The organism is Amycolatopsis sp. NPDC051102 (assembly GCF_040682815.1).
GTDB lineage: Bacteria > Actinomycetota > Actinomycetes > Mycobacteriales > Pseudonocardiaceae > Amycolatopsis.
Map to the genome: position 1 here is coordinate 1 of NZ_JBFBBT010000016.1, position 113,715 is coordinate 113,715.

96 protein-coding genes and 2 tRNA genes (1 of these 98 only partly in view) are annotated in these 113,715 nt (G+C 72.6%); 46 read left to right on the top strand and 52 right to left on the bottom strand.

The annotated features are described in order from the left end of the window. From AB0M93_RS33545 to AB0M93_RS33555, 3 genes are all read left to right on the top strand, one after another. On the top strand, positions 1 to 1,740 hold a 1,740-nt coding region (locus AB0M93_RS33545), incomplete at its 5' end, for a hypothetical protein (RefSeq protein WP_364281070.1). Then, a complete protein-coding gene (locus AB0M93_RS33550; RefSeq protein ID WP_364281073.1) occupies positions 1,737 to 2,729 on the top strand; it encodes a hypothetical protein in 993 nt (330 codons plus the stop codon). The genes AB0M93_RS33545 and AB0M93_RS33550, both read left to right, overlap by 4 nt. A gap of 48 nt (positions 2,730 to 2,777) precedes the next feature. Further along, the gene (locus AB0M93_RS33555) at positions 2,778 to 3,773 is read left to right on the top strand and encodes a LacI family DNA-binding transcriptional regulator (protein ID WP_364281076.1); all 996 of its coding nucleotides are present in this window, start codon (positions 2,778 to 2,780) and stop codon (positions 3,771 to 3,773) included. A gap of 4 nt (positions 3,774 to 3,777) precedes the next feature. On the opposite strand, the gene AB0M93_RS33560 is transcribed toward AB0M93_RS33555, so the two are convergent. Then, entirely contained in the window at positions 3,778 to 4,164 is a 387-nt protein-coding gene (locus tag AB0M93_RS33560; protein WP_364281079.1) for a hypothetical protein, read from the bottom strand. Positions 4,165 to 4,293: 129 nt separating this feature from the next. On the opposite strand from AB0M93_RS33560, the gene AB0M93_RS33565 reads away from it, so the two are divergent. After that, a complete protein-coding gene (locus AB0M93_RS33565; protein WP_364281082.1) occupies positions 4,294 to 5,502 on the top strand; it encodes an MFS transporter in 1,209 nt (402 codons plus the stop codon). 55 nt (positions 5,503 to 5,557) lie between these two features. On the opposite strand, the gene AB0M93_RS33570 is transcribed toward AB0M93_RS33565, so the two are convergent. The 3 genes from AB0M93_RS33570 to AB0M93_RS33580 are packed head-to-tail and all read right to left on the bottom strand — an operon-like array spanning position 5,558 to position 10,685. Next, the gene (locus AB0M93_RS33570) at positions 5,558 to 6,448 is read right to left on the bottom strand and encodes an ROK family protein (RefSeq protein WP_364281085.1); all 891 of its coding nucleotides are present in this window, start codon (positions 6,446 to 6,448) and stop codon (positions 5,558 to 5,560) included. Then, positions 6,445 to 9,264: a beta-mannosidase gene (locus tag AB0M93_RS33575; RefSeq protein WP_364281088.1), complete on the bottom strand. Its 2,820-nt coding sequence runs from the start codon at positions 9,262 to 9,264 to the stop codon at positions 6,445 to 6,447. Before AB0M93_RS33575 ends, AB0M93_RS33570 begins: the two co-directional genes overlap by 4 nt. Then, complete coding sequence (locus tag AB0M93_RS33580) at positions 9,261 to 10,685, bottom strand: APC family permease (RefSeq protein ID WP_364281091.1); 1,425 nt, start codon at positions 10,683 to 10,685, stop codon at positions 9,261 to 9,263. Before AB0M93_RS33580 ends, AB0M93_RS33575 begins: the two co-directional genes overlap by 4 nt. Positions 10,686 to 10,822: 137 nt before the next feature. Here AB0M93_RS33580 and AB0M93_RS33585 point away from each other — a divergent pair, with 137 nt between their 5' ends. Next, the gene (locus AB0M93_RS33585; protein WP_364281093.1) at positions 10,823 to 11,995 is read left to right on the top strand and encodes an ROK family protein; all 1,173 of its coding nucleotides are present in this window, start codon (positions 10,823 to 10,825) and stop codon (positions 11,993 to 11,995) included. Positions 11,996 to 12,181: 186 nt separating this feature from the next. Here AB0M93_RS33585 and AB0M93_RS33590 read toward each other — a convergent pair whose 3' ends face one another. Next, positions 12,182 to 12,412, bottom strand: a complete 231-nt coding sequence (locus AB0M93_RS33590; protein WP_364281096.1) for a hypothetical protein — start codon at positions 12,410 to 12,412, stop codon at positions 12,182 to 12,184. Positions 12,413 to 12,496: 84 nt separating this feature from the next. Between AB0M93_RS33590 and AB0M93_RS33595 the strand changes: the two genes are divergently transcribed. From AB0M93_RS33595 to AB0M93_RS33605, 3 genes are all read left to right on the top strand, one after another. Next, positions 12,497 to 13,981 carry an MFS transporter gene (locus AB0M93_RS33595; RefSeq protein ID WP_364281098.1) on the top strand — a complete coding sequence of 495 codons (1,485 nt, stop codon included), beginning with the start codon at positions 12,497 to 12,499 and terminating at the stop codon, positions 13,979 to 13,981. 1 nt (position 13,982) lies between these two features. Beyond that, positions 13,983 to 14,540: a TetR family transcriptional regulator gene (locus AB0M93_RS33600; RefSeq protein WP_364281101.1), complete on the top strand. Its 558-nt coding sequence runs from the start codon at positions 13,983 to 13,985 to the stop codon at positions 14,538 to 14,540. Positions 14,541 to 14,691: 151 nt separating this feature from the next. After that, on the top strand, positions 14,692 to 15,243 hold the full coding sequence (locus tag AB0M93_RS33605) for a snapalysin family zinc-dependent metalloprotease (protein ID WP_364281104.1): 552 nt from the start codon (positions 14,692 to 14,694) through the stop codon (positions 15,241 to 15,243). On the opposite strand, the gene AB0M93_RS33610 is transcribed toward AB0M93_RS33605, so the two are convergent. Further along, positions 15,237 to 16,652, bottom strand: coding sequence for an APC family permease (locus tag AB0M93_RS33610; protein ID WP_364281106.1), 1,416 nt, complete (start codon positions 16,650 to 16,652; stop codon positions 15,237 to 15,239). The two genes, AB0M93_RS33605 and AB0M93_RS33610, sit on opposite strands and share 7 nt — an antisense overlap. Before the next feature lie 120 nt (positions 16,653 to 16,772). Between AB0M93_RS33610 and AB0M93_RS33615 the strand changes: the two genes are divergently transcribed. Further along, positions 16,773 to 17,375 (top strand): TetR/AcrR family transcriptional regulator, encoded by a 603-nt coding sequence (locus tag AB0M93_RS33615; RefSeq protein ID WP_364281109.1) that lies wholly within the window; start codon positions 16,773 to 16,775, stop codon positions 17,373 to 17,375. Further along, positions 17,372 to 18,436 carry a P1 family peptidase gene (locus tag AB0M93_RS33620; protein WP_364281111.1) on the top strand — a complete coding sequence of 355 codons (1,065 nt, stop codon included), beginning with the start codon at positions 17,372 to 17,374 and terminating at the stop codon, positions 18,434 to 18,436. The genes AB0M93_RS33615 and AB0M93_RS33620 overlap by 4 nt, the downstream gene beginning before the upstream one ends. Here the strand turns inward: AB0M93_RS33620 and AB0M93_RS33625 are convergent. The 8 genes from AB0M93_RS33625 to AB0M93_RS33660 form a co-directional block, all read right to left on the bottom strand. Then, positions 18,410 to 19,063 carry a dihydrofolate reductase family protein gene (locus AB0M93_RS33625; protein ID WP_364281114.1) on the bottom strand — a complete coding sequence of 218 codons (654 nt, stop codon included), beginning with the start codon at positions 19,061 to 19,063 and terminating at the stop codon, positions 18,410 to 18,412. The genes AB0M93_RS33620 and AB0M93_RS33625 overlap by 27 nt on opposite strands. Before the next feature lie 50 nt (positions 19,064 to 19,113). Then, positions 19,114 to 21,333, bottom strand: coding sequence for a beta-L-arabinofuranosidase domain-containing protein (locus AB0M93_RS33630; protein WP_364281117.1), 2,220 nt, complete (start codon positions 21,331 to 21,333; stop codon positions 19,114 to 19,116). A 57-nt stretch (positions 21,334 to 21,390) separates the two neighbouring features. Next, on the bottom strand, positions 21,391 to 24,072 hold the full coding sequence (locus AB0M93_RS33635) for an RICIN domain-containing protein (RefSeq protein ID WP_364281119.1): 2,682 nt from the start codon (positions 24,070 to 24,072) through the stop codon (positions 21,391 to 21,393). A 13-nt stretch (positions 24,073 to 24,085) separates the two neighbouring features. Next, entirely contained in the window at positions 24,086 to 25,171 is a 1,086-nt protein-coding gene (locus AB0M93_RS33640; protein ID WP_364281122.1) for an RICIN domain-containing protein, read from the bottom strand. Between the two features lie 145 nt (positions 25,172 to 25,316). Beyond that, positions 25,317 to 27,197: a beta-L-arabinofuranosidase domain-containing protein gene (locus tag AB0M93_RS33645; RefSeq protein WP_364281125.1), complete on the bottom strand. Its 1,881-nt coding sequence runs from the start codon at positions 27,195 to 27,197 to the stop codon at positions 25,317 to 25,319. Positions 27,198 to 27,226: 29 nt separating this feature from the next. Then, complete coding sequence (locus AB0M93_RS33650) at positions 27,227 to 28,030, bottom strand: carbohydrate ABC transporter permease (RefSeq protein WP_364281128.1); 804 nt, start codon at positions 28,028 to 28,030, stop codon at positions 27,227 to 27,229. After that, the gene (locus AB0M93_RS33655; RefSeq protein ID WP_364281130.1) at positions 28,027 to 28,953 is read right to left on the bottom strand and encodes a sugar ABC transporter permease; all 927 of its coding nucleotides are present in this window, start codon (positions 28,951 to 28,953) and stop codon (positions 28,027 to 28,029) included. Before AB0M93_RS33655 ends, AB0M93_RS33650 begins: the two co-directional genes overlap by 4 nt. Positions 28,954 to 28,955: 2 nt before the next feature. Next, positions 28,956 to 30,263, bottom strand: coding sequence for a sugar ABC transporter substrate-binding protein (locus AB0M93_RS33660; protein ID WP_364281133.1), 1,308 nt, complete (start codon positions 30,261 to 30,263; stop codon positions 28,956 to 28,958). Positions 30,264 to 30,439: 176 nt separating this feature from the next. On the opposite strand from AB0M93_RS33660, the gene AB0M93_RS33665 reads away from it, so the two are divergent. After that, positions 30,440 to 31,471, top strand: a complete 1,032-nt coding sequence (locus tag AB0M93_RS33665) for a LacI family DNA-binding transcriptional regulator (RefSeq protein WP_364281135.1) — start codon at positions 30,440 to 30,442, stop codon at positions 31,469 to 31,471. On the opposite strand, the gene AB0M93_RS33670 is transcribed toward AB0M93_RS33665, so the two are convergent. After that, the gene (locus tag AB0M93_RS33670) at positions 31,468 to 31,731 is read right to left on the bottom strand and encodes an RICIN domain-containing protein (RefSeq protein ID WP_364281138.1); all 264 of its coding nucleotides are present in this window, start codon (positions 31,729 to 31,731) and stop codon (positions 31,468 to 31,470) included. The two genes, AB0M93_RS33665 and AB0M93_RS33670, sit on opposite strands and share 4 nt — an antisense overlap. A gap of 229 nt (positions 31,732 to 31,960) precedes the next feature. Here AB0M93_RS33670 and AB0M93_RS33675 point away from each other — a divergent pair, with 229 nt between their 5' ends. Genes AB0M93_RS33675 through AB0M93_RS33685 form a run of 3 tightly spaced genes read left to right on the top strand, consistent with a single transcriptional unit; the run spans position 31,961 to position 33,342 of the window. Next, on the top strand, positions 31,961 to 32,119 hold the full coding sequence (locus AB0M93_RS33675) for a ribbon-helix-helix protein, CopG family (protein WP_364281141.1): 159 nt from the start codon (positions 31,961 to 31,963) through the stop codon (positions 32,117 to 32,119). A 1-nt stretch (position 32,120) separates the two neighbouring features. Then, positions 32,121 to 32,465, top strand: coding sequence for a VOC family protein (locus AB0M93_RS33680; RefSeq protein WP_364281143.1), 345 nt, complete (start codon positions 32,121 to 32,123; stop codon positions 32,463 to 32,465). Position 32,466: 1 nt separating this feature from the next. Then, positions 32,467 to 33,342: an SAM-dependent methyltransferase gene (locus tag AB0M93_RS33685; protein ID WP_364281146.1), complete on the top strand. Its 876-nt coding sequence runs from the start codon at positions 32,467 to 32,469 to the stop codon at positions 33,340 to 33,342. Here the strand turns inward: AB0M93_RS33685 and AB0M93_RS33690 are convergent. Continuing rightward, positions 33,296 to 33,904, bottom strand: coding sequence for a TetR/AcrR family transcriptional regulator (locus AB0M93_RS33690; protein WP_364281149.1), 609 nt, complete (start codon positions 33,902 to 33,904; stop codon positions 33,296 to 33,298). The genes AB0M93_RS33685 and AB0M93_RS33690 overlap by 47 nt on opposite strands. Before the next feature lie 54 nt (positions 33,905 to 33,958). On the opposite strand from AB0M93_RS33690, the gene AB0M93_RS33695 reads away from it, so the two are divergent. The 5 genes from AB0M93_RS33695 to AB0M93_RS33715 all read left to right on the top strand — a co-directional run bounded on the left by AB0M93_RS33695 (position 33,959) and on the right by AB0M93_RS33715 (position 38,007). Further along, positions 33,959 to 34,609: a class II aldolase/adducin family protein gene (locus tag AB0M93_RS33695; RefSeq protein WP_364281151.1), complete on the top strand. Its 651-nt coding sequence runs from the start codon at positions 33,959 to 33,961 to the stop codon at positions 34,607 to 34,609. Continuing rightward, positions 34,606 to 35,541 carry a sugar kinase gene (locus tag AB0M93_RS33700; protein WP_364281154.1) on the top strand — a complete coding sequence of 312 codons (936 nt, stop codon included), beginning with the start codon at positions 34,606 to 34,608 and terminating at the stop codon, positions 35,539 to 35,541. Before AB0M93_RS33695 ends, AB0M93_RS33700 begins: the two co-directional genes overlap by 4 nt. A gap of 55 nt (positions 35,542 to 35,596) precedes the next feature. Next, a tRNA-Pro gene (locus tag AB0M93_RS33705) sits at positions 35,597 to 35,668 on the top strand. Positions 35,669 to 35,678: 10 nt separating this feature from the next. Then, a tRNA-OTHER gene (locus tag AB0M93_RS33710) sits at positions 35,679 to 35,750 on the top strand. A 25-nt stretch (positions 35,751 to 35,775) separates the two neighbouring features. After that, a complete protein-coding gene (locus tag AB0M93_RS33715; protein WP_364281157.1) occupies positions 35,776 to 38,007 on the top strand; it encodes a hypothetical protein in 2,232 nt (743 codons plus the stop codon). Between the two features lie 132 nt (positions 38,008 to 38,139). Here AB0M93_RS33715 and AB0M93_RS33720 read toward each other — a convergent pair whose 3' ends face one another. Both AB0M93_RS33720 and AB0M93_RS33725 read right to left on the bottom strand, forming a co-directional pair. After that, the gene (locus AB0M93_RS33720) at positions 38,140 to 39,609 is read right to left on the bottom strand and encodes an FAD-dependent oxidoreductase (protein WP_364281159.1); all 1,470 of its coding nucleotides are present in this window, start codon (positions 39,607 to 39,609) and stop codon (positions 38,140 to 38,142) included. 1 nt (position 39,610) lies between these two features. After that, positions 39,611 to 40,513, bottom strand: coding sequence for a diiron oxygenase (locus AB0M93_RS33725; RefSeq protein ID WP_364281162.1), 903 nt, complete (start codon positions 40,511 to 40,513; stop codon positions 39,611 to 39,613). 106 nt (positions 40,514 to 40,619) lie between these two features. Here AB0M93_RS33725 and AB0M93_RS33730 point away from each other — a divergent pair, with 106 nt between their 5' ends. Then, positions 40,620 to 42,167: an adenylate/guanylate cyclase domain-containing protein gene (locus tag AB0M93_RS33730; RefSeq protein ID WP_364281164.1), complete on the top strand. Its 1,548-nt coding sequence runs from the start codon at positions 40,620 to 40,622 to the stop codon at positions 42,165 to 42,167. A 4-nt stretch (positions 42,168 to 42,171) separates the two neighbouring features. On the opposite strand, the gene AB0M93_RS33735 is transcribed toward AB0M93_RS33730, so the two are convergent. Continuing rightward, on the bottom strand, positions 42,172 to 43,185 hold the full coding sequence (locus tag AB0M93_RS33735; protein ID WP_364281166.1) for an alcohol dehydrogenase catalytic domain-containing protein: 1,014 nt from the start codon (positions 43,183 to 43,185) through the stop codon (positions 42,172 to 42,174). Between the two features lie 70 nt (positions 43,186 to 43,255). Between AB0M93_RS33735 and AB0M93_RS33740 the strand changes: the two genes are divergently transcribed. After that, positions 43,256 to 43,864, top strand: a complete 609-nt coding sequence (locus AB0M93_RS33740; protein WP_364281169.1) for a TetR/AcrR family transcriptional regulator — start codon at positions 43,256 to 43,258, stop codon at positions 43,862 to 43,864. Beyond that, on the top strand, positions 43,861 to 45,486 hold the full coding sequence (locus AB0M93_RS33745) for a CocE/NonD family hydrolase (protein WP_364281172.1): 1,626 nt from the start codon (positions 43,861 to 43,863) through the stop codon (positions 45,484 to 45,486). Before AB0M93_RS33740 ends, AB0M93_RS33745 begins: the two co-directional genes overlap by 4 nt. Before the next feature lie 54 nt (positions 45,487 to 45,540). Here AB0M93_RS33745 and AB0M93_RS33750 read toward each other — a convergent pair whose 3' ends face one another. Next, on the bottom strand, positions 45,541 to 46,194 hold the full coding sequence (locus tag AB0M93_RS33750; protein ID WP_364281175.1) for a GntR family transcriptional regulator: 654 nt from the start codon (positions 46,192 to 46,194) through the stop codon (positions 45,541 to 45,543). A 46-nt stretch (positions 46,195 to 46,240) separates the two neighbouring features. Between AB0M93_RS33750 and AB0M93_RS33755 the strand changes: the two genes are divergently transcribed. Beyond that, positions 46,241 to 46,660: a VOC family protein gene (locus tag AB0M93_RS33755; RefSeq protein WP_364281178.1), complete on the top strand. Its 420-nt coding sequence runs from the start codon at positions 46,241 to 46,243 to the stop codon at positions 46,658 to 46,660. A gap of 259 nt (positions 46,661 to 46,919) precedes the next feature. Beyond that, positions 46,920 to 47,672 carry a sigma-70 family RNA polymerase sigma factor gene (locus AB0M93_RS33760; protein ID WP_364281180.1) on the top strand — a complete coding sequence of 251 codons (753 nt, stop codon included), beginning with the start codon at positions 46,920 to 46,922 and terminating at the stop codon, positions 47,670 to 47,672. On the opposite strand, the gene AB0M93_RS33765 is transcribed toward AB0M93_RS33760, so the two are convergent. The 5 genes from AB0M93_RS33765 to AB0M93_RS33785 are packed head-to-tail and all read right to left on the bottom strand — an operon-like array spanning position 47,662 to position 53,135. Then, entirely contained in the window at positions 47,662 to 48,720 is a 1,059-nt protein-coding gene (locus AB0M93_RS33765; protein WP_364281183.1) for an acyl-CoA dehydrogenase family protein, read from the bottom strand. The two genes, AB0M93_RS33760 and AB0M93_RS33765, sit on opposite strands and share 11 nt — an antisense overlap. Beyond that, positions 48,717 to 49,634: an acyl-CoA dehydrogenase family protein gene (locus AB0M93_RS33770; protein WP_364281186.1), complete on the bottom strand. Its 918-nt coding sequence runs from the start codon at positions 49,632 to 49,634 to the stop codon at positions 48,717 to 48,719. Before AB0M93_RS33770 ends, AB0M93_RS33765 begins: the two co-directional genes overlap by 4 nt. Beyond that, entirely contained in the window at positions 49,631 to 50,761 is a 1,131-nt protein-coding gene (locus tag AB0M93_RS33775; RefSeq protein ID WP_364281188.1) for an acyl-CoA dehydrogenase family protein, read from the bottom strand. The genes AB0M93_RS33770 and AB0M93_RS33775 overlap by 4 nt, the downstream gene beginning before the upstream one ends. Beyond that, complete coding sequence (locus AB0M93_RS33780; RefSeq protein ID WP_364281191.1) at positions 50,761 to 51,606, bottom strand: enoyl-CoA hydratase; 846 nt, start codon at positions 51,604 to 51,606, stop codon at positions 50,761 to 50,763. Before AB0M93_RS33780 ends, AB0M93_RS33775 begins: the two co-directional genes overlap by 1 nt. Next, positions 51,603 to 53,135, bottom strand: a complete 1,533-nt coding sequence (locus AB0M93_RS33785; protein ID WP_364281194.1) for a FadD3 family acyl-CoA ligase — start codon at positions 53,133 to 53,135, stop codon at positions 51,603 to 51,605. Before AB0M93_RS33785 ends, AB0M93_RS33780 begins: the two co-directional genes overlap by 4 nt. Positions 53,136 to 53,217: 82 nt before the next feature. Here AB0M93_RS33785 and AB0M93_RS33790 point away from each other — a divergent pair, with 82 nt between their 5' ends. The 3 genes from AB0M93_RS33790 to AB0M93_RS33800 are packed head-to-tail and all read left to right on the top strand — an operon-like array spanning position 53,218 to position 56,284. Next, positions 53,218 to 54,363, top strand: coding sequence for an acyl-CoA dehydrogenase family protein (locus AB0M93_RS33790; RefSeq protein WP_364281197.1), 1,146 nt, complete (start codon positions 53,218 to 53,220; stop codon positions 54,361 to 54,363). Beyond that, complete coding sequence (locus AB0M93_RS33795) at positions 54,360 to 55,121, top strand: SDR family oxidoreductase (protein ID WP_364281200.1); 762 nt, start codon at positions 54,360 to 54,362, stop codon at positions 55,119 to 55,121. Before AB0M93_RS33790 ends, AB0M93_RS33795 begins: the two co-directional genes overlap by 4 nt. 8 nt (positions 55,122 to 55,129) lie before the next feature. After that, a complete protein-coding gene (locus tag AB0M93_RS33800; protein WP_364281202.1) occupies positions 55,130 to 56,284 on the top strand; it encodes an acetyl-CoA C-acetyltransferase in 1,155 nt (384 codons plus the stop codon). A gap of 54 nt (positions 56,285 to 56,338) precedes the next feature. Here the strand turns inward: AB0M93_RS33800 and fgd are convergent, their stop codons facing one another. From fgd to AB0M93_RS33840, 8 genes are all read right to left on the bottom strand, one after another. Then, positions 56,339 to 57,343 (bottom strand): glucose-6-phosphate dehydrogenase (coenzyme-F420), encoded by a 1,005-nt coding sequence (gene fgd, locus AB0M93_RS33805; protein WP_364281205.1) that lies wholly within the window; start codon positions 57,341 to 57,343, stop codon positions 56,339 to 56,341. Positions 57,344 to 57,349: 6 nt separating this feature from the next. After that, positions 57,350 to 58,405, bottom strand: coding sequence for a nitronate monooxygenase (locus AB0M93_RS33810; protein ID WP_364281208.1), 1,056 nt, complete (start codon positions 58,403 to 58,405; stop codon positions 57,350 to 57,352). Next, the gene (locus tag AB0M93_RS33815) at positions 58,402 to 59,133 is read right to left on the bottom strand and encodes a CoA-transferase (protein ID WP_364281211.1); all 732 of its coding nucleotides are present in this window, start codon (positions 59,131 to 59,133) and stop codon (positions 58,402 to 58,404) included. Before AB0M93_RS33815 ends, AB0M93_RS33810 begins: the two co-directional genes overlap by 4 nt. Continuing rightward, a complete protein-coding gene (locus tag AB0M93_RS33820; protein ID WP_364281214.1) occupies positions 59,130 to 59,993 on the bottom strand; it encodes a CoA-transferase in 864 nt (287 codons plus the stop codon). Before AB0M93_RS33820 ends, AB0M93_RS33815 begins: the two co-directional genes overlap by 4 nt. Beyond that, a complete protein-coding gene (locus AB0M93_RS33825) occupies positions 59,983 to 60,723 on the bottom strand; it encodes an enoyl-CoA hydratase family protein (RefSeq protein WP_364281217.1) in 741 nt (246 codons plus the stop codon). The genes AB0M93_RS33820 and AB0M93_RS33825 overlap by 11 nt, the downstream gene beginning before the upstream one ends. Beyond that, positions 60,723 to 61,592, bottom strand: a complete 870-nt coding sequence (locus tag AB0M93_RS33830) for an SDR family oxidoreductase (RefSeq protein ID WP_364281220.1) — start codon at positions 61,590 to 61,592, stop codon at positions 60,723 to 60,725. The genes AB0M93_RS33825 and AB0M93_RS33830 overlap by 1 nt, the downstream gene beginning before the upstream one ends. Further along, the gene (locus AB0M93_RS33835; protein WP_364281223.1) at positions 61,589 to 62,353 is read right to left on the bottom strand and encodes an SDR family oxidoreductase; all 765 of its coding nucleotides are present in this window, start codon (positions 62,351 to 62,353) and stop codon (positions 61,589 to 61,591) included. The genes AB0M93_RS33830 and AB0M93_RS33835 overlap by 4 nt, the downstream gene beginning before the upstream one ends. 78 nt (positions 62,354 to 62,431) lie before the next feature. After that, complete coding sequence (locus tag AB0M93_RS33840; RefSeq protein WP_364281226.1) at positions 62,432 to 63,625, bottom strand: helix-turn-helix domain-containing protein; 1,194 nt, start codon at positions 63,623 to 63,625, stop codon at positions 62,432 to 62,434. Between the two features lie 141 nt (positions 63,626 to 63,766). Here AB0M93_RS33840 and AB0M93_RS33845 point away from each other — a divergent pair, with 141 nt between their 5' ends. Both AB0M93_RS33845 and AB0M93_RS33850 read left to right on the top strand, forming a co-directional pair. Continuing rightward, a complete protein-coding gene (locus AB0M93_RS33845; protein WP_364281229.1) occupies positions 63,767 to 64,444 on the top strand; it encodes a TetR/AcrR family transcriptional regulator in 678 nt (225 codons plus the stop codon). A 179-nt stretch (positions 64,445 to 64,623) separates the two neighbouring features. Continuing rightward, positions 64,624 to 65,283, top strand: coding sequence for a cutinase family protein (locus AB0M93_RS33850; RefSeq protein ID WP_364281232.1), 660 nt, complete (start codon positions 64,624 to 64,626; stop codon positions 65,281 to 65,283). A 55-nt stretch (positions 65,284 to 65,338) separates the two neighbouring features. Here AB0M93_RS33850 and AB0M93_RS33855 read toward each other — a convergent pair whose 3' ends face one another. The 7 genes from AB0M93_RS33855 to AB0M93_RS33885 form a co-directional block, all read right to left on the bottom strand. Next, the gene (locus AB0M93_RS33855) at positions 65,339 to 66,547 is read right to left on the bottom strand and encodes a lipase family protein (protein WP_364281235.1); all 1,209 of its coding nucleotides are present in this window, start codon (positions 66,545 to 66,547) and stop codon (positions 65,339 to 65,341) included. 29 nt (positions 66,548 to 66,576) lie between these two features. Then, positions 66,577 to 67,551, bottom strand: a complete 975-nt coding sequence (locus AB0M93_RS33860) for an alpha/beta hydrolase family protein (RefSeq protein ID WP_364281238.1) — start codon at positions 67,549 to 67,551, stop codon at positions 66,577 to 66,579. A gap of 9 nt (positions 67,552 to 67,560) precedes the next feature. Then, the gene (locus AB0M93_RS33865; RefSeq protein WP_364281241.1) at positions 67,561 to 69,138 is read right to left on the bottom strand and encodes an acyl-CoA carboxylase subunit beta; all 1,578 of its coding nucleotides are present in this window, start codon (positions 69,136 to 69,138) and stop codon (positions 67,561 to 67,563) included. Beyond that, the gene (locus tag AB0M93_RS33870) at positions 69,138 to 75,359 is read right to left on the bottom strand and encodes a beta-ketoacyl synthase N-terminal-like domain-containing protein (protein WP_364281244.1); all 6,222 of its coding nucleotides are present in this window, start codon (positions 75,357 to 75,359) and stop codon (positions 69,138 to 69,140) included. The genes AB0M93_RS33865 and AB0M93_RS33870 overlap by 1 nt, the downstream gene beginning before the upstream one ends. Next, positions 75,356 to 77,101, bottom strand: coding sequence for a fatty acyl-AMP ligase (locus AB0M93_RS33875; protein WP_364281247.1), 1,746 nt, complete (start codon positions 77,099 to 77,101; stop codon positions 75,356 to 75,358). The genes AB0M93_RS33870 and AB0M93_RS33875 overlap by 4 nt, the downstream gene beginning before the upstream one ends. Positions 77,102 to 77,193: 92 nt before the next feature. Beyond that, a complete protein-coding gene (locus AB0M93_RS33880; protein WP_364281249.1) occupies positions 77,194 to 78,579 on the bottom strand; it encodes an MFS transporter in 1,386 nt (461 codons plus the stop codon). Further along, a complete protein-coding gene (locus AB0M93_RS33885) occupies positions 78,576 to 80,567 on the bottom strand; it encodes an MMPL family transporter (RefSeq protein ID WP_364281252.1) in 1,992 nt (663 codons plus the stop codon). Before AB0M93_RS33885 ends, AB0M93_RS33880 begins: the two co-directional genes overlap by 4 nt. Before the next feature lie 283 nt (positions 80,568 to 80,850). On the opposite strand from AB0M93_RS33885, the gene AB0M93_RS33890 reads away from it, so the two are divergent. From AB0M93_RS33890 to AB0M93_RS33900, 3 genes are all read left to right on the top strand, one after another. Continuing rightward, on the top strand, positions 80,851 to 82,092 hold the full coding sequence (locus AB0M93_RS33890; protein WP_364281254.1) for a helix-turn-helix domain-containing protein: 1,242 nt from the start codon (positions 80,851 to 80,853) through the stop codon (positions 82,090 to 82,092). A gap of 70 nt (positions 82,093 to 82,162) precedes the next feature. Next, entirely contained in the window at positions 82,163 to 83,254 is a 1,092-nt protein-coding gene (locus AB0M93_RS33895; protein ID WP_364281257.1) for an aldose epimerase family protein, read from the top strand. 28 nt (positions 83,255 to 83,282) lie between these two features. Continuing rightward, the gene (locus AB0M93_RS33900) at positions 83,283 to 84,002 is read left to right on the top strand and encodes a transporter substrate-binding domain-containing protein (RefSeq protein WP_364281260.1); all 720 of its coding nucleotides are present in this window, start codon (positions 83,283 to 83,285) and stop codon (positions 84,000 to 84,002) included. A gap of 5 nt (positions 84,003 to 84,007) precedes the next feature. Here AB0M93_RS33900 and AB0M93_RS33905 read toward each other — a convergent pair whose 3' ends face one another. After that, positions 84,008 to 84,517 (bottom strand): DinB family protein, encoded by a 510-nt coding sequence (locus AB0M93_RS33905; protein WP_364281263.1) that lies wholly within the window; start codon positions 84,515 to 84,517, stop codon positions 84,008 to 84,010. A 57-nt stretch (positions 84,518 to 84,574) separates the two neighbouring features. Continuing rightward, positions 84,575 to 85,528, bottom strand: a complete 954-nt coding sequence (locus AB0M93_RS33910; RefSeq protein WP_364281265.1) for a TIGR03557 family F420-dependent LLM class oxidoreductase — start codon at positions 85,526 to 85,528, stop codon at positions 84,575 to 84,577. A gap of 114 nt (positions 85,529 to 85,642) precedes the next feature. Here AB0M93_RS33910 and AB0M93_RS33915 point away from each other — a divergent pair, with 114 nt between their 5' ends. From AB0M93_RS33915 to AB0M93_RS33930, 4 genes are all read left to right on the top strand, one after another. Beyond that, a complete protein-coding gene (locus AB0M93_RS33915) occupies positions 85,643 to 88,843 on the top strand; it encodes a hypothetical protein (RefSeq protein WP_364281268.1) in 3,201 nt (1,066 codons plus the stop codon). A gap of 112 nt (positions 88,844 to 88,955) precedes the next feature. Beyond that, positions 88,956 to 90,539, top strand: coding sequence for an AMP-binding protein (locus tag AB0M93_RS33920; protein WP_364281271.1), 1,584 nt, complete (start codon positions 88,956 to 88,958; stop codon positions 90,537 to 90,539). Between the two features lie 455 nt (positions 90,540 to 90,994). Beyond that, entirely contained in the window at positions 90,995 to 92,089 is a 1,095-nt protein-coding gene (locus AB0M93_RS33925) for a DnaJ domain-containing protein (RefSeq protein WP_364281274.1), read from the top strand. A 190-nt stretch (positions 92,090 to 92,279) separates the two neighbouring features. After that, positions 92,280 to 92,885, top strand: coding sequence for a LysE family transporter (locus AB0M93_RS33930; protein WP_364281277.1), 606 nt, complete (start codon positions 92,280 to 92,282; stop codon positions 92,883 to 92,885). A 47-nt stretch (positions 92,886 to 92,932) separates the two neighbouring features. On the opposite strand, the gene AB0M93_RS33935 is transcribed toward AB0M93_RS33930, so the two are convergent. Next, on the bottom strand, positions 92,933 to 95,389 hold the full coding sequence (locus AB0M93_RS33935) for a M14 family zinc carboxypeptidase (protein WP_364281565.1): 2,457 nt from the start codon (positions 95,387 to 95,389) through the stop codon (positions 92,933 to 92,935). Between the two features lie 183 nt (positions 95,390 to 95,572). Between AB0M93_RS33935 and AB0M93_RS33940 the strand changes: the two genes are divergently transcribed. From AB0M93_RS33940 to AB0M93_RS33950, 3 genes are read left to right on the top strand one after another with little or no spacing between them, the layout of a single operon-like run. Continuing rightward, on the top strand, positions 95,573 to 96,238 hold the full coding sequence (locus AB0M93_RS33940; RefSeq protein ID WP_364281279.1) for a DUF998 domain-containing protein: 666 nt from the start codon (positions 95,573 to 95,575) through the stop codon (positions 96,236 to 96,238). Positions 96,239 to 96,283: 45 nt separating this feature from the next. Further along, positions 96,284 to 97,585: a cytochrome P450 gene (locus AB0M93_RS33945; RefSeq protein ID WP_364281282.1), complete on the top strand. Its 1,302-nt coding sequence runs from the start codon at positions 96,284 to 96,286 to the stop codon at positions 97,583 to 97,585. Next, positions 97,582 to 98,220 carry a TetR/AcrR family transcriptional regulator C-terminal domain-containing protein gene (locus AB0M93_RS33950; RefSeq protein WP_364281285.1) on the top strand — a complete coding sequence of 213 codons (639 nt, stop codon included), beginning with the start codon at positions 97,582 to 97,584 and terminating at the stop codon, positions 98,218 to 98,220. Before AB0M93_RS33945 ends, AB0M93_RS33950 begins: the two co-directional genes overlap by 4 nt. Here the strand turns inward: AB0M93_RS33950 and AB0M93_RS33955 are convergent. The 3 genes from AB0M93_RS33955 to AB0M93_RS33965 form a co-directional block, all read right to left on the bottom strand. Further along, positions 98,217 to 98,870, bottom strand: a complete 654-nt coding sequence (locus tag AB0M93_RS33955; RefSeq protein WP_364281288.1) for a GTP pyrophosphokinase family protein — start codon at positions 98,868 to 98,870, stop codon at positions 98,217 to 98,219. The two genes, AB0M93_RS33950 and AB0M93_RS33955, sit on opposite strands and share 4 nt — an antisense overlap. A 154-nt stretch (positions 98,871 to 99,024) precedes the next feature. Beyond that, the gene (locus AB0M93_RS33960; protein WP_364281291.1) at positions 99,025 to 100,311 is read right to left on the bottom strand and encodes a hypothetical protein; all 1,287 of its coding nucleotides are present in this window, start codon (positions 100,309 to 100,311) and stop codon (positions 99,025 to 99,027) included. Positions 100,312 to 100,391: 80 nt separating this feature from the next. Then, positions 100,392 to 100,991: a TetR family transcriptional regulator gene (locus AB0M93_RS33965; RefSeq protein WP_364281293.1), complete on the bottom strand. Its 600-nt coding sequence runs from the start codon at positions 100,989 to 100,991 to the stop codon at positions 100,392 to 100,394. A 72-nt stretch (positions 100,992 to 101,063) separates the two neighbouring features. Here AB0M93_RS33965 and AB0M93_RS33970 point away from each other — a divergent pair, with 72 nt between their 5' ends. Then, positions 101,064 to 101,876 carry an alpha/beta hydrolase gene (locus tag AB0M93_RS33970; protein WP_364281296.1) on the top strand — a complete coding sequence of 271 codons (813 nt, stop codon included), beginning with the start codon at positions 101,064 to 101,066 and terminating at the stop codon, positions 101,874 to 101,876. Here AB0M93_RS33970 and AB0M93_RS33975 read toward each other — a convergent pair. From AB0M93_RS33975 to AB0M93_RS33985, 3 genes are all read right to left on the bottom strand, one after another. Further along, positions 101,873 to 102,748, bottom strand: coding sequence for an LLM class F420-dependent oxidoreductase (locus AB0M93_RS33975; protein ID WP_364281299.1), 876 nt, complete (start codon positions 102,746 to 102,748; stop codon positions 101,873 to 101,875). The two genes, AB0M93_RS33970 and AB0M93_RS33975, sit on opposite strands and share 4 nt — an antisense overlap. A gap of 68 nt (positions 102,749 to 102,816) precedes the next feature. Further along, entirely contained in the window at positions 102,817 to 104,109 is a 1,293-nt protein-coding gene (locus AB0M93_RS33980) for an alpha/beta hydrolase (RefSeq protein ID WP_364281302.1), read from the bottom strand. A 39-nt stretch (positions 104,110 to 104,148) separates the two neighbouring features. After that, positions 104,149 to 104,943, bottom strand: coding sequence for a hypothetical protein (locus AB0M93_RS33985; protein ID WP_364281305.1), 795 nt, complete (start codon positions 104,941 to 104,943; stop codon positions 104,149 to 104,151). A 192-nt stretch (positions 104,944 to 105,135) separates the two neighbouring features. Here AB0M93_RS33985 and AB0M93_RS33990 point away from each other — a divergent pair, with 192 nt between their 5' ends. Continuing rightward, complete coding sequence (locus AB0M93_RS33990) at positions 105,136 to 105,867, top strand: alpha/beta fold hydrolase (protein WP_364281308.1); 732 nt, start codon at positions 105,136 to 105,138, stop codon at positions 105,865 to 105,867. Here the strand turns inward: AB0M93_RS33990 and AB0M93_RS33995 are convergent. Further along, the gene (locus tag AB0M93_RS33995) at positions 105,858 to 106,853 is read right to left on the bottom strand and encodes a hypothetical protein (protein ID WP_364281311.1); all 996 of its coding nucleotides are present in this window, start codon (positions 106,851 to 106,853) and stop codon (positions 105,858 to 105,860) included. The genes AB0M93_RS33990 and AB0M93_RS33995 overlap by 10 nt on opposite strands. A 53-nt stretch (positions 106,854 to 106,906) precedes the next feature. Here AB0M93_RS33995 and AB0M93_RS34000 point away from each other — a divergent pair, with 53 nt between their 5' ends. After that, on the top strand, positions 106,907 to 107,488 hold the full coding sequence (locus AB0M93_RS34000; protein WP_364281314.1) for a TetR/AcrR family transcriptional regulator: 582 nt from the start codon (positions 106,907 to 106,909) through the stop codon (positions 107,486 to 107,488). On the opposite strand, the gene AB0M93_RS34005 is transcribed toward AB0M93_RS34000, so the two are convergent. Then, on the bottom strand, positions 107,464 to 108,243 hold the full coding sequence (locus tag AB0M93_RS34005; RefSeq protein ID WP_364281317.1) for a helix-turn-helix transcriptional regulator: 780 nt from the start codon (positions 108,241 to 108,243) through the stop codon (positions 107,464 to 107,466). The two genes, AB0M93_RS34000 and AB0M93_RS34005, sit on opposite strands and share 25 nt — an antisense overlap. A gap of 82 nt (positions 108,244 to 108,325) precedes the next feature. On the opposite strand from AB0M93_RS34005, the gene AB0M93_RS34010 reads away from it, so the two are divergent. Further along, complete coding sequence (locus AB0M93_RS34010; RefSeq protein WP_364281320.1) at positions 108,326 to 109,399, top strand: zinc-binding alcohol dehydrogenase family protein; 1,074 nt, start codon at positions 108,326 to 108,328, stop codon at positions 109,397 to 109,399. 13 nt (positions 109,400 to 109,412) lie between these two features. Beyond that, entirely contained in the window at positions 109,413 to 110,402 is a 990-nt protein-coding gene (locus AB0M93_RS34015) for a hypothetical protein (RefSeq protein WP_364281322.1), read from the top strand. Between the two features lie 13 nt (positions 110,403 to 110,415). On the opposite strand, the gene AB0M93_RS34020 is transcribed toward AB0M93_RS34015, so the two are convergent. After that, a complete protein-coding gene (locus tag AB0M93_RS34020; RefSeq protein ID WP_364281325.1) occupies positions 110,416 to 110,613 on the bottom strand; it encodes a hypothetical protein in 198 nt (65 codons plus the stop codon). Between the two features lie 270 nt (positions 110,614 to 110,883). Between AB0M93_RS34020 and AB0M93_RS34025 the strand changes: the two genes are divergently transcribed. Together AB0M93_RS34025 and AB0M93_RS34030 are read left to right on the top strand one after the other, a co-directional pair. Then, entirely contained in the window at positions 110,884 to 112,134 is a 1,251-nt protein-coding gene (locus AB0M93_RS34025) for a hypothetical protein (protein WP_364281328.1), read from the top strand. 484 nt (positions 112,135 to 112,618) lie between these two features. Next, positions 112,619 to 113,715: the start of a family 43 glycosylhydrolase gene (locus AB0M93_RS34030; protein WP_364281331.1), read on the top strand. It continues 2,044 nt past the right edge of the window; 1,097 of the gene's 3,141 nt are visible here — the first part of the coding sequence; the start codon lies at positions 112,619 to 112,621; its stop codon lies off the right edge, out of view.

Sequence of the window (113,715 nt, forward strand, 5' to 3'; positions counted from 1 at the left end):
CGTCGGTCAAGACCTGCTCACGCATCCTGCAATGCTGGAACATCCGACCCTGCAACCGAAGCCGACACGCCAGCTCATTCTGAACTGACCTCTTACTGCGTCCTGGTCGCCGAGACCGATCCGCGGCCCTCCGATGTCTTCGGCGGCTACGCCTGCGACTACACCGCGCCGGACGCCGCGGGCCTGCTGAAGAAGCACGCAGACCACGAGGCCCGCACCGACGACCTGGACGACTTCGAGGACCGGATGTCCGAGCTCCTGGCGGTGGACTGGGTGACGAAGGCGCTGGGGCCGGCCCCGCGTCCCATCGAATCCGTGCGGATGGCGGCGCTGCTGGCCGAGCATGCGCGAGGGCGAAACACCCGGGTCGACGTCGAGCGGGAAGCCACCCTGGGCGTGTCCTTCCAGGTTGCGGAATGGTTCGCCGGTATCGAGGCCATGCCTTCGGGGGAAGACCGCGACGAGGCCCTGCGGTTAGCCGCGTTTCGGATCGCCTTGGCGGTGCTGAACAAGTCGCCGTACCACATCGTCGCGGAGGCGGCCGGACGGCTGGCCGGCCGTCTCATCGCGGCGACCGGAGCCACCGGAGTCCGGCGGACATCCCTGTTCACCGACGACCAGGACCATCGCCTCCCGGCCCTGCGGGCGAAGCTGATCCTCGGGTCTACCGCCTTCGGTCAGGAGCTGGTTCCAATGCACCTGCTGATCTTCCACGATGAGCGGTACCCGAGTGCGGTGCTCAACCACGTCTGGGACAAGCACCACCGCATGCGGGTAGCCATCACCTGGTGGCTGACCAAGCTCAGCAAAGATCCCCGGCACCTAGTGTGGGTTCGCGCCGCCCAGGCCACCGGGTACCTCTGCGGTCGCGACTTCGCCTACGGGTACACCAAGATGATCGCCTCCAGCGCCACCACCACCCCTACGAAGAAAAACTCTTGGCAGCGCCGTATGTCGGCGGCCATCGCGCTGGATCAGGCGGCCCAGAACGACGCCCTCCGGCCGGCGATCCGGCGGATGCTGCACCACTGGTGCCGGTCCCATAGTTACGCGGCGCGCTGGACGGCCGCCGCCGCACAGGGTTTCACCCTCGGCGGACGCTACATCACGGAAACGCTGAACGAGCTGCGCATCATCGGGACCCCGGCGGAACGGCCGACGGTCGGGGGCTTCGACGAGAGCCTCGTCTGGGCCGCCGGCTTCAGCATCGCCAAACTGCTGGCGTTCGGCGAAATCGACCCGGTGCTCGACCATCTCGGCCGGTGGATTCGGAGCGAGCGCAGCAGCCTCCGCCGGCTCGCGCTGAACGCAATCGACCAGCTGACCGATCTCTACGGGTTCGAACTCGACTACCTGCACATCTCCCTCGGCAACGAAGGGCCCGAGCTTCCGTCCGCGGCGCAGAAGTGGCCGTTGCTGCTCACCCTGCAGTGGCAGCAGCCCGAGCTCACCGAGCCGATCGCCGACCTGCTCCGGCAGTCGCTGCGAGCCCGGATCGGCGGGTACACGGCGAAGAACCTGCTCGGCAAGTGGATCCGCATCACCGAACACGATGACGAATGCCTCGAAACGCTGGCCCGGTTCCTCCCCTACGTCGTCGACACCGAAAGCGACCGGCTCCGGCTGAAGCACCTGATCGACCGGCTCCAGGCGGACTGGGCCGATCCGCTGCGGCCCGCGGTCGCGGCCCGGTTGATCGACGCCGTGCACGCCCGACAAGAAAGGTATCTGCCGGCATGAGTGACGAGAAGAAGCCCGACGAACCTCCGCAGCCGCCGCCCGCGCCGGACCCGAACTGGCGCGAAGACGCGAAACAGGAAGAGACGACGGAGGAGGAGGTCCGGACCGTCGAGCCGTCCAGCTGCCGGCCGGTCCTCGGCGCGTACCGGGTCGGCCGGCTGGACTTCCTCGTCCGGCGGGCGCCGGCGCGGCCGTGGACGGCCACGGTCTTCGTGCACAAGAACGGGGCCATGACCACCTTCCGGGACGGCAAGCAGCCGAGTGTGCTGCAGATGCTGTGGGGCGGCTTCCGCAGCCAGTACGACGTGGACCTGTCGTTGCGCCGCCTGACCTTGGGTGTCACGTTGCCGAGTGCCGGGGACGCCTTCGTCTTCCGGGCGGCCGTCGACGTGCAGTGGCGGGTCGTCGACCCGGAACGGGTGGTGCGCGGCGGCATCACCGACGTCCGGCCGATCCTCGTGCCGCAGCTGCTCGAAGGGCTGCGGCAGGAGACGCGGTCGCTGCAGATCGGCGACGTCGTCTCCGCGGAAAAGGCGGCGGCCGAGCGCTTCCGGCCGGGGTGGCTCGAGGCGGAGCACGGGCTGTGGACGAAGGTGCTCGTGCGCCTGCGCATGGACAAGCAGGCCGAGCACAACCTGCGGCTCGCCTCCGAGGTGCAGGCGTTCAAAACGCTCATCGAGGGCGGCGACATCGACCAGTTCGCGCTCCAGCTGGCACAGAACCCGCAGCAGGTGGCGCCGGTCGTCGAGGCGCTCGTCAAGGAACGCGACACCCACCGCAAGCAGGTGTTCGACTTCGTCAACAACCTGCTCGAGTCCGACGCGCTGGACCGCTGGCAGATCGACGACCAGGTCCGGGTCACGCTGGAGTGGCTCAAGGTGTCGATCAACCGGGTGATCTCGGGGACCGACGAGGCGCGCCAGCTCACGTTCACCGGGACACCGCCGCCGCCAGGGGGCCGGGACAACGGCGTGTCGCCGGGCGGCTGAAACGTTTCAGATCATGATAGGCTCACGGCCTCTCAGCGAGGGGGTTCCGTGGTCGGCATCAAGGACGTCGCGAAACGGGCCGGCGTCTCGATCGGCACGGTGTCCAATGTGGTCAACCGGCCGCACGTGGTCGCGGCGGCCACCCGCAGCCGCGTGCTGTCGGTGATCGAGGAGCTGGGGTACGTCCGCGACGAGTCGGCGCGGCAGCTGCGCGCGGGCCGCAGCCGCGTGCTGGGCCTGCTCGTGCTCGATCTCGGCAACCCGTTCTTCGTCGACGTCGCCCGCGGTGCCGAGCAGGCCGCGCACGCCGAGGGCCTCAACATCGTCACCTGCAACAGCAGCCAGCGGTCCGAGCTGGAGGCGTCGTACCTCGCGATGTTCGCCGAGCAGCGGGTCCGCGGCGTGCTGCTGAGCCCCGTGGCGACGTCCGGCGAAGCGCTGCGGACCTTCCGGCGCACCGGCACGCCGTACGTCTTCGTCGACCGCAAGGTCCCGGCGTCGGAGGGGAGTTCGGTGTCGGTCGACGACGTCGCCGGCGGCACCCTCGCCGGCCGGCACCTGCTGGAGACCGGCCACCGGCGGATCGCGTTCGTCAACGGCCCCGCCATCCTCGCCCAGTGCCGCGACCGCGAGCAGGGCCTCCGCGCCGCGCTGGCCGGCTCGGCGGCGGAGCTGACGGTGCTGGAGGCGATCGGCCTCGACGTCACCTCCGGCCGCGACGCCGGCGCGCGCCTGCTCGGCACGAGCCCCCGCCCGACGGCGGTGTTCTGCGCGAACGACCTGCTGGCACTGGGCGTGCTGCAGGCGATGGTCGGCGCGGGTGTCCGCGTCCCGGAGGAGATGGCGATCGTCGGCTACGACGACATCGAGTTCGCGGGCGCGGCGGCGGTCCCGCTGACGTCGGTCCGCCAGCCCGCCCGCCGCCTCGGCCGCACGGCGGCGGAACTGCTCCTGGCCGAGACGTCGGACACGAAACCGGAACGGCAGGCCGTGGTGTTCACCCCGGAGCTGGTCGTCCGCGAATCGACCCGGGTGCGCCGCTGACGGCTCAGGCCCTGGCGAACAGCTTGCCTTCGGAGGTCCGCAGGCAGAACTGGCTGCCGGCGGACAGCACGACCTCGCCACCGGGGGCCTGCTTGTCGTCGGCCACTGCTTTGGGGCACCCGGCGCTCGCCTGCGCGGCGCCGGTCGAAGCGGGCGGGGCACCGTGCCCGGGCGCGGTGGCTGTGACGGTCACCGTCCGGGGCGGGGCATCGGCCACGCCCTGCTCGTTGCCGACCTTGCAGGCCGCGAACACCCCGGCGATCAACGCGGCGATGACCGTGGCAAGGGCGGTGATCAGCGTTCCGCGGCGGGTGATGCGCGCCGCCTGGGCCGTCGGATCGACCGGCTTTCGTCGCTTCGCAACTTCTTCCCTTCGGAGTAAGGCCGCCACACCGGGCGAGCCACGGGTGATGAGGCTCGGATTCGCTCCGGAGCGTTACGGGGGCGCTCCGGAACTTCTGGCCTCCACCCGCCGGTAAATCGGTTGGGATCCACCGGCCGGTTCGGCAAGCTCGGGATCATGGCGTCCAGGTGGGTGCGGCTGCAGGCCGTCGCGGTGTCCGGTTCGTCCGCCGAAGGCCTGCTCCTGGCCGCGATCCCGCTGCTGGCCGTGTCCGTGACCACCGATCCGCGCGAGGTGTCGCTGATCAACGTCGTCGGGGAAGCGCCGTGGCTGCTGCTGTCCCTGTTCGCCGGGGTGCTCATCGACCGGGTGCGCCGGACCGCCGTGCTGGCCTGGGCCTACGCCGTGCTGGCCGGGGCCGCCGTGGTGCTCGCCGCCGTCGCCTCCGCCGAAGTGCTCAGCCTGCCCGTGCTGCTGGTGGTCGCCTTCGTCATCACCTCGGCGCGGGTGCTCGGGGACGGCGCCAGCGGTGCGCTCGTCCCGGAACTGGTCGGACCGGATCAGCTCGCCCACGCCAACGCGCGGCTCACGGTGATCGACCAGGGGGTCGTACGGTTCGTCGTGCCGCCGCTGACCGGGTTCCTGATCGCGGTGGGTGCCGGGGCACCGGCCTGGCTGGCCGCCGCCTGTGCGCTGCTCGCAATGCTGCTCGCCCGCCGGATCCCGTCGCAGTCGGTCGTGGCGGCGACGACGCACCCGCTGCGCGACCTCTCCGGCGGGTTGCGGCACCTGGTGCGGACGCCGCTGCTGCGGTCGATCACGATCAACGTCGCCCTCGGCTCCTTCGCCGCCAGCGCCGGCAACGCGATGTTCGTGCTCTACGCGACGCAGGTCCTGCACGTCGGCCCGGTCGGCTACGGGCTGCTGCTGGCCTGCCTCGCCGTCGGCTGGGTCGCGTCGTCGTTCGTGGTGCAGCGGGTGGTGGACCGGCTCGGCTACTCGTGGTCGATGCGGTTCGCGCAGAGCTTCGGCGTGGTGACGCAGCTGCTGATCGCGGTCGTCCCGCCGTGGCCGCCGCTGGTGGGCGTGGTGCTGGTGTCCCTGACGGCGACCGTGCTCATCTGGAACGTCTGCTCGCAGTCCAGCCGCCAGCGCTTCACGCCGGCGCCGCTGCTGGGCCGGGTCCTCACCAGCCACCGGGCGCTGGCCTGGGGCCTGACCCCGCTGGGTGCGCTGACCGGCGGCCTGGTCGCGGCGCACTGGGGCCTGCGCGCGGTCTGGGTGCTGGGCGCGGGCATCCAGGCCGTCAGCTCGGTGCTGGTCTGGTTCACCCTGTCGCCCGCGGCCTTCCGGCGCGCCGAAGAGGCCGCCGCGGCCCGCGTCTGACCGCTGAAGCCGGGTGGTGTGCCGGGTCGGGGCACCGGCACACCACCCGGACGTCCTACCCGCCCAGGGCCAGCGCCACCGCGCCCAGCAGCGCCGCGTCCTGGTCGAAGCGGGCCGCCACCAGCCGGGGCGGGAACGGCACCGCGTGCGCCAGGCGGTCCGCCAGCGCCGGGAGCAGCACGTCCGCCGAGCGCACCAGGCCGCCGCCGACGGCGATGCGCTGCGGGTCGAGCGCGATCGCCAGGTTGGCCACGTGCATCGACAGCTCGTCGAGCGCCGCCGTCACCAGCTCCTTCGCCTCGACGTTCTCCTTGGCCAGCGCGAACAGTTCCCCGGCGGTGACCGGGCGGCCGAGCAGATCACTCGCCCGGCCGCCCAGCCCACGCCCACCGACGGCTTCCTCGAGCGGCGCCGCTCCGCTCGCGAAACCCTCGGTGTCCTGCGGCGAGAGCAGGTTGTACCCGATCTCGCCGGCAGCTCCGTTGGCGCCGGTCAGCACCCGGCCGCCGATCAGCACCGCCGCGGCGATGCCGGTGCCCAGGGAGAGGAACACCGCCGGGTCCGCGCCCTCCAGCGCGCCCCAGCGCCATTCCGCCAGCGCCGCCGCCTTCGCGTCCGTGCCCACCGCGATCGACACACCGGGGAACTCCGCGGCCACCAGCTCGGCCAGGTGCAGCTGTTCCCAGCCCGGCACGTTCGGCGCGAGCAGGATGCGGTCCGGCAGCACGATCCCCGGGCTCACGACGCCGATGCACGCGGGCACCGCACCCTCGTCGGCCAGGAGGGCCCTGGCCGCGGCGAGCGCGCGCACCACCACCTGCTCGGCCCCCGCCTGCGCGTCGGTGTCCAGCCGGCGCGTCGCCAGCAGGGTGCCGTCGCGGCCGGCGAGCCCCAGCGCCACCTTCGTGCCGCCGAAGTCGATCCCGAGAATCCGTTCCTCTGTCACGCGTGCGTCCCTCCCGTCCCCCGCACCACGACCCGGCCGGTGTTGAAGCCGTCGACGCTGATCACCGGAGCCGCCCCGCGCAGGTCGGCCGCCTGGTAGGTGACGGTCAGCGTCTGCGACTGGCCCGGCCACAGCGTGATGTCGTTGTCGTCCCAGGTCGCGTTCGCGAGCTGGTTGTCCCCCGGCGCCTCGCGGCCGTCCGGCGTCCCGCGGCGGACGTCGGCCCGCAGGAAGAACGCCGCGCCCGGCGTCTTCGAGGTGTTGGTGACGGTCACCGTGGTCACCAGGCCGGCACCGCTCGGGCACGTCGAGGCCACCACGCCGATCTGCGACTTCGGCAAGGTCTGCAGCGCCTGCAGGTTGCTGTACTGCGACAGCGTCGCCTGCGGGTTGCCGAGCGTCTTGGCCCAGTCGACGACGTCCTTCTGCGTCGACAGCCAGTAGACGTTGCGGTCCACGACCTTCCCGCCCTGCTTCACCTGCAGTTCGACGAAGTAGGCCTGCGCCGGGGCGGGCGCCTTGGTCTCGGCCGGCACCTTCGGCTTCAGCACTCCGGTGCGCACGCCCTGGCTGCCCAGCGAAAGCCCGGACGCGGTCTGGTCGTCCAGGACCTTGCCCGCCGTGTCGATGACGCGCGCCTGCACCGAGAGCCCGGACTGCGTGGTGGCGCCGAGGTTGTCCAGCGTCACGGATCCGTTGTCGTAGCCGTAGAGCGCGTGCAGCGGCTTGTTGGCCTTCTTGGCCCCGAAGAACGCGCCGGCCTGGTCGCCGTCGTCGTTGTAGAGCGACCACAGCAGCGTCGGCCAGCCCTTGTTCAGCTGCCAGTAGACGACGCCGGTCGACGGGTTGTCCTTGTCCGTCGAGTGGTGCAGGAACGCCTCGAACTGCGAGCGGGTGTTCTCGTAGTTCGCGATGTTCGCCAGGTCCACATAGGACTTGAGCGAGGTCCACTTCCCGTACCGCTGCAGTATGGACTGGTCCAGCGTGTACAGCGTGCCGAACGCGTAACCGCCGTGGTCCGGCTCGAAGTTCGCGTGGTACTGGTTGTACGCCGGGTCCTGCCACAGCTTCGCCTGCTCGGCGGGCGAGAGGAACCGCTTGATCGAGTCGAGCGTCGGCACCGTGTGCCCGGCGCTCTGCTCGCTCGCGAAGCCCCACGCGCCGCCGGCGTTGGTGCGGCTGTCGTCGGAAGCGTCGAAGTGCGAGCTGTCGTACCAGTACGACGGCGGCACCCAGTCGTACGGGCCTTCCTTCTCGCCCGAATTGCCCAGCGTCGGCGTGCTCTTGTACTCCGCCGAGGCGATCACCGGGACCTGGAAGTCCTCCTGCTCGAAGGCGGTGAGGACGGCGTGCTCCTGGTTCGGGAACGGCTCGTTGTCGCTCCAGCCGTAGTTGAACACGCTGGGGTGGTTGCGTTCGCGCTGCGCGATGCTCACCGACGAGTCGTGGATGATCCGCAGGTCGCGCTCGCCCAGCTGCTCGGCGGTGTCCGGCTGCCAGGCGTCACAGCAGAGGAAGCCGCCGATGACCAGCAGGCCGGCGCGGTCGGCCTGGTCGTAGAAGTCCTGCGGCATGTCGTGGCCTTCGAGGCGGACGCCGGACAGGCCCAGGTTCTTGATCAGCGCGATCTGGTGCGCGGTGTCGGCGGAGTCGTAGCGCAGGAACAGGTCCGGCGCGAAGCCGCCGCCGCGGAACACGAAGTCCCTGCCGTTGATCGTGAACTGCCGTGCGCCTTCCGGCAGCGCCGCCGACTTCCCGACCAGGCGGGAGGTCACCGTGCGGATGCCGAAGGTGCTCTTCGACGACGTCGACAGCACGCCGTCCTGCGAGACCGCGGTGCTCAGCGTGTACAGCGGCTGGTCACCCATCGAGTACGGCCACCACACCTGCGGCTTGGCGATCCGCACCGGCGCGAAGGTGATGGTCCGCTTGGTGTTCGCCGGGATCGTCACGCGCTGCTTGACGACGATCGGCGCGCCCGACGGCGGGGTGATCGTCGCGGCGACGTCGCCGGTCCGCGGCGCGGCCGCGTCGTTGGTGACGTCCACCTTCACCGTCAGCTTCGAGCTGGACAGGTCGGCCGCGTTGTCCTGCACGACGTGCGCGTTGTCGCCGGTGAGGGCGTCGGAGACCTGCAGGGTCGGCGGGAACTGGATGCCGGTGTCGTTGTCCGGCGGGATCTGGCTCCAGTCGACCTGGTCCAGGGTGTACATCTTCAGCGGGTTGTTCGGGTAGACCTTGATCGCCAGGGTGTTGCGCCCCGGCTTCACCAGCTTCGAGACGTCGAAGGTGTGCCCGGCGAACGCGCCGCTGACGACGTCCTTCGTGGCGACGAGCGTGCCGTTCACCCAGACGTCGCCCTCGCCGACGATGCCGGGGATGGTCAGCTTCGCGTGCTGCCCCGGCCGGATGTCCGGGGTGAAGTCGGTGCGGTACCACCACGGGTCGGAGAACGGCTTCGTGACGACCGGGCCGAGCTTGTCCACGTACCCGAAGCACTTGCGCATGTTGTCCGAGTAGAAGACGTCCGGGCACTTGCCGTTCTGCACCAGGGCGTTGATCTCGGTGCCGGGCGCGCCGGCGTCGTCCGGCTTCACCGGCAGCCAGCCGCGGGTGGCGTACCCGGGCGTGGAGACCTTCTCGCCGCCGTCCTTGACCTGCGCGGTGGTGAGGACCTGCCAGCCCTGCAGGCCGACCGTGCTGAACCCGTGCGGCTTCGCGACGGCGTGGGTGTCCTGCGCGGCGGCGGGCCCGGCCACGCTGACCACGCCGGGGACGAGGAGCAGCGCGGCGAAGACCGCGAGGTTCCGGGTCATGCCTGAACCCCTTCCGGTTCGGTGGCGAACGCTTCCTTGATCTCCTTGGGCCCGAACGGCCAGGTGTGCTCGGCCTTGGCGTAGCCGAGGTAGGCGAGCGCGCCGATGGCGATCCAGCCGAGCGACAGCCAGATGGACAGCCAGTCGGCCGATTTGTAGATGTAGACCCAGCCGACGAGCGCGATGATCGTCGGCACCGGGTAGAGCCACTGCCGGTACGGCCGCCGCAGGTTGGGCTGCCGGCGGCGGAGCACGACGATCGCGGCGACCTGGGCCAGCGACTGGATGAGGACCAGGGTCGCGACCGCTGCGTTGATCACCTCGGTCAGGGTGAACAGCGAGCCGACGATCGTGATGGCGCCCATGGCGAGCACGCCCGCGGTGGGCAGGTGCAGCTTCGGGTGCAGCTTGCCGAACACCGGCAGGAACACCTTGTCGCGCGCGGCTTCGAACGGCACGCGCGAGCCGCCGAGCAGCCCGGCGAAGACGGACGCGATCGCCGCGATCACGATCAGCACGGTGATCGACTTGGCGACGCCGGTGCCCCAGACCTGTTCCAGCACCGAGGACGCGACCGACTTGGCCGTCTTCAGCTGCTCCAGCGGGATCGAGCCGAGCACGCCGACCTGCAGCAGGAAGTACAGGCCCATGATGCCGAGGATCGAGAAGATGATCGAGCGGGGCAGTGTGCGGCCCGGCTCCCGCACTTCGCCGCCGAGGTAGGCGGAGGTGTTGTAGCCGAGGTAGTCGTAGATGGCGATGATCAGGCCGGCGCCGAGGCCGGTCCAGAACGCGCCTTGGCCACCGAAGCTGAACGCGCCCGGCGTGAAGGCGAACGCCTGGGCCGCGCTGAAGTGCGAGAACGCCGCGACGATCGTGGTCAGCACGGCGACGAGCATGACCACGAACAGCACCGTCGTGAGTTTGGAGATCTGGCCGATCTTCCGGAACAGCGCCAGGATGATCAGCAGCGTGATGCCGACGCCGATGATCTTGCCCAGCGGGGTCGTGCCCGCGTCGTCGGTGACACCGGGGATCAGGTAACCGAGGTACTGGACGAGCCCGATGATGCCGGTCGACATGATCAGCGGGATGAACAGCACCGCGCTCCACACGAACAGGAACGGCATCAGGCGTCCGGTGCGGTACTGGAACGCTTCGCGCAGGTAGAGGTACGTGCCGCCGGCGCCCGGCATGGCGGCGCCGAGTTCGGCCCAGATGAGCCCGTCGGCCAGCGCGACGATCGCCCCGATGATCCAGCCGAACATCGCCTGCGGGCCGCCCATGGTGGCGACCATCGTGGGGATCGTGACGAACGGGCCGATCCCGCACATCTGGGTCATGTTGATCGCGGTGGCCTGCAGCGGGCCGATCCGGCGCTCAAGGGCGGGCGGTTCCCCGGATCGAGTGGGTGAACTCACGACGTGCCTCCGGCTAGTAGTTAGTAAAGTTTCTTAACATAGAACGCGCGGGGTCGAAAGGGTTCCGCCGGTAAAGTTGCGGCAACTCAGGAGGACGTGTGGGGCAAAACGGGCCACCGGTCGGAACCCCGGCGCACATGCGGGCGCTGAACCAGCGGGTCGTCCTCGACCGGCTGCGGCGCCAGGGCGAAGCAACCCGGCCGCAGATCGCGGCCGGCACCGGGCTGTCGAAACCCACGGTGGGCCAGGCGCTGCTGGACCTCGAACAGCACGGGCTGGTCCGGACCACCGGGCGCAGCCTGGCGGGGCCCGGCCGCGCGGCGGTGGTCTACCAGGCCGCGCCGGACGCCGGGCACGTCGTCGGCGTCGACATCGGCCGGCGCGTGATCCGCGTGGCCGTGGCGGATCTCGAAGGCAGCATCGTCGCGCGGCTCGACGAGCCCAACCGGTGCCGGTCGGCGAGCGCGCTGGTCCGCACGGTGAGCGGATCCGTCGAACGCGCGGTGGCTTCGGCCGGGCTCAGGCCGCACGAGGTCGTGTCGACGGTGGTGGGCACGCCGGGCGTCCCCGACCCGGCGACCGGCACGGTGCACCGCGCGCCCAACCTGCCAGGCTGGGAACGCCGCGGGGTACTGCACGAGCTGGCGTCGGCGCTGGCGCTGGCGGGCTCGGACGTCGTGGTGGAGAACGACGCGAACCTGTGCGCGGTGGGCGAGCACGCCCTCGGCGCGGCGCTCGGCGTCGACGTGCTGGTGTGCCTGACGGTCGGCACCGGGATCGGCATGGGCCTGCTGGTGGAGGGCAGGCTGTTTCGCGGCGCCCACGGCGCGGCGGGCGAGATCGCGGACCTGCCGTACGGCCCGATGCCCTCCGGAGCGGCTCCCCGCCGCCCGGGCCCGGTGGAGTCGGCGGCGGCGGGCCAGGCGGTGGTCGACGCGGCCCGGGCCGCGGGACTGACGAAGGCGAAGTCGGCGAAGGACGTGTTCCGCCTGGCCCGCGCGGGCGACGAGCGGGCGTTGCGGGTGGTCGAGGAGGAAGCGGAGAAGCTGGCGTACGTGGTCTCGGCGGTGACGGCGGTCCTGGACCCGCGCCTGATCGTGCTGGGCGGCGGAATCGGCGGGAACACGGACCTCCTGGCCGCCCCGATGCGACGCGCCCTGGCGGCGACGATCCCGGCGGTCCCGGACATCGTGGCCGGCCAGCTGGGCGAGGACGCGGTCCTCGCGGGAGCGATCGCCACGGCCCTGGGCACGGCCCGGGACCTGGTGTTCGACCGCCGCGGCCTGCGCCACGCAGCGGCCGGCACCTGAGCGGCGGCAACCGAGCCGGCTGTCGTGACCGGTAAGGCGGGTTAGAACGCGCCTTACCACTCACGACGACTCGCAGCGGCCACGCCCGGCAGGGTGGAGCGGACGCGCGGTGCCCGGCGCCGGCGCGGCCGGAGCGAACGGGTCCACGGCACCCGCCGCGGCTCGGCGCGGTCCGGCCGGCGCCCGCTAGTCCGAGGGGCCCCGCAGGGTCAGCACCACCCGCAGGACGTACTCGACCGCCGTGCGGAAGGCCGGGCCGCGCAGCTCGCCGCGGTCCGCCAGGTTGCGGGAGGCGAACTCCAGCTCCCGTTCCGCGCCGCCCCGGCGGACCACCAGTGCCGCGATCTCCTCGAAGTCGAGCTCCGGGTGGTCGAGGCGGATCAGCGAGAACTCGATGATCAGTTCTTCCGCCGTCACGTGCGCCCCTTTCCGCTTCCTCCAGCTTACCCGTGACCGGCCTCACCAGCGTTACTGTACCGTCCAGACGGTATAGTAACCGGCATGATCACCACGCAGCCCGCCTCCGTCCGGCCGTTGAGCCCGCGCCGCCGCTGGGCTGCGCTGGGCGTGCTCGTCGGGGCCGTCCTCCTGCTCGCGATCGACGGCACCGTGCTCTACCTCGCCGTGCCGTCGCTCACCCGGGAGCTCGCGCCGACCGCCACCGAGATCCTGTGGATCGGCGACGTCTACTCCCTCGCCCTCGCCGGCCTGCTCGTCACCGCCGGGAACCTCGCCGACCGGTTCGGGCGCAAGAAGGTGCTGCTGCTCGGCACCGCCGCCTTCGGGCTGGCCTCAGTGCTCGCCGCCTTCTCCCCCACCGCCGGCGTGCTGATCCTCGCGCGGCTGCTGCTCGGCGTCGCCGGGGCGACGATCATGCCGTCGACGCTGTCGCTGATCCGGACGCTCTTCGCCGACCCGCGCGAGCGGACCCGCGCCATCGCGATCTGGTCGGCCGGGTCCGGCGGCGGGATCGCGCTGGGCCCGCTCGTCGGCGGGGTGCTGCTGGAGCACTACTGGTGGGGCTCGGTGTTCCTGATCAACGTGCCGGTCGTCGTGGTCTTCCTGATCGCGGGCGCGTGGCTGCTGCCCGAATCGCGCGATCCGGCGCCGGGCCGGTTCGACCTGCTCTCGGCCGGGCTTTCGCTCGCCGCGATCGTGCCGCTGGTCTACGCGGTCAAGCACGCCGTGAGCGCCGGCCTCGACGCGCAGGTCGCCGTCGCGGCCGGGATCGGGGCGGTCTCGGGTGTCCTGTTCCTCCGGCGGCAGCGGCGGGCGGAGACTCCGCTGATCGACGTCACGCTGTTCCGCAACGGCGCCTTCAGCGGCGCTGTCCTCGCCAACTTCATCGCCGTCTTCGCCCTGATGGGGCTGCTGTTCTTCTTCTCGCAGTACCTGCAGCTCGTCCGCGGCTTCTCGCCGCTGCAGGCCGGGTTCGCGGAAATGCCGGCGACGCTCGCCTCGATCGTCGTCGTGGCCGCCGTCGGCGTGGTCGTCGCCCGGCTCGGGCGGGGCCGCGCCGTCGCGGCCGGGCTCGCCGTGGCCGCCGCCGGGCTCGCGCTCGTCGCCCTCGCCGAACAGGCGGCGCAGTACTGGTGGCTGGGCCTGACCCTGGTGCCGGTCGGGCTCGGCGTCGGGCTGGCGCTGACGCTGACCGTCGACTCGGTGCTGTCGGCCGTCCCGCGGGACAAGGCCGGTTCGGCATCGGCGATCTCCGAGACCGCCTACGAACTCGGGGCGGCGCTGGGCATCGCGATCCTCGGCTCGGTCGTCACCCTGGTCTACCGCGCCTTCCTGCCGGCGGGACCGCTCCCCGCCGAGGTCCGCGACTCCCTCGCCGGCGCGGTGCTCGCCGGCGACCCGGGGATCGTCCAGGCCGCCCAGGAGGCCTTCACCGGCGCCATGCAGGTGACGGCGCTCGTGGCGGCCGCGGTCACCGCCGTCGCCGCGGTCATCGCCTGGCGTACCATTCCGTCCGGAAAGGACTGACATGCCGCGCAAAGCCGGGCGCAGCCCGGAGGAAACCCGCCGGGCGCTGCTCGACGCCGCCGCGAGGGTGATCCGCACCCGGGGGATCTCGGCGTCGCTCGACGACATCGCCCGCGAAGCCGGCGTGTCGAAAGGCGGGCTGCTCTACCACTTCCCCGCCAAGGACGCGCTCGTGCGCACGCTCGCGCAGGACATCCTGGACGCCTTCCGCACCGAGGTGCAGGCGGCGCTCGACCCGGCCGACACCGCACCGGGACGGCTGACGCGCGCCTACGTCCGGGCGTCGCTGGACACGTCGCAGGACGAGGCGGCCATCCGCGAGAACATCGCCCTGATCGCCCAGCTGATGTCGATCCCGGAGGTCGCCGAGCTCGCCCGCGCGGACGCCGGGCAGTGGGAGCGCGAACTCCACGACGACGGCCTGCCCGGTGACGTCGTGACCCTGGTGGTCGCCGCGGCCGACGGCGCGAGCACGGCCCCGCTGTGGGGCGTCGGCATCGACGTGGCGGCCGCGCGGCGGCTCGAACAGCAGCTGCTCGCCCTGACGCGGGCCGGATGACGTCGCAGCCGGTTGTCAACCCGTCGGAAGTGTTGGTAAATCACCACTTGCCGACCCTACGTTAGTCGGCTCCCGCCGTCGCGACATCCGGGTAAATTTTCGACAGCGCGCGCAAATCCGGCAAATCCCCGTCCCCACGAGGAGTCTTCCGATGTCGAGGAAGTTCGCCCTGGCCGGCGCCGTCGCGCTCGCCCTGACCATGACCCCGCTCGCCGCGGGGACCGCGTCGGCGGCCACCGACCAGGAGGCCGCGGTCACCACGGTCTACTACAGCACCGCCAGCGCACCGTCGTTCCGCTCGGTGATCAACGCCGGTGCCGCCAACTGGAACAACAGCGTCACCAACGTCCGGTTGGTCGAGCGCAACTCCGGTGCGAGCCTGCGCTACACCGAGGGCAACGACCCCCGCGGGTCCTACGCCTCGACCAACGGGCACGGCAGCGGCACCATCTTCATCGACTACACCCAGGCCCGCCAGTACAACCCGACCCGCATCGCGGCGCACGAGACCGGGCACGCCCTCGGGCTGCCCGACCACTACTCGGGCCCGTGCTCGGAGCTGATGTCGGGTGGCGGCCCCGGCCCGTCCTGCACCAACGCCTACCCGAACGCGACCGAGCGTTCGCGGGTGAACCAGCTGTGGGCCAACGGCCTGGTCGCCACCAGCGACCAGCGCGTCTTCCAGACGGTCTACGGCTACTGATCGGTCCGCGCGCCGGTGGCCCCCGGGTCACCGGCGCGCGCCGGGCCGTCTTCGGCCACGACGTCTTCGGCGAGCTGCCAGCCGCCGCGGCGGCGCAGGACCACCCCGTAGTACGCCGCCGCCAGCACGATGACGGCCGCCGTGACGAGCAGGCTCGGCCGGCCCACCGCCGGGTCCAGCAGGTTCTGGTACACCACGAACACCAGCACGGCCAGCGCGAGCAGCGGCGGCACCGGGAACCACGGCATCCGGTACTTCGCGTGCGCCGTCGCGCCCGTGCGGCGGCCGTTGACGGCGCCGAGGCACAGCGCCGCGTACACCACCACGATCGACGTGCTGGTGACCACGAGCAGCAGTTCCGGGTCGACGAAGCAGAGCAGCGCCGCGACGATCCCGGTGCCGGCCGTGGCCACCCACGGCGTCCCGAAGCGCGGGTGGACCACCGCCAGCGCCCGGTTGACCGCACCCGGCCAGGCGCGGTCGCGGCCGCTGCTGAACACCAGCCGGGAACTGATCAGCACGATCGCCAGCACGGCGTTCACGATCGCCAGCGCCACCGCGAGGCTGAGCACCGTGTCCAGCGTGCCGCCGCCGCGGGCGGAAACGAACTCCGACAGCATGTTCTCCGCGCCGAACAGCCGGCCGAGGTCGGGCGCACCCACCAGGACCGCCGTCACCGGGACGAGTTCGGCGACCACGGTGATGGCCAGGGCGAGCAGGATCGCGCGCGCGATGCCGCGGGGCGCGTCCTGGGTCTCCTCGCCGAAGTAGACCGCCGAGCCGTAGCCGTTGTAGGCGAACATCGCCACGGCGACCGCGATCGCGATGGCGCCGACGCTCGCCGGGCCGCCGTCCGCGGCCACCGGGTGGACCAGCAGGTCGGTGAGCGGCCGGGCCGGGTGCAGCAGGCCGAGCGCGCTCACCACGACCAGCGCGAGGATCTCGATCGCCAGGAAGATCCCGGTGACCCAGGCGTTCAGCTTGATGTCGAACACGCCGACCACGGCGGCCAGCACGCACGTCGCCGCGGCGACCGCCGGGCCGGGCAGGCCCGGCCACAGCACCCCCAGGTAGGTGCCGACGCCCAGGGCGATCACGGCCACGATCAGCACCTGCGTGATGATCATCAGGCCGAGCACGGCGAAGCCGGGCAGCCGGCCGAGGGTGCGCGCGACGATCGCGTACTCGCCGCCGGCCACCGGGAACGCCGAGGCGAGCTCCGCGTAGACGAACGCCATGAAGACGCCGACGACCGCGGCGGCCGCGAAGCTCAGGAACGCGCCGGTGCCGGCGCCGGTGAGCACCCCCGGCGCGATGATGAACACCGACGACGCGGGACTGATCGCCGACAGCGTGATGAGCAGGGTGCCGACGGTCCGCAGGCCGCGGCGGAGCGCAGGGGTGGTCACGATCGGGCCTCCAGTTCTTTGAAGCTCCTTCGATAAACCAGGTGACCACGGATCAAAGGCCCGTCGAGCACGGAAGTCAAGTACTTGCTTTTCTCGAAGATCCTTCGAAGAATGCTCGGCATGGCACGACCGAGCAGGGCCCCCGAGCGGCGGGCCGAGCTGATCGCGGTGGCCCGGCGCGCCGTCGTCGAGCGCGGGGTCCTCAACCTGAAGCTGCGGGACATCGCCGACGGCGCAGGGCTGTCGTCGGGTTCGGTGCTCTACTACTTCCCCACCCTGGGCGAGCTGCTGCAGGAGGTGCAGCGCGAAGCCGTCGAACGCTTCTGCACCCAGCGGGAGGAGGCCGCCCGCGGCGGCACCCCGGCCGAGCGGCTGCTCGCCACCATCCGCAGCGGGCTGCCGACCGGCCCGGACGACGAACTGTGCGTGCTGCTCTACGAACTCGGCACGATCGCCCGCCGCGACCCCGCCTACGCCGCCCGGCACATCGCGCTGTACGAGCGGCAGGTGCGGATCTACACCGGGATCCTCGAGGCCGGCGCCGCGACCGGCGAGTTCACCCTGACCGCCGACGCGGTCGCGATCGCCCGGAACCTCGTGGCCCTCGAAGACGGCTACGGCCTGCACCTCACCCAGGCCGTGCCAACGCTGGAGCCGGCCACCGCCGAAGCGATGCTGCTGTCCTACGCCCGCACCGCCTGCACCCTGGAGGACCCGTCATGACCCGTGCCCGCGACCTGGGCATCGCGCTGCCCGGCCGGCCCGGCACGCACAACGCGCTCACCGACGTGCCCGGCGTCGAAGTCGGGTACACGACGCTCACCGAGGGCGAGTCGGTGCGCACCGGCGTCACCGCGATCCTCCCCCGCGGCCGCGAGGGCTTCGCCGTGCCGTGCGCCGCCGGGACGTCTTCGCTCAACGGCAACGGCGAGATGACCGGCACGGCGTGGCTCGCCGAGACCGGGTCGCTGACCCTGCCGGTGCTGATCACCAACACCCACGCCGTGGGGCCGTGCCACCGCGGCGTCATCGACTGGGTGGTGCGCGAGCGCCCCGACGTGGCGGCGGAGTGGCTGCTGCCCGTGGTCGCCGAGACGTGGGACGGGTACCTCAACGACATCAACGCCTCGACAGTCCACAGTGGACACGCGGTGGCGGCGATCGACGCCGCCCGGCCGGGTCCGGTCGCCGAGGGTTCGGTCGGCGGCGGCACCGGGATGACCTGCTACGGCTTCAAGGGCGGCACCGGCACGGCGTCCCGGATCGTCGCCCACGGCTCCGACGAGTACACCGTGGGCGTGCTGGTGCAGGCCAACTTCGGCAGCCGCCGCGAGCTCACCGTCGCCGGTGACGCCGTGGGCGCCCGGCTCGCGGCGGACAACCCGATGGAGGACTGGGCGGCGGCCCCGGCCGGCGCGGGCTCGGTGATCGTCGTCGTGGGCACGGACGCGCCCCTGCTGCCGGGCCAGTGCACGGCGCTCGCCCGCCGCGTCCCGCTGGGCCTCGCCCGCACGGGCACGACGGGCTCGCACTTCTCCGGCGACCTCTTCCTCGCCTTCAGCACGGCGAACCCGGGCGCGCTGACCAGCACGTTCCCCCGCACCGCCGAGGCCGCGTACGAGAGCCTGCGGTTCGTCCCGTGGGGCCGCATCGACCCGTTCTTCGAGGCGGTGGTGCAGGCGGTGGAAGAAGCGGTGCTCAACGCCCTGGTGGCCGGCCGCGAGACGACCGGCCACCGGGGCCGCCGGGTCCCCGGGCTACCGCTGCCCCCCTGGCTCGGCTGACGCTCCCGCCGGCCGCACGCGATAGGTCAGGTGCGTGACCGACCTGGCCGCTCGCGACTCCACCTGCTCGACGTCCAGGGGCGGGACGCCGTCGAACAGCCGCGTGCCGGCGCCGAGCACGAGCGGCACGACGTGCAGCCGCATCTCGTCGATCAGGCCGGCGGCGAGGTACTGGTTGACGGTGGTCGCGCCGCCGTGGACGGAGATGTCACCGTCGCCGGCGGCGTCGCGTGCGCGTTCCATCGCGGCTTCGATCCCGTCGGTGACGAAGTGGAACGTGGTGCCGCCGTCCATCGGCTGCGGATCGCGCGGGTGGTGGGTGAGCACGAAGACCGGGGCGTGGTAGGGCGGGTTGTCGCCCCACCACCCCTTCCACGGCCGGTCCCACTCGCCACGCACCGGGCCGAACATGTTGCGCCCCATGATGAACGCCTTCGCCGTCATCATCCGGGCGAACTCGTCCGGGTGCTCCGCGGGACCTTCGGCGAACCAGGCGTGCAGCTTGTCACCCCAGCCGTCGCCACCGTCGTCACCGAACGGCCGCTGCTCGGTCTGGCCGAGCCCGGCCGAGTACCCGTCGACCGAGATCGTGAGATCGCAGGTCACCTTGCCCTTGCCTGTGGTCATGCCCCCAGCATGGAGCAGCCGCCGTATGCCGTCCATGCCAGGCCGGCCCGTCAGCCGACCACGATGCGGTCGAGGTCCGGCGCCCAGCCGGACGGATTGCCGAGCCGGATCGTGTTCGCGCCCGCGGCGAGCGTCAGCGACACCTGCACCGAGCCGACCGTGTCCCAGCCGCCCGTGCTCGGCGTGGCGACCGAGATCGCGGCACCGCCGTTGACGCTGATCGTCAGGGAACGGGCCTCACCGGAGGCGTAATAGATCGTCACCGGATGCGCGCCCGCGGTCGCGTTGACGCCGCTGAACTGCAGGTAATTCGCCGAACCGCCGCCCACGTAACCGACCAGAGCGCCACCCGAAGCACCGGACGAACTCCGCACCGCGGCCTGACCGGCCAGAGTGGCCGCCTCCGCCTCGTACGACGTCCCGGCCGGCGGCGTGCTTCCCATCCGCCAGTACACCGTGTACCGCTGGTGGTGCGTGGCGTAGAACGGCTGCAGGGTGACCGCGCCCGTGCTCGCCGTCCCGGTGAACCGCAGCGGGTTCGCGGGATCCTGGGTCAGGGTGCCCGGCTGCAACGTCGGCAGCGCGCTCAGGTTCGTCGAGCCGTACTGGCCCGCGAGCACGATCGCGCCGTACTTCACCGCGCCGACACCCGGGTCGTCGTTGGCCCGCGGGAACGTCAGCGACGCCGGGAGCGACACGTCGACCACGTCGCCGGCCGCCCACGTCCGGTCGATCGTGAAGTACGACCCCGGTGCCGGACTGCCCTGCGCGACGCCGTTGACCTTCACCACCGCGGCCGAAGTCCAGCGAGGGATCCGGATCTTCAGCGCGATGTGCCCGGACCCGCCGATCGTCAGCTTCGTCCCGGACGACGCCGGGAACGCCGTGTCCTGCCGGACGGTGATCCCGCGGCCCGGCCAGGTCAGCACCGACGCCACGAACAGGTTGACGTACAGCGTCTCACCGGCGAAGAAGTAGATGCTGTCGGCGAACTTCGTCTGCGACTCCATGCCGGTGCCGTGGTCGCAGGTGAAGTCGTCGTAGTCGTTGGCGTAGGTCTTGATGCCGCCCGCGCGCATCGGCGTGTAGTACGTGACGAACCCGTGGCTCGAATTCGGATCCTGTTCGCCGAGGATCTGGTTGAACAGCGCGAGCTCGTAGTAGTCCATGTACTCGGGCGCCGGGTCGGTGAAGAACAGCTGCCGGGTCAGCTTGAGCATGTTGTAGGTGTTGCAGACTTCGCACGTGGTGTCCGACAGCTGGCTCGCGATGGCGTCGGGCGTCTGGAAGTACTCACCGTCGGAGTTGCCGCCGATCACGTACGTGTGGTGGTCGAGCACGATCCGCCAGAAGTTGACCGCGATGTCGCGGTAGCGGGTCGTGCCCGTGGCGTGGTACTCGCGGATCGCGCCGAGGATCTTCGGGATCTGGGTGTTGGCGTGGAACCCCGCGAGCCGGTCCTGGTTCGCCGCGAGCGGGTCGAGGATCTGGGCGTGGTCGAACCGCTGGGCCGTGGTGAGGTGGTTCGCGTCGCCGGTCACCTGGTAGAGGTTCGTCAGGACCTCGGGCATCCCGCCGAACTCCGTGCGCAGGGCAGCCTGCATCTGCGTGGTGGACAGCGGATCCGTGCGGGCCTTCGTCCAGGCCGCCTTGCGCAGCAGGACGTCGAGGGCCTGCTGGTTGCCCGCGAGGAGGTACTGGTCGAGCAGTCCGGCCATGATCTTGTGCAGCGTGTAGTAGGGCGCCCAGACCGACTGGCCGCTCTCCAGCCGGTCGAAGAAGTTCTCCGGGAACGCCGAGAGGTAGCCGGGGTGGAAGCCGCGTCCCGGCGACGCGGCCTGGCACGCGGCGAGCGCGCTGACCAGGTAGTCGCCCTTGGTCTTGTACGTGGTGTCGCCGGTGTTGGCGTACGCCTGGGCCAGCCCGGACAGCAGGTGCCCCGTCGAGTGCCCGCGCAGTTCCGTGGTGGGGCTTTCCCAGCCGCCGCAGGGCTGGGCCGAGCTGACGAGCCCGGCGTTGAGCCGGAACGTGTGCAGCAGGCGGTCGGGGTCGACGAACCGGAAGTAGGCCAGCTGCCGGTTCGTGTTGTCGAGGAACGGCCCGGCCTGCAGCCGCACCGCGCCCAGCGGGAACGGGAAGACCGAGACGCCGATGTCGGGCCGGGTCGCCGCGGCGGCGGGGCCGGCCAGCGACGGGGCCAGGGCGGCGCTCGCGGAGAGGGCGCCCACGGCCTTGAGCAGCAGGCGGCGGTCGAAGGTGGGTTCGCGCATCATCGAGCCTTTCGCTGGGGCGGGGTGCGCCGCCCGCGCGGCGCACCCCGGGGAGGTTCAGCTCGCGAGGGTGATGGTCACCGTGGTCGCGCTCGCGGTGACCGTGTGCGTGGCGGCGTCGTAGCTGCCGCCGCTGACGGAGTTCACGCCGGTGGAGAGGAACACCGGCAGCTGGATGAGGACCGCGCCGCCGGGCAGCGTGCCCGACGTCGTCACCGTGACGACGCGGGCGCCGCTCGAGCCGCTCACCGCGAGGGAGACCCCGTAGGTGGACCGGCTGCCCGAGGCCACGTCGTAGGTGCTGGTCAGGTTGCCGACGGAGACCGTCTGGCCGGGCGTGACCCAGGCGTTCGGCACACCGCGGCCGATGTAGAGCGGCCGCGTGAACGTGTACGGCCCGGAACCGCTCGACGCCAGTCCTTCGGCCACCAGCGACTCCAGCAGGCCCTGCTGCTGCCCGGCGATCGGCCACGCGTACGGGCACGCGCCGAACTGCGGGCCGGCGTGGCTGCCGATCCACGGGTTCGCCGGGCTCGGCCCGCTGCCGTTGGCCTCCCACCACGCGTTCGGGCCGCCGGTGGTGGTCTTGAGCTGCCAGGCGTAGCTGGTGATCGGCAGGTCGCGGTAGTTGTTCGAGTAGAGCCCGTCGGAGGAGTACGACGTGTTGTACGCCGTCGAGTACCCGTTGAACGCCCCGAACGTCGGGAACGGGTAGCCGTTGGCCGACAGCCGGTTGAAGCCCCACTGGTACATCCGGTCGATCTGGCCGGGGTCGCCCATGATGCCGGTCAGCGTGCCGCCGGACAGCAGCGTCGACCACTGGTTCTGCCCGACCCAGCCGGGTGAGGCCCAGTTGGCGTCGTTGAAGGTGCTGCAGCGGTTGGCGCTGTTGGGCTTGTCGACCTCACAGGGCAGGTAGCTGAAGCCGTTCGCGGACTGGTTGCGGCCCACGACGGTGTTCAACGCGGTCAGCAGCGAGGTGTAGGCGGTGTTCGCCCACGTCGCTTCGGCGGTCTGGCCGATCTTGGTCGCGATGTACTTGTAGGACGCCAGCATCTGCAACGCCGAGAAGTTGCTGAACAGCCAGCGCCCGGTGGAGTCGTTGTCGAAGTTGGTCTGCAACGTCCCGTCCGAGGCGAGCTGGGCGGGGTACTTCACCCGGGCGATGGTGCGGAGGCTGGGTCCCCAGGAGCCGGTGTCGTTGAAGTACTGGCTGACGAACGTAGTGTCGTTCGTCTTCGCCAGGTACGTCGCCCACGCACCCATCGTCTTCCAGACGCCGTCCCAGTACCAGTTGGCGCCCACCTCGTCCCAGTTGTCCTGCTGAGCGATCCGCGCGGTGAGCAGCAGGTTCCGCGCGTCCCGGAAGTCGCCGGTCTCGAACTTGGCCGTCAGCTCGCCGGGGACGTCGTGGTTGAGGATCCAGTTGTAGTTGTTCGCGCCGGAGAACTGCGCCTTGCCGACCTGCATGATCAGGTTGTAGATCGTGCCGGCCTTGTACGCGTTGGCCATCGCCGTGCCCGGGTTCGCCAGGCCGCCGGTGTTGGGCAGATTCGTGTTCGGCAGGCTGAAGGTGTTCGTCTCGGCCAGCCGCGAGTTCCAGTACGCCGTCATCTGGCCGTAGGCGGTGTCGAAGTTCGGCGCGTTCGACGACAGCGTGGAGCCGGTCGGCAGGGCGACGCCACTGCCGAAGTTGTCCACCGCCACCACGAAGTCGTGGTTGCTGGTCTGCCCGGCCGCCACGGTGTCCAATGAGGACGAAGTGAGCCGGACGAGACCCGGGCCGGAACCACCCGGCGGAACCGTCACCGGGCCGGAACCGTTGTTCTTGATCGAGACCCGTGTGTAGACGAGCATGACCGCGGAACCGTTGATGGTGACCTTGTCGGCGAAGTTCTTGATGGTGATCCCGACGTTGCCGGCGGTCCGGGACGTCGTCATCGCCGGCAGGTAGCCGTTGTCCTCGGTCCACTGCACCGACTGCGCGCCCGGATTGCCGCCGTAGGTGTAGGCGCTGAACGAGTACATGCCAGCGCAGAGGCCGTTGTACGTCGTGTTCACGCCGCGGGCGAAGAACGACCCGGACAGGTAGCTGAAGACCGGCCAGTAGTTGCCGTCCCAGCCGATCGCCGTCGTGTTCTGGAAGCCCTGGCCGTACGGGTCGTCCGGCGTCTGGAAGTTCGTGCCGTACGACCGCGGCAGCCCGGAGTTCTTGCACGCGTTCGGCGCGAGGTTCGGGATGCCCTGGTAGGTGTCGGACGTGCCGGGCGTGTACCCCGGCACCCGCCAAGCGCTCGCGCTCGAACACGGCAGCTGGACGAGCGCGCCGCCCGCCGGGGTGATGCACTTGCCCGAGCTGACCGCCACGACGTTGAACGTGGTGGTTCCGGCCGGCTGCAGCCGGAACTGCTGGTTGCTTTCCCCGTGGCAGGCGTACTGGATCACCGCGGCGTTGTCCGCGGTGGACGCGCCGTAGATGTCGACGCAGCTGCCCGAGGTGAACGTGCCGATGGTGTAGGCGTCCCCCGAGACGGGGGTGAACGTGTACGACTGCGCGGCACCGGAGGTGCAGGCCGTCTGGGTGAGCTGGACGGCGCTGTCGCCGTTGGGGACGGTGGCGCACTGGCCACTCGCGGAGTTGACCATCGTGCTGGTGAACGTGGCCGCGGCGCGGGCCGGGGCCACCACGGCCATGCCGGCCACGAGGGTGGCGGCGGTGAGCAATACCGGACGTCTCATCGGGTTCTCCCGTTCAGAAGAGGAAGGAGCCGTACGGGCCGTTGAAGATCGCGGTCTTCTGACTCTGGCTGAAGTGCGTGTTCGGGTAGTCGTAGAACGACGCCGACATCGGCGTCCCGTCCGTCGAGGTCGAGTCGGGCAGGCCGAACGCGTGGCCGAGTTCGTGCACCATGCCGCCGTACCAGCGGTTCATCGGGCCGTTGAGGCCGGCCGCGCCGTCGGCGTCGTGCTGGCAGAGGATCACCCAGCCGTTGCCGCCACCGCCGCCCGCGCCGTCGCCCTCGGCGATGACCTCGCCGACGTTGATCCACCGGCTGTCCCCGTCCCGGACGCCGAACCGGCGCACCAGCTCCTGCTGCATGTTGAACACGGCCCACCAGTAGCGCTCGCCGCCGTTGGGCGTGTTCTCGTACCAGCTCTTCACGTGCTCGCCGGTGACGACCTGGACGACGGGTTCGTTGAGCCGGAAGGTCTTGCCCAGCTCCTGCCGGTAGTACCGCTGCGCTTCCCGCACCACGTTCGCGATGCCGTCCGGGTAGCGCTGGTCGTAGGGCACGTCGGACGGCCGCAGCAGCCACACCCGCACGGTCTTCTCCGGCGGGGTCTGCGGGTCGCCGCCGGACTGGTAGCCGGGCAGCCGCCACACGGCGGCCGGGCCGCAGGCCATCTGCACGAGCACGCCGTTTACCGGGGTGACGCACTTACCCGAACTGACAGAAACCAGACTGAAAGCGCTTTCTGTAGGCTCGAGACGGAACTGCTGGTTCGTTCCGGAGTGGCAGGCGTACTGGATCACCGCGGCGTTGTCCGCGGTGGACGCACCGGAGATGTCCACGCAGCTGCCGGCGGTGAAGGTGCTGAGGGTGTAGACGTCCCCGGACACCGGGGTGAAGCGGAACGACTGCCCGGCGCCGGAGTCGCAGCTCGCCTGGGTCAGCTGGACGGCGCTGCCGCCGTTGGGCACGGTGGCGCACTGACCGCTCGAGGAGCTGACCACGGTGCTGGTGAACGCGGTCGCGGCCAGCGCGCTGCTCGCGGACAGCACCGACAGCAGGCCGGCCACCAGGCAGAGCACCACGGAAACAGCCAGCCGCGGCACGCCGCGGTGGGGCCGAAATACCACAGGACGCGTCATCGGGTCCTCGCAATCTTCGGTTTTGTTAGCGTTAACAGTGACGGCCGGGTGCGCTCCCGTGCTCGTGAGTGGCAAGGCGGGTGCCAACCCGCCTTACCCCTCACGACCGTCAGGTGAGGGCGAGCGGGAGCCAGACCCGCATCGGGCCGGGCGCCCGGTTGCCCCAAAGGAAGTACGGGATCGCGGTCAGCTCGAACGGCTCACCGGCAGCGGTGGCGCCGGTGCCGTACAGCTCGCCCGACGCGGGAGTCTCGACGCTGCCGCGCGCGATGAGGGTCACCGGCACGTCCGGCAGCGATCCGGCCGCGAACGCCGTCGCCGGGTCGATCCGCACGTCCTCCAGCGTGACGCCGCCGGGCAGGTCGGCCTGCTCCACGCAGTAGACGAGCGGCCCGCGCGTCACCGCGACGCAGCCGCGCACGGCGTCGATCCGCGGGTGCGGCCGGACGATCCGGGCGGGCATCGGCAGTTCGAGCGTCACCGTCGCCCCGCCCGTCCAGTCGCGCCGCACCTCGGCGTACCCGTCGCGGACCTCGGCGGGCGCGCCGTCGACCAGGGCGCCCTCGGCCCAGGCGGGGATCCGCAGGGCCAGCATGAGCGGCGCCCGGGTGGTCACGGTCAGCTCGACCCGGCCGTCCCACGGGTACTCGGTGCGGGTTTCGACGCGGACGTCCACACCGTCCACAGTGGTCTGGATGGTCCCGGCGGCGTAGAGGTGGACCTGCAGGCCGCCGGCGTCGGCGGTGGCCACGTAGCCCGACAGCGACGCGACGAGCCGGGCGAGGTTCGGCGGGCAGCAGGCGCACGAGTACCACGGCAGACGCTGCGAAGGCGCGTCCTCGTGCGAACCGTCGTGGCCGGTGCGCAGGTGCAGCGGGTTGGAGTAGAAGAAGTGCGTGCCGTCGACGGCGGTCGACCCGGCGATCGCGTTGTACAGCGCGCGTTCCATCTCGTCGGCGTAGCGGCTCTCGCCGGTGGCCAGCAGCATCCGCCAGTTCCACTGGAAGCTCGCGATCGCGGCGCAGGTCTCGCCGTAGGCCCGGTCGGGCGGCAGCTCGTACGGGTCGCCGAACGCCTCGTCGCGGTGGCGGGAACCCTGCGCGCCGGTGAGGTAGGTCTTCGCGCCGAACGCGTCGGCCCACAGCCGGCGGGCCGCCGCCAGCAGCGAGTCGTCCCGGGTCTCGACGGCGACGTCCACCACCCCGGCGAGCAGGTAGAGCTGCCGGACGACGTGCCCGGCGACCTCGTCCGCCGTCCGGACCGGCTCGTGGTCCTGCAGGTACCGCGAGCCGAACCGCTCGCCGTCGAGCAGGCCGCGCCCGCGCAGGTCGACGAACCGCAGGGCCAGGTCCAGGTACGGCCGGTGGCCGGTCACCCGGTACAGCTCCACCAGCGCCGTCTCGATCTCGGGGTGCCCGTCGACGTCGTCGACCTCCCCGAACCGCTCCACGATCAGGTCGGCGAAGCGCCGGGCGACGGTGACGAGCTGGGCGCCCACGCCGGCCCGCGCGGCGGCGACGGCGGCCTGGATCAGGTGCCCCGCGCAGTACAGCTCGTGGCTCCAGTGCAGTTCCCGCCACTTCAGCTCCGGCTTGTCGGCGGTGAAGTAGGAGTTCAGATAGCCGTCGTCCTCCTGGGCCTTGGCCACCAGCGCGGCGGTCGTGTCGAGGAAGGCGCGCAGCTCGGCGTCACCCGGGTCCCGGCCGAGCTGCCAGGCGGCGGCTTCGAGGGTCTTGTAGACGTCGGAGTCGGCGAACCACATGTTCCGGTGCTCGCCGTCGACCTCGCCGGTGACGCGCCGGAGGTTGTCCAGCGCGCCCGCCGCGTCGAGCTGCTCGACGCAGTGCGGCAGCGTCCGGCTCGCGTTGCGCGCCTGCCAGTCGCCGAGGAGGCTGCCCGGGGCGAAGGCGGCCGCGCCGAGGAAGAGCGGCCGCAGCGCCGATCTCGCGGCGGCCGTGGGGTGGACGGGCCCGAGGATCCGTTCGGTCATCGAGGTGCTCCTGTCAGCCGTTGGGTGTCTCAGCCCTTGAGGGCTCCCGAGGTGAAGCCGCGGACGTAGTACCGCTGCAGGACGAGGAAGACCGCCACGCACGGCAGGGCGGAGACCACCACTCCCGCTTGCAGGGCCCCGAAGTCGACCGAGCCGAGGCTGCCCGACTGGAGGTTGAACAGCGCGACCGGCAGGGTGAACTTCTCACCGTCGGTGAGGAAGATCAGCGGGGCGACGAACTCGTTCCACGCCGCCAGGAACGAAAACAGCGCGACGGTGACGACGCCGGGCAGCACCCCGCGCAGCAACACCCGCCGCAGCGCGCCGCCGACCGAGCAGCCGTCGATCAGCGCGGCCTCCTCCAGCTCCACCGGCAGCGCTTCGAAGGAGTTGCGCATCATGAACAGGCCGAACGGCAGCTGCAGCACGGCCAGCACCAGACCCAGGCCGAGCAGCGAGTTCTGCAGGCCGAGCCAGCCGAGCAGGATGTAGAGCGGCACCAGGATCGTCGTGTACGGCACCATCAGGATGGCCAGCGTGACCAGGAACAGCAGGGTGCGCCCGGGGAAGGCGAGCCGGGCCATCGCGTACCCGCCGAGCGTCGTCGCCACCACCGTCACGCTCACCGCCACCAGCGCGACGACGCTCGTGTTGAGCAGGTAGGTGCCGAGACCGCTGCCGTACTCGGCGAGCCGCCGGTAGTTGTCGGTCCCGGAGTCACCGGCCTCCCGCCCGGTCAGCGACGAGTACAGCGTCCACAGCAGCGGCAGCAGGAACAACACGGCCAGGGCGGCACCGGTGACGTGCAGGCCCGCGGCCCGGAGCCGGTTCACTTCCCCTCCCGGCGGATCAGCCGCAGCTGGGCGGCGTTGAGGACGATCAGCACGGCGAGCGTCGCCACCGAAACCGCGGCCGCGCGCCCGAGGTCCTGGGACAGGAACGCCTCGCGGTAGATGTCGATGACGACCGTGGCGGTGTCGTGCCGGCCGCCGGTGAGGATGAAGAACTGGTCGAACGCCAGCAGCGACCCGGTCAGCGACAGCACCATCGCCAGGGCCAGCGTCGGCCGCAGCAGCGGCAGCGTCACCCGCCACAGGATCTGCCACCGGTTCGCGCCGTCGATGCGGGCGGCTTCGTACAGCGCCGGGTCGATGCCCTGCAGGCCGGTCATCAGGATCAGCATGTAGAACCCGGCGAACCGCCAGGTGATCATCCCGGCCGTCGAGCCGAGCGCGCTGCCGCCGGAGCCGAGCCAGTCCACCCGGCCCAGCCCGAGGAAGCCCACCAGGTGGTTCAGCGCCGACGAATCGGTGTTGAACAGGCCGTAGAACAGCAGGCTCGTCGACGCGAGCCCGACCGCGCTCGGCAGGAAGAAGACCGTGCGGGCGAAGCCGGTGCCGCGCCGCTCGTGCTGCACCAGCAGCGCCAGCCCGAACGCCACGAGACTGAGCACGACGGTCGTGACCAGCGTGTACTTCAGCGTGAACCAGACCGCCCGTAGGAAGAGCGGGTCGCTCAGCGCGTCGTAGTTCTTGACGCCGTCGGGGTAGGACGCGCCGACCAGCGGCCAGTGGCTGACCGACATCCACAGCATCAGCCCGAGCGGGATGACGAAGAAGACGGCGACCAGCACGGCCATCGGGGCTGCGTAGGCGATCCCGAGCCGGCGCCGCCCGCGGGCGATCGAACCGCGGCGGCGGGGTGCCGGCGCCGGTTTCGCCGGCGCCGGCACCCGCGGGGACAGGAGGGAGACCATGGTCAGCTGCCGCCGGAAAGCGATTCGGTGACGGCCGCGTTGTGCTGCTTCAGGGTCGATCCGACGTCGCCGCCGCCGAAGACCGCGTCGATCACCGTCGACGTCCACGGCCCGTTCGTGTCGTTGAACGTCTTGCCGAAGTTGACCGAGATCGGCGTCTGGCCCTGGCTCGCTAGCCGGTTGAACACCCCGAGCCGGGGATCCTGCTCGGCGTAGGTGTTGTCGGCGAGATCGGACCGGACGGTGATGTTCTTGCTCTTCGCGACGACGTCGACCTGCGCCTGGTCGGACAGCGTCCAGGCGATGAAGTCCCACGCGGCCGCGGCGTGCGTGCTGTTGCTGCCGATGCCGAGCACGTCACCGCCGACGAACGACGAGCTGCCGCCGGCCAGTCCCGGGATCGGGGCGACGCCGACCTGCAGGTTCGGGCCTTCCTTCATGCCCTGCAACGCGGTCGCGCCCATCGGCTGGATGCCGATCTTGCCGTCGAGGAAGGACTGCGTCCAGGTGGGCCCGGACTCGTTCTTCGCCGACGCCGGGACGACGCCGTCGGTGTAGAGCTGCCGGAGCCAGGAATAGACCTTCGCCGCCTGGGGGCTGTCGAGCGTGGCCGCCGTGCCCTGTTCGTCGAGCACCGTGCCGCCCGAAGCCCAGATCATCGGCCAGCTGGTGAACAGCTGGCAGCCCGGGCAGGCGCCGCCGAAGAAGTAGCCCTTGGTGTCCCCGCCGAGCGCGGCGATCTTGCGCGCGTCGGCGGCGATTTCGTCCAAAGTAGACGGTGGCTTCGCCGGGTCGAGACCGGCCTTGGTGAACAGGACCTTGTTGTAGAACACCGCGGACAGGTCGATGTCGTGCGGCACCGCGTAGTGCTTGCCCCCGGCGGTGGCCGCCTTCATGTGCGCCGCGGCGAGGCTGCCGCTGAACGGCAGCTGCGTCACGCGGGCGGTGAGGTCGAGGAACAGGCCCTTGGCCGCGTAGTTGGGCGCGTAGACGACGTCGGCCGCGAGCAGGTCCGGCAGCTGCTTCGCGCCCGCGGCGGTGCCGACCTTCTGCTGGTAGGAGTCGGCCGGGAAGACCGTCAGCTTGACCTTGTTCTTGTGGCTCGCGTTGTAGGCGTCGATCAGCGTCTGGCTGAAGGTGGCCGTCGGCGAGCGGGTCCACATGGTGATCGTGGTGCCGTCGTCCACGCTCGCGGTGTCCCCCGCCGCCGCCCCCGGCGGGCCGCTTTGGCAGGCCGCGAGGACGAGCACGCCGGCGACGGCGGCCGTGGCACGCCCCCACCGTGCCCTGGATCGGATGTGCGAAGTCATCGACTCTCTCCTATCGGGAGGCCGCCGCCTGCGGTGTCGGAGAAGCAGCCGGGAAAGTTTCAGAAACCGGTTGCCGACTCAAGCTAGGGCGGTTCCGGCACCCCGTCAAGGGCCGTTTGCCGTAGTAGCACCCGGGTCACCTTGGGTCCCGGCGACGTCGGAGGTACTGTGCCACCATGCCCCCGCGGAAACTTTCGGAAACTCCCGGCGCGCCCGCCAAGCCGGCCACGATCAGCGAGGTCGCCCTGCTGGCCGGCGTCTCGGTCGGCACGGCGTCGAAGGCGCTCAACGGCCGCGGGTCGCTGCGCGCGGAAACCCGGCAGCGGGTGCTGTCCGCGGCCGAGCAGCTGGGGTTCCAGCCCAACCGGGCGGCGGTGACCCTCAACTCCGGGCGCACCTACACCGTCGGCATGATCACCACCGACACGATCGGCCGGTTCAGCATCCCGCTGATGATGGGCGCCGAGGACGCCCTCGGCGCCGGCGAGATGTCGGTGTTCCTCTGCGACGCCCGCGACGACCCGATCCGCGAGCAGTACTACCTGCGCACCCTGCTGTCCCGCCGGGTCGACGGCATCATCGTGACCGGCCGCCGGACCCAGGCGCGCCCGCCCATCGGGGCGGACCTGCCGATCCCCGTCGTCTACGCCTTCATCAGCTCGGCCGACCCGCACGACTGTTCCGTCGTGCCGGACGAGGCGGGCGGCGCGCGCAAAGCCGTCGAGCACCTCCTGGCCACCGGACGGCGCCGGATCGCCCACATCACCGGCCCCGAGCGGCACCACTCGGCGACCGTCCGCGCGTCCGCGGCCGCCGGACGGCTCGCCGAAGCCGGGCTCGACCCGGCCGGCGCGCCGATGTTCGGCGAGTGGAGCGAGGCGTGGGGCCGGCAGGCGGTGCGGATGCTGCTGGGCTCCGAGACCCCCTTCGACGCGGTGTTCTGCGGCAGCGACCAGATCGCCCGCGGTGCCGCGGACGCGCTGCAGGCGGCCGGCCGCCGCGTGCCCGGCGACGTCGCGCTGGTCGGCTTCGACAACTGGGACGTCATGGCCCTGGGCTGCCAGCCGCCGCTGACGAGCGTCGACATGGAACTGGAGGCGCTCGGCCGGACCGCCGCCGGGATGCTGCTGGCGGCGATCAACGGCGAGCCCTCCCCCGGCCGGCACACCCGGCCGTGCCGGCTGGTGATCCGGGATTCGACGGCCTAGCGCCGGGTCCACTGCTGGTTGGTGCCGCCGCCGCAGGTCCAGAGGATGATCTTCGTGCCGTTCGCGGTGGCCGCGCCGCTCGCGTCCAGGCAGAGTCCGGACACCGCGTCGGTGATGGTGCCGTTCGCGTTGAGCGCCCACTGCGGGTTGCGCCGGCCGTTGCAGTCCCAGACGACCACGGCGGTGCCGTTCGCCGTGCCGCTGTTGTAGGCGTCGAGGCACTTGGTGCCGTTGACGACGAGCTGCCCGCGGGCCGGCACCGTCCCGAGGGGACACCCGCCACCTGGACGCCGTCGCTGCCGGGCAGCGGCAGGATCGACAGTTCACGGCGAGGGTGGCGGTCTGCGCGGCGGTCGCGCTGTAGGCGAAGGTCGCGACGGCGAGCCCGGTCGCGGCCGCGGTGACGCCGGTGAACCGGGCGCCGCCGGCCGGGCGGCTTCAAGGGGCGGGACTTGGTGGACTAGCTTACTAGCATGCTAGCCTCGGCGCGTGGGCGATGACGACGTCAAGCAGTTCAACGTGTACCTGCCGATCGGCCTGATCCGGCAGGTCAAGCACCGGGCCATCGAGACCGAGCGGTCGCTCTCGGCGCTCGTCGCCGACGCGCTGCGCGCCTACCTCGAAACCGAACCCGAAGAGGAGCACTGACATGACGACCGAAGGCGTCGAGGCGATCTACCTCGAGACCCACAACTGGGGCAAGGCGGCCAAGTTCTTCCAGGCGCTGGGCTACGAGCTCGAGTTCGCGACCGACCACAACTCCGGGCAGCTGCGCAACGGCGACAGCCCCTGGCTGTTCATCGCCGAGGTGCCCGAGAGCCAGCAGCCGCGGACCCAGGTCGTGTTCAAGGTCCCGGACGCGGACGAGTTCCGGGCCGGCGACATCGTCGAGGTCGTCAGCCCGTTCGAAGAAACCCATTACGGGACCCGGGAAATGACCGTCCGCGACCCCGACGGGCGGACGTGGACGCTGTCGGCGCCGGGGAAGGCCTGAGGTGGCCGCGCCGGACAGCACGGCGGTGCGGACCGCCCTGTGGCGGGCGCTGCACGTCGAGGTCGATCCGCCGCCGCACGTGTTCACCGACGACCTCGGCCTGCGCCTGGCCGATCCGGGCGACGACTGGCGCGCCCGCGACGACATGGACCCGGCGACCGCCGGCCGCTACCGGGCGGGCATCGTCGCCCGGGCCCGGTTCGTCGAGGACCTGGTCGCCGAGCAGGCCGCCCGCGGCGTCGGCCAGTACGTGATCCTCGGCGCCGGGCTGGACACCTTCGCCCAGCGCCGTCCGGAGATCGCGGCGCGCATGCGTGTGTTCGAGGTCGACCAGCCCGGCCCGCAGGAATGGAAACGGGCCCGGCTGGCCGAACTCGGCCTGGGCGTCCCGGACTGGCTGCGCCTGGTGCCGGTCGACTTCGAGACGACGTCGTGGCCGGACCGGCTGGCCGACGCGGGCTTCGCGGCGGACGAGCCGGCGGTCGTCGCCTCCACCGGCGTCAGCATGTACCTCACGAAGGAAGCGAACGCGGCCACGCTGCGCCGGATCGCCGGATTCGCCGCCGGGTCCACTTTGGCCATGACGTTCCTGCTGCCGCCGGAACTGCTCGACGACGGCGAACGCGCGCGGCACCGCGTCACGGCGGAGCGGGCCCGGGAAGCGGGAACGCCGTTCGTCAGCACGTTTTCGCCCGCGGAGATCCTGGCGATGGCCCGCGAGGCCGGGTTCCGCGACGCCGTCCACGTGTCCGGGGCCGAGCTGAACGAGCGCTACTTCGCCGGCCGGGCCGACGGCCTCCGCGTCGTGCCGGGCGAGGAATTCCTCGTCGCTACGGCCGGGGCAGGTGCCCCAGGTAGGCCCGCAGCATCGTCTTGACCGGCTCCAGGAGCTCGGGCGCGCCGTCGCCGCGGAAGACCTCCTGGATCACCGCGTCCGCGGCGAGGAACGCCGTCCGGCACGCCACCGCGGCCTCGTAGTCGTCGCGCAGGAGGCGCTGCGCGACGAGCACGCGGTGCACCCCGGTGGCCATCACGCGCTTGTGCGCGCGGTCGGCCTCCCGGGTGCCGTCGGTGAGGCCCCGGCCGAGCCACAGCGCGCGGAAGCCGGGTTCCGCGCGGTACAGCCCGGCGAAGGCGTCGACGAGGAGGCCGACGGGATCGGCCCAGGTCTCCCCCGCGGCCTGCTCGGCGAAGGAGTCCATGAGGGTTTCCAAGCGGCCGAGGTAGAGCTCGGCGAGCGCCTCGGTGATGGCGTCGCGGTCGGGCAGGTACTGGTAGAGCGCGCCCACCGAGACGCCGGCCTCGGCCGCGACCCGGGTCGTCGTCAGCGCTTCGACGCCGTCCTCGGCGAGCAGGCGGTCGGCGGCGGCGAGCACCTTGGCGAGCTTCTCCCGCGAGCGCGCCTGGCGCGGCACGCGGCGCAGCCGGCTCTCCGTCATCCGCTCTCCGAACCTGAACGTGACTTTGTTTCGGGTTTATCCTAGCCTCGGCGCATGACAACGGCGAGTTCAACGCTCGACGAGGCGCGGCGGTCGGTCGCGCGGGCCTGTCAGGGGCTCGCGGGCGAGGGCCTGCTCATCGGCAGCGCGGGCAACGTGAGCGTCCGGGCCGGCGAGCACGTGGCGGTCACCGCGACCGGGGTCGTGCTGGGCCGGACCACGCCCGACGACGTCACGGTCGTCGATCTGGACGGCGCCGTGGTCGCCGGCGACCGGGCCCCGACCTCGGAACTGGAGCTGCACCTGGGGGTCTACCGGCGGTACGGCGCGGGGGCGGTGGTGCACACCCACTCGCCGCAGGCCACGGCGGTGTCGCTGGTGCTCGACGAGCTGCCCTGCGTGCACTACCAGCAGCTGGCCCTCGGCGGCGCGATCCGGGTCGCGCCGTTCGCCGTCTTCGGGTCTTCGGAGCTGGCCGCGGAAACCCTCACGGCGCTCGAGGGCAAGTCCGCCGCGCTGCTGGCCAACCACGGCGCGGTCACCCACGGCCCGACCCTCGAAGCCGCCGTCGACAACGCGCTGCTGCTGGAGTGGGCGTGCGGGCTGTACGTGCGGGCCGCGACCCTCGGCGCGCCGCGGGTCCTGGATCGCGAGCAGCAGGAAGCCGTCGTCGCCGCGGCCGTGCGCCGGGGGTACGGCCGATGACGCAGACGGTCGTCACCCTGGGGGCGCACGTGTTCGACGTGCAGGTCCGGCCGGTCGACGCGATCCCGGCGGGCCAGGGCGCGGCGCTGGTGGAGCAGATCCGCTTCGGGCCGGCCGGCACCGCCGCCGGCACCGCGGTGACGCTGGCCAAGCTGGGCGCGGCGGTCCGCACCGCGGGCGCCGTCGGCGCCGACCCGGTCGGCGACCTGCTGCTGGCGATGCTCGCCCGCCACGGCGTCGACACGTCCCTGGTGCTGCGCCGCGAGGGCGTGCAGACGTCGGCGTCGGTGCTGCCGATCCGCTCCGACGGCAGCCGGCCCGCCTTCCACGTGCCGGGCGCGAACCTCACCTACGAGCCGTCGGACGCCCCGCACGGCGAGATCGCCCGCGCGACCCATCTGCACCTGGGCGGTCCCGAGCTGATGGGCGGCGAGAAGGCGGCGCAGATCCTCGCCCCTGCGCGCGCGGCCGGCGTGGTCACCTCGGCCGATCTCCTCGCCCCCGGCGACCCCGGCGTGCTCGCGTGGCTGGCGCCGGCACTGTCCGGTTTGGACTACCTGCTGCCCAACGAAGACCAGGTGCTCGGCCTGACCGGCGCCGCCACGCTCGAAGCCGGCGCCCGGGCCCTGCTCGACCGCGGCGTCGGCTGCGTCGCGGTCACGCGGGAGGCACGCGGCGCCTTGGTGGTGACGGCGGAGGAGACCCTCGCCGTGCCGGCGTTCGCGGTCCCGGTGCTCGACACGACCGGCTGCGGCGACGCGTTTTCGGCCGGGTTCCTCCGCGGCGTGGGCCTGGGCCGGTCCGCGCGGGAGGCCGCCGTGCTCGGCTGCGCGGCGGCCGGCCTGGTGGCGCAGGGCCTCGGCAGCGACCACGGCGAGTTCGACCTGGCGGCCGCGGACGCGTTCGCCGCCGCCACGCCGATGCTCGCCTGAAAAGTCGGTCGCGCGGCCGTCCCGCGGCGGCTTATCCTTGCGCCGCGGGGAATCGCATGGAGTGGATCAGCGGTAGATCGCCCGGCTCGGGACCGGGAACGCGCGGGTTCGAATCCCGCCTCCATGTCCCCCCGCAGCTTGGAGTAGTTCAGCAGGCAGAACACCCGGCTGTCTCCGGGAAGGCGCAGGTTCGAAACCTGCCTCCAAGTCTCGTTTGCACAGGGGGAGATCCAGATGACGCAGGAGGCGTCGCCCGCGTACGCCTACGGGCAGCTCGAACGGGCACTGCGCACCGCAGCATCCACAAAGGACGCCGACGTCCGCCGTCGCGCCCGCGTCAAGGCCGGGCGGTGGCAGGAAGTGCTCGCCGGCATGGCCGACGGGACGCTGCAGGTGGGTTCGCGGACGCCGGTCGCGGACACCCCGGCGTGGGTGACCCTCGAGGTCGCGCACGGCGGGTTCGCCACCGGCCGGTACCTCGCCGAGGTCCCGCCGAGCGCGGAGGAGCTCGCCGCGGCGCCGGGCGCCGCGGACCGCGAGCGGCTGAACCTGTGGTACCTCACCGACGCCGGGCTCGCCGCCCTGCGCGCCGCGCTGGCGACCGAGTCCTACCGCGTCGAGTTCCCGGAGGACGCGGCGCTGCCGGTCGTCGCCTGGCTGCTGGAGCAGGGGCACGCCGAAGCCGCGCTCGACCTCGTGGCCGAGCTTCGGCCGCTGCTGCACCGGCTGCGCCTGGCCCCGCTGCCCGGCGCGGCCCCGCGGCCGGCGGGGGCGCTGGTGCGGCTGAGCACGGTCGGCGAGGTCCGCGAGAACCTGCGGTCGGTCACCGCCAAGCCCGCGATCGAGGCGATGCTGGAGACGCTGCGGGTGTGGCACCCGCTGTTCGACCGGCTGATCGCGCTCTGGGCGGAGACAGTCGACGGCGAGCTGCCGCGGCTGACCGCGGCGGGCGTCACCGGCGGCTGGCCGTGCCGGACCTGGCCGGACGGCTGGGCGGCCCGCCGGGCGCAGTGGCTCGCGGACTACGCGACGGCGAGCGCGCGATACACGGCGTCGACCGCCCACACGCACCCGAAGGGCAACTTCGCCCGGCTGCACCGCGCGCTGCTGGCCTGCGAGCACGACAGCGCCGCCCTGACCGGGCGCGACGTCGGCTGGATCCGCCGTGCCCTGGCCAACACGGTCACCAAGCACGGCGAGCCGGGTTCGGAGCGCCGGGCGGCGCTGCGCAGCGTGCAGGCGGCGGTGGCCGCGTGCCCGACGCACGCCGAGCTCGCGGCGGCCCTGGCCGGCCGGCTCGACGCCTTCCCGGGCGACGGCGGTCTGCCGTCACTCGAGCCGATCAGCGGCGACTTTCCCCCGCACCTGGTCGCGAAGGCGGCCCGGGCGGTGGAGGCCCCGGTCGAGGAGCTGGTCGCGCGGGGCATCATCACCTCGGGCGACGTCCTGGCGACGGTGCTGCCGCAGATCACCGCGCAGCTGGTGGCGGCGAACGTCGGGGACGAGCGGCTGGCGGCGTTGTACGCGCAGACGTACGCGGCTTTCCGCCGTCGTCGCGGGCTGCTGCTGCTCGACCTGGCGCACCAGGTCCGGTTCGAGGAGCTGCCGTGGATCGCCGCGCTGGAGCCGTTCCGGGTGCGGCGTCCGGACGCGGCCGCGGCGGCGCGGCAGACGTTGACGCAGACGGTGCTGCTGGCGCTCGGCTCGTTCCCGCACGCGATCCTGCCGAACACGCTGGTGCGCGAGCTCGGCGCGCTGGCGAAGCAGGCGGGGCGCCCGATGCCGCTGCTGGAGGAGCTGGCGGCGGACATCTTCACGGGCACGTTCACGGAGAAGTGGCGCACGGCGGCGGCGACCACCAGCCGCGTCATGGCGGGCACGCTGTACGCCCGGTACTACGACCTGCCCTCGGCGTGGCCGGAGCCACCGCGCCCGCGCTGGACCCGCGCCCTGGCCCGGCGGACGGCCGACGACTTCGCGGCGGCGTGCGTCGCCCGAGCGGGCCGCCGCCCGTGGTCGGTGGCGGGCAACGGCATGGTGATCGAGCAGAGCCAGATCCTCACGACGCACAACCTGGCGGTCCTGGTGGACACACTGGGCCTGCACGGCCGGCTGCGCTCGGCGGCCCCGGAGCTGGCCGGGCAGGCATTCGCCTGGGTGGCGCGCCGCCTGGCCGTGCGGACCGGCGACTCGTACGCGGAGTGGCAGCTGCTGAAGAACATCGCCTACGCCTGGCGGCAGGGGATCTTCTTCTTGAGCTTCTGCGAAGAGGAGGAGCAGCGGGCAGCGGTGAACCGCCTCATCGAGCTGGTGGGCCCGGCCGACCGGTTCGCCCCGGCGGTGGCGGGCCTGGCCCACGTGCTGGCGGGCGGCCGGTTCACGGAGGAGGGCTTGGTGCGAGGCGGTTCCGGACGGCGGCTCCTCGGCTGGACGGCCGGGCCGCACTGGTGCCGCTCGGAGGGGTAGCTGGCGCCCCGCTCCCGCGGTCCGAGGGCCGCGGGAGCGGGCGTTGGTCGGCGACGCGGCCCGCGGCCGCAATACTCCACCCATGCCCCGCTGGCCGGTGCCGGAAAGCGTTGCCGTACCAGGTTTCCCACCTCACGCGCGGCTACGCAACCGCGCCCCCACTCCCCTGCGCCGCACCGGCAGCCGCCCCGCCACCGCATCCTCCAGCAGGGCTCCCACCGTCTCCCGCGCGCACGCCTTGTTCGCCCCGATGCCGCCCGATGGGCCGCGCTTGATCCAGCCCGCCACGTACACCCCCGGCCGCCCGGTGACGCGGCCTGCCGAGTTGGGTACCGTTCCCGGCTCTTCGTCGAACGGCAGGCCCGGTACCGGTGCGCCGCGGAAGCCCGCCGCGCGGACCACCCGGCCCGCCTCGATCTCGACCTCGCCCGCCGCTCCGGTCGCCGTCACCGCGCGGACCTCCGTGTCGCCGCGGAACGCCGCCGGTGACGAATGGAACCGCAGGACGATACGGCGGCCGTCCGGGGGCGGGGCCGACCAGTCGACCCGCTCTCGACGCACTCCCTGCAGCCACGCCGCTTTGCCTTCCGCGTCGTCGATCGCCTGCGTGATGCGCGGGTCGTGGGTGTCCACCACCAGGGTGCCGCGGGCCGCCAGGGCCAGCAGCTCCGGGCGCGTGTACGCCGCCGTCTCCGGGCCGCGGCGGGCCAGCACCACCACCTCGCGCACCTTCGCCGACCGCAGGCGCACCAACGCTTCCGGGGCGATCGCCGTGTCCGCCAGCTGTGCCGGGTCCGCCGTCAGGATGCGGGCGACGTCGAGCGCGACGTTGCCGTTGCCCACCACGACCACCCGCTCGGCCGAGAGGTCGACGGCGTCCGGGGCGATGTCCGGGTGGCCGTTGTACCAGCCGACGACCGTCGCGGCCGGCAGGCTGCCGGGCAGGTCCTCGCCGGGGACACCCAAAGAGCGCGCCTCGGTCGCGCCGACCGCGAAGATCACCGCGTCGTGCCGGTCCGCCAGCTCGGCACCCGCCGATACGCCGAGGCGCAGGCGAAGGCGCGGGTGGTCGTGGAACCGGGCGAACGTCTCGCCGATCTTCTTCGTCGACGGGTGGTCCGGTGCGACGCCGTAGCGGATCAGGCCGCCGGCCACCGGCAGCCGGTCCACCAGCGTCACGCGGGCGTTCGTGTGCAGCAGCAGGTCCTCCACCGCGTACATCCCCGCCGGGCCGGTGCCGACGACCGCGACGTCCAGCGGCGCGAAGTCGCTCGGCAGCACCCGCGAGAACGTCGGCGGCGCCCAGCGGTGGAAGTTCGGCGCGGCCGACACCTCCGCCAGCACGTCCCGGCCCGCGTAGTACTCGGCGTTCAGCTCTTCGTACACCCGCAGCGGCCCGGTGAGGTCGCCGGCCGGGAAGATCGCGTCGACCGGGCAGGCGTCGGCGCACGCGCCGCAGTCGATGCAGGTGGCCGGGTCGATGTAGAGCATGTCCGTGCGCCCGAAGTCCGGCTCGTCCGGCGTCGGGTGGATGCAGTTGACCGGGCAGACCGACACGCAGGTCGCGTCGGCGCAGCAGGTCTGGGTGATCGCGAACGCCATGTCAGATCAGGTTCGCGCGCTTGTAGAACCACAGGGACGGCTTGGTCAGCAGGCCGGCCGAGTGCAGGAACTCCATCAGCCCGGAACAGCTCGAGCGCAGCATCGACTTGTGGTGCTCGTTCGCCTTCGCCTCGCGCCGCGCCCGCTTGCCGTCCAGGCCCGCGTTCTCGTACACCTTGGCGTTGACCATGCTGGTCACGATGAAGTACGACGCGACCGCGACGACGAAGCCGTTGATCTGGCGGCGCAGCCACCCGGCGCCGCGCAGCCGCTCGCGGGTCTCCTCGCGGGCGAACTTCATGTGCCGCGACTCTTCGACCACGTGGATGTTGTTGATGGTCCGGACGAACGGGACCACGCGCTCGTCGCGCATCCAGTCGCGCTGCATGACGTCGAGGACCTCTTCGGCGACGAGGATCGCCGCGTACGCGGCTTCGCCGGTCGCGGTGGCCTTGAAGACCCGGCCCAGCTCGACGACGAACCGGCGCGGCCGGTACGCGGGCGCGCGCAGCTTCGCCGCGCCGCGGGCGAACATGATCGAGTGGCGGCACTCGTCGGCGATCTCCGTCAGCGCCCACTGGAACGCCGGGTCGGTCGGGTCCTTGGCGTAGAAGTCGCGCAGGACCATCTGCTGCAGGATCATTTCGAACCAGATCCCGGTGCTCGCGACCGACGCCGCCTCCTGGCGGGTCAGCTCGCGCTGCTGCTCGGGTGTCATGTCCGCCCAGTAGGAGGTGCCGTAGAGCGTGCTCCACTCCGGGCTGGCGCCGTGGTAGCCGGTGTCCAGCGGCGTTTCCCAGTCGACTTCCTTGACCGGGTCGTAGGACAGCTGCTCCGACGAGTCGAGCAGCCGCCGCGCCACGGTCTCCCGGTCCGACACACCGGGTTCACTGATGCTCGTCATGACCGACCTCCTCGTCAGGTGTTACCCAAGTTCACTGTTACCAACCGTAACATATACTTCGGCGGCCGTCTGCGAGCAGTTCAGTGAACGACCGTACACTCAACGCGTGACCTCCGCTGACTCTCCGGCGGGACCCTTCGGTTCCGGCCTGCTCGGCCCGCTGGACCAGGACGTCGCCGTGCTGCGCCGGCGCGTCCAGAGCCTGCTCACGGCCGCTTTGATCGCCACCAACGTGATCGGCGCGCTGGTCGTGGTCGGGCTCGCGGCACTGCTCATGCCGGCGCCCGGGATGTCCGGCGACCTCGTCGGCGTCACCGCGGTCGCAGTACCCGTGTACGTCGTTTCGGCGGTCATCGCCGGCACGCTCTGGGGCACCCGCGGCGCCCTCCGCACGCTGCGCTGGGCCGCCGAAGGACGCCGCCCCACCGACGCCGAGCGCACCGCGAGCCTGCGCGTCCCGCTGCGCCTGACGTACGTCCAAGCGGTGCTCTGGGGCATCGCGACCCTGCTCTTCGGCGGCCTTGCGGCGCTCGTCCAGCCGGCGGTGGTGCTCACGGAGCTCCTCGTCGTCGCCTTCGCCGCCGTCGTCGTCTGCGCGATCGCCTACCTCTTCGGCGAGCTGGCCCTGCGGCCGTACGCGGCGCTGGCCCTGGCGGGCACCACGCCGCCGCGCCCGGTCACCGGCGGCGTCAACCTGCGGATGCTGCTGTTCTGGTGCCTCGGCACCGGCGTGCCGGTGGCCGGGCTGGTGGTCACCGCGGTGCTGGCCTGGGTGCGCGGCGACGTCTCCACCACGAAGCTCGCCGTGTCGGTCATCGCACTCGGCCTGGTGGTGCTGTGCTTCGGGCTGCTCGTCACGGTGTTCACCGCCCGCGCCGTGGTCAACCCGATCTCCTCGGTGCGCGACGCGCTGGACCGCGTCCGCGCCGGCGACTTCGCCGCCCGGATCCCGGTCTACGACGGCAGCGAGCTCGGCCTGCTGCAGGCCGGGTTCAACGGGATGGCCGCCGGGCTGGCCGAACGCGAACGCATGCGTGACCTCTTCGGCAGGCACGTCGGCCACGACGTCGCGGTCGAAGCCATGCGCTCGTCCGCCGAACTCGGCGGCACGGTCCGCACGGTCTCGGTGCTGTTCGTCGACCTGGTCGGGTCGACGGCGCTGGCCGCGAGCCGGCCGCCGGAGGAGGTCGTCGGCCTGCTCAACCGGTTCTTCGCGGTGGTGGTCGACGAGGTCGACCGGCACCACGGCCTGGTCAACAAGTTCGTCGGCGACGCCGCACTGGCCGTCTTCGGCGCGCCCGCGCCGCTCGACGACCACGCCACCTGCGCGCTGGCCGCCGGCCGCGCGATCGCCCGCCGCCTGGCCGCCGAAGTCCCGGACGGCCCGGCCGGCATCGGCGTGGCCACCGGGGACGCCGTCGCGGGCAACGTCGGCGACCCCCGCCGCTTCGAGTACACCGTGATCGGCGACCCGGTCAACGAAGCCGCCCGGCTCACCGAGCTGGCGAAGAACGCCCCGGGCCGGCTCCTCGCCTCGTGGACGGCGGTCGAGGCCGCCGCCGCGGAAGAAGCGGCGCACTGGACGGCCACCGAAGACGTCACCCTGCGCGGCCGCAACCGGCCCACGACGCTCGCCTCGCCGCGTCCGGGCTGAGCCGTCAGCGCCGCGGGTCGATGTGGACCTTCGGGCCCGCGCCGCCGACGCGTTCCCCGGCCAGCACCGCGCCGACCTGGTCGAGACCGACCGTCGCCGCCACCAGCGGCCGCGGGTCCACCGCTCCGCTCGCGTACGCCGCGATCGTGTCGGCCAGGCCCGGGGACGCGGACAGCACCCCGACCGCCGTGACGTCCTTCAGCACCAACGCGCGCGTGTCGAGCTCGCTGGGCCGGCCGGACAGTCCGATGTAGACGACGCGGCCGGCCGGCTCCACGAGGTCCACCGCGAGCGCGGGCGAGCCGGGTGCGCCGGTCGCGTCGACGACGGCGTCGAAGGGCAGGTCCAGCAGGGTCGTGCGGGTCCGGACGTGCGTGAACCCGAGGCTGCGGGCGAACGCACCGTCGTCCACGCCCAGCAGGTGCACCTCGGCGCCCGCCGCCCGTAGGAATAAGGCCGTGAGCAGCCCGATCGTCCCCGGGCCGAGGACCAGCGCGCGGTCGCCGGGGCCGGTGCCGGCCGCGCGGGCGGCTCGCAGCGCGTTGCCGCCCGGTTCGACCAGGGCACCCAGCACGGCGTCGACCTCGTCGGGCAGCGCGTGCAGCGACCAGGCGGGCACCGCGAGCCGCTCCGCCAGCGCGCCGGCGCGGCCGCCGCGGATGCCGACTTCCTGCCGGTTCTCGCAGGTGTGCTGGTGGCCCTTGCGGCAGCGGCGGCACGTCCGGTCGCCGAGCATGGTGTCGCCCATGACCCGCCGCCCGAGCCAGGCGGGGTCGACGCCGTCGCCGACGGCCGAGACCGTGCCCGCCCACTCGTGCCCCAGCCGCATCGGGTACGCGGCGTGCCCCTGGTGCAGGTAGGCCATTTCGCCGGTGAAGAACTCGACGTCGGTGCCGCACACCCCGGCCCGCTCGACGTCGACGACGACCTCGCCCGCGGCGGCCTGCGGGACGGGCACCTCCTGCACCGAGCACTCCCGCGGACCGGTGAGCACGAAGGCCCGCATCGTCGAAGACATGGCGGCATCCTCGCACGCGGCCGTTGCCGAACACTTGCTATTTTCTTGACAGCTGTCCATTATCGGGGCCGTGGAGACCGACTGGACGACCGAAGCGCCCGCCAAGGACCGGCGGGTGCGCCGGTCGCGCGCCGCGCTCATGCGGGCGGCGGTCGAGCTGGTGTCCGAACGCGACTCCACGGCCGTCACCGTCTCCGAGATCGCCGAGGCGGCCGACGTCAGCCGCCAGGTGCTGTACCAGCAGTTCGGCGACCGCGACGCGCTGCTGCTGGAGGCCGCGCTCGACCTCGTCCGGCGCGAGCTGCTCGCCGAGCTCGACGGCCTCGGCCACCCCGGCGGCGAACACGCGGCGCTGCTGGCACTGGGCCGGCACTTCGCCCGGTACCGGCGCTTCTACCGCGCCCTGCTGACCGGGGCGTCGGCGTTCGCCCTGAACCGGGCGCTGACCGGCCTGTTCCTGCCGGTCAACCGGCAGCACCTCGGCCGCGCCCTCGGCGGCCACCTCGACGCGGAAAGCGTCGAGGACCTGGCCACCTTCCTGACCGGCGGGGCCGGGGCGGTCGTCAACGCGTGGGTCGTCGACGGGCCGGACCCGCTCGATCCGGAGGAGTTCGCCGGCCGGCTGCTGCGGATGCACTCGGTCGTCACCACGATGATCACGAAGGAGGCCGGCCGGTGATCAGCCGTCTCGTGCAACGCCTGCTGAAGCTGCCCGCGCCGGCCACCCGGCGGCTCGTCGTCGAGCGTGACCTGCGGGTCCCGATGGCCGACGGCGTCGAACTGCTCGCCGACCGGTGGGCGCCGCGCGAAGGGCCGGACGGCCTGCCGACGGCGCTGGTGCGCACGCCCTACGGCCGCCGGGGCGCGTTCGGGGCGATCCTGGCGCGGCCGCTGGCCGAGCGCGGGTTCCAGGTGCTGATCCAGAGCACCCGCGGCGGCTTCGGCTCCGGCGGGATCTTCGATCCGCTGCGGCAGGAGCGCGAAGACGGCCTCGCGACGCTCGATTGGCTCGTGCGGCAGCCCTGGTTCGGTGACGCGATCGTGCCCGTCGGCCCCAGCTACCTCGGCTACGTGCAGTGGGCGGTGGCCGACCGGTTCCCGCCGCAGGTCAAGGCGATGATCCCGCAGGTCACCGAGTCCGGGCTGACGCTGGAGTTCCTGCGCGAGGACGGCCTTTCGCTGGAGACGCCGTTCGGCTGGGGCGTCCAGGTCGCGGTCCAGGAGCGCCGCTTCGCGTTGCTCCGGCAGCGCAGCCAGGGGAAGAAGCTGAAGCAGGCGTACGCCACGCTCCCCCTCGCCCAGGCCGACGTCGTCGCGATCGGCCACCGCTCCGGCTACATCCAGGACGTCCTCGCGCTCCCGGAAAACCACCCGCGCTGGGCGGAGATCGGCCACCGGCACCGCGTCGCGGACGTCACCGTCCCGGTCAGCTCGATCGCCGGCTGGTACGACATCTTCCTGCCGGGCCAGCTGCGCGACTTCCGCACGCTGCAGGACGCCGGCCGCCGCCCGCGGCTGACGGTCGGGCCGTGGACGCACGCCGCGCGCACCGACCTGCTCGGCAGCACGGGTGCGACGCTCCGGGAGGCCCTGGAGTTCGGGCTCGCGCACGCCCGCGGCGAGGAACCGCCGGAGCGGGCGCCGGTCCGGCTGTTCGTGATGGGCGAGGAAGCCTGGCGCGACTTCGCCTCGTGGCCGCCGGAAGGCTATGCGCCGCAACGGTTCCACTTGCAGCATGACGGCGGGCTCGCTCTCGACGTCCCGGCCGGGTCGGCGCCCGACCGCTACCGCTACGACCCGGCGGACCCGACGCCCGCGGCCGGCGGCGTGCGCATGGCCCCCGACGCGGGCCGGGTGGACAACGCGGCGCTCGAGGCCCGCGCGGACGTCCTCACCTACACCACGGCCGCGCTCGGCGAAGACGTCGAAGTCATCGGAGACGTGCACGCGGAGATCTGGTTCCGGTCGAGCCTGCGGTTCGCCGACGTCTTCGTCCGGCTCTGCGACGTCGGCCCGGACGGCCGGTCGTTCAACGTCTGCGACGGGCTCACCAGCCTCCGCGACGCCGGCGAGACGGCCGCCGTCACGGTCCGGATGTGGCCGACGGCGCACCGCTTCCGCCGCGGCCACCGCATCCGCGTCCAGGTCTCCAGCGGCGCTTTCCCGCGCTACGCCCGCAATCCCGGCACCGGCGAACCCCATGCCACCGCGGTCACGCTCCTCGCGGCGGACCAGGAAGTCCACCACGACCCTTTGCACGCGTCGGCGATCGTGCTTCCGCTACGGGCTCCCGCCGGCTAGGCAGTGCCGGACACCGGGACTTTCCGGCACTCGCACCCAAACCGAGCAGGGCGGCTAGTCCGTCCGTCCACTGAGGACTTCGAAGGCGTGGCGGCGGTGCTCCGCGAACAGGCCCAGGGCCGTCTCCCGGTCGCGGGCGCGCAGGGCCGCCGCCAGCTCACGGTGTTCGGCGGGGATGCCCGCCAGGTAGCCGTCGGTCGTGACGCCGATCCGGGTCAGCAGGAACAGGTGCACCTGTGAGCGGATGGCCTGCCAGGCTTCGCGCAGCCGCCGGTGGCCGGCGGCGGCGTAGACCGCGTCGTGGAAGTCCAGGTCGCACCGGACCATGTCGTGTTCGCCCGCCGCCCGCTCCATGCGCCGCACCACAGCGTCGATCGCGTCCAGGGCCTGGTCCGAAGCCCGGTCGACGACCAGTTCGACGGCGAGCCCGTCGAGCGCCGCCCGCAGGCTGGCGAGCTCGGCGACGTCCTCGTCGGACAGGGCGGTCACGGTGGTGCCGCGGTGCCACTCGCTGCGGACGAGACCTTCGCGTTCCAGCCGGAGCAGCGCCTCCCGCACCGGCCCGCGGCTGACGCCGAGCGCCTCCGCCAGCTCCACTTCGCGCAGCTGGCTGCCCAGGGCGTAGCCGCCGTCGAAGATCGCGTCACGAACCCGGTCGGCGACCTCGTCGGCCAGCCCCCGGCGGCGGGCGGGAACCACTCCACTCATGTCGCAATGTTAACATTGCGACAAGAGCCTCGGCGAAGGGAATCCGATGACGACCATCCCCCGCTTCCACCTGGCGATGCCGGTGGACGACCTGGCCGCCGCGCGCCGCTTCTACGGCGAAGTGCTCGGCCTCGCCCAGGGCCGGAGCGCCGAGACGTGGATCGACTGGAACCTGCACGGCCACCAGTTCGTGACGCACCTGGCCCCGGCGCGCCCGGAGCGCATCCACAACCCGGTCGACGGCCACGACGTCCCGGTGCCGCACTTCGGCCTGATCCTGCCGGTCCCGGAGTTCCACGCTCTCGCCGACCGCTTGCGCACGGCGCGCACGCGGTTCGTGATCGAGCCCTACGTCCGGTTCGAGGGGCAGCCGGGCGAGCAGTGGACCATGTTCCTGCTCGACCCGGCCGGCAACGCCCTGGAGTTCAAGGCGTTCGCCGACGACTCACAGGTCTTCGCGGTGTGAGGTGCGTTTGAGGTGGCGCACCACCTCACCCAAGCCGGTGCCGGCCCAGCCGGCCGTAGTCCCTCGAAGCCGGTGAACTGCCCGACGCCACGGGTCCGGGCGCACGAGTCCGCTCCCGCCTGAAGCCTGCGTCGCGGTGAAAGCGCTGGTCACCGCCTCGGCCGCGCACCCGATCGGGTCGCGCCTGCGCCGGCGGCACTATCCCGCTCACTTTGGGGTAATCAGAGATGACGGAGAGTGCCGAGCCTGGGAGAGCGCCATGCAGCCAGCCGACGACGACGAGCCGCCCGACGCCGTGTTGCTCGCCGCGCTTCGCGCCGGTGATCTCGAGGCCGCCGGGCTTCTCTTCCGGCGGCACGCCGAGCCGCTGCGGCGGGCCGCCGGGGCGTGGGTGCGGCAGCCCGCCGAGCGCGACGACCTGGTGGCCGAGACCTTCGCGCGGGTGCTGGCGGTGGTGCGCGCGGGCAGCGGCCCGCACGGCGATCTTCGGCCCTACCTGGTCGTGACGATGCGCCACCTGGTGTCGCGGTGGAGCAGCCAGCGCAACCGGGTGGAGCTGCGGGCCACCGTCCCCGACTCCGGTCAAGGCACCGGCGGGGCCGACGAACTGGCCCTGTACCGGTCGAACGTCCGGCTGGTGTGGTCGGCCTACTGCACGCTGCCCGGGCGGTGGCGGACCGTCCTGTGGCAGACCGCGGCCGAGGGCGGCACGCCGACGGAGGTCGCGCCGCTGCTGGGGCTGTCGCCCAACAGCGTGGCGGCGCTGGCGATGCGGGCGCGCGAGGGGCTGCGGCAGGCCTACCTGCAGGTCCAGGTGCCGGACGCGGAGGAGCCGGACTGCCGCGAACCCCGGCGGCGCATGGGGGCGTGGGTCCGCGGTGCGCTGCCGCCGCGGCGGGCGGACGCCATCGCCGGCCACATCGCCGGCTGCCGCGCGTGCCGGGCGGTCGCGCGGGGCCTGGACGAAGCGAACCGCGAGCTGCCCGGCTCGGCGGCGCGGCTCACCGGCTGAGTTCCGCGTCGCCGAAGAGCAGGGCCGTGCCGTGGGCGCGCTTGAAGTACAGGTGGGCGTCGTGCTCCCAGGTGATCGCGATGCCGCCGTGGAGCTGGATCATCTCCGCCGCCGCGTGCGCGAACGCCTCGCCGCACACGACTTTCGCGGTCAGGACGGCTTCGGCGTCGCCGTCCACGAGAGCCGCGTACAACGCCGAGCGGGCTGCTTCGACGTGGACGTGCACGTCGGCCATCCGGTGCTTCAGCGCCTGGAACGACCCGATCGCACGGCCGAACTGACGGCGTTGCTTCGTGTACTCGACCGTCAGTTCCAGCGCCCGCGCGGCCGCTCCGGTCTGCTCGGCCGCGACGGCGACCACCGCCGTGTCGTGCAGCAGACCCACCTGCGAGGCGTACCCGCCGGCGTCGAGACGCCGGGCGGGCGTCGACGCGCACTCGACGACCGCGAGCCGCCGCGTCGGGTCCAGGGTCGTCGCGCGTTCCCGGCGGACGCCGTCGAGGGGGACTTCGAACAGGCCGAAGCCGTCGTCCGTGCGGGCGACGGCGAGCAGGACGTCGGCGGTGTCGCCGTCCAGGACGTAGTGCGCCCGGCCGTCGAGTCCCGTGGCCGACGCCGTCAGGGCCGGCGTCCACCGGCCGTCGGCGCCGGACCAGGCCAGGGCGGCCACGGTCGTTCCCGCGGCGATGCCCGGCAGCAGCCGTTCGCAGGCTTCGTCGTTGCCCGTGCGCAGGAGCGCCTCGCCGCACAGGACCGCCGAGCCCAGCATCGGGGCGGGGGTCAGCGTCCGGCCGAGTTCGGCCAGCACGACGCACACCTCGGCGAGGCCGGCGCCCGCGCCGCCGTAGTGTTCCGGGATCGCCAGTGCGGCGACGCCGATCTGCTCGCAGAGCGTCGACCACAGCTTGTCGTCGTAGCCCAGCGGCGACGCCATCGCGGCCCGCACCGCCTCGGGGCCCGACCGGCGGGTGAGCAGCGCCCGCACCGCGTCCCGCAGCGCCCGGGCTTCCTCGGTGTCCAGGGGATCGGTGTCCAGGGGATCGCTCATCGCAGCACCCGCGCCCGGTGGAACGTCCCGGTCCCCCAGGCTCCGGCCAGCGCCCGCACCTTCGTCAGCCGGAGCCCGAGGTCGTGTTCGGCGGTGTAGCCGATGGCGCCGTGCACCTGCAGCGCGGTCCGCGCGGCCAAGTACGCGGCGTCGGCGGCCATGACCTTCGCCGCGGAGACGTCGCGGGGGAAGGTCTGCCCGGCCACCGCGGCGCCGTGGAGGAGCGGGCGGGCGAGTTCGAGCCGGGTGACGACGTCGGCGAGCAGGTGCTTGACCGCCTGGTACTCGCCGATGGCCCGGCCGTACTGGCGGCGCTGCCGCGCGTACGCCACCGACGTGTCCAGCAGCCACTGCCCGGCCCCGAGCAGCTGGGCCGCCACGGCCAGCACGCCGAGGTCGAACGCGCGGCCCTGCGCCGCCCGCGCGCCGGGCACCCGGAACAGCCGCCGCGGCGGATCGATCGAGCGCACCGGCTCGGTTCCGGCTCCGGTGAGTTCCGCGCCGGTGAGGTCCAGCACCACGCCCGCGACGTCGGCGTCCAGCGCCAGCGGGACTTCCGGCGGGGCGGCGACGGTGGCCAGGAGGTCGCCTTCGGCTAGGGCGGTGAGCCGGTGGCCGGTGAGCAGCGCCGGGGCGACGGCCGCCGACTCGACGAGCGGGCCCGGCACGGCGTGGTAGCCGAGGGCTTCGCAGGCGACCACCAGGTCGACCGGCGAAGCGCCGAGGCCGCCGTGGGCCTCGTCCACCAGCAGCGCGAAGACCCCGACGTCGGCGAGCGCGCGCCAGAGCTTGAGGCCGCGGTCGTGCTCCCCCGCCGCCCAGGCCCGGGCGGCGGTGGCGGTGTCCGCCCCGCCCAGCAGCTCGTGCAGCGTCGCGGCGAACTGCCGGTGCTCCGGCGAGAGCTGGAACCTCATCGGCGGGCCTCCCTCGGGAGCTTCAGCAGCCGTTCGGCGATCGTGTTCCGCTGGATCTGGTCGGTGCCGCCGTAGATCGGGCCGGCGAGGGAGAACAGGTAGCCGTCCACCCACTCCGGGTCCGTCTCCGCTGCCGGGCCCAGGACGTCGAGCGCGGTTTCGTGCAGTTCGACGTCCAGGTGCGACCAGAAGAGCTTGTTGACGCTGGACTCCGGGCCCAGCTCGCCGCCCTCCTGCAGCCGGCTCACGGTGCCGAACGTGTAGAGCTGGTACGCCCGCGCCCCGATCCAGGCGTCCGCCACCCGGTCCCTTGTGGACGGTGACTCGCCGTTGTCCCGCCAGAGATCCACCAGGCGGTCGGCCGCGGCGAGGAACCGGCCCGGGCTGCGCAAGGACAGGCCACGCTCGTTGTTCGCCGTCGTCATCGCCACTCGCCAGCCCTGACCCGGTTCGCCGATCACGTCCGTATCCGGCACGAAGACGTCGTCGAGGAAGATCTCCGCGAACCCGGGCTCGCCGTCCAGCTGCGGGATCGGCCGCACGGTGACGCCCTCGGCCCGCAAGTCGACCATGAAGTAGGTGAGGCCGTGGTGGCGTTGGGCGTCCGGGTCGGTGCGGAACAGCCCGAACGCCCGATCGGCGAAGGAAGCCCGGGAACTCCAGGTCTTCTGCCCGGACAGCAGCCAGCCGCCGTCGGTGCGGACCGCCGTGCTGCGCAACGCCGCGATATCGCTGCCGGCCTCCGGCTCCGACCACGCCTGCGCCCACACCTGTTCGCCGGTGGCCATCGCGGGCAGGATCCGGTCACGCTGCTCCGGCGTGCCGTGCGCGAACAACGTGGGCGCGAGCATGAAGATGCCGTTCTGCGACACCCTGCCCGGCGCCCCCGAGGCGTAGTACTCCTCCTCGAACAACAGCCACTGCAGCATCGACGCGTCCCGGCCGTGGTACTCGGCCGGCCACGACACGACCGACCAGCGCGCTTCCGCCAGTTCGGCCTCCCACTCGCGGTGCGCCCGGAACCCTTCCGCGGTGTCCATCGACGGCAGCGAACGGACGTGCGAGGCGAGCCAGTCCCGGGCCTCTTCGCGGAAGGCGGCGGAGGCTTCGTCGATGTCGAGGTCCATCACGTCCCCTTGTTCGCATCGCGCATCGACCGCGCGGACTGCCCGCCGAGCGAATCTTCCGACGTCTCCGCGTTGTGGGCGTGGGCCAGGTGGTGCAGCCCGAACACCGAGTCCATTCCGGACCGCAGGCCCATCAGGTCCTCGGCCTGGTTGACCGCCTTCTTCGCCAGCGCCAGCCCGAACTGCGGCATCCCCGCGATCTTCTCCGCCAGTTCGAGGGTGTGCTGCTCGAGTTCCGCGCGCGGGACGATCCGGTTGAGCATCCCCCATTCCTTCGCCTGCGCGGCGCTGAACCGCTCACCGGTGAACAGCACCTCCTTCGCCGCGCGGGGGCCGAGCACCCAGGGGTGCGCGAAGTACTCGACGCCCGGGATCCCCATCCGCACCACCGGATCGGCGAAGAACGCGTCGTCTGAAGCCACGATCAGGTCGCACACCCAGGCCAGCATCAGGCCGCCCGCGATGCACGCACCCTGCACGCTCGCGATCATCGGCTTCGGGATCTCCCGCCACCGGCGGCACATCCCGAGGTACACCTCCGACTCGCGGGCGAACCGCTGGTCACCGCCGGCCCGGTCGACGTGGTCCCACCACAGCACCGCGCGCCGGTCGAAGGTGACGTCCACGTCACGCCCCGGCGTGCCGATGTCGTGCCCCGCGGAGAAGTGCTTCCCCGCCCCGGCCAGGACGATCACCTTCACCTCGGGGTCGTCCACCGCGGCCGTGAAGGCGTCGTCGAGGGAGTAGGTCATCGCCGAGTTCTGGGCGTTGCGGTACTCCGGGCGGTTCATCGTCACCACCGCGACCGGCCCGCGCCGCTCCGAGCGGACCACCGGTTCACTCATGCCTTCTCCTCGCTCAGCAGCCGCTTCAGCACCTTGCCGGAAGCGTTGCGGGGCAGCTCGTCCAGGAACTCGACGAACCGCGGGGTCTTGTAGTTGGCCAGCCGTTCGCGGCAGAAGGCGAGCACCGCCTCCCCGGTCAGCCCGGTGCCGACGACGAACGCCTTGCCGACCTCGCCGAGCCGCTCGTCCGGGACGCCGATCACCGCGGCGTCGCGGACGCCCGCCAGTTCGGTCAGGGCGTGCTCGACCTCGGCCGGGTAGACGTTGAACCCGCCGCAGATGTACATGTCCTTGAGCCGGCCGGTGATGGTGAGGTTGCCGGCGGCGTCGAGCTCGCCGACGTCGCCGGTGTGCAGCCACCCCTGCTCGTCGACGGCCTTCGCGGTGGCTTCGGGGTCGTCGAGGTACCCGAGCATCACGTTCGGCCCGCGGAGCACGATCTCCCCCGGCGAGCCCTGGATCGCCACCTCGAAGCCCGCGGTCGCCCGGCCCGACGTGCTCGCGACGAGTTCCGCGCTGTCGCCGGGCCGGCACATCGTCACGACCACGGCTTCGGTGAGGCCGTAGGCGGTCAGGACGGTTTCGAATCCGAGCTCGGCCCGCATCCGGCGCACGAGCGAGGCGGGTACCGTGGCCGCGCCGGTCACCGCGAGCCGCAGCGACGACAGGTCGCCCTTGCGCGGCTCGTGCAGCAGGGACGTGAAGACCGTCGGCGCGCCCGGCAGCACGGAGATCCGTTCCCGCTCGATCGCCTTGAGGGCCGCGCGCACGTCGAACACCGCCTGCGGCACGATCGTCGCGCCGGTCAGCAGGCAGACCAGGATCCCGGCCTTGTAGCCGAAGCTGTGGAAGAACGGGTTGATCACCAGGTACCGGTCGCCGTCGGTGACCCGGCCGCAGTCCGCCCACGCCGCGGCGACGTCGACGGACTGGCGGTGGGCCGACAGCACACCCTTCGAGCGGCCGCTGGTGCCCGAGGTGAACAGGATGTCGCTGACGTCGTCGGGCCGCACGGCGTCCGCCCGGGCCTCGGCGTCGTCCGGCGGCACCTCCGAGGCCCGGTCCAGGAACTCGGCCCAGCCCAGTGTGCCCTCCACCGGCTGGTGGGGCTGCTCCAGCGGCACCCGGACGACGGTGCCGAGGTCCGGGAGGTCGGCGCCGGTCGCCCGGATCGCGGCGTGGCGGTCGGTGCCGAGGAAGTCCGCGGCCACGACGAGGGCCCGGGCCCGGCCGCGGACGAGCAGGTCCACGGTCTCGGTGGCGGTGAAGCGGGTGTTGACCGGGATCAGGGTGGCACCCGCGTAGAGGGCGCCCAGCGCCGCGGTGACCCAGTGGTGGGTGTTGGGCAGCGCGATCGCGACCCGGTCCCCCGCCTGGACGCCGCACGCGGCGAAGGCCCGCGCGACGGTTCGAACACGTTCCAGAAGCTGGTCGTATCCGAGCCGCACGGGCCCGTCGACCAGCGCCTCGGCGGACCCGAACTTCGCGGCGGCGTCGCGGACGACGGCCGGGATCGTGGTCTGTCCCACCACACCCTCCTCTGGACCGGCAAAGTAGAACGTGTTCTCATTACCCTAGGTGCCGGACCGGCGGGTGAGCAAGGAGGCGTGCGTGGAACCGACGCGACTGCGCCGCGAGGTCGCGGGCTGGCTCGCGGACAACCTGACCGGCGAGTTCGCGCGGCTGCGCGGCCTGGGCGGGCCGGGGCGGGAGCACGAGGAGTTCGAGCTGCGCCTGGCCTGGGAGCGGCACCTGGCCGCGGCGGGCTGGACGTGCGTGGGCTGGCCGGCCGAGCACGGCGGCCGCGGCCTGTCCCTGGCCGACCAGGTCGCCTTCCACGAGGAATACGCCGCCTCCGGTGCGCCGGCCCGGGTCAACCACATCGGTGAGCAGCTGCTCGGCCCGACGTTGATCGCCTTCGGCACCCCGGAACAGCAACAGCGGTTCCTGCCCAGGATCGTCGCCGTCGAAGAACTGTGGTGCCAGGGCTACTCCGAGCCCGGCGCCGGGTCCGACCTCGCCGCCGTCTCGACGTCGGCAGTGCTCCGCGACGGCGAGTGGGTGATCAACGGCCAGAAGATCTGGACGTCGCTGGCCCACGTGGCCGACTGGTGTTTCGTCGTCGCCAGGACCGAACCCGGCTCGCAGCGCCACCACGGCCTGTCGTACCTGCTGGTTCCCCTTCGCCAGGACGGCGTCACCATCCGGCCGATCCAGCAGCTGACCGGCACCTCCGAGTTCAACGAAGTCTTCTTCGACGACGCCCGCACCCCCGCCGGCCACGTCGTCGGCGAACCCGGTGAGGGCTGGAAGATCGCCATGGCCACCCTCGGCTTCGAACGCGGCGTCTCCACCCTCGGCCAGCAGATCGGGTTCCGCCGCGAACTCGACGACATCACCGCCGAAGCCCAGCGGCTCGGCACCTACGACGACCCGCTGCTGCGCGCCGACCTCGCCCGCGCCCGCATCGGCCTGCGCGTCCTGCGGGCCCACGCCCTGCGGACGCTCGGCCAGGCCGCCGGACCCGAAGTCGCCGTCGGGAAGCTGCTGTGGGCGCAGTGGCACCGCGGGCTGGGCGAACTGGCCATGCGGGCCCGGGGTGCGCGGTCCCTCGCCTCCGACGGCAGCGAACTGGACGAGTGGCAGCGGCTGTTCCTGTTCACCCGCGCCGACACCATCTACGGCGGCTCCGACGAAATCGAACGCACCATCATCGCCGAGCGCGTCCTCGGCCTGCCCCGGGAGGCCCGCCCGTGATCCCCCAGTACCCGCCCGGCCACGACCTGCTCGCCGGCAAAGTCGTCGTCGTCACCGCGGCCGCGGGCACCGGCATCGGGTCCGCCGTCGCGAAACGCTGTCTCGAAGAAGGCGCGAACGTCGTCATCAGTGACTGGCACGAGCGGCGCCTGAAGGAGAAGGCCGCCGAACTCGGCGACGTCCACGCCCTCCCCTGCGACGTCACCCAGGAGGACCAGGTCCAGGCCCTCGTCGACGGCGCGGTGGACCACTTCGGACGCCTCGACGTGATGATCAACAACGCCGGGCTCGGCGGCACGAAGTCCGTCCTGGACATGGCCGACGAGGAGTGGGCGAAGGTTCTCGACATCACCCTCACCGGGACCTTCCGCTGCACCCGCGCGGCCCTGCGCCAGTTCGTCGCCCAAGGCGGCGGCGGCGCGATCGTCAACAACGCCTCGGTGATCGGCTGGCGCGCCCAAGCCGGCCAAGCGCACTACGCGGCGGCGAAGGCGGGCGTGATGGCCCTGACCCGCTGCTCGGCCCTCGACGCCGCCGAGCACGGCGTCCGGATCAACGCCGTCGCCCCCAGCCTCGCCATGCACCCGTTCCTCGCCAAGGTCACCAGCGACGAACTGCTCGAAGACCTCACCAAACGCGAAGCCTTCGGCCGCGCCGCCGAGCCGTGGGAGGTCGCCAACGTCATGGTCTTCCTCGCCAGCGACTACGCGAGCTACCTCACCGGCGAAGTCGTCTCCGTCAGCAGCCAGCACCCCTAGGAGCCCCTGTGCCCGAAGCCTTCCTCCTCGACGCGGTCCGCACGCCCGTGGGGCGGCGCGGCGGCGCGCTGTCCGGGTGGCACTCCGCCGACCTGGGCGCGCACGTCATCAAGGCGGTCGTCGAACGCGCCCGGGTCGACCCCGGCTTCGTCGACGACGTCATCTTCGGCTGCACCGACACCCTCGGCCCCCAGGCCGGGAACATCGCCCGCACCGCGTGGCTGGCGGCCGGCTTCCCCGACCACGTGCCCGGCGTGACGATCGATCGGCAGTGCGGGTCGAGCCAGCAGGCCGTGCACTTCGCCGCCCAGGCCGTCATGTCCGGCACGCAGGACCTGGTGCTGGCCGGCGGTGTGCAGAACATGAGCCGGATCCCGATCAGCGCCGCGATGCTGGCCGGGCGCGAGTACGGCTTCGACGACCCGTTCTCCGGTTCGAAGGGCTGGCAGGAGCGCTACGGCAGCGTCGAGATCTCGCAGTTCCGCAGCGCCGACATGATCGCCGAGCACTGGGACATCAGCCGCGCGGCCATGGAGGAGTACGCGCTGCGCAGCCACCAGCGGGCCGTCGCCGCCATCGACGAAGGGCGGTTCGACGCGGAGATCGTCCCGGTCGAGCAGTTCCGGCACGACGAGGGGCCCCGCCGGGACACCGGCCTGGAGCGGATGCGCGGCCTGAAACCGCTGGGCGAGGGGTCGCGGCTGACGGCGGCGGTGGCCAGCCAGATCTCCGACGGCGCGAGCGCGGCCCTGCTGGCGTCCGCATCGTTCGTCGAAGAACACGGCCTGACACCCCGGGCCCGCATCCACCACCTGTCGGTGCGCGCGGCGGACCCGGTGTGGATGCTGACCGGCCCGATCCCGGCGACGGCGCACGCGCTGCGCAACGCCGGGCTCACCGTCGACGACATCGACCTGTTCGAGGTGAACGAGGCCTTCGCGAGCGTCGTCCTGGCGTGGCTGGACGAAACCGGGGCCGACCCCGACCGGGTGAACGTGAACGGGGGCGGGATCGCCCTCGGCCACCCGATCGGGGCCACCGGCACCAAGCTCCTGGCGACGCTCCTGCACGAGCTGGAGCGCCGCGGCGGGCGTTACGGGCTGCAGACGATGTGCGAAGGCGGCGGCACCGCCAACGTCACCATCATCGAACGGTTGTCGTGAGTGGTAAGGCGAGTTAGAACTCGCCTTACCACTCACGACAACCTGCGCCGATGATCAGCCGAGGGCGCGCAGCTTCGGGAGCACGTCCTCACTGAACTGGGTCAGGAACCGCTCCTGGTCGTGACCGGGGCCGTGGAAGACCAGGTGGTTCAGGCCGGCGTCCAGATACGGCTTGATCTGCGCCACGGCCTCGTCCGGGTCGGAGGCCACGATCCAGCGCTTGGCGACCTGCTCGATCGGCAGCTCGTCGGCCAGCCGTTCCATCTCCTCGGCCGAGGAGACGCTGTGCTTCTGCTCCGCCGACAGCGACAGCGGCGCCCAGAACCGGGTGTTCTCCAGCGCCTTCTCGTGGTCGCGGTCGTAGGACAGCTTGATCTCGATCGTCCGGTCGACGTCCTCGACGGTCTTCCCGGCCGCCTCCACGCCTTCCTTGACCGCCGGCATCAGCTTGTCGGTGTAGAGCTCCATGCCCTTGCCGGAGGTGCAGATGAACCCGTCACCCGCGCGGCCCGCGTACTTGGCCACCACCGGGCCACCGGCGGCGACGTACACCGGCACCGGCTGCTCCGGCCGGTCGTAGATCTTGGCGTCCACCAGCTCGTAGTAGTCGCCCTTGAAGTTGACGTTGTCGCTGGTCCACAGCTCGCGGATGAGCTTGATCGACTCGCGCAGCCGGGCGAAGCGCTCCTTGAACTCCGGCCACTCCCGCCCGGAGACGGCGATCTCGTTCAGCGCCTCGCCGGACCCGACCCCGAGGATCACGCGGCCGCCCGAGAGCAGCGACATCGTCGCGAACGCCTGGGCGATCACCGCCGGGTTGTACCGGAACGTCGGGGTCAGCACGCTCGTGCCGATCTGCACCCGCTTCGTGCGCTCGGCGACCGCCGGCATCCAGGCCAGCGCCCACGGTGCGTGGCCGCCTTCGTGCCGCCAGGGCAGGAAGTGGTCGGACACCCACACCGAGTCGAGACCGACGTCTTCGGCGCGCACGGCGTACTCGACCAGGTCCCGCGGCCCGAACTGCTCCGCCGACGCCTTGTAACCGACCTTCAACGCCACGCTCTCTCATCCTCCCGTTTGCCGGCCGAGCCGCCGCAGGATCTCACCCGCCTCGGCCACGGCGCCCTCGACGATCTGCGCCACCGTGGGCAGGTCATGGATCATGCCCACCACCTGTCCCGACGCTAGCACTCCCGCGTCCGTCCGGCCGTCGACCAGCCCCGCCCGCAACAGCATCGGGGTGTTGGCCGCCATGACCAGCTGGCTCCACGTCAGATCGTTGCCGTGCTTCATCGCAAGGCCTTCTCGCACCATCGCAACCGGGGACAGGCCGGTGATATTCCGAAAGCGCAGGGCGTTGCGGGCGGCCTGGGCCAGCCCGCGGAGCCGGCCGGTGCGTTCGAGCTTGTCGACGAGCTCGGTGCGCAGCACGCGGTGCGGCAGGCCGTCGACGCGCCGGGTGACGACGGTCCCGGTGAGTCCCTGGTCCAGGTAGAGGCGCTTGACCTCGTCGGGGACCGTGCTCTCCTTGCTGAGCAGGAACCGGGTGCCCATCGCGACGCCCGCGGCGCCGTAGGCCAGCGCGGCGGCGAGCCCGCGGCCGTCGAAGAAGCCGCCGGCCGCGACGACCGGGATGTCGACGGCGTCCAGCACCGAGGGCAGCAGCAGCGTGGTGGCCACGCCCCCGGTGTGCCCGCCGCCTTCGCCGCCCTGGACGATGACGGCGTCCGCGCCCCAGGCGGCGACCTTCTCCGCGTGCCGGGCGGCGCCGACCGACGGGATCACGACGACACCGTGGTCACGCAGCTTCGCGATCATCTCCTTCCGCGGCGCGAGCGCGAACGACGCCACCTTGACGCCCTCGCGGATGAGCAGGTCGGCGCGGTCACCGGCGTCGACGGCGTCGGCGCGCAGGTTCACGCCGAACGGCTTGTCCGTCCGCTTCTTGACCTCGGTGATGGCCGCTTCGAGCTCGCCGTAGGTCATCGTGGCGGAGGCGAGGATGCCGAGGGCGCCGGCTTCCGCGGTCGCCGAGACCAGCCGCGGCCCGGCCACCCAGCCCATCCCGGTCTGCACGACCGGGTGGTCGACGCCGGCCAGCCGGGTGAGTGCGGTCTTCACGCCGGCACTTCCTTGTCCCGCAGGCCTTTCGGGTCGACGGCCTCGCGGATGAGCCGCAGCTCGGCCGCGTCCGGTTCGCGGCTGGTCCCGGCGCCGGTGAAGTCGATGTCGAACGCCGTCGCCGCGGCGACTTCGTCGCGGGTGACGCCCGGGTGCAGCGACACCGCGCGCATCGCGTGGTCCGGGCCGCCGAAGTCGAACACCCCGAGGTTGGACACGACCCGGTGGACGTCGTGGAACTTCTGCGCCGACGGCCCGGCCTTGGCCGCGTTGTCGTAGCCGACGCCCGACACGACGTCCACCGTGTCCACGAACACCCGGGCGGAGTGCCGCGGAACCCAGTAGCTCGTGCGGTGGTTGATCGTGTTGCCCGGCGCGCCGCGCACGCCCAGCAGCTGCTTCTTCGGCCGGGCGTGGTCGCCGATGGCGGAGATGTTCTGGTTGCCGTACCGGTCGATCTGGTTGGCGCCCATGACGACGTGCCGCCGCCCGTGCGGGACGATCGTGTCCAGCATCTTGCGGAACGGCTGCCAGCCTTCGACCACGCCGTCCGGCGTCAGCAGGTACGCCTCGCCGTCGGACATCAGCAGGTCCGGCTCGAACGTCAGCCGTGCCAGTTTGGCGCCCAGCTGCGGGATCAGGCCCATCGGGCTGACCACGATCTCGCCGTCGCCGCGGAACAGCTCGGCCACCGCCACCACGGCGATCTCGGCCCGGGTCACGCTCATGCCGCCTCCGTCCCGAACTTGTCCACTTCGGACAGATAACTGCGTTCGTCCCCCGACAGGAACCGGTCCGCGAACCCGGGCCACGCGTCGAGGTCCTTCGCGCAGGCCGCGTAGTGCCGCTGGAACCGCTCGTCGCGGCCGTAGTCGGGCACCGCCGTCGTGAAGTGCGCGCCGCGCGGTGCTTCCACGACCCCGTCGACGGCTCCGCGGGTGAGCAGCAGCGACTGCACCGGCCCGGCCGCCGTCAGCTCCGCCGTCTCGACGACCTTCTCGGCCGACACGAAGCAATTGTCCGCGGCGAGGCCGAACAGCTCGTCGAAGTACGGGTCCGGGCCGAGGTACTGGGCGTTGCCGCGGGCGTCCGCGCGGTTGAGGTGCACCAGCGCCACGTCCAGGTGCTGCGCGGGGACCGCCACCAGCTCCTCGCCGTCGTCGTAGGGCGAGCGCACGGTCCGCAGTTCCGGGTTGGCGCGCATCACTTCCGAGCCCAGGCCCGCCCGCGTCGGCAGGAACGGCAGCCGCTGCATCGCCGCCGACAACGCCGTGCCGAACATGCCCTCGTCGTACTCGGTCACTTCGATCGCCCCGGTCTCCCGGGCGCGGCCGAACCACGGGTCGTACGGGATCGAATCGAGGGTGACGAACCCGAACACGACCCGTTTCACCTTCCCCGCCGCGCACAGCAGCCCGACGTCCGGGCCGCCGTAGGAAACGACGGTGAGGTCCTTCACCGGGGTGCGCAGGATCGCCCGGACCAGCGCCATCGGCTTGCGCCGCGAGCCCCAGCCGCCGATCCCGATCGTCATGCCGTCCTTCAGCTCGGCCGCCACGTCGTCGGCGGTCGTGCGCTTATCGGCCATTCAAGAACTCCTCGCGGGCTTCGTCGGACGCGCCGAGCAGGTTCAGCTCGAAGGTGAACCCCTGCTCGAACCGGTAGCTGCGGTGCACCTGCTGGGTGTCGATGCCGTTCAGCGCCTCTTTCGCCGCCCGGATGACCCGTGGGTCCTTCTTCGCGATGTCCCGGGCGACGTCCATCGCCGCCTCGTCCAGCTCCGCCCGGGGCACGACCCGGTAGACCGAGCCGTGGGTGTGCAGTTCGGCGGCGGTGATCTTGCGGGCGGTGAAGTACAGCGTGCGCATCAGGTGCTGCGGCACCAGCCGCGCCAGGTGCGTCGCCGCACCCAGCGCACCCCGCTCGACCTCCGGCACCCCGAACGTCGCGTCTTCCGAGGCGACGATCACGTCGGCGTTGCCGACCAGGCCGATGCCGCCACCGAGGCAGAAGCCGTGCACCGCCGCGACCACCGGCACCGCGCAGTCGTAGACCGCGCCGAAAGCCGCGTAACAGCCCCGGTTCGCACCGACCAGCGCGTCGTAGCCCTCGCTGCGCTGGATCTCCTTGATGTCGACGCCCGCGTTGAACCCCCGGCCTTCCGCGCGCAGCACCACGACGTGGACGTCCGGGTCGCGGCCCGCCTGCGTGAGGGCGTCGGCCAGGTCGAACCAGCCCTGCACCGGCAAGGCGTTCACCGGCGGGAAGTCGACCGTGACGAGCTCGACGTGGCCGTCGCGTTTGGTCAGGATGCCCATCAGCTCGCTCCGTACACGGGTTCGGGCTCGGGCGCGCGCTCGAGCAGGTCCTTCACCACCGGGCCGAGCTCGGCCGGGTCCCACCGCTCGCCCTTGTCCACGGCCGGGCCGTGCCGCCACGCCTGCGCCAGGGACACCTTGCCGCCCTCGACCTCGAAGACGCGGCCGGTGACGTGGGCGGACTCCTCGCTGCCCAGCCAGACGACCAGCGGCGAGACGTTCTCCGGCGCCATCGCGTCGAAGCCGGTGTCCGGCCGCGCCATCGACGCGAACACTCCTTCGGTCATCCGGGTCCGCGCGGCCGGGGCGATCGCGTTCACCGTGACGCCGTAGCGCGCGAGTTCCGCGGCCGCCACGACGGTCAGGCCGGCGATTCCGGCCTTCGCGGCCGAGTAGTTCCCCTGTCCGACGCTGCCGAGAAGCCCTGCTCCGGAGCTGGTGTTGATCACCCGCGCGCTCGGCGTCCGCCCGGCCTTCGCTTCGGCTCGCCAGTACTCGGCCGCGTGCCGCAGCGGGGCGAAATGCCCTTTGAGGTGCACGCGCACGACGGCGTCCCACTCGTCCTCGCCGAGGTTGACCAGCATCCGGTCCCGGAGGAACCCCGCGTTGTTGACCAGCACGTCCAGCCGGCCGAAGTGCTCCACCGCGGTGTCGATCAGCTCCTTCGACCCGGCCCAATCGGCCACGTCGGAGGTGTTCGCCACCGCCTGCCCGCCGACCGCCTCGACGACTTCCGCGGCCGCGTCGGCGTCCACGTCGTTCACCACCACCGACGCGCCCTCGGCCGCGAACGCCAGCGCGTGCGCCCGCCCGATCCCCCGCCCCGCGCCCGTCACGACGACCACGCGCCCCTGGCACAACCCGCTCACGAATCCTCCCGATTGACGTCCGCCGCGGCCAGGAAGGCCGGCACCTCTCCCCCGCCGTGCACCCGCAAGGTCGCTCCTGACACGTAGGAAGCCAGTGAGGAGGCCAAGAACGCAGCGCACGCCCCGATTTCCTCGGGCTCGGCCAGCCGTCCCAGCGGCACCGTCTTCCCCACCGCCTCGACCGCGGCTTCGCTGCCGTAGTGCAGGTGGGACTGCTCGGTCCGCACCATCCCGACGTCGAGGGCGTTGACCCGCACCTTCGGCGCCCACTCGACCGCGAGGCTGGCCGTGAGGTTGTCGAGCCCGGCTTTCGCGGCGCCGTAGGCGGCCGTTCCGGGCGACGGGCGGGTCCCGCTGACGCTGGAGATCATCACGATCGAGCCGCCGCCGTCCTGGCGCTGCATCACCGCGTTCGCGTGCTGCGCCACCAGCAACGGCGCGAGCAGGTTCAGCTGCACCACCTTCTCGTGCAATCGCGGCGACGCCTCCGCCGCCGGCACGTATGGCGCCCCGCCCGCGTTGTTCACCACCACGTCCAGGCGGCCGTGCCGCTCGACGATCCCGCCGATCAGAGCCGAAACCTGTTCTTCTTCGCGCACGTCGCACCGGACGAACTCCGCCTCGGTCGCGGCCTCGTGCCGCGCGCAGGTGACGACGTGCGCGCCCTGGGCCAGGAACACCGTGCTGATCCCCCTGCCCACACCCCGGACGCCACCGGTGACCAGCACCACGGCGCCGGTCAACCCGAGATCGGTCTTCACCGGCACACCACCTTCCGCCCCAAAACTAGAACATGTTCTCGCTTGGGACAAGCGGCGGCCCGCCGGGTCAGGTGGCGGTCACGCTCCGGGCGAGCGGAAGCCGGACGCCCGCAGCGCGGCCTGCATGGCGAACCGCGCGTCCGGGTCGTCGAGGCGGTCGCCGAAGACCTGCTTCAGCTGGCGCACGCGGTAGCGGACCGTCTGGGGGTGGACGGAAAGGTCCACCGCGATCTTCTCGGAGTTCCCGCCGTGCTGCAGCCACGACAGCAGGGTCTCGCCGAGCCGGCGGCGGGTGCGGTCCGGGAACTGCTCCAGCGGGGCCAGCTGCCGGAGGGCCACCTGCTCGGCCAGGGGCGCGTCGGACAGCAGCCACAGGTCGGTCAGGTGGTCGGTGCACCACGTGACGGGCGCGTCCGGGAGCGCCCCGTCCGCGACCAGCCGCAGCGCCGTGCGGGCCCAGCGCAGGGAGTGCGCCGCCGCGCCGAGGTCCACCGGCGGCCCGACCGCGACGCGCGTGCCGAGCCGGGTCAGGGTCTTGGCGTCCACCGGGGCGGGCAGCAGCAGGTACGGCTGCGGCGGATCGAGGTCGGCGAGGGCGTCGGGCCCCCACGCGGTGCCGATCGCCCGTTCGGCGGCGACCGCCACCACCTCGCGGGGCACCGCCCAGCCCGCCGCCGACGCGAGCTCGGCGAGGACCGCGTCCGGAACGGCGCCCGGGCCGGTCAAGAGCCGCAGCAGCCGCCGGCGCAGCCCGGCCCGGGTGCCCTCGATCTCCGCCCGCGCTTCGCGGTGGCCCCGGCTCGACACCCGCGCGAGCTCGTCGGCGTAGCCGAACAGCATCTCGGCCAGCTGCGCCATGACCGCCGACGAGAGCCGGTGCCGCCGGCCCAGCCGCATGATCCAGCGCCAGCCGACCCGGGTGCCCACGCGGTAGGCCGCCTGCAGGTCGTCGAGGCTCCGGCCTTCGCGCGCCTCGCCGGCGCCGAGCCGGCGGCACGTCTCGAACAGCCGCTCGCGCGAGGCTTGCGGATCTTCGACGAGGTCGACGAAGAGCGCGACGGCGCACTCGACGCCGTCCCGGGTCACGCGGCCGTAGGCGCCGTCGCCCGGCCGGGCGTAGACCGGGACCGCCCGCAGCACCTCGCGGACGATCCCGTCGGCCAGCGCCGGCAACGCCGGACGCATCAGCGCGGCGAGCTCTTTTCTCCGGAGAACCTCTTCGCCGGCGTCCCGGGGAGCCGGGACGCGTTGCCGAGCACTGTCGCGGGACACCAGGGTTCCTCCACCGGGGACGGCGATCGCAACTCCTTCGGGGGTCCGGGTGGCGGAGCCCCCGGCCCGGGGCGAAGCCCCGGATATCACGGAGCGTGCTTTACCTGACAGTAAAGCAGGGGGACCGTACAGTACACCTCCATGAGCCGGCCCAGCCCTCCTGATCGATCAAGCACGCGCCGCAGCCCGGCCGCCCGGCCCACCGACGACCAACTGCTCGACGCTGCCCGCGCGGTGTTCGCCGAACGGGGGTACGCGCAGGCCACGATGGGGCTGATCGCGGAGCGCGCCGATTCCACCAAGCCGACGCTCTACGCGCATTTCGGGGACAAAGCGGCCCTTTTCCGCGCCACCGTCAGCCGGGAAGCCGCCGCGTTGCGCGCCTGGGTGATCCAGGCGTACGAAACGACGGACCCGGCCCCGCTGGAGGACCGCGTCCGGCGGTCGGTGATGGCCATGTTCGGCTACGCGGGCGCCCACCCCGAGAGTTTCCGGCTGCTGTTCGACTCGGCCGTCGACGAGATGTCGAACGAGCGCCGCGCGCTGGCCGACACCATCGCCACGCTCGTGCTCGGCCAGATCCGCGACCACCTGACCGCCCGCGGCCGGCCGGTCGGCCCGAGCGCCGAGCTGCTCGCCGCGATGATGGTGGGCCTCGTCGGCCGGGCCGCCATGCACGTCTCCCACTCCCCCGGGCTCGACCCGATCGCCGCGGGCGAACTGGCGACCGGGTTCGTGATGGCCGCGCTGCGCGGCCTCGACCCCGCGCTGCTGGAGGTCGTCGACCGCCCGCAGCGCGCCGGGCAGTGCGTCACCTGAGCGTCCACACCGGACTCTTTGTCACCGGCCGGACAATTACCGGCCCGGATCGGAAACACCTCTTGCCGGGGTCGGCAAGCGCTGCGACGCTGCGATAACCGCAAGCGCCGTCCGCAATTCTCCGCCTGGACGGAAAGCGCTTGCCGACCCCTTTTTCCCACAACGAGGTGTGATCAGTGATGATTCGCGTCCCCCAGAACCGCCTGCTTTCCGCCGCCGCCGCGGTCGGCTTCGCCGTCGCCGGGCTCACCGTGGCGGCCGCGCCGACGGCGTCGGCCGCGCCGTGCACCGACATCGACGTGGCGGTGGCCCGCGGCACGGGCGAACCCGGCACGCTGGGCCTCATCGTCGGCGACCCGGTCTTCCAGGCCGTGCAGAACCGGCTGCGCCCGCGGTCGGTGAGCAGCTACCGCGTCGACTACCCGGCCGACCTCGGCGAGCCGGCGTCGGTGCAGCGCGGCAACACCGACCTGGTCAACCACGTGCGCTCCCAGGCCGCGGCCTGCCCGGCGCAGCGGTTCGTCCTGGCCGGCTACTCCCAGGGCGCCAACGTCGTCGACAACTCGATCGGCATCAGCAGCGACGGCGCGGTCGTCGGCGGCCCGATCGTGGCCACCATCCCGGCGGACCTGGCGCCCCGGATCGCGGCCATCGTGCTGTTCGGCAACCCGATCCGCGCGATCGGCCGCTCGGTCACCGGCACCTATTCCAGCCGTACCAAGGACTACTGCGCCCTCGGCGACCCGATCTGCCAGTTCGGCGGCACCAACATCCTGGCCCACCTCAGCTACGGCAACCAGGCGAGCGACGCGGCCGCGTTCGTCGCGAGCAAGGTCTGATCCCGGGACGGGCCGCACCGAAGATTCCCCTCGGTGCGGCCCTTCACCGGTTCCCTCAGCAGTTCGAGGGTGCGGATTCGCCGTTGAACCGCTTCACGATCCACTGGTGCGCGTCGGCGTTCCCGGCCAGGATTCCGCTGGCGTGTTCGGCGACGTAGGTCGTCCACTGCTCACGCACCCCGGCCGCGCAGTACGCCCGGTGCAGCGTCTCCGCCTGCGGGGTGTTGACGATCTCGTCGGTGCTCGCGTGGTACTGGAACACCGGCACCCGCGGCGGGTGGGCGCCCAGCTTGTTCTGCGCCAGCCGCGCCTGCCACTGCGGCGTGCCCAGCGGATTGGTCGTCGTGTAGTCGCTGATCTTCTTGAACGAATAGTTCAGCAGCAGCTCCGCCGTGCACGCGTTCTTCTTCGCGTCCGCCAGCTGCTGCCGGCCGGTGTCGTTGAGGAACGAGTCGAGCTTCAGGTCCGGGTACGCGGCGTCGAGCCCGACCGCGGCGAAGGCCAGGAACCCGAAGCCGATGTACCCGTCGAGGCCCTTGGCGACCTCGGTCAGGTCGGCCGGGACACCGCCCGCGACGACGCCGACGACGTTCAGCTCGGGCGCGTAGGCGGGCTGCTTCTCGGCCGCCCACATCGAACCGCCGCCGCCTTGGGAGTAGCCCTGGAAGATCACCTTGGCGCTCTTGGAAAGCCGGGCCGACGGAAGGTCCTGCGCCGCCCGCACCGAGTCGATCACGGCCGGCCCCATGGACTGCCCGGTGATGTAGGTGGGCACGGTCGAGGGCGAGTAGCCCTCGTAGTCGGTCACCGCGACCGCGTAGCCACTGGACAGCGAGTCGTTGATGGCGGGCTGGTCGTAGAGCGTGCCGCGTTCCATCGCCTTGGACGCGGTGCACTTGAACGCCGGGCCCTGCGTGCCGACGGCGTAGCCGACGATCGGCGCCCCGGCCGGGTCCACGCCCTTCGGCACGAGGATCGTCCCCGTCACCGCGTCCGGGTTCCCGAGCGCGTTCGTCGACAGGTACATGACCTGCCAGGCGTCGGCGTTGAGCGCGTTCAGCAGCGGCACCGCGGGCCGCCAGCGGATGACGTCACCCGGTTTCCCGGCCGGCAGCGGCGACGGCGGGGTGTAGAACGAGTCGTCGAACGGCCCGGGCAGCAGGGGTGCCGCGCCGGCGGGCGGGCTCGCCGCCGCGACGCCCAGCGCCACCAGGAAGCAGGTCAGGAGCGCCGAAACGACGGCGCGGACACGGGCGTGCTTCACCACAACCTCCATCGGGAAAGGGAATCCGCTCAGGCCGGGAGGCCGAGCGCGCCGGCCAGGACCGGCCACGACTGGTGCAGGGCCCGCTGCCAGTACGGCCAGCTGTGCGTGCCGGGCCCGTAGTAGTCGACGGTCGCCGGGATGCCGGCCGCCTGCAGCCGGTCGGTGAAACTGCGGGAGGACAGCAGCGCCGAGGGCTCCAGGACGTCGGACTGCCCCGGCGGATCCAGCGGCCCGGTCTGCCCGTTGCCGCAGGAGATGTAGAGCGCGGTGCCGCGCAGCCGGTCGACGTGGTCGTAGGGGTTGCTCGCCGACCAGATCGGCTGCATCCCGAAGGAGTCGCCCCAGAGGTTCAGGTAGTTGAAGATGCCGGCCCGGGCCAGGATGCCGATGATCCACACCGGGATCCCCGGGTAGAGCGTGTTGGGGACGCCGCTGTAGGAGGCGGCCGCGCCGAACATCCCGGGGTGCTTGAACGCGTAGGCCATCGCGCCGTAGCCGCCGATCGACAGCCCGGCGATCGCCCGCCGCGTCCCGCCGCGGTACCCGCGTTCGATGATCTGGCGGACTTCGGCGGTGTGGAAGGTGTCCCAGTCGGGAGTGTTCTTGAGGCCGAAGTTCCACCACTTCGTGTACATCCCCGCCGGGCCGTCCGTCGGCATCACGACCAGCGCGTCCTTGGCCGCGGTGAACGCCTTGACGTCGGTGAACCGGTCCCACGACTGGTAGTCGACCGGCTCGCAGCAGCCGTGCAGCAGGTACAGCACCGGCCAGGTCCGCGTGGGCTGCGCGGCCCAGCCGGCGGGCACGATCACCCGGACCATCCCGGTGGTGCCCAGTGCGGGCGAGCTGATCTGCAGGTCGGCGGTCCGGGCGTCCAGCCAGGTCTCCTGGACGACTTTCGCGCCGTCGTCGGCCACGGCCGGGCTCGCCTGGGCGGGCGTCACGCCGGCCCCGGCGACCAGCAGGACGACGGACAGCGCCAGCAGGACGATCCGCTTCATGGGGGCTCCTCAGAGGGGGATGTTTCCGTGTTTCCTGGCCGGCAGGGTCTGCCGCTTGGTGCGCAGGGTCCGCAGCGCCCGCGCCACCTGCAGGCGGGTCTGCGACGGTGTGACGACCTGGTCGACGTACCCGCGTTCGGCGGCCAGGTACGGGCCGCCGTGGCGCTTGCGGTACTCCTCGGTGAGCCGGCGGCGGGTCGCCTCCTGCTCCTCCGGCGGCAGGGCGGCCAGCTCGCGCCGGTAGAGCACGCGCACCGCGCCTTCGGCGCCCATCACCGCGATCTCCGCGGTCGGCCAGGCCATCGAGACGTCGGCGCCGAGGTGCTTGGAGCCCATCACCGCGTAGCCGCCGCCGTAGGCCTTCCGGACGACCACGGTCACCTTCGGCACGGTCGCCTCGGAATAGGCGTAGATCAGCTTGGCGCCGCGGCGGATGATCCCGCCGCGTTCCTGGTCGCGGCCCGGCAGGTAGCCGGGGACGTCGGCGAGGGTGAGCAGCGGGATGCCGAAGGCGTCGCAGAAGCGCACGAACCGCGCGGCCTTCTCCGAGGCGTCGATGTCGAGCACGCCGGCCTGGTGCCGCGGCTGGTTCGCCACGACGCCGACCGAGCGGCCCTGGATCCGGGCGAACGCGCAGATCATGTTCGGCGCGAAGGCGCTGTGCACCTCGGTGAACTCGCCGTCGTCGACCAGCGCGGCGATCAGCTCGGTCATGTCGTAGGTCTGGTTCGGCGAGTCGGGCACCAGCCGGTCGAGCTCGAGGTCGGCGGGGGTGAGCACGGGACTGGTGTCGTCGGCGTACTCGGGCCCGGCGTCGAGGTTGTTGGCGGGCAGGTAGCCGAGCAGCGTCTGCACCCACTCGACGGCGTCCTCTTCGTCGACGGCCCGGTGGTGGGCGTTGCCGGCGATCTCGCTCTGCACGGCCGCGCCGCCGAGCTCCTGCGCGGTGACGCGTTCGCCGGTGACGGCGTGCACGACGTCCGGCCCGGTGACGAACATGTGCGACGTCGCGTCGACCATCACGGTGAAGTCGGTGATCGCCGGGGCGTAGACGGCCCCGCCGGCGCACGGGCCCATGATCATCGAGATCTGCGGGATGACGCCGGAGGCGTGCGCGTTGCGGCGGCCGAGTTCGGCGTAGTACGCCAGCGAGACGACGCCTTCCTGGATCCGCGCGCCGCCGGAGTCGTTGATCCCGACGACCGGGCAGCCGATCGTCATGGCCAGGTCCATCAGCTTGAGGACCTTTTCGCCCGACGCCTCGCCCAGGCTGCCGCCGAAGACGCTGAAGTCCTGGGAGAACACACAGACCTGGCGTCCGTCGACGGTACCGTGCCCGGTGACGACGCCGTCGCCCCACGGCCGGTTGGCGTCCATCCCGAACTCGGCGCACCGGTGCCGCGCGAACTGGTCGAGCTCCACGAAGGACCCGGCGTCCAGCAGCAGGCCGATCCGCTCGCGCGCGGTCAGCTTGCCCCGGGCGTGCTGCCGGTCGACGGCCCGCTTTTCGGCGATCCGCACGGCTTCGTCCTGCCGCGCGGCGAGGTCGGCGATCCGGAACGCCGTGGTCGGGGTCAGCTCGTCCATCAGCGCACCACCGCCCCGAGCCGCTCGGCCAGCACCGCCACGTGCGGCGGGTCGATCATCGACACGTGGTCGCCCGGGACGCGCACGACTTCGAGCGCGCCGCAGTGGCCGTCCCAGCCGAGGGTGTCGTCGGTGCGCAGGTACCGCGGGTCCAGTGCGGTGGTGAGCGGGTGCGGTTCCTGCGCGCGCAGCAGCACGACGCGCCCGTCGTACCGAGCCGGCCGGTACCGCTCGGCGACCCGGGCGTCCACATAGGACTCGTACTGGTGCCGCAGGACGCCGGCGCCCATGTCCGGCACGTGTTCGGTCAGCTTGGCGAAGACCCAGCGGATCTGGGCCTCCTCGTCGAGCCTGGCCAGCTCGTCGCGGGGCACCGCGAACGGCACGCCGTAGGTCCGCGAGATGTGCTCGGCGAACCGGTCGAACCGGTCCAGCAGCAGCTCTTCCGCCGGTTTCCCCGGCGCGGGCAGCGGCAGGATGGTGTCGATCAGGAACACGACTTCGGCCCCGCCCAGCAGCCGCGCGGTCTCGTAGGCGAGGCAACCGCCGAACGACCAGCCGCCCAGCCGGTACGGCCCGTCCGGCTGGATCTCCCGGACGAGCCCGGCGTACCGGACCGCCTTGCCCTCCACGGTGTCCTCGTCGTCGAGGCGCTCGAACCCGTACACCGGCGGTCCTTCCGGGAGCGCCCGGACGAGCTCGCGGTACACGCTCGCCGTTCCGCCCGCCGGGTGGAACAGGAACACCGGTTCGCCGACGCCGTCGCGCAGCAGCCGCACCGGGCCGCCGCCGTGGCCTTCGAGTTCCGCGCGCACCAGGTCGGCCATCGCGGCGATCGTGGGTGTCGCGAACAGCCGGTCGGGGACCGCGGCGAGGTGCTCGGTGAACGCGGCCCGCAGCTGCCGGGCGCGTTCGGCGTCCCCGCCGGCGGCGAAGAAGTCCTCGTGCACGCCCGGTTCGGCGCCGCCCAGCACGGCCCGCCAGTGCCGGGCGACCCAGCGTTCGGCGGGGTCCCGCGGTCCGGTCACGACCGGCACGACCGGGGCGGCGGCCCCGAAGCCGGCCTGCTCGGCGAGGTGCCCGGCGAGTTCGGCCAGGCTGGCCCCGCGCAGGAGCAGCGGGATCGGCAGCGGCAGCCCGAAGTCGCGTTCCACCGCGCCCCGGGCCCGCATCGCCGACAGCGAGTCGAGGCCGAGCCGGGTGAGCGGCACGGTGCGGTCGACCTCGGCCAGCCCCAGCAGATCCCCGACGAGCCCGGCCAGGTGGTCGGCGATCGCGGCGCGGGCCACCTCCGGCGGCCCGCCGCGCAGCGCGGCCATACCGTCCCAAGTGGACTGTTCGGCCGGCGGCGAGAAGAGCGTGAAGAACGGCCGCTCCCCCAGCCGCGGGAAGAGTTCCAGCACGGTGCCGGAATCCACGCGGGCGACGCCGGTGGCCGCGCGGTCGCGGGCCAGCACGAAGTCCAGGGCGGCGAGCGCTTCCCCGGTGCCGAGCGGGTCGAGCACCGGGTTGGCCGAGCCGGCCGCGGCACCGGTCTCGCCCCAGGCGCCCCAGCCGATCGTCGCCGCGGGCAGGCCCCGGGCCCGGCGCCACGCGACCAGGGCGTCGGCCCACGCGTTCGCCGTGGCGTACGCGGACTGGCCCGGCGAGCCGAACAGCGCGGCCGCCGACGAGTACACCAGCCACCAGTCGAGATCGTGCCCGGCGGTCGCCTCGTGCAGCCGCCACGCGCCCAGCGCCTTCGGCCGCCAGACGGCGTCGAGCGCGCCGGCGTCGAGGCTGATCGCGGCGCCGTCGGCCAGGACGCCGGCGGCGTGCAGCACCCCGCGCAGCGGCACGCCCCCTTCGACGGCCACCGCGACCAGGGTTTCGGCCGTGCCCGGCGCGGCGATGTCGCCCGGCACCACCCGGACTTCGGCGCCCAGGTCGCCGAGCCCGGGATCGGCGGCGTGCCTGCTGTTGAGCACCAGCCGCGTCGCCCCGCGGCCGGCCAGCCACTTCGCCGCGGCGAGGCCGAGGCCGCCGAGCCCGCCGGTGATGACGTAGGCGCCGTCGCGGACCGGTTCCCGCACCGGCTCGCCGAGGTCCGGGCGAGCCAGGCGCCGTGCGTAGCGGACGCCGTCGCGCCAGGCGACCTCGTCGTCCGGCCCGTCCGCACGGATCTCGTCCCCCAGCCGATCCGCACCGCCCTCGACCAGGCTCGCCCGCAGTTCGGGGTGCTCGAACGCCAGCACGCGCACGAGCCCGCGCAGCGCAGCCACGCCGATATCGCCGTCGCCGGCCAGCCACAACCGCGGTGCCACCGGCAGCTCGGCCAGTTCGGCGACGATCCCGGTCACCGTCTCGACCAGCCGCGCGCCGCGTTCCGGGTCCGGCTCGGCCGCTCCGCCGAGCAGCGCGAGGACCGCCGTCGTGGGTTCGCCGTCGCGCAGCAGCTTCGCGAGCTCGGCGCGGTCGCCGAGCCGGGCGGTCCGGACGTCGTCGCCCGCGACCCCCCGGTCGTCGGCGGACAGCACGATCCAGCGGTGCGCCCGCTCCGGTCCGGCCGGCAGCTCGGCCGGCTGCCAGGCGGCCTCGAACAGCAGCCGCGTCGTCGCCGCGTCGCGGTACGGGCGGCAGTAGACGTCGCGGAACTCGACCAGGACGACGTCGTCGGCGTCGACGAGCTGGACGCTGCCGAGCACCCCGTCACCGGATTCGCCGAGGACGGCGTCCACCCGGACCCCGCGGCGCGGGTCACCGGCGACCACCACCTCGCCCACGCTGAGCGGCAGGTAGAGGGTGTCGGCCTCGCCGACGGCCGCGGCCAGCGCGTGCAGGCAGGCGTCGGCGAGGGCGGGGTGCAGCACGTAGGCGGGGTGGTCGGCCTCGGGCGGCGCGATCGACGCCGACGCGCGGCCGGGCGCGGCGGTCACCCGGCGCAGGCGGCGGAAGGCCGGCCCGTAGGACTGGCCCAGCTCGGCCAGCGCCCGGTAGACGTCGACCGGCTCGCCCGCGGTCTCCCCGAACGGCGCCGAAGGCGTGCCGCCGGTGCCGATCCGGGCGGTGGCGTGCCGGACCCACTGCCCTTGTGCGGTCCTGCTGTGCACGCTCAGCCCGGTCCCGCGCAAGCTCGTCGTCACCTCGGTGTGCTCGCCGAGCGGGAGGAGTTCCTGCAGCTCGAGGTCGTGCACGTGGCGGCCGGGCCCGGCGGCGAGCGCCAGTTCGAGGAAGCCGGTGGCCGGGAACACCGGCTTCCCGGCCACGGTGTGGTCGGCCAGCCACGGCAGCGCGGCGGTACCGGCGTCGCCGCGCCACAGGTGGCCGCCGCCCGGGTCCTCGATGTGCACGCCGAGCAGGGGGTGCGCCCCGCCGCCGCGGACGGTCCGGCGCGGCCAGAACCGTTCGTGCCGCCAGACGGGCCCGGGCAGCTCGACCGGCGGCGTCTGCGGGCGGGCGGCGAGCACGCCGGGCCGGCCGAGGACGTGCAGCCGGGCGAGACTGGTGAGGAACGCGGTCCGCTCGTCGACCCGGCGGCTCGCGGAGGCCAGGCCGAGCGCACCGGACTGCTCGATCGCGGCGAGGGCGACGGGGTGCGGCGAGATTTCGAGGAAGACGCCGTGCCCGTCACCGGCGGCCGCCGCGAGGGCCTGGCTGAACCGCACCGGACGGCGCAGGTTGGCCGCCCAGTAGCCGACGTCGAAGGCGGGTGTCTCCCGCGGATCTTCGAGAACGCTGCTGTAGCAGGGGATTTCCGGCAGCTGCGCGGTGAGCCCGGTGAGCGCGGCGCGGAACCGGCCGAGCACGGGTTCGACGGCGGCGGAGTGCCCGGCGCCGCCGACGGCCAGCCGCCGGGCGAGCCGCCCGAGGCGTTCGGCGTGCGCGACGACGGCTTCGACCGGCTCGGCGGCCCCGCTGATGGTGCACTGCGTCGGCGAGGCGTACACGGCGATGGTGACGTCGGGGAACTCGGCCAGTTCGGCGGCGGAGAGTTCGACGACGGCCATCGCCCCGCCACCCCGCGCATCGACTTCGGCGAGCAGCCGCGCCCGGGCGGCCATGACCTTCAGGCCGGCGGTCACGTCGAGAGCCCCGGCCACCACGGCGGCGGCCACCTCACCCATGGAGTGCCCGAGCACGGCGGCGGGCGTGACGCCGTGCGCCCGCCAGAGGGCGGCGAGGGCGAGCTGCATCCCGAAGAGGGCCAGCTGGGTCGCGGCGAGGTCGGGAAGTTCCTGGTGGAGAGCATCGCGCAGCGAGAACCCGGCTTCGGCCCGGAAGACGGGATCGAGCGCCTCGATTTCGGCGCGGAAGGCGGGCTCGGCCTCGAACAGGCGGCGGCCCATGCCGGACCATTGAGAGCCGTACCCGGAGAACACGAAGACGGGATCGGCCGGGACATCGCCGAGCTCGCGCGCCGAACCGCCGGCCGTCGCCCGAGGCGCACTCACCACGCCGATGCCGCCCGCCGCTCCCCCGGCGGTTTCCCGCCCGGCCGCAAGCTCGCGCAGCCCCTCCACCACGTCATCCCGGCTCTCGGCGACCACCGCACCGCGGACCGGCAGGTGCTCCCGCCGGTGCGCCAGCGTCGCCGCCACCGCGTCGAGGGGGGCCTCGCGCTCGGCCAGCCAGTCCGCCAGCTCCGCCGCCCGGGCCCGCAGCGCCTCCGCCGACCGGGCCGAGAGCGCGAACACCTGCGGGCCGCCCGCGCCGCCCCGCGGCGGAAACGACGCCGCCGGCCACTCCTCGAGCACGACGTGTGCGTTGGTGCCGCCGAAGCCGAACGCCGACACCCCGGCCCGTGCCGTCCCGGAATACCGGGGCCAGTCCGTGCCCGCGGCGACCACGCGCAGCCCCGTGAAGTCGATGTGCGGGTTCGGCTCGCGGAAGTGCAGGCTCGGCGGCAGCCGCCGGTGCGTCATCGCCAGCACCACCTTGAGCAGGCCGGTGATCCCGGCCGCCCCTTCTAGATGCCCCAGGTTGCTCTTCACCGACCCCAGCAGCAAGGGGCGACCGGGTTCGCGCGCCCCGAGCACCGCCGCGAGGGCCCCCGCCTCCATCGGGTCGCCCAGTGGCGTCCCGGTCCCGTGCGCCTCGACGTAGTCCACGGAGGACGGATCGACACCCGCCGCGGAGTACGCGTCGCGCAGCAGGGCCACCTGGGCGTCCGGGTTCGGGGCCGTCAGGCCGTTGGAGCGGCCGTCGGAGTTCACCGCGCTGCCGCGGATCACCGCCAGCACCCGGTCCCCCCGCGCCGCCCGCAGCGGCTTCAGCACGACGGCACCGCAGCCCTCGCCGCGGACGATCCCATCGGCGCCGGCGTCGAACGGCTTGCACCGACCGTCCGCGGCGAGCACGCCCGCCCGCTGGAACCCGGCGGTGATGCCGGGCGACAGCACCACGTTCACCCCGGCCACCAGCGCGAGCTCGCTCTCGCCACGACGCAGGCTCTGCACCGCCTGGTGCACCGCGACCAGCGACGACGAACACGCGGTGTCGAGGGTGAGGCTGGGCCCGCGCAGGTCGAGCAGGTACGACAGCCGGTTCGCGGCGATGCTCGCCGCCGCGCCCGTGCCGGACCAGACGTCGACGCCCGCGACGTCGGTCATCGTCAGGGAGCCGTACTCCGTGGCCGACATCCCGACGAACACCCCGGTGCGGCTGCCGCGCAGCCCGGACGGCGGGATCCCGGCGTGCTCCAGCGCCGCCCACACGACCTCCAGGAGGATCCGCTGCTGCGGGTCCATCGCCTCGGCCTCGCCCGGGGTAATGCCGAAGAACGCCGCGTCGAACCCGGCGACGTCGTCGAGGAACCCGCCGCGCGCGGGCACGCCGGCGAGGTCTTCGGCCGGGGCGAAGGTCTCCCAACGGCCCTCGGGGACGTCGCCGATGCCGTCGCCCCCGGCGTCGAGAAAGCGCCAGAACGCCTCCGGCGACTCGATCCCGCCCGGCAGGCGGCAGCCGAGGCCGACGATCGCGATCGGCTCCCCGTCCTCCGGCAGGGGCACATAGGACGCCGTGATGTCCACATCGGACAAGTGTTCGGCGAGCGCGGTGATCGTCGGGTACTGCCACACCAGCGTCGGGGCCAGCGGACGGCCGACGAACCGGCCGAGGTCGGCCGCCAGGCTCGTCGCGTCCCGTGAGGACAGCCCGGTTTCGTGCAGCGGCCGGTCCGGGTCGACGTCGCCGATCCGGGCGGTCAGCCAGGCGCGGATCGCCGCCGCGTCGGGGGCGCTCATCCGAGCCGCCGGGCGGTGAACGCACCGTCCAGATAGGACTGCCGGCAGCGGGCCCTGCTGATCTTGCCGCTGGAGGTGCGGGGCACCTCGCCCGGCGTCAGGAAGACGACGTCGTGCAGGCGCAGGCCGTGTCCCGTCGACACCGCCGCCCGCAGCGCCGATGTCGCCGCGGCGACGTCGGCTTCGGTGTCCTTCGCGCGTTCGAGGACGACGACCGCGGCTTCGCCGTCCCCGGCGCCGACGGCGAAGGCCGCCGCCGAGTGCGACCGGACGGCCGGGTGTTCCTCGACGGTCTGCTCGATGTCCTGCGGGTAGTGGTTGCGGCCGTCGACGACGACCAGGTCCTTCAGCCGGCCGGTGACGAACAGCTCGTCCTCGAAGACCACGCCGAGGTCGCCGGTGGCCAGCCAGCCTTCGCCGGTGTCCGGATCGAGCGGTGGCAGGCCGAAGGTCGCCGCCGACGTTTCGGGGCGTCCCCAGTAGCCGCGGCCGACGTTCGGGCCGCTGACCCGGATTTCGCCGACCTCGCCCGGCCCGGCGGGCTCGCCGGTCACCGGGTCGGCGATCCGCACCCGCTGCCCGGCCGGGCGGCCGCACGAGACGAGCGTGGTGGCGGACGCGCCGGGCACGGCCGGCACGGCGTGTCCGGCGGCGAGCCGGTCGCGGTCGAACGTGACCTGCCGGGGCGTTTTCCCCGCGTCCGTGACGGAGACCAGGACGGTCGCCTCGGCCAGGCCGTACGACGACCGGTGCACCTCCGGCCGCAGCCCGCATCCGGCGAAGGCGTCCTGGAACTTCGCGATCGTGGCCGGCAGCACCGGTTCGCTGCCGTTGATCAGCGAGACGACCCGGCTGAGCTCCAGGTAGATCTTTTCCGCGTCCGTCACGCGGGAAGCGCAGTAGGCGTAGGCGAAATTGGGGGCCGCGCTGATCGCGCCGGGGCTCGCGGACAGCGCCCGCAGCCAGCGCGCGGGTCGTTCGAGGAACGCCAGGGGGTCCATCAGGACCGACTCCAGCCCGCCGGCCATCGGCGCGCCGATGCCGAGGATCAGTCCCATGTCGTGGAACAGCGGCAGCCAGCTGACCGTCGACGTCGTCCCGCTCTCGGCACCGTAGGCCGCGCACGCCTGGCGGGCGTTGGCGAGCACGTTGCGGTGGGTCAGCACGACCCCGGCCGGCGAGCGCGTGGACCCGGACGTGTACTGCAGGTAGGCCGGGGCGTCGGGATCGGGCTCGGGCCAGTCGCGGGTGCCGGCCGGTGGCACGGTGTCGACGGCGACCACGACCGGATCGACGGCCGAACCGGCGAGGAACCCGGTGACGGCGTCCTGTTCCCCGGCCGTGGTCAGCACGACCCGCGGGCCGCAGTCGGCGAGCGCCGCGGCCAGCCGCCCCGCGTGCCCGGGCAGGCCGGGTGCGAACAGCGGCACGGCGACCAGCCCCGCCCGGAGCGCGCCGAGGAAGGCGACGACGTAGTCGGCGGACTGCCCGGCCAGCACGGCCGCGCGCGCTCCCGGACCGGCCACTTCGGACAGTCGCGCCGCGACGGCGTCGACCCGCTCGTCGAGCTGGCGCCAGGTCAGCGAGACCGCCCGGCCGTCCGCGCCGTCGCGGTGGTCCAGGTGGGTCACGGCGATCCGGTCGCCGAGCCGGCGCGCCCAGTCCCCCAGCAGGGTCGCGAACGACTCGCCGGTGACGGCGGGGGCACCGGTGACGGGAACCGGCTGGGAAATGGTTTCCATGCGTCCTCGCAGAGAGCGTTTACCGGCGCAGTGAATAGCCGCGCGCGGGCGGTTGTCAACGGATCGATCCCGGATACTCATCGGGAAACGGGTTAGGGGACAGCACGTTTGTCACGCGGCGACGAGGTGACGGCCGGCCGGTCCCGCAACACGCGGACGGCCAGCAGCGCGCCGGCGAGCGTCAGCCCGGCCGCGGTGAGCAACCCGGCGGTGTAGCCGCCGGCCAGCGCCGCCCCTTCCGGCGCACCGGAAGCCAGCCGCGCGCCCCGCACCGACGTCAGCACCGCACCGATCAGCGCGACGCCGAGCGCGCTCGACAGCTCCCTGGCCGCGGTGAGCAGCCCCGACGCGGTGCCGGAATACCGCTCCGCCACCACGTCGAGCGCGTGCGAGGTCATCGGGACGGTGAAGGCCGAGCCCGCGCCGATCAGGACCATGCCCGGCACCCGCGGCCACAGCTGCGGGACGTCGTTCACCGCGGCGAGCGCGAGCAGCCCGGCCCCGACCACCGCCAGCCCGGCCGCGACCGTCCGATGTGGACCGGCCCGGGCGGTGACCGCCGGCACCAGCGGGGTCGCGGCCACCACCGCGACCGCGACCAGCACCAGCGGCAGCCCGGCGCCGACCGGGCCGAGCCCGAGGAATTCCTGGTGCAGCAACGGCGTGAAGAAGAAGATCCCGGAGATCCCCAGTCCCCACAGCAGCTGCAGGCCGAGTGAGCCCGCGAACACGCGGTTCCCGGTCAGCGCCGCCGGGACGAGCCGCTCCCGCGCCCGCCGTTCCCGGACGGCGAACCCGGCGCCGAGCAGGACGCCCGCGGCGAGCAACGGCTGCGCGATCCGCGGTTCGGCCAGCGCGGTGGTGAGCAGCACCAGGCTCGCCGTCACCGCGGCCATCGCCAGGAGCGGCGGCGCCCGGGTGCCGCCGGTCCGGCCGGGCGGCGCGGTCGAGGGCAGCAGCACGAGCATCGCCGCCACGAACGGGAGGTTGACGAAGAAGATCCAGCCCCAGCCGAGGTATTCGCTGAGCAGCCCGCCGAGCGCCGGGCCGAGGGCCAGCGCCGCCGCGAGGCACGCCGTCCACACCGCCGCGCCGAGCGTCCGCCCCCGCGCGTCGAGGTTGGAGCGCAGCAGGCTCAGCAGGCCCGGCACCAGAAACGCGGCCGCGATGCCCTGCAGCACGCGGGCGGCGACCAGCAGCCACAGCGTCCCGGCGAGGCCGCCCGCGGCGGCTCCGGCGCCGAACGTGAGCAGCGCGGCCGTCAGTGTCCGGCGCCGGCCCCAGCGGTCCACCAGCGTGCCCGCGACCAGCAGCAACCCGGCGAACGGCAGCATGTAGCCGAGCGCGATCCACTGCATCGCCCCGAGGTCGAGCGCGAGGTCGCGGGCGATCGACGGCGCCCCGGCCGCGACGATCGTGTTGTCCAGCGTGGTGACGAACGCGCCCAAGGCGAGCACGGTCAACGTCCGCCGCCTCACCGGACGCTCCCCACCGGCTCGCGGACGGCCACGGCCCGCCGTCCCGGGAACCACCAGTTCGCCGCGCCCAGCCGGCTCATCACCGCCGGGACGAGCACGCACCGGACCACGACCGCGTCGAGCAGCACGGCGACCGTCAGCCCGACGCCCGCCTCGCGCACCACCCGGGCGTCCACGAAGGCGAACGACACGAACACCAGCGCCATGATCAGCGCGGCGGCGGTGATGGTCCGGCCGGTTGCGGCGACGCCGTCGACGATGGCCGGCCGCGTGTCGCCGTGGCGGCGCCATGCTTCCTGGATGCGGGCGATGAGGAAGACCTCGTAGTCCATCGACAACCCGAACAGCCCGGCGAACAGGAAGACGGGCAGGTACGGCTCGATCGGGCCGCCGAAGGCGAACACCACCGCGCCGGTCGTCGCGGCCGCCGTCAGCAGGTTCATCACCGCCGCCGTCAGCGGGATCAGCACGCTGCGGAACACCCAGGCGAGCAGCAGCACGGAAATCCCGACGACCGAGGCGAGGAACAGCGGCAGCCGCCCGGTGATCGCCGCCGAGAAGTCCGCGCGGGCCGCGACGACGCCGCCGACGTGCGTGCCCGGCCCGGCGATGACGTCGGCCATCACCCGCGTCGAGTTCAGCAGCGCCGTGGTGGCCGGGTCGTCCGGTGCCGTCCGCGGCACGACCGTGAGCAGCCAGCCGCCGCTCGGCAGCGTGGTGGGCGAGCCGACGTCGGCGCTCGCGAGCAGCGCTTCCCGCAGCATGCCCACCGAGGCGCCGCCGGTTCCGGTCACCAGCAGCGGGGCGTCCGCGCCCGGGCCGAAGCCCTCCGCCAGCAGGGTGGCGGCGGTCCGTGTGACGCTGCCGGGCGGGTCGAGCGCGGCGTCCGGCACACCGAGGCGCAGGCCGGTCGCCGGCAGCGCGAGCACGGCCACGACCAGCAGCGCGGCGAGGGTGTACGGGCCGGGCCGCGCGGTGACCGCACGCGCCACCCGGGCCCAGCGGCCGTCCCCGCCGTCCGGTCGCGGGCGCATCCGGCGGGCGGCCGGCCGCAGCAGCGCGGGCAGCAGGGTGAGCGCGGCGAACGCGGTCAGCAGCACCGAAACCGCGGCCGCCACCGCGATCCCGGCCAGGAACGGCAGGCCGACGGTGAACATCCCGGCCAGCGAGACGCACACCGTGACGCCGGCGAAGACCACGCTGCGGCCGGAGGTCGCCGCCGCCACGGCCAGCGCCGCCGCCGGCTCGGCGCCTTCGCCGCGGCTCTGCCGGAACCGGGTGAGCACGAACAGCGCGTAGTCGACGCCGACGCCGAGCCCGAGCAGCGCGGCGATCTCGGTGCTGATCTTCGGCACGGTCATGACGTGCGACAACAGCGTCACCGCGGCCAGGGCGCAGCCGACCGAGACGGACGCGGTGAGGATCGGCAGCAGGACGCCGGTCACCGAGCCGAAGGCCACCAGCAGCACCAGGGCCGCGGCGAGCAGGCCGATCCCGGCGTTGCCCAGGTCCGGCGCGGCGGCCGTCATCGCGGCGAGCTCGCCGGAGGCCCCCGCGGTGAGACCGGCGGCACCGCGGACGACGGCGGCGAACGCGTCGGCCGCCGGCTGCCCGAGTTCCGCGGCCGGGGCGTCGAACCGCACGGTGAGCACCGCGGTGCGCCGGTCGGCGGACACCTCGCCGGGCGGCGGGGCGACGGACACGACGTGCGGCAGGGCCGCCAGGCGGGCGGCGAGCGCGTCGAGCCGGGCGCGGCCCGGGCCGCTGTCGACCGGCCCGTCCGGCGCGCGGACGACGACCCGTTCCGCGGCACCGGTCGCGCCCAGCAGGCGCGCCGCCGCGGTGCTGTCCGCGGCGGGCAGTTCCACCGCGTCGCGGAAGGCCGCGCCGGTGTGCAGCGCGGCGGAACCGAGCCCGCCGAGTGCCACCAGCCAGAGCGCGGCGACGACGCCGGCGCGGCGGAAGCACCAGGAAACGAGCGCCCTCATCGGTGTTCTCCTCCCGCGTGCCGGTTGATCACGCTAACAACCAGCAGGGGCGGGAAGATACCGTCCCGGTTCACAAATCGGATCGCGGAAACCTTTGCCGCGATGAGTGTTCCGGCCTTTGTCGGGCAGGTGACAATTCCCGGTGCGGCCGTTGGTCCCGGGGTGACAGAACCCGATCCGGCGGCAGGGGTGGCGGTTGCCAAGTCCGTTCCCGTGTGAGTACATGGCGTCCGCGCCGACGGCGGCGCGGACTTCCCACGCGGTGCGGCAAGGGGTGTGTGCCATGACCGGGACGATCACGCAGGCGGCGATCCCGCACCCGCGGGGCACCGGCCGGGCGCGGCAGCTGTGGTGCTCGCTGCCGACGGAACTCGCCCGGCGGTTCCGCCCGCACGCCGACCCGATCGCCCGGCGGATCCTCGAAGAGGTCCAGCACGCCGTGCCGGAGTACGCCAAGCCCCTCGAAGGGGAATTCGGCAAGATGATCGTGTTGGCGATCGAGCAGGCCGTGCTCAGCTGCATCGACAGCATCGGCGATCCGGTGTCCACACCGGACACCTGGGCGAAGTTGTTCGTGGAGGTGGGAAAGCGCGTCCACCACGACGGCGGCAGCCTCAACTCCTTGCAGGCCGCCTACCGCGCGGGCGGCCGCGCGGCGTGGCGGTACGTGGCCGAACTGGGCCAGGCCCACCGCTTCCCGGCGGCCGTGCTGTGCGTCGGCGCCGAAGCCATTTTCGCCTACGTGGAGGAGATTTCGTCGTACTCGGTCGAGGGGTACACGCTGGCGCAGGCGATGGCGACGGGCACGCTCGAGCGGCGCCGCCGCCGGTTGTTCGAGCTGCTGCTCGCCACCCCGCCGTCGTCCCCGGCCACGCTGGCGACGATGGCCAAGGCCGCGCAGTGGCCGATCCCGGACCGGGTCGTCGTCGTCGCACTCGACCCGCGGGCCGGGCAGCAGCCGCCGCCGACTCCGCAGCTCGCCGGCGACGTGCTGCTCGACCTCGAAGGTCCCGAGCCGTGCCTGCTCACCCCGAACCCGGACCGCGACCTGCGCGGCCTCGAAGGCCGCCTGCCGGGCTGGCGCGCGGCGGTCGGCCCCCGGGTCCGCCCGGCCGACGCGGCGACGTCGCTGCGCTGGGCCCGCCGCACGCTCGACCTGGTCCGCCGCGGCCTGGCCGGCGACCACCCGGTCACGCACACCGCCGACCACCTGGCGACGCACTGGCTGCTCGCCGACCGGTTCCTGCTGGACGAGCTGTCGGCGAAAGCGCTCGCTCCGCTGGCCGGCCTGACGGTGAAGCAGCGGACCCGGCTGGCCGAGACGCTGCTGAGCTGGCTGGAGCACAACGGGAACACACCGGAGATCGCCCAGGCGCTGGGGATCCACCCGCAGACGGTCCGCTACCGGGTGAGCCAGCTGGGCGAGCTGTTCGGCGACCACCTCGCCGACCCGGCGAAACGGCTGGAGATCCAGATGGCGCTGTCCGCCCACCGGCTGCTGGGCACCCCGGCCGAGCGCGCTTGACCGCACGGGACACCCGACTCTAGGGTTTCCCGAAGCTGTTAGCGCTAACAGCCGGTTGGAGGAGCTGCCGATGCCCGCACCCGAACTCACCCGGGAGTTCTTCGGCCGCGCCGACGGCACGGACGTCCACCGGTACACCCTGAGCCGTCCCGGCGGCCTGACCGTGCGCATCCTCGACTACGGCGGTGTCATCCAGTCGCTGGAGGCGCCGGACCGCGCCGGCCGGCCGGGCAACGTCGTCCTCGGCTTCCCGGACCTCGCCGGGTACGTCGCCAACAACCGGCCCGGGGCGGACCGGGTCTTCCTCGGCGCGGTGATCGGCCGGTTCGCCAACCGGATCGCCGGCGGCACCTTCACCCTCGACGGCGTCCAGCACCGGGTGCCCCTCAACAACGGCAAGAACAGCCTGCACGGCGGCCCCGCCGGGTTCGACACGCGGGTCTGGTCGGCGACGGAGATCCGCGACGCCGACGGCGTGGCACTGCGGCTCACCCTGGTCAGCCCGGACGGCGACCAGGGCTACCCCGGCCGGCTCGACACCGAGGTCACCTACCGCGTCGACCACCGCGACCGGCTGCGCATCACCTACCGCGCGACCACCGACGCGCCCACGGTCGTCAACCTGACCAACCACACCTACTGGAACCTGGCCGGCGAAGGCACCGGCGACGTCCACGAGCAGTGGCTGGAGCTCGCCGCGAGCCGCTACTGCCCCACCGGCGACGACCTGATCCCGGCCGGCGCGCCTGTTCCGGTCGAGGGCACGCCGTTCGACTTCCGCCGGGCGGCCCCGATCGGCGCCCGGCTCGGCGAGCCGGACCCGCAGCTGCTGATCGGGCACGGCTACGACCACAACTGGGTGCTCGACGGCGGCTCGCCGGTCGCCGCCCGCGCGTGGGACCCGGCGTCGGGCCGGCTGCTGACCGTGCAGACGACCGAGCCGGGCCTGCAGTTCTACTCGGGCAACTACCTCACCGCCGACCTGACCGGCACGAGCGGCCGCCCGTACCACCGCGGCGCGGGCTTCGCGCTGGAGGCGCAGCACTTCCCGGACTCCCCGAACCGCCCGGACTTCCCCGGCACGGTCCTCCGGCCGGGCGAGGTCTACCACCAGGAGACGGTGTACGCCCTGGCCACGGCGGACGGGCCACCGGCGCCCTGAGCGGCCCGCGCCGATACGCTCGGCGATCATGGAAGACCTTTCCGCCGTCGCCGCCGACCTCGCGCCCACGGGCACCCTGCGCGCCGCCGTCAACCTGGGCAACCCGGTGCTCGCCCACGGCACGCCGGACGAGCCCGGCGGCGTCACCGTCGACATCGCGCGCGAAGTGGCCGCGCGGCTCGGCGTGCCGGTGGAGCTCGGCTGCTTCGACGCGGCCCGGAAGTCGTTCGAGGCGCTGACCTCGGGCGCGGCCGACCTCTGCTTCCTGGCGATCGAGCCCGCCCGCGCGGCCGAGGTGGCGTTCACCGCGCCGTACGTCCTCATCGAAGGCGTCTACGTCGTGGCGCAGGACTCGCCGTTCACGTCACCGGCCGACGTCGACCGGCCGGGCGTCCGCGTCGGCGTGAAGCAGGGCTCGGCTTACGACCTGTACCTGACGCGGACGCTGCGGCAGGCGACGATCGTGCGCGGCGAGGACGGCGTCACGGCGTTCGAGACGCAGGGACTCGAGGTCGCGGCCGGGATCCGGCAGCCGATGACCGCCTACACCGCGGCCCACCCGGGGACCCGGGTGCTCCCCGAACGTTTCATGGAGATCCGGCAGGCGGTGGGCACCACCCCGGACCGCCGTCCGGAGACGATCGCGTTCCTGCGCGAACTGGTCGAGGAGCTGAAGGCGGACGGGTTCGTCGCCGACGCCCTGCGCCGCGCGAACCAGCCGGACGCCACGGTCGCGCCGCCGGCCTGAGGGCGTCACCGGCCGGTCACGCCGTCGATCAGCTCGCGGCCGACGTCCAGGTGCCCGGCGTGCCGGGCGAAGTTCTGCAGCAGGTGGAACAGGACCCATGCGAACGTCGGGTGTTCTTCGGCGCCCCCGCGGCGGACCGTGCGGACGGCCCGGCCGTCCAGCGGGGTCACCGCGGCGAGCCGGGCGCAGTTCTCCCGCTCGGCCAGGAAGAAGGCCGTGATGTCGGCGGCGGACTCCGCCGGGGCGACGAACCACTCCTGTTCGGCGGTCTTCGGCCAGGTGAAGTCGACGTCCTCGCCGGCGAACAGGTACCGGATCCAGAAGCGTTCGGTGCAGGCGAGGTGCTTGACCATACCCAGCGGCGTCCACCCCGACGGCAGCACGCTGCGGCGGAGGTCGCGGTCGGCGAGGCCGGCGAGCTTGCGCAGCACGGCGGTGGCGTTGTGGTCGAGGTAGCCCAGCAGCAAGGCGCGCGGATCGGCCAGGATGGGCGGGGGTTCGGGAGTCTCGGCCATGATCGAAAAGCTACTGGGCGGCCGTCCGGAACGCGCGCCACGTCGGGGTGATCCGCCTCAGGTCAGCCGGGGCAGCACCTGCGTGCGCCAGGCTTCGAAGAACGCGTCCTGGTCCGGCCCGATCTGCTGGACGTACACCTCGTCGAACCCGGCGTCGGCGAACTCGCGGACGGCTTCGACGTGCCGGTCGGCGTCCGGGCCGCACGGGAACTGCTCCCGGACCATGTCCTCGGTCACCAGGCTCGCCGCGGCGGCGTAGTCGGCGGGGGTCGGCAGCGTCGAGGGCAGCTTGCCGGGCAGCAGTTCGTTGCGCCACCGCTCGTGCGCGGTGCGGACCCCTTCGGCCTCGGAGCCGGCCCAGCACACCTTCAGCCCGCCCTGCACCGGCCGGTCGCCACCGCCGGCCTCGCGGTACTTCCGGACCAGGCCGGCGTCCGGCGTGACGGTGCAGAAGCCGTCCCCGGCACGGGCGGCCAGCTCGGTGGCTTCGGGACCGAACGCGGAGACGTAGATGGGGATCGGCTCGTCGGGCAGGGTGTAGAGCCGCGCGTGGTCGACGGTGTAGTACTGCCCGCGGTGGTTGACCTCCTCGCCGCTGTGCAGGGCGCGGATGACGTCGATGGCCTCTTCGAGCATCTCGAGCCGCACCTGCGGCGGCGGCCACGCCTGCCCGGTGACGTGCTCGTTGAGCGCTTCCCCGGTCCCGACCCCGAGCACGAACCGCCCCTCGCACTGCACGGCGGCGGTGGCGGCGGCCTGCGCGATCACGGCGGGGTGCATCCGCACGATCGGACAGGTCACGGCGGTCGAGATCGGCAAGGAGGTGACTTCGCTGAGCGCCCCGATCACCGACCACACGAACGGGCTGTTCCCCTGTTCGTCGAGCCAGGGGTGGAAGTGGTCGGAAATCCACAGCCGTTCGAACCCGGCGGCCTCGGCGAGCCGGGCCTGCCGGACCAGCTCACGCGGGGAGAACTCTTCGGAGGACAGGAAGTAACCGACACTCACCATGCCCTCCGGCTACCACGGCGGTGACGGCCGAAACCCCGGGTAACTCGTTCGCGGAGGACGTGACAGTTCCAGGACAACGCCGCCCGGCCGCGCCCGGCCCGGGATGATGGCGGGGTGACGAACTCCGCTTCGGGCCGGTTCACCGGGCCGGTGCTCCAGGTCGGGACGGTACGGGGTGACGTGCACGTCGGCGCGTCCGGTCCGGTGCGCAGCCACTACCTGATCCGCGTCGAATCCCTCGCACCCCCGAGCCTGCTCGATCGCGAAGACGAACTCGCCGAGCTGGCCCGGTTCTGCACCTCCCCGGCCACCGAGGGGAGATACGCCTGGTGGCAGGCCGACGCCTGGTCGGGGAAGTCCGCGCTGCTGACCACTTTCGTGCTGAACCCGCCACCTGGGGCCCGGCTCGTCGCGTTCTTCATCACCTCGAGCCAGCCCGGCCAGAGCGATCGCCGCTCGTTCGTCGACAACGTGCTCGAACAGCTCTGCGCGGTCCGCGGCACCCCGCTTCCCCCGTCGACGGAGTCGACCCGCGAGGCCCAGCTGCGGGGCCTGCTCGCCGAGGTGGCGCAGGACTGCCGCCGCCGCGGGGAGCAGTTCGCGCTCGTCGTGGACGGCCTGGACGAGGACCTGGGCCGGGACGGCAGCCCGGACGCCCACAGCATCGCGGCCCTGCTCCCGGCGCACCCGCCGGCCGGGATGCGCGTGATCGTGTCCGGCCGCAGCAGCCCCCCGCTACCGGCCGACGTCCCCGACCACCACCCCCTGCGCGACCCGGCGGTCATCCGCCGGCTCGCCCCGTCCGAAAAGGCCCGCGCCGTGCGTGATGTGCAAGAACGCGACCTGAAACGGCTCCTCCGCGGGTCCGCGGCCGAGCAGGACATGCTGGGCCTCCTCACCGCGGCGGCCGGCGGCCTCACCACGGCCGACCTGGCCGAGCTGACCGGCACGTCGGAGTGGGAGATCGAGGACCGCCTGAGCACCGCGACGGGCCGCAGCTTCGCCCGCCGTCCGCCGGAGCGTCCCGGGCTCGCGGACGTCCACGTCCTGGCCCACGAACAGCTCCAGGCCACGGCCCGGGCGATGCTGGGCGCCCGGCTGGCGGGCTACCGGCAGCGTCTGCACGACTGGGCCGACGGTTACGCCGCCCGGGGATGGCCACCGGAGACGCCCGAATACCTGGTCCGGGGGTATTTCGCGGTGCTGCTGGCGGAACTGGATCTGGCGCGCATGCTGGCGTGCGCGACGGACCCGCGCCGCCACCGTCTCGCCCTGGTCCGCGTGGGCGGCGACGGTGCCGCGCTGGGCGAGATCCGGGCGACGCAGAACCTGGTCCTGGCGTCGGCGCAACCGGACCTGGTCGCGCTGGCCCGGCTCGCGGTCCACCGCGTGCACCTGCTCCGCAGCAACAGCAAGCTGCCAACGGGTTTGCCGTCGGGATGGGCCTTCCTCGGCCGGCTGGACAAGGCGGAAGCGATGATCGACGCCATCCGGCTGCCGCACGACCGCATCCGGGCCCTGATCGCCACCGCGGACGTTTGCCGCGGCGAAGGACACCCACGCCACGCGGCGAGCTTGCTGGACCGGGCGGAGGAACAAGCGGCGACGTTCAACCAGTTCTGGGGCGCTGGTCCGATCGTTTCACTTGTCAGGGCCGCCGGGCGGGCCGGCGATCACGACCGCGCAAAACGCGTGGCCGCGCTCATCGAAGACACTGCCCATCGAGCAGAAGCACTCGCGCTGCTGGCGGTTGCTGCCGCGGCGAAAGCGCCGGACCGGGCGAACGCGCTTTTGACCGAAGCCGAACAGCTGCTTGAAGGCACCGAGGCGCACGGGCGAGCTCAGGCGTGGGGCGCGATGGCCGTGGCCGCGGCCCAGTTGGATCGGCCTGCCGTGACCGAGCACTGGCTGGCGCAGGCGGAGACCGCGCTCTCGGCGGACCGCCTCGCCGGCAGGTCCACCTACCCGGGCCCGGTGGCGGCGGCCGCCGCCCAGGCCGGTGCCGACGAGCTTGCCCTGCGGCTGCTGGACACTCTGGCCGACCCGGACCTGCGTGAGGAATGGCTGGCATCGGTCATCCGGATCACGGCCAGGCGGGACAGCCACCGCGCCGAAGCCATCGCCCGGATGACGTCGGAGCCGCTGGTGCTGAGCGTCAGGCTCGCGGAGGTTGCCTGGTCGATCGGCAAGGAAGATCCGGCCACGTCGACCCGCCTGACGGCCGAAGCACTGGATATCGCCCAGGCGACGGCGGAGCCCGCCCGGCGCCGGGAAGCGCTGATCGAGATCGCTTCGGCGATCGCGGAAACCGGAGACCCGCAGCAGGCGGTGACGATCGCCCGCGAGTACGCCGAACAAGGCCGGGACGCGGGCGCGGTGTTCTCCGTGGCGGCTGCCCTCCTCCGGAACCGCAAGCCGGACGAAGGCGCCGAAGTCCTCCGCCTGACCGAGAGAGTGGCCCGCGGGACCGTCGGCGAGGACGACCAGCGCATTTCCGTGCTCTGGATCAGCACTATGGCCGACCACGGGGATTTCGACCGGGCGGAACACCAAGCCGCTCTGCTCACCGATCCCACGGCCCGAGCGTCCGCGTGGGCCGCCATCACCGAAGCCGCGGTGGCAGCCGGCGAACTCGACCGCGCCGAGCGGGCACTGTCCCAGGTGGCCGACCCGGCCCGGGAGTGGCGCCCACGGCAGGACGTGATCCGGGCTGCTCTGGCCGCCGGCCTCCCGGAACGCGCGCGGGCCGTTGCCCGGAACGCGGACCACCCCCGGGCCCGCGCGGGCGCGGTCCTGCTGGTGGCCCGGGACACGCGTGACGGGGGCCTGCTCGACGAGGCCGGGCAGCTCGTCGAGGCGCTCGCCGATCCACTCGAAACGATGAGCGGCTTACTCGGGATGATCGCGGTCACGGCGGGTTGGGGTGACCGCGCCCGCACGCACGACCTGATCGGCCGGCTCGAGGTCGTCGCCCGAGCGATCGAGGAAAACCTCGACGGCGAATCCAAAACGGTGGCCACGAAGGTACGACAGGTGCTGAAGCTGTGCTCCACCCGGATCCGGAGCCTGACCGAGGTCAGCCAGAGCGCCTCCGACACGGGAACAATTCTGCGGGACCTGCGATACGACACTCCCACCTCCGGGCTCCCCGGCCGCTTCCACGGACCTCGTACCCACGGCCTGCCACCCGAGCAAGCACTGCTGAAGGAGCTGACCGAGGGCGACTGGGCCTACGTCGTCGAAGACCTGGTCGGCCGCTGCCCCGACGCCTACCCGGCCATCATCGCCGAACTCGACGCGCTGACCACCGGCTGAGCACTCATCGCCCGCCGGTTGCCACCGTCAACGATGCGACATTGCGCCTTCTCGACGGTCGCAACGAGTGCTACGTTCCACGGAGGGGGCAGGTCGAGAAAGCGGGGCTGCGATGAGGCTCACTCCCAGCGCTCACATCGACTCGTTCTGCCGCGACCGGCTGCCGCCGGCCGAGCAGTGGCCGCGGCTCGTCTTCGATCTGCCCGAACTGCGCTACCCCGAGCGGCTCAACGCCGCGACGGTGTTGCTCGACGACACCGCCGCCCGGCTCGGCCCCGACCGGCCCTGCCTGCGCTCGCCGCACGAGACGTGGACCTACGCCGACGTCCTGGCGCGCGCCAACCGGATCGCGCACGTCCTCACGGCCGAACTCGGCGTCGTGCCCGGCAACCGCGTGCTGCTGCGCGGCAGCAACACGCCGTGGCTCGCGGCGTGCTGGCTCGGCGTCCTCAAGGCCGGGGCCGTCGCCGTCACGACGATGCCGATGCTGCGCCGCGGCGAGCTCGACAAGATCATCGAACGCGCGCGGCCCACGGTCGCCCTGTGCGACGAGCGCCTGCTCGACGAACTGCCGCCCGGGCTGCCCGTGGTGCCCTACGGCACCGAACTGGCCGGACGGTGCGCGCGCCACCCGGCGACCTTCGCCGACGTCGCGACCGCGGCCGACGACGTCGCCCTGCTCGCCTTCACCTCCGGCACCACCGGGACGCCGAAGGCCACCATGCACTTCCACCGCGACCTGCTCGCCATCGCCGACACCTTCTCCCGGCACGTGCTGCGCCCCACCGCCGACGACGTCTTCTGCGGCACCCCGCCGCTGGCCTTCACCTTCGGCCTGGGCGGACTGCTGGTGTTCCCGCTGCACGCCGGCGCGTCGGTGCTGCTGCTGGAACGCGCGACCCCCGAGGAGCTGGCGTCGGTCGTCGCCGAGCAGGCGGTGACGGTGCTGTTCACCGCGCCCACCGCCTACCGCGCGATCCTCGGCGCCGGCGACGGGCCCCTCCTGGCCGGTGTCCGCCGCGCGGTCTCGGCCGGGGAAGCGCTGCCCGCCGCCGTCGCCGAGCAGTACCGCGAGGTCGCCGGACGGCCGCTCATCGACGGCATCGGCAGCACGGAGATGCTGCACGTGTTCATCTCCGCCGCCGACGACGACGTGCGCCCCGGCCGGACCGGCAAGGTGGTGCCCGGCTTCCGCGCCGCCGTCCTGGACTTCGACGGCCGTCCGGCGCCGGACGGCACGCCCGGCCTGCTCGCGGTCCAGGGCCCCACCGGCTGCCGCTACCTGGGCGACCCCCGGCAGACCGACTACGTCCGCGACGGCTGGAACATCACGGGCGACACCTACGTCCGCGAACCCGACGGCTACTTCCGGTTCGTGGCGCGCAGCGACGACATGATCGTCTCTTCCGGTTACAACATCGCCGCTCCCGAGGTCGAAGAAGTGCTGCTGAGCCACCCGGACGTCGACGAGTGCGCGGTGGCCGGCACACCCGACCCGGACCGGGGTGCGGTCGTGACCGCCTTCGTCGTGCTGCGGCCCGGCGTCACCCCGGGCCCGGACGTCGTGCACGCCCTGCAGGAGCACGCCAAAGCCGTTGCCGCGCCGTACAAGTACCCGCGCCGGGTGCGGTTCCTGGACGCGCTGCCGCGCAACGCCAGCGGCAAGCTGCAGCGGTACCTGCTGCGCGAGCGCTGACAGGGGTGACAGGGGTGACGGGCCCGCTGCCGAGGTGGAGTGGCGGTGGACCCGTCACGTCTGTGGGGTGCCGGGGACATGCCACAAGATTAGCCGAAGATTCGAACACATGTTCACGGGCATTCGAGTGGAATCCGACTACGAAAAGTCACCACAAGCCCCGCGTTCTCCGCCACAGCAACACTTCCGAGTGACACAAAGTCCACAGTGGACACTCCGAGACCACCACATACGCACCGCCACCGGCGCCCAGGACGTCGTCACGGAGATCCACGACGACAGCACGCGGAGCCACGCCGGGACGCACGCAGCCCACGCCGTCAACGGCAAAACTCCTGACACCGCCCTGACCTGCGCCGGGGGACCATCACCCGGGCGCGCCGCCGAGGCGGTGACAGACCCCGTGACCCGACCCCATAAAGTCTTCGCGCAGCCATCCGGAGGTGAACGCCCGCGTGCCCGAGGTCGACTACTACGAGGTGCTCGGCATCCGCCGGGGCGCCACGGCGGCCGACGTCAAGACGGCCTACCGCCGGCTGGCCAAGACCATGCACCCGGACGGCGGCGGCACGGTCGGCACGTTCCGGCTGCTGCGCGAGGCCTACGACGTCCTGAGCGACCCCGTCGCGCGCGCCCGCTACGACGCCGGCGGCGCGACCGTGGTGCCCGTGCCGGTCCGGCCGCGCCCCCGGCGGCGCTTCGGCGACGAGCCCGGCTTCGTCCCCGACCTGCCCGAACTCGACGCCGAAGACCTGAGCTGGTGGCACTTCGCCGGCGAGGACACCCGGATGCGGCACGGCCGCCGCCGCGGGCCGGGGCACACGCCGGTGGTCGTCGCGGTGGCCGGGATGGTGCTCGTGCTGCTGCCCCTGGTCACCGGGGTCGGGTTCAGCACGCCGGTGCTCATCGTCTGGCTGCTGCTCACCGCCGGCACGGCGCTGCTGGTCCAGCGGCTGGCGCGCGGGTACCTGCGGGCCGCGAAGGCCCGCGAGGCGTACGCCGAGGAGTTCGGCGGCCGCACGGTGTTCGGCGCGCCGGGCACCGAACGCGACGAGCTGGCCGAGCGGCTCACGGCCGACCTGCTCGAGGGCTACCTGACCCGGCTGCCCGGCGCCCGGATCTTCCACGGCCTCGCGTGGCCCGGTTCGGTGTTCGCCGACGTGGACCACGCGGTGCTGTGCGGCAAGCGGCTGGTGCTGATCGAGTCGAAGCTGTGGCTGCCCGGCCACTACGAGACGGCCGACGACGGCCGGCTGCTGCGCAACGGCAGGCCCTTCCGCGGCGGCGGCAGCCGGCTCGCCGAAAGCCTGGCCGCGTACCGCGAGCTGCTGCCGGAGGTGGCGCTGCGCGGGGTGATGATCGTGTACCCCAGCCGCAGCGGCGACCTGACCACGGCCGATCCCGGCGAGCTGCCCGTGGCGCCGATGACGCCGGAGGAGTTCCTGCACGAGGTCGGCGCATGGCTGGCCGCCGATCCGTCCACTGTGGACCACGAGACGCTGCGCACGATGCGCGACCAGGTCGTCGGCGGAGGCGGCCGGGCCGCGTGAGGCCCCACCGCATGCGGTCCCGCGAACGGGGGACGATCCGGCTGAGCAGCCCCCGGTTTCCCACGCTACGCGGGGGTACCGACAGTTTCGGTGTCTTCCCGCAACCGGCTTCGACGGGCTCCGCGGGCAGCGAAGGCGGCCCCGGCGCGATGAGCACCGGCGGCAGCGCACCGAAGACCGGCCGGCCCGGATGACTCCCGCCGCCACCCTGGCCACCGTCCTCCTGGCCTACCTCCCGGCCGCGATCTCCCCCGGCCCCAACTTCGTCCTCATCGCGCACACCGCCGCGGCCGGCAGCCGGCGGGCCGCGGTCGCCGTCGCGCTCGGTGTCGTCGCCGCGGGTGGGTTGCTGGCCGCCGTCGCCGTGTTCGGGCTGGGTGCCCTGCTCGCGCGGGCACCGTGGCTCGCCACCGCGCTGCGGATCGGCTGCGGCGCCTACCTGGCCTGGCTCGGCGTCCGCCTGTGGCTGACCGCGAAGGCTCCCGAAACCGCTCCGCCCGACGCCCGCGGCAACGCATTCCGCCGCGGCGTCTTCAGCAACCTCACCAATCCCAAGGCCGCCGCGTTCTTCGGCAGCGTCCTCACCGCGGCGCTCCCGCCGACCGAACCCACCGCCGTCAAGGCCGCCGCGGTCGTGCTGATCGTCGCCGCCTCGGCCGGCTGGCACCTGAGCGTCGCCCTGCTGTTCTCCTCCCCCGCCACCCAGCGCTGGTACACCCGCGCGAAACCGGCCCTGAACCGCGTCGTGGGCACGATCCTCGCCGTCCTGGGCGTCACCCTGGCCACAACGCCGTGAAGGCCTCCCCGCGCGAGCGAGGAGGCCTTCACGAAACGAACCACCGGCTACCGGACGCCGCCCGACGCGCGCTGCTTCTGCGCGTGCGCGGACCGGGTGCAGACCTCGCCGACGTCGACCGTCTGGCCGCGGTCGGCGAAGACGTCCGCCACGCCGACGAGCTTGCCGTTCGGCGACGAGCACGTCAGCTGGTAGGCCTCCTTCGTGCCGTAGGTCGGCGGGGTCGGCGACGAGAACGACACGTCGCCGGTCCAGTCGTCGACCGCGTTCGGGTCGGTCTGGTCGTAGTTGACCACCACGGCCTTGTAGTCGCCGGCGGGCGGGTCGAACAGCACGGCGTGCTCGGACGTCGTGCCGCCGTTCGCCGACGAGGTGACCAGGTTGCCCGCCGCGTCGTAGACGTAGAGATCCCAGTCGGTCGTGGTGTTCTTCCAGTTGATGTTGACGCTGAACTTCCCGTTGTCGACCTTCGGCAGGCCGTCGACGTGGAAGGTGAAGCTCTCCGCCGTCGCGTCCGCCGGGTAGTTGTGGTTGATCGACGGCACGCCCGCCGGGTTGGTGACCGCGATGCCCTGCTGCGCCGGGCCCTGCGGGTCGCGCCCGTACCGGCCGGCCACGTACGGCCGCGTCGACGGGTTGACCGACCACGCGAAGCGCCCGCCGGTGGCGGTGAACTTCGAGTTCAGGTCGTCGGTGATGTAGATCGGCGGCTTGGTGGAGCCGTCGGGCTGGATCACCGGCGACGTCGGCGTCTGGAACGTCTTGTGCAGCTTGAGCTGGTAGCCCTTGGGCGCCGAACCGATCAGCGTCGAGTGCTGCTGCGGGTCGGCCGCGTTGCCCAGCATGTCCAGGAACGCCTGCCGGTTGCCGCCCTTGCCGGCCCCGGCCGCCGGGGCCAGGCCCTCGTACTCGGCCACGACGCTGTCGGCGTAGGGGCCGTGGAAGCCGTTGCCGCCGACCTCGATCGTGAAGCCCCAGCCGGCGGTGGCCCAGTACGACCAGTCCTCGGTGGTGCCGGTGGTGTCGTAGAGCGCCCAGCTCGGCTCGCTCGTGTAGCCGTTGCGCGAAGCCAGCTTGTCACCGAGGGCCTTGTACTGCGGCTCCTCCAGCGGCGGGCGGACGTCCGCCACGCCCGGCGGGCGCAGCACCAGCGCCGCGACGGTGTGCATCGTCAGCAGGTTCGTCACCTGGCGCGAGGACACGATCGAGCGCACGTTCCGCACCTCGGGCTCGCTGAACGGCGCGGACCCGCGGAAGGTGTCGCCGCTCCAGGCCACCTCGGCGCCGTTGCCGCCCCAGAAGCCCGCGTAGTTGCGGTTCGGGTCGGTGCCGCGCAGGCGCCCGCCCGGGTTCGCCTTGCAGACGCCGGTGGCGTACTGCGGCGGCGAGTCGTTGACGTTGCAGTTCTTGCGCTTCATCTCGTAGTCGAACCGGGTGAAGTCGCCCTTGGGTTCGGCCTCGCGGGAGATCTCGAAGCCGTCCGGGTTGATGATCGGCACGACGATGTTGCGCGTCTTGCTGACCAGCGACCGGATGGCGGCGTCGCGCGAGTAGCCGTTGACCAGCTCGTACGCCCACTCCATGACGTGCTCGCCGGCCGGCCACTCCCGGGCGTGGTGCACGCCCATGGTGAAGTTCACCGGCTTGCCGTCGGTCACGTTCTTGACGTCGGTGGCGATTTCGACGCCGACGACGTCCCGGCCCTCCCACGTCGATTCCGGCATGGTGAACGCCGAAACCAGGTTGGGGTTCTTGCGGGCGAGTTCCTTCATCTCGAAGTTGTACTCGTAGAGGTGCCGGTAGCTGGTGCGCCCGGACGGCAGCGCCGACGCGGCCGTCGTCGCGGCGTACTGGCGGTCGGTCTTCGCGTCCTGGACCGACTTGGCCGACAGGTCCGCCTCCACGACCTTCGACTTGAAGCCGCTGTCCTTGAGCGTCTTGCGGTCGGCGTCGCCGGCGAGGACGACCTCGACCCCGGTCGCGTCGCCCTTCTCGGTCACGTCGAGACCGAGGGCGGTCAGCTTGTTCTTGTCGGCACGGGTGGGCGTTTCGACGCGGACGAGTTCCGCGCGCTGGGCGCCCGTCGGCGTCCCCTGCGGCGTCAGCGCCAGGAAGTCGACACCGAGCTGGGCCCGGTCGGCCGGACCGCCGTACCGGCAGCCCTGGACGACGAGTTCCTGCCCCTTCTTCACAAAGCTTTCGGCGAGTTCGTGGGTGCGCAACGCCGCCGAGGCGGCGACCACCGTCCCGGTGGCCTTGTCGAAGACGGCGACGTCCCAGTCGCCCTCGGCGCCCTGCGCCGGCTTGAGCCGCGCCTGGACGAGACCGTCCACGGTGGACGTCAGCTCGCGGCGATCGGTGCCCGCGGTGCCCTTGGGCAGCACTTTCGCGAAGCACGAGCGGGGTACGGACTTGTCGGCGCGCAGAATGTTCTGCGCGGCGCCGGCGGTACCGGCCGGCAGCGCGACGAATGTTCCGGCCAGTGCGACGGCCGAAGCCAGCATCACCAGCCGTCTTGGTGAATTCCCCACAGGAAGAGACCTCCTTGACCGAGGCCGGCAGGACGGACCTACCGGTAGCGAGCGACCATAATGGAGGAATTCCGGCCGCGGTAACCGCCGTAAGTCGTACACGTTGACCAGGCTTTTTCACGAAGGGTTCAACCCCCGGTCGGCTACTGTCGGTCCATGGTCACAATCCCTGCGCGACGGGCGGTGTCCTTGGCGGGCATCGCGGCCTTGGCGGCCGGCGCGGGCCTGGTCCTGCTGCTGCAGGTCATCCCGCCGACGGACGAGATCAGCGCGACCCGGCGCACGATCAGCGAGTACGGGCTGAGCGACCACAAGTGGGTCTTCGACCTGGCGGTGGTCTTGGTCGCCCTGGGCTCGGCGGCGGGCCTGGCGGTGCTGCACCGCCAAGGGCGGCTGCCGGTCCCGGCGGCCATCTTGGGAACACTGTGGACGGTCGGCCTGCTGGTCATCGTGGCGTTCCCCAAACCGGACTGGGCAACGGTTTCCCGCGCGGACTTCGGCGGCACGCTGCACCGGATCGCGAGCGTGGTGGCGTTCGTGGCGCTGCCGCTGGCGATCCTGGTGGCGGCGCGGACGACGTTCCCGTCGTCGCCCGGACGCCGCTGGGTCGCGCGGGTGCTGGCGGTGGTGTCGCTGGGCTGGTTCGCGGTGATCCTGGGCGCGGTGGTGGTGGCCGCCGTCGAGGGCGGCCGGTGGTGGACGTTGATCCCGCTGGGGTTGGTGGAGCGCGGGATGGCGCTGACGGAACTGATCGCGCTGGCGGTGTTGCTCGCACCGGTGGGCGTAACTGAGGATGATCGGTTGGCGACCAGCCGGGAGTGAGTGGCGATAACCTACGCTGTAGGTACGCCGACCGGAGGGACTGTCATGACCGGAGCCCTGGCCTGGACGAAACCCGTTGTGCGCTGGAGTCTCGGCCACGCGCTCCCCCGGACCGTCCTGCGGCGCGAGGCCCGGCGCGGGGACCTTCAGGGACGCATGGTCGTCGACGCGGCCGAGGGGCGGGATCTCACCGGCCTGTTCGAGGAAATCCGGGCTGCCGGGCCGCTGGCGCGGACCCGCTTCGGGTGGATGACCACCACCCACGCCGCCGTGCGGGAGGTGCTCGGCAGCGACGACTTCCGGGTCGGCGTCATCGGGTACGACGGGTCCCCGCTCGGGCGGCTCGGCGAATGGGCGGCCGGGCAGCACCTGCACCCCGTGCGGCCGCCGTCGCTGCTCGCCGTCAACCCGCCCGAACACACCCGGTACCGCAAGCTCGTCACCGGAGTCTTCACCGTGCGCGCCGTCGAGCAACTGCGCGGCCGGGTGCAGGAAATCGCCGACGGCCTGCTCGACCGGCTCGATCCCGGACGGCCGCTCGACCTCGTCGAGTCCTACTGCGGCCTGCTGCCGGTGACGGTCATCAGCGAGATCCTCGGCGTGCCGCCGTCCGACCTGGGCAAGGTGCTGTCCCTGGGCGCCGCCGCCGCGCCCAGCCTCGACCTCGGGTTGGGCTGGCGGACGTTCCGCGACGTCGAAACCGCGCTGGCCGAGTTCGACGCCTGGCTCGGCGAGCACCTCGACCACCTGCGCCGGCACCCCGGCAACGACCTGTTCAGCAAGCTCGTCGCCGCCCGCGACGGCGGTGTCGGGCTCACCGAAACCGAGCTGAAGTCCACCGCCGGCCTGGTGCTGGCGGCCGGCTTCGAAACCACCGTCAACCTGCTCGGCAGCGGGATCGCCCTGCTCGCCGGCGACCCCGGGCAGCTCGCCGTGCTGCGCGAACGGCCCGAACTGTGGAGCAACGCCGTCGAGGAGGTGCTCCGCCACGACCCGCCGGTCCTGCTGACCGGGCGGCTGGCCACGCGCGCCACCGAGGTCGCCGGGGTCCCGTTGCCGCGCGGGGCGCTGGTGACCACCGTGCTGGCCGGCGCCAACCGCGACCCCGGGGTGTTCGCCGACCCGGCCGTCTTCGACGTCACGCGGGCCGGCGCGCGCGACCACGTCTCCTTCGGCGCCGGCCGCCACCACTGCCTGGGTGCCTCGCTGGCGCGCATGGAGGGCGAGATCGGGCTGCGCACGATCTTCGGCCGGTTCCCCGGCCTGCGCGTGCTGCCCGGCGCCCGCCGCCGGTCGACGCGGATCCTGCGCGGCTACGAACACCTGCCCGCGCTGCTCGCCCCGTGACAGCCCGGCGCGGGCGGCCGCCCAAGGACGCCGGGAACCTGTCGCGAGAGCTGATCCTGCGGGAAGCCCTCGCACTCGTCGACGACGAGGGCCTGGACGCGGTCAGCATGCGCAAGCTCGCGCGCCGGCTCGGCGTCGACCCGATGAGCCTGTACAACCACGTCGACGGCAAGGACGCGCTGCTCGACGGGATCGCCGAGGTCCTGCTGGCCGCGATCCCCGCGCCGCCGCCGGACGCGGACCTGCGGGAGACGATGTCCGCGCTGGCGCACGGGTTCCGCGCGGCGATGCTCGGCCACTCGCGCGCGGCGCCGCTGGTGCTCACCCGCCGGCTCGCGTCGATGACGGCGCTGGCGCCGGTGGAGGCCGTGCTCGCGCCGCTGCTGGCGGCGGGGTTCCCGCCGGACCGCGCGGTGCACGGGCTGCGGACCGTGCTGGCGTTCCTGATCGGCACGCTGATGCGCGAGGTCGAGGCCACGCCGGCCGACGGCGGCCGGCTCGCGGACCTCGAACGGGCCGGGCTGCCGGCCGTGTCCGCGGCGGCGCCGTTCCTGGCCGTGTGCGACCACGAAGCCGAGTTCGAATTCGGGTTGCGGATCCTGCTCGACGCCCTCGGCGCGATGGCCGCGCGCTAGCGGATGCGTTCGTGCAGCGCGGCCATCCGGGCGTCGAGGTCGGCCGCCGTCCGGGCCGCCGCCGCGAGCTCGCCCGCGAAGTCGGGGGGCACGCTGTCGCGGTACTTGTACGACAGCTTGTGCTCGACGGCCGCCCAGAAGTCCATGGCGATGGTGCGCAGCTGCACCTCCACCTTGACCTTTTCCACGCGGTCGGAGAGGAACACCGGGATGCGGACGATCAGGTGCAGGCTGCGGTAGCCGTTGGCCTTCGGCCGCGCGATGTAGTCCTTGGTCCGCAACAGCTCGACGTCGTCCTGCGCGGTGAGCATCCGGGCGACCTCGTGCACGTCGGAGACGAACGGGCAGACGACCCGGATCCCGGCGATGTCGTCGAGCACGTGGGCGGCGGAGACCCAGTCGCCGCCCAGGCCGCGACGGTGCACCTTCTCCTTGATCGCCTCGGGCCGCTTGACCCGGCTGGTGATGTGCTCGATCGGGTCGTGCTGGTGGACGAAGTCGAACTCCTCGCTGAGGATCCGCAGCTTCGTCATCAGCTCTTCGATGGCGAACTTGTACATCAGGAGGAACCGCGGGAGCTGCCCGGCGACGGCGAGCTCGTCGGCCGCCTCGCGCAGGGAAGCGTCCTCGGCCGCCGGGTCGGTGGTCACTGAAGCCTCGTGCTGTCGTCGGTCGTTTTCCGAGCGCCAGAGTACTGCGCTCCACCTGGTCAACGACCGGCGACGGGCCGGAGTTCCCGCCGGTCACCGGATCGGGTCGCGTTGCCGGCCCGGTCCGGGCCGGCAACGCGCGGGGATGTGCTGCTCAGCGCCCCATGGGCACGGTTCCGGCCGAGGCGGCGGTGGCGGCGACGCACTGGGCGGCGACCGCACCGGCATCCACGCCGGCCTGCTTGTTCTTGCCCTTCTTGGTGCCGTTCTGGTCGGCGGCCATGCCCTGCTGCTGCGCCGCGGCGGCGGGGTCGGCGGCCTGGGAAACGCACTTCAGGACGGCCGCGCAGTCCTCGGCGGAGAGATCGGCCGCCTTCTTGCCGGCCTTGCCGTTCTGGTCCGCCATGCCGTTCTGGGCGGCGGCTTCCTTCTTGCCGGCTTTGCCGTTCTGGTCGGCGGCCTTGTTCTTGGCGGCCATGCCGTTCTGATCGGCGGCCATCCCGTTCTGGTCGGCCATGCCCTTCTGGTCGGCCATCCCGTTCTGGTCGGCCATCCCGTTCTCGTTGGCCATGCCCTTCTGGTCGGCCATCCCGTTCTCGTTGGCCATGCCGTCCTGGTTAGCCATCCCGTTCTGGTCGGCCATGCCCTTCTGGTCCGCCATACCGTTCTGGTCGGGGGCGCCGTTCTCCTCGGCCTTGCCGTTCTGGTCGGCCATTCCGTTGGCTTCGGCCACGCCGGCGGCCTGGTCCACACACTTCTGGACCACGGCACAGGCGGCAGCGTCCTGGTCGGCAGCGTTCTGCTGACCGGCCATGCCGTTCTCGCCGGCAGCACCCTTCTTGGCCGCCGCGCCCTTCTTGGCACCCATGCCGTTCTTGGCTGCTGCGCCGTTACCGGCCGCCATGCCGTTCTCGTCAGCGGCGCCGTTCTCCGCCGCCATACCGTTCTCGTCGGCGGCGCCGTTCTCGCCAGCCATGCCGTTCTGGTCGGCCATGCCGTTCTTCTCGCCCTTGCCAGCCGCCTTCCGACCGGCCGCGCCCTGCTCGGCGGCCATCCCGCCGTCCGCCGCCGCGTCCTTGCCGTCGCCCGCCGCGTTCTGGGCCGCTGCGGCGATGGCCGCGCACTGGGCCGCCACTTCGTCCGCCTTCACCTGGCCAGCGCAGCCCGCGGCTTCGCGCCGCTGCTGGATCTGGGAAACCACCGCCTGGCGGTTGGCGATGCGGGCCGCCGACTGGGCGTCCGGGGCCGCCTGCTGGCCCGCGATGAAGCTCAGGTTGTTCTGCAACGCCGTGTCCAGACCACCGCAGCTCTCCGTCGCCGCGTTGCTCGCCGGGCCGGTCATGGCGATCGCCGCCGCGGTTGCGCCCGCGACTCCCAGCAGCGCCGCTAGTCCGATCGTCGCGGGTTTGCGGTGTCGTCCTGCCGTGCGCACGTGGGGCATCTGCCCCTCCTCTCGGTCGCCACCTCACCCAGGCACACGGCTTGTCCCGCCGAGTGGTTCACCGGAACCCCGAGAGTCCATTATGGACAGAACAGCTGCCCGAGCCGGTAGTCGACGAGAGCGAAAGCCGCTTCGGCGGTGTAAGCTCCCCCGAGTATTCCGGTCACGAGGCCGGCGGCCATCGTCGCGAGGGCGCCGGCTTCCATGGCCGCATCCAGCGCCGGGCTGACGCGGTTTGCCTGCTGCGCCAACGTGATCTGCTCCGCCAGGCCGCGCACCAGGTGCGGCAGCAACGCTTCTTCGTCCGGGTGCGGGCCGCCGCGGGTGACGTCGGCGGCGAAGTACGCGATCTGGACCGCGGCCAGCAGCCGGGTGCGCTCGTCGGAGGGCAGCACCGCGGCCAGGTACGCCCGCACCACCGCACGTTCGTCGCCGCTCTCCAGCGCGCGGCCGACCTCGGCCGCCGCCCGGGCGACGCTCAGCTCCACCACCCGCCGCCAGGCGAACCGCAGCATGTCGTCCTTGGCCGGGAAGTAGTACTGGACCAGGTTCATCGAAATCCCGGCCTCCGCGGCGACGGCACGCAGCGTCACCGCCGACACCCCACCCCGGACGACGACCCGGAACAGCGCCTCCGCGATCTCGCAGCGACGCTGCTGGTGGTCGACGCGTTTGGGCACGCGTTCACTCTGCCACAACCGGCCACGATCTGTTATCGTGCATCTGCACCATGAAAACCTGGGGAGGGAATCATGATCGGCAAGTTCAAGGACGCCCGCAGCGAAGAGCGGTACCTGGCCGCCTACGACCGGATCGCCGCCCGCTGGCCCGTGCCGGTGCGCGACCTGGACATCAGCTCGCGCTACGGGCCGACCCGCGTCCGGGCGAGCGGCGGCGAAGGACCGCCGATCGTGCTGCTGCCCGGTGCCATGGGCACGTCACTTTCGTGGTACCCGCACGTCGCGGACCTGGCCGCTCAGCACCGGGTGTACGCCGTCGACACGATCGGCGAGCCCGGGCGCTCCCGCCAGACGCGGCCGGCCACGACCGGTGACGACTGCGCGGACTGGCTGGCCGACGTCCTCGACGCCCTCGGCCACGAGAAGTTCCTGCTGGCCGGGGTGTCGCGCGGGGCATGGCTGGCGCTCACCCTGGCCGCCCGCACGCCGGACCGGATCGCGGGCGTGGTCGCCATCGAGCCGCCCGGCTTCGCGCCCATCGGGAGCGCGTTCATCTGGTGGAGCCTGCGGGAAATCGCGACCTGGTTCGACCCGCGCCCCCGCGCGGCAGTCCGGCGCATCCTGCGCCCGCTGCTGTTCGGCGGCCTGAAGTACCGCGCGCACCACCCGACGGACTACCTGTTCACCGACGACCAGCTGCGCGCGGTCACCGTCCCCGTCCGGCTCGTCCTGGCCGAACGCAGCGTGATCCACTCCGCGCGGGACGTCGAACAGCGGATCAGGGCGCTCAACCCGCTGTTCGACGTCGAAATCGTGCCGCGCACGACCCACGCCCTGCCGCTGCAGCGGCCGGAGCTGGTCACCGCGCGGATCCTGGCCGGCTAGCCGAGCTCGGCCAGCTGCGGCACCGCCGGTGCCATGCCCTCGATCCACGCGGCGGGCGAGCCGGTCGTCGGGGTGACGATCGCCGCCTGCACCCCGAGCTTCGCGTAGCCGGCCATCGAGCGGACGAACTCGTCGCGGGTTTCCGGCGTGGGACGCGGGTTGTTGGCGAGGATCGTCTTGCGGATGGTGTCGTAGTCGCGGCCGACGTCGTCGCAGTGCCGGCGCAGCACGTCCAGCTTGTGCTCGATGTCGGCCGGCGAGCTGCCGAAGAGGTTGCACGCGTCGCCGTACTGGGCGACCAGGCGCAGCGTCTTGCGTTCCCCGGAGCCGCCGATGAGCACCGGGGGCCGGCTGATCGGCTGCGGCGAGCAGAGCGTCTCCGCCAGCCGGTAGTGCTTGCCCTCGAACGGGCCGTTGTCCGCGGGGTCCCACATCTGCCGGCAGATGCGCAGCGTCTCCTCCAGCCGCTCGAACCGCTCGGCGACCGGCGGGAACGGCACGCCCATCCCCTGGTGCTCCCGCTCGAACCAGGCGGCGCCGATCCCGAGGGCGGCCCGGCCGCCCGAGAGGACGTCCAGGGTGGTGACGATCTTCGCGAGCAGCCCCGGGTGCCGGTAGGTCACCCCGGTGACGAGCAGGCCGAGCTGGATCCGGGACGTGTGTGCGGCGAGGTAGCCGAGCGTGGTGTAGCCCTCCAGCATGTTCGCTTCGGCGGGCAGGCCGGTGGGCTCGATCTGGAAGTAGTGGTCCATGAAGGACAGCCAGGTCGCCCCGGCCTCCTCCGCCACGGCTCCCACGCGGGCGAGCTCACCGGCGATGGCGGTGGTCCCGCCGTCGATGTCGAAGATGGGGAGGTGGAAACCGAGTTCCATGAAACGTGCTCCTGACTTGATCAGCGTGCTCCCACGCTAGGACCTGGAGCGCACTCCAGCGCAAGTCCTCAGTGCACGGTCGCGGCGAAGAACGCGGCGACGTCGCCGGCCGACGTCGGCCCCTCGGTCACCGGCACCCCGGCCGCGCGCAGGCGCGCCGCGAACTCGCCCGACTTCCGGCCGCCGTCGAGGAGGAACGGCGGGGCGCCCGGACCGGCGTGGGTCAGCGGGCTCGCCGCCCGGAGCGTCGCGGGCGACCGGCCGAGCGCGAGGAGGATCGACGCGCGGGTGAGCGGGTCCAGGCCCGCGAGGTCGAAGTCGGCGGGCGCCGAAACCGCGGCCACCGCGCGGACCGTGCTGTCCTGACCGGCGTACTGGCCGGTGTCCGGACCGCGCTCGACGCCGAGCAGGGACGCCAGCGTGCCGCCCGTGCCGGTGCCCCACACCGCGATCCGGGCCGGGTCGACGGCCAGCGCGGCCGCGTTGGCCTTGAGGAACCGCACCGCGCACCGGGCGTCGGCGAGCGGGGCCGGCCACGGTGCCGCCGGCGCGAGCCGGACGTCGATCGCGGCGACCGCGAAGCCGCGGGCCGTCAGCTCGTCGCGCAGCGGGCCGAAACCCGAGCCGGCGAGCGGGGCGCCGGCCTGCGTGCGGTTGCCGAAGACCAGCCCGCCGCCGTGCAGGAGCAGCACCACCGGAGCCGGCGGGCCGCCCGTCCGCCGGAAGACGTCCATCGCCAGCGGGATCCCGTCGGGCCGGCAGTACTCGACGGTGCCCGGGCCGCCGTCGAGCAGCGTCGAGGCACCGGTGCCGGTGAGGCCGGCGCCGGCCGCGACGGTGCCCGCCGCGCCGGTCACGATCACCGGCAGCAGCACCGGGAACAGCGCGATCCACGCCGAAACCCGCCGCAGCACCGACGGACCCGGGTGCGCGCGGTGCCGGGCCACGACCAGGAAGCCGGACACCGCGACGACCTGCAGCCCGGCGGCGACGCAGTCGGTGAACCCGGCCACCGTGTCCGCGGGCTGCCACGGGTCGAACCGCGTCAGCAGCCCCAGCGGCCTGCTGAGCACCCACAGGGCCAGGCCGGCGAACGCCGCGAGCGCGCCGAAGTGCGCCGTCCTGCGCGTCGGCCACCCGGTCACCGCGACGACGGCGACGAGCTCGAAAACCGCGACGGCGCCGAACAACATCGCGTACAGCTGCCAGATCCGCCAGAGCGCGGGCACCGCGACCGCCGGGATCAGTGCGCCGCCGAGCGCGGCGAAAACGGCCGTGACCAGCAGCGGACCGCGCCGCAGCGGCGGTGGCGAGGTCATCGACGGGCGGGAGGTGCCCCGCTGCCCGTCGACGACCTTCATACCGCCAGTGTCACCCCGGACCGGCAGTCTCCGCCACGGCTACTTGCGCGCCGCCGTGTAGTTCCGGAACAGCAGGTAGGTGTCGAGGATGTCGGACGAGGCGCTCTCGACCGACCGGTAGATCCCCCACTTCGGGCGGACGTAGTCGCCTTGGTCGGGGATGTTCACGTTGGTCATGCTGCCCTGCGCGGCCACGGGCGCCCCCGATCCCGTGCCGTTGCGGATGACGCACGCCGCCTTGCCCTTCGCACCGGGCGTGAACGTCCACTCGATCGTGATCCACTTGTCCCGCAGCGGCGACAGGTCCGTGGCCGCGATGCTCGGCGAACCCGAGTTGGCGTAGGCGCGCGCGTTGAGCATCTCCTTGCTGCCGCTGCGGGTCAGGTCCAGCGTCACCCACGGGCCGCCGTTGGTCGACGGCGTCTTCGTCTGGAAGATGTGGGTGAACTTGCTGGTGCCGTGCAGCGAGGCCGGGATGTACATCTCGTAGGAGATCGTCCACGTCTCGCCGTTGTGCATCTTCAGCGTGGAACCGTTCTGCACCATGCCTTTCGACTCGGTGCGCTGGCGGTCGCCGCCGCCGGTGGTGTCGCGGTCGTCCTTCCAGATGTTGAACCGGTAGTGGTCGCCTTCGACGACGACGTACTTGCGGTCGGGGTGGTGGTTGCCGCGGTCGGCCTCGATGCCCTCGAAGGCCTTCAGGCCGTCGGTGGCGGGGTCCGGGTGCCACAGCGGCGCCGCGTGGGCGGGGACGGCCGTGCCCAGCACGATCGGGACGGCGAGGACCGAGACGGCGAGCGAGCGCAGGGCCGTCCGGCGGGGGAATTCCGGCATCGTCGGTGTGTCCTTCCTGACGAGCAGTTCGGCAGGGGTGGCACATCGGTCGGCGGACGGACCCGGCAAACCGGGCTGGACATCCGATGTCTTGCGCTATGAAGTTAGAAGCCCGACCGCCTTCTGTCAACGCCCCCCCAAGTGTCGCGGTGGTTGGCCAAGAATTCATCGGACCGCTGTAGGGTTGGCGGTATGGAGAAGTTCCCCGCCGCCGACGGCTTGGAGCTCGCCTACCGCGAAGTCGGCAGCGGGCGGGCGCTGGTGCTGTACCACGGTTTCACCGGCAGCGGCCGCGATTGGCTCGGCACGGCGTCGGCGCTCGCGGACCGCGGGCACCGGGTGATCCTCCCGGACCTGCGCGGCCACGGGGCGAGCGCCACCCCGGCCGACGCGGCGGCGTACCCACCCGACGTCCTCGCCGACGACGGCTTCGCGCTCCTCGACCACCTCGGCCTCGGGGAAGAGGACTACGACCTGGGCGGGTACTCCTACGGCGGCCGGGTCGTGCTGCGGCTGCTGGCCCGCGGCGCCCGCCCGGGGCGCGCGATCGTGGCGGGCCAGGGCCTCGACGCCGTGCAGCGGGCGACGTCCCGGACCGGCACCTACCACCGCGCCCTGACCGCCCTGATCGACGGCGAACCCGTCGAACCCGGGTCGCCCGCGTACTGGATCGGGCAGGGCGGCGGGAATCCGGTGGCCCTGCGGCACGTCCTCGGCACCCACGTGCCGACGCCGGAGGTGGACCGGATCACCACCCCCACCCTGGTCCTCGTGGGCGACGAGGACGACAGCCACGCCACGGCCGGCGCCCTCGCCGCGGCCCTGCCGAACGGCCGGTTCGCCCGGGTGCCGGGCGACCACTACACGGCGATGAGCAGCCCGGAACTGACGACGGCGATGGCGGAGTTCCTGGCTCAGGCGTAACAGCCGGCCAGGGCACCGAAAGCGGCCTTCGGTTCCCACGGGACGCCGGGATACGTCTGCCCCGTCCCGTTCTCCAGCACCTTCACGACGCCCCAGCTCGCCATGTCCAGATCGACCCGCGGGTCGGCCCGGTGCACCAGCCCGTAGCAGACGAACGTGCAGGCGAACGCCGCGTCGACGCCCTCCTCCGTGAAGATTTCGACGAGTTCCCGCAGGTAGCGCGCCTGCTCCTGCTCGTCGCGGACGTACTCGCCGGTCAGCCGGAGCGGGACGTCGCCTTCGTACTCGAGGATTTCGCCGCAGCGGGCGCCCAGGTCCGCCGCGCCGCGGTACGGCGTCACGCCGAACTCCGTGATCGCGACCGGCTTGCCCGCCGCGACCAGGCTCCGGACGCCCTCGCGGTAGAGGTGCTCGACCTCCTTCGAGCGGTGCGCGTCCACCGACACGATGTCGAAGGGCGTCCAGTCGACGCGTTCCAGCGGCACCGCCGCGTAGGTGACGCGGCCGCCGAAGCGGGCGCGCACCCCCTCGACCGCGCGGGCGAGGAACTCGTTGACCCGCGCCGGCAGGCCGTCCCGCAGCTCCGGTGACGCCATGAGCTGCGCGATCCGGGCGGGGATGTCGTCGCCGGGCAGGAAACCGTGGTTGAACAGGCTCAGCTCGGCGCCGGTGACGAAGACGACCTCGGCGCCCGTCCGGCGGAGGCGTTCGGCCCGCGACGCGCCGTCGGCGAGCAGGTCGAGGATCTCCGCCGGGGTGCGGTCCCACGGGAACGGCGAGAACCACACCTCCAGCCCGAGCGCCGCGGCCTCGCCGGCGGCGAACTCGATGCGGTCCAGGTCGGTGCCGATCAGCCGGACGGCCGTGCAGTGCAGGTCGTCGCGGATGATCGTCAGCTCGCGGCGGACCAGGTCCGGGTCGAACGGGCGGTTGAACCGGCCGCCGCGCGCCAGTCCCGTGTCGTAGCCGATGCCCTTGGCTCGCATGCTGTCCTCCCAGTCGTTAAGGTACGGTCCGTACCGTACCGTAGGATGGGCCCATGGCGACACCGAAGACCCGGCGCCGGGGCACCGAACTGGCGGAGGCGATCCTGCGCGCGGCGGCGGACGAGCTCGCCGAAGCGGGCTACCCCGGCTTGACCATGGAACGGGTCGCCCAGCGCGCCGGCACCAACAAGAACGCGATCTACCGCCGCTGGCCGAACCGCGCCGCGCTCGGCGTCGCCGCCTACCGCCACCTCGCCGCGGACGCGCTCGAGCCGCCCGACACCGGCCACCTCCGCGAAGACGCGCTGGCCCTGCTGCGCGCGATCAACTGCGGCCAGACCTCGCCCGCCGCCCGGGTCCTGCGCGGGCTCCTGACCGGCGTCGGCGACGAGCCGGAGCTGCGGGAACAGCTGCACCAGCAGGCCGCCGAGGGCGGCACCAAGCCCTGGCTCGCGATCGTCGAACGAGCCGTCGCGCGCGGCGAGGCACGGCCCGGAGCCCGGCACCCCCGCGTCGCCACGGTGGCACTCGTCCTGCTGCGCAACGAATTCCTCACCCGCGGACTGACCACAGTGGACGACGCGGTGCTCGTCGAGATCGTCGACGAGGTCTACCTGCCCCTGCTGGGCGCGTAGATCGTCAGGCGCAGCGCCGGGTCCTCGGCGGCCTGGAAGGTCGCGTAGTCGAACTCTTCCGGCTCCGGCCGGTACAACGTCTTCCGGCCGGATCCGGTGTGGCCGACGTCGTGGCGGTCCCACCACGACGCCACCTCCGGGCAGCCCGCCCGCAGCCGCGCCGCCAGCTCGGTGAACGCCGGGTCGCCCGCCCACAGGTCGTGCGCGGCGCGGAACTGCGCCAGCACGTGCCGGGCCTGCGCGGACCAGCCGTCGCCGAACAGCCGCCGGGCGCGCTCGCCGAGCAGCAGCCAGACCAGGATGTTCCGGTCGGCTTCCGGGCTTGCGTCGAGGTCGCCGAAGACTTCGCCCGCCGCGCGGTTCCAGACCAGCACGTCCCAGCGGCGGCCCGTGACGTACGCGGGTTCGGCCAGGCCCTCGACGAGCCGCCGGGTCGCCTCCGGCACCCGCTCGCGGGTGAACGGCGTCCGGGCCGGGTTCAGCGCCAGCTCACGCAGGTGGGCCCGCTCGGTGGCGTCGAGCCGCAGGGCGCTCGCCAGCGCTTCGACCGTCTCCGACGACGGGCTCACCGTGCGGCCCTGTTCGAGCCGGATGTACCAGTCGACCCCGATGCCGGCCAGCTCGGCGACCTCTTCGCGGCGCAGCCCCGGCGTCCGGCGGCGGCGCCGGTCCGGCAGGCCGAGCGCGGCCGGGCGCAGCCGCTCGCGCCGGGACCGCAGGAACTCCCCCAGCCCGGCCCGCGCTGCGTCCGGCATGACGACCTCCGCGTGGCACTGTCCAATCCCAGGATGATACCAGGGCTGGTTGCTGTCTCCGGTTCGTCCGACGATCGAGATCATGAACGAGATGAAGGCCGCGATCCTCGAAGAATTCGGCAAACCGCTGTCGCTGCGCACGGTCCCCGCGCCGGTGCTGGGCACGGGCGAGGTGCTCGTCGACGTCGTGGCGGCCCCCGTGCTGCCGTACGCGGCGGAGGTGTTCCGCGGCGAACGCAACTACCTGCTGACGCTCCCGGTCGTGCCCGGCGCCGGCGCGATCGGCCGGGTACGCGAGACCGGGCCGGACGCGACCCGTCTGACCCGCGGCGACTGGGTGCTCTGCGACCCCACGATCCGGTCCCGCGACGACGCGCTGACCCCGGACATCACCCTGCAGGGCCTGAGCGCCCGCGGCGACGGCGGTCTCTTCCTGCAGCGGCACTACGGCCGCGGCGCCTACGCCGAACAGCTGCTCCTCCCGACGGAGAACGCGGTCCCGCTCGGGCCCCTCGAATCGGCCGAAGCCGCTCGCTGGGCCGCGCTCACCGTGTGCCTGGTGCCGTACGGCGGGCTGCTGGCGGCCGGGCTCCGCGCCGGGGAAACGGTGCTGGTGAGCGGCGGCGCGACCGGCCACTTCGGCAGCGCGGCCGTCGCGGTCGCGCTGGCCATGGGGGCGGCGTGCGTGGTGGCGCCGGGCCGCGACGAGGCCGCGCTGGCCGACCTGGAGCGCCGGTTCGGCGCCCGCGTCCGCACGGTGCGGCTGACCGGGGACGGCGACACCGACCGCCTGCGCCGCACCGCACCCGGCCCGATCGACGTCGTCCTCGACCTGCTGCCGCCGTCGGCGGGCCCGGCACCGGTGCGCACCGCGGCGATGGCGGTCCGCGAACAGGGCCGGATCGTGCTGATGGGCGGCGTCGGCGACGACCTCGCCGTGCCGTACCGCTGGCTGATGCGCAACAGCATCACGCTGCGCGGCCAGTGGATGCACCCGCGGACGGCGCCCGCGAGCCTGATCGCCCTGGCCCGCGCGGGCCTGCTCGACCTCGGCCAGTTCACCACCACGGAGTTCGCGCTCGACGACATCGCCGCCGCCCTCGACCACGCGGAGACGGCACCAAGGCGGTTCGCCCTCACCGTCGTCCGCCCGTGAGTACGGTCGAAGCATGACCCGCCTGGCACGCCACGACCGGATCGCCACGGCCCTCGCGGAGGCGCCCGGCGACCTTCTGGCGGCCGCCCGCCCGCTGGGCACCGGCATCGGCGGGTCGACCTGGGAACTCACCGTGGCCGGCGAGCCCGTCTTCGTCAAGCGGATCGCCCTCACCGACGTCGAGCGGCGGCACGAAGGTTCGACGGCCGACCTGTACGGCCTGCCGCCGTGGGCCCACTACGGGGTGGGTTCGGCGGGCGGCGGGGCGTGGCGCGAGCTGGCGGCCCACCGCGCGGCGAGCGACTGGGTCCACACCGGACAGTGCGAGAACTTCCCGCTGCTGCACCACTGGCGCGTCCTGCCGGGACTCCCGCGCCCCCGCGCGGACCGCGCGCCCGACATCGCGTTCTGGCACGACGACCCGGGCGTGCGGCGCCGGCTCGAAGCCCTCGACGACGCGACGGCGGACCTGGTGCTGTTCCTGGAACACATCCCGCGCACCCTCGCGCAGTGGCTCGGCGACCACCCGGCCGGGCTCGACCCGGCCCACCGCGACCTCCGCAGGATGACGGAGTTCCTGGCGGGCAAGGGCATCCAGCACTTCGACGCGCACTTCGCGAACATCCTGACCGACGGCGAGCGGCTCCACCTGACCGACTTCGGCCTGGCGGCGTTCCCGGACTTCGAGCTGTCGGACGCGGAGGCGGAGTTCCTGGCCGGCCACGCCACCCACGACCGGGCGTACGTGCTGACCCACCTGGTCAACACGATCGTCCGGCCACTCGTCCCGGAGCCGGACCACCGCATCCGGCACGCGTTCGTCCGCGAGTGCGCCGCGGGGAGCGTGGCGCCGGACCTCCCGCCGCGGACGACGGAACTGCTGAGCCGCTACGCACCGGTGGCGGCGGTCGTGAACGAGTTCTACGTGTCCCTGCACGGGGAAAGCCGCAAGACGCCCTACCCGGCCGCCGAGATCACCCGGCGGCTCGCCCAGGCCGGCTGAGCCGCGCGACCGCTCACCGTGCCACCAGGTACAGACCGCCCAGAACGGCGATGGCCGCACCGATCGCCGTCACGAGGACGGATCCGGTGGTCAGGTAGAGGGTTCCGGTGCCGATCATGATTCCCTTGATCACGTCCAGCGCGACCGTGATCCGGTTCTTCCCCGGCTGACGTGACCCGTTGGCCTTCGACGGATTGGCTCTCTTGCTCATCTCAACGGGTCCTCTCGTCCCTCGCGGCGGCCACCGGCCTCGAAAACCGCCGTAACGAATTCGGACGGCCGGTCGACTGTTCCGGTACTGTGCGTATTTCACGGTAAGGACGGCAGGACACGGAACCGCCTCACCACCCGCAGCCTTTTGTGGCCGTGCGCGGTTTCTCCCCGCCGGAGCCCGGTCGACGCTCGCCGACCGTCGCCTGGGCTTGCCCAACGTCGTCGGCCCTGGCCGCCGAAGCCGCCCGGCTTCACCACCGGAGGAACCGTGACCGACCCGTCAGGCTCGCGGCACGACGCCTCGTTCCCTCTGACGACGGAGATCGAAGCCGCCCTGCGCTGGCTGGCCACCAGACGGCACGCACAGCCGCTCGCTCTTCTGCAGCACGCCGTCGAAGACCCCGCGAGCGAGTCGGCGGTACGACTCGAGCCGCTGGTCGCGCCCACCTCCGCGCTCGGCGGGGACACACCCGAGGTGCGGGCACTCGCGGTCTGGGGCTTGATCATCCACGCGGTGAACCGCGTCGGCTCGAACGGGGAGTCGCGACGCCGGAACGCGCTCCACGCGGCTTTCCGCCTGGAGCGGCGTGCGGAGATCACCGAACCGTGGAAGTCGACGCTGGAGGGCCGGTTCAGCCAGCTGCTGGCCTTGCCTGGCGTCTTCGGTGATCCGCCTCCGACCACGACGACACCGATGCACCGCGCCTGGCGGGACGGCGTCGCGCAGAAACTGGCCCCGATGATCCGGGACCACCTCGACCGGCTCGCCGGCGATCCCGGCGGGTGGGAGCCCTACCTGGCCGTCGCCCGCGCCAGAGAAGGCGGCTTCGGTGATGAGACTCCAGCGGCCGGTGCGTGGCCGGAGGACCTGACGACCGGCTACCGCTCCCCCACCGAAGGCGCTCAGCCGGTGTTTTTGATCTTGTTCGTCACCACCGTCTTCATGCGGCGGAAGACCGCCTTCCGGCGCATCACCGAACGACTGGTGACCGCACGGCAGGACGGCGTCGACGGCTACTTCGCCCGAGCCCTCATCGGCGCCGGCTGGTCCGCCGATGATCCGTCCAATATCCCGGTGCGCCCCCTGTGGAACTGCCGCTTGGACGACCCGGTAGTCTCTCGCACTGGGGAATCGCTTGTCACCAAACTGCGATTCCCTCGGCCTTTGCTGCGGAACGAAAGTCATTTCTTCGTCTCCGAGGCAATCGATGACCACATCACGGAGGAACGGCGCTGGGTCAACGTCGAGATTGATCACCACGGCATCGCACCGGGGCGCCTTCTCCACGGGCACGTCCCCGTCTCCGGCCTGACCATCCGGATCAGGTTCGACGAGGCCGAGCTGCCCGACGCGTGCTGGTGGTATGCCGAACAATCCGAGCGACAACGACTCACTCCACCCCCTTGGGGTGACCCACGTCGGCTGCCGATCGCCGATGGCAACGTGGAGCACACCTTCACCGAGCGGTGCCATCCCCGCGACAACTACGGCGTCGCCTTCTCCTGGCCGGCTTCTTGATTCGAACAAGGGCGCCCGCGCCCAGAGAGGATTGCGATCAATCATGGACGGCAAAGGCACCAGCAGCGGCGGCGGGAACACCGGAAACTAGCCGCAAGGTCACCCAGTCCACAAAGGCCACCCCGGAAAAGCTCCGCGGTGGCCTTTGTCAATGACACGCTCACGACGGAAAGTAACTTCATTACCAGGCATCAGCCGATCGATTGATATCGATCGAGTGGCCGAACATTCGCCATGCCGGATCGCTGCCGCTGATTTGCTCCCAAACCGCCGGCAATCACCCCCGCCCGGTACCTTTCGACGACACCGTTGCCACCTCCGGGCCATCCGATGTCCGCGACACACCCAGCGGCCGCCGCGGCTTCCGCCCCGCCCGTCCGGCTCTTGACCACCGGAGCGGATCGACCTAAAGTCAGCGTACCCCGGATCGTGTTAACGTTAACATGCGCTGGTCCCCGACGCGCCCCCGAAGGAACCGACAACGATGAAGTTGTTCTCCCCGCGCCGTTTCGGCGTTGTGCTGGCCGTCGCGGCCGCACTCGTGCCCCTCGGCAGCACCGGTGCCGGTGCCGCGCCGCCCGCCGGCACCGGCAGTGATCTCCGCGCCGCCGCGAACGCCCTCTTCGTGCCCGATGTCGACGATGTGCGCGGCAATCTCACGCTGCCCACCACCGGCCCGGACGGGACGAGCGTCAGCTGGGCGTCGTCCGCTCCCTCCGTCATCACGCCGACGGGCGAGGTGACCCGGCCGCGCACCGGCGCCGCGCCCGCGAAGGTCGTTCTGACCGCGAAGGTCAGCCAGGGCCGGGAAAGCACCACGCGGAAGTTCACCGCCACCGTCGTGCCCAAGCCGGTCCAGGAACCGCTCGCCGGCTACAGCTTCTTCTACTTCACCGGCGAAGGCTCCTCCAACGGCGAGCAGATCTACTCCGCCCTCAGCCGCGGCAACGACCCGCTGAACTGGACCGAACTCAACAACGGCCAGCCGGTGCTCAAGTCGAGCCTCGGCGAACTGGGCGTGCGGGACCCGTTCATCCTGCGCTCGCCCGACGGCGACAAGTTCTACCTGCTGGCCACCGACCTGCGGATCTACGCCGGCCGGGGCTGGGATGCCGCGCAGCGGACCGGGAGCCGGTCGATCATGGTCTGGGAGTCCACCGACCTCGCGCACTGGTCGCGCCAGCGCAGCGTGCAGGTCTCGCCGCCGACCGCCGGCAACACCTGGGCGCCGGAAGCCTTCTGGGACGCCAAGCGCGGGACCTACGTCGTCTACTGGGCGTCGAAGCTCTACGCCGAGAACGACCCGAACCACACCGGTGACTCCTACAACCGGATGATGTACGCGACCACGCGCGACTTCGTCACCTTCAGCGCGCCGCAGGTGTGGATCGACCCGGGCTATTCGGTGATCGACTCGACGGTCATCAAGAACCAGGACACCTACTACCGCTTCACCAAGGACGAGCGCAACAACACCTCGTCGACGCCGTGCAGCAAGTTCATCACCGAGGAGAAGGCCACCGACCTGCTCGACCCGCACTACGGCTTCGTCGCCGACTGCATCGGCAAGGCCACCGCGAC

Excerpts from the sequence above, each read along its gene's own strand:
- AB0M93_RS33690 (WP_364281149.1), bottom strand. The coding sequence starts at position 33,904 with ATGACGGAGAGCCGGCTGCGCCGCGTGCCGCGCCAGGCGCGCTCGCGG.
- AB0M93_RS33860 (WP_364281238.1), bottom strand. The coding sequence starts at position 67,551 with ATGAAGCGGATCGTCCTGCTGGCGCTGTCCGTCGTCCTGCTGGTCGCC.
- AB0M93_RS33820 (WP_364281214.1), bottom strand. The coding sequence starts at position 59,993 with ATGGCCGATAAGCGCACGACCGCCGACGACGTGGCGGCCGAGCTGAAG.
- AB0M93_RS33900 (WP_364281260.1), top strand. The coding sequence starts at position 83,283 with ATGGAAGACCTTTCCGCCGTCGCCGCCGACCTCGCGCCCACGGGCACC.
- AB0M93_RS33595 (WP_364281098.1), top strand. The coding sequence starts at position 12,497 with ATGATCACCACGCAGCCCGCCTCCGTCCGGCCGTTGAGCCCGCGCCGC.
- AB0M93_RS33945 (WP_364281282.1), top strand. The coding sequence starts at position 96,284 with ATGACCGGAGCCCTGGCCTGGACGAAACCCGTTGTGCGCTGGAGTCTC.
- AB0M93_RS33635 (WP_364281119.1), bottom strand. The coding sequence starts at position 24,072 with ATGAGACGTCCGGTATTGCTCACCGCCGCCACCCTCGTGGCCGGCATG.
- AB0M93_RS34010 (WP_364281320.1), top strand. The coding sequence starts at position 108,326 with ATGAACGAGATGAAGGCCGCGATCCTCGAAGAATTCGGCAAACCGCTG.
- AB0M93_RS33895 (WP_364281257.1), top strand. The coding sequence starts at position 82,163 with ATGCCCGCACCCGAACTCACCCGGGAGTTCTTCGGCCGCGCCGACGGC.
- AB0M93_RS33715 (WP_364281157.1), top strand. The coding sequence starts at position 35,776 with ATGACGCAGGAGGCGTCGCCCGCGTACGCCTACGGGCAGCTCGAACGG.
- AB0M93_RS33905 (WP_364281263.1), bottom strand. The coding sequence starts at position 84,517 with ATGGCCGAGACTCCCGAACCCCCGCCCATCCTGGCCGATCCGCGCGCC.
- AB0M93_RS33960 (WP_364281291.1), bottom strand. The coding sequence starts at position 100,311 with ATGCCCCACGTGCGCACGGCAGGACGACACCGCAAACCCGCGACGATC.
- AB0M93_RS34020 (WP_364281325.1), bottom strand. The coding sequence starts at position 110,613 with ATGAGCAAGAGAGCCAATCCGTCGAAGGCCAACGGGTCACGTCAGCCG.
- AB0M93_RS33720 (WP_364281159.1), bottom strand. The coding sequence starts at position 39,609 with ATGGCGTTCGCGATCACCCAGACCTGCTGCGCCGACGCGACCTGCGTG.
- AB0M93_RS33875 (WP_364281247.1), bottom strand. The coding sequence starts at position 77,101 with ATGGAAACCATTTCCCAGCCGGTTCCCGTCACCGGTGCCCCCGCCGTC.
- AB0M93_RS33550 (WP_364281073.1), top strand. The coding sequence starts at position 1,737 with ATGAGTGACGAGAAGAAGCCCGACGAACCTCCGCAGCCGCCGCCCGCG.
- AB0M93_RS33825 (WP_364281217.1), bottom strand. The coding sequence starts at position 60,723 with ATGGGCATCCTGACCAAACGCGACGGCCACGTCGAGCTCGTCACGGTC.
- AB0M93_RS33885 (WP_364281252.1), bottom strand. The coding sequence starts at position 80,567 with ATGAGGGCGCTCGTTTCCTGGTGCTTCCGCCGCGCCGGCGTCGTCGCC.
- AB0M93_RS33645 (WP_364281125.1), bottom strand. The coding sequence starts at position 27,197 with ATGACCGAACGGATCCTCGGGCCCGTCCACCCCACGGCCGCCGCGAGA.
- AB0M93_RS33750 (WP_364281175.1), bottom strand. The coding sequence starts at position 46,194 with ATGAGTGGAGTGGTTCCCGCCCGCCGCCGGGGGCTGGCCGACGAGGTC.
- AB0M93_RS33850 (WP_364281232.1), top strand. The coding sequence starts at position 64,624 with ATGATTCGCGTCCCCCAGAACCGCCTGCTTTCCGCCGCCGCCGCGGTC.
- AB0M93_RS33990 (WP_364281308.1), top strand. The coding sequence starts at position 105,136 with ATGGAGAAGTTCCCCGCCGCCGACGGCTTGGAGCTCGCCTACCGCGAA.
- AB0M93_RS33735 (WP_364281166.1), bottom strand. The coding sequence starts at position 43,185 with ATGTCTTCGACGATGCGGGCCTTCGTGCTCACCGGTCCGCGGGAGTGC.
- AB0M93_RS33695 (WP_364281151.1), top strand. The coding sequence starts at position 33,959 with ATGACAACGGCGAGTTCAACGCTCGACGAGGCGCGGCGGTCGGTCGCG.
- AB0M93_RS34005 (WP_364281317.1), bottom strand. The coding sequence starts at position 108,243 with ATGCCGGACGCAGCGCGGGCCGGGCTGGGGGAGTTCCTGCGGTCCCGG.
- AB0M93_RS33620 (WP_364281111.1), top strand. The coding sequence starts at position 17,372 with ATGACCCGTGCCCGCGACCTGGGCATCGCGCTGCCCGGCCGGCCCGGC.
- AB0M93_RS33605 (WP_364281104.1), top strand. The coding sequence starts at position 14,692 with ATGTCGAGGAAGTTCGCCCTGGCCGGCGCCGTCGCGCTCGCCCTGACC.
- AB0M93_RS33935 (WP_364281565.1), bottom strand. The coding sequence starts at position 95,389 with ATGCTGGCTTCGGCCGTCGCACTGGCCGGAACATTCGTCGCGCTGCCG.
- AB0M93_RS33775 (WP_364281188.1), bottom strand. The coding sequence starts at position 50,761 with ATGGACCTCGACATCGACGAAGCCTCCGCCGCCTTCCGCGAAGAGGCC.
- AB0M93_RS33600 (WP_364281101.1), top strand. The coding sequence starts at position 13,983 with ATGCCGCGCAAAGCCGGGCGCAGCCCGGAGGAAACCCGCCGGGCGCTG.
- AB0M93_RS33845 (WP_364281229.1), top strand. The coding sequence starts at position 63,767 with ATGAGCCGGCCCAGCCCTCCTGATCGATCAAGCACGCGCCGCAGCCCG.
- AB0M93_RS33765 (WP_364281183.1), bottom strand. The coding sequence starts at position 48,720 with ATGAGCGATCCCCTGGACACCGATCCCCTGGACACCGAGGAAGCCCGG.
- AB0M93_RS33680 (WP_364281143.1), top strand. The coding sequence starts at position 32,121 with ATGACGACCGAAGGCGTCGAGGCGATCTACCTCGAGACCCACAACTGG.
- AB0M93_RS33665 (WP_364281135.1), top strand. The coding sequence starts at position 30,440 with ATGCCCCCGCGGAAACTTTCGGAAACTCCCGGCGCGCCCGCCAAGCCG.
- AB0M93_RS33930 (WP_364281277.1), top strand. The coding sequence starts at position 92,280 with ATGACTCCCGCCGCCACCCTGGCCACCGTCCTCCTGGCCTACCTCCCG.
- AB0M93_RS33780 (WP_364281191.1), bottom strand. The coding sequence starts at position 51,606 with ATGAGTGAACCGGTGGTCCGCTCGGAGCGGCGCGGGCCGGTCGCGGTG.
- AB0M93_RS33630 (WP_364281117.1), bottom strand. The coding sequence starts at position 21,333 with ATGCGCGAACCCACCTTCGACCGCCGCCTGCTGCTCAAGGCCGTGGGC.
- AB0M93_RS33940 (WP_364281279.1), top strand. The coding sequence starts at position 95,573 with ATGGTCACAATCCCTGCGCGACGGGCGGTGTCCTTGGCGGGCATCGCG.
- AB0M93_RS33615 (WP_364281109.1), top strand. The coding sequence starts at position 16,773 with ATGGCACGACCGAGCAGGGCCCCCGAGCGGCGGGCCGAGCTGATCGCG.
- AB0M93_RS33625 (WP_364281114.1), bottom strand. The coding sequence starts at position 19,063 with ATGACCACAGGCAAGGGCAAGGTGACCTGCGATCTCACGATCTCGGTC.
- AB0M93_RS33755 (WP_364281178.1), top strand. The coding sequence starts at position 46,241 with ATGACGACCATCCCCCGCTTCCACCTGGCGATGCCGGTGGACGACCTG.
- AB0M93_RS33865 (WP_364281241.1), bottom strand. The coding sequence starts at position 69,138 with ATGGACGAGCTGACCCCGACCACGGCGTTCCGGATCGCCGACCTCGCC.
- AB0M93_RS33975 (WP_364281299.1), bottom strand. The coding sequence starts at position 102,748 with ATGGAACTCGGTTTCCACCTCCCCATCTTCGACATCGACGGCGGGACC.
- AB0M93_RS33815 (WP_364281211.1), bottom strand. The coding sequence starts at position 59,133 with ATGAGCGTGACCCGGGCCGAGATCGCCGTGGTGGCGGTGGCCGAGCTG.
- AB0M93_RS33725 (WP_364281162.1), bottom strand. The coding sequence starts at position 40,513 with ATGACGAGCATCAGTGAACCCGGTGTGTCGGACCGGGAGACCGTGGCG.
- AB0M93_RS33920 (WP_364281271.1), top strand. The coding sequence starts at position 88,956 with ATGAGGCTCACTCCCAGCGCTCACATCGACTCGTTCTGCCGCGACCGG.
- AB0M93_RS33575 (WP_364281088.1), bottom strand. The coding sequence starts at position 9,264 with ATGACCCGGAACCTCGCGGTCTTCGCCGCGCTGCTCCTCGTCCCCGGC.
- AB0M93_RS34015 (WP_364281322.1), top strand. The coding sequence starts at position 109,413 with ATGACCCGCCTGGCACGCCACGACCGGATCGCCACGGCCCTCGCGGAG.
- AB0M93_RS33660 (WP_364281133.1), bottom strand. The coding sequence starts at position 30,263 with ATGACTTCGCACATCCGATCCAGGGCACGGTGGGGGCGTGCCACGGCC.
- AB0M93_RS34000 (WP_364281314.1), top strand. The coding sequence starts at position 106,907 with ATGGCGACACCGAAGACCCGGCGCCGGGGCACCGAACTGGCGGAGGCG.
- AB0M93_RS33890 (WP_364281254.1), top strand. The coding sequence starts at position 80,851 with ATGACCGGGACGATCACGCAGGCGGCGATCCCGCACCCGCGGGGCACC.
- AB0M93_RS33870 (WP_364281244.1), bottom strand. The coding sequence starts at position 75,359 with ATGAGCGCCCCCGACGCGGCGGCGATCCGCGCCTGGCTGACCGCCCGG.
- AB0M93_RS33910 (WP_364281265.1), bottom strand. The coding sequence starts at position 85,528 with ATGGTGAGTGTCGGTTACTTCCTGTCCTCCGAAGAGTTCTCCCCGCGT.
- AB0M93_RS33980 (WP_364281302.1), bottom strand. The coding sequence starts at position 104,109 with ATGAAGGTCGTCGACGGGCAGCGGGGCACCTCCCGCCCGTCGATGACC.
- AB0M93_RS33985 (WP_364281305.1), bottom strand. The coding sequence starts at position 104,943 with ATGCCGGAATTCCCCCGCCGGACGGCCCTGCGCTCGCTCGCCGTCTCG.
- AB0M93_RS33760 (WP_364281180.1), top strand. The coding sequence starts at position 46,920 with ATGCAGCCAGCCGACGACGACGAGCCGCCCGACGCCGTGTTGCTCGCC.
- AB0M93_RS33995 (WP_364281311.1), bottom strand. The coding sequence starts at position 106,853 with ATGCGAGCCAAGGGCATCGGCTACGACACGGGACTGGCGCGCGGCGGC.
- AB0M93_RS33770 (WP_364281186.1), bottom strand. The coding sequence starts at position 49,634 with ATGAGGTTCCAGCTCTCGCCGGAGCACCGGCAGTTCGCCGCGACGCTG.
- AB0M93_RS33565 (WP_364281082.1), top strand. The coding sequence starts at position 4,294 with ATGGCGTCCAGGTGGGTGCGGCTGCAGGCCGTCGCGGTGTCCGGTTCG.
- AB0M93_RS33700 (WP_364281154.1), top strand. The coding sequence starts at position 34,606 with ATGACGCAGACGGTCGTCACCCTGGGGGCGCACGTGTTCGACGTGCAG.
- AB0M93_RS33970 (WP_364281296.1), top strand. The coding sequence starts at position 101,064 with ATGATCGGCAAGTTCAAGGACGCCCGCAGCGAAGAGCGGTACCTGGCC.
- AB0M93_RS33585 (WP_364281093.1), top strand. The coding sequence starts at position 10,823 with ATGCGGGCGCTGAACCAGCGGGTCGTCCTCGACCGGCTGCGGCGCCAG.
- AB0M93_RS33655 (WP_364281130.1), bottom strand. The coding sequence starts at position 28,953 with ATGGTCTCCCTCCTGTCCCCGCGGGTGCCGGCGCCGGCGAAACCGGCG.